The organism is Mesorhizobium sp. SP-1A, assembly GCF_032460275.1.
Lineage (GTDB): Bacteria > Pseudomonadota > Alphaproteobacteria > Rhizobiales > Rhizobiaceae > Mesorhizobium.
Window position 1 is genome coordinate 538,565 of record NZ_JAVXZD010000004.1, and the last position, 104,210, is coordinate 642,774.

Here is a 104,210-nt window from a genome sequence, read left to right on the forward strand (position 1 = left end):
TGACGCCGCCTTCAAGCATCTGGCGGATCGTCTTCGTCGATTCCGTCGAGGCATCGAGCCCGTAGGCGGCCATGGCGTAAGTCAGCAGACGGTTGTCGGCGAGCAGGGCGGCGACGTTCTTAACCTTGCCGATATTGGCCTGGAAATATTTCGTCTCGGATTTGACGTAGTCCGCATCGGGCTTGACCAGCACGAGGCCGGTCCGGTCCATATAGTTCTGCGGCACCCCCTGGAGCACTTCGGGACGTGCCGTGGTTCCGGCTCCCTTCGCGGCGAAGTCGAACGCGGCGACAAATCCGGCATAGCGCTTGTCGTAAAGCTTGTTGGCCGGGCTCTGCGGGTCGCTGACGCCGCCTTCCAGCATCTGCCGCACGGTGTCCGGCGCTTCCTTGTCCGGATCGAGCCCGAAAGCCGACAACGCGTAGTCGAGCAGGCGGGGATCATTCATCAGGTCGTCGATCGATTTCACATTGCCGATATTGGCCAGGAAATAGGAGGTCTCGGTCTGGGCAAGGCCGAAGCCGGGTCCCGTGACGCCGAGCTTGACCTGGAGGGCGTAGTTCGAGGTCACGTCGTCCTGTGCCGGGTTGTAGGTCGTCGCGGATTGGCCGAGCTTGTTGAAATTGAAGGCCTTGACGAACTCGGCGTAGCGCTTGTCGGTCAGCTTGTTGGCGAAGCTGTCCGGATCAGCGACGCCTTCCTTCAGCGCCTTGACCATGAAGGCCTTGGCATAGTCCATGTCGCTCAGGCCGAACGCCTTCATGGCATATTTGAAGAGGCGGTCGTCCTTGACGAAATCGTCGATCGATTTCACCTTGGTGATGTTGTCGAGATAGTATTTCGTTTCCCGATCGACCGTCGGCTCCCGCTCGATGCGCTGGATCGATTTGGGAATATCTCTCGCGATGAGCTGGTAGCTCAAATAGGTGTTCAGCATAATCGGCGCGCCCCGGGCCCAAGCATTCGGTCCGAGGATAGGTCAAGTTCCTTGCGCGAAACTGAATCCTCCTGGTCCATTTCAAATCGCCGATGCCCCGTGGGCCGAACGATTCAAGCCTCACACAAGGCACGCCGGATATTGCGTCAGGCTGAGGTGACATGCGGAAGGACTTCCTGTGGGCATTCTGATCGGACTGGTGGTGACGCTCGGCTGCGTGCTCGGTGGCTTCATGGCCATGGGCGGGCACCTGCACGTGCTGATGCAGCCATGGGAGGCGGTGGTGATCTGCGGTGCGGCGCTCGGCACCTTCCTGGTCGCCAATCCCATGAAGACGGTGAAGGACACCGGCAAGGGCATAATCGAGGCCTTCAAGCAGGCTGTTCCGAAGGAACAGGATTACCTCGAAACCCTCGGCGTGCTGCATTCGCTGATGCGCGAACTGCGCTCGAAGTCGCGCAGCGAGGTGGAAGCCCACATCGACAATCCGGAAGAATCGCCGATCTTCCAGGCGTTTCCGACGGTGCTGAAGAACGAGGACCTCACCAACTTCATCTGCGACTATTGCCGCATCATCATCATCGGCAATGCGCGCTCGCATGAGATCGAGGCGCTGATGGACGAGGAGATCCAGACGATCCGCGCCGACAAGATGAAGGCCTATCATGCGATGGTGGCGGTGGGCGACGGCCTGCCTGCGCTGGGCATCGTGGCGGCGGTGCTGGGCGTGGTGAAGGCCATGGGCGCGCTCGACCAGTCGCCGGAAATCCTCGGCGGGCTGATCGGCGCCGCGCTGGTCGGCACCTTCCTCGGCATCTTCCTGTCCTATGCGGTGGTCGGGCCGATCGCGACCAAGATCAAGACGGTGCGCGACAAGAAGAACCGGCTCTATGTGATCGTGAAGCAGACGCTGCTGGCCTACATGAACGGCTCCCTGCCGCAGGTGGCCATCGAGTTCGGCCGCAAGACCATCTCCGCGCATGACAGGCCCTCCATCGACGCGGTCGAGCAGAGCACGATGAACGCCGCGACCCCGGACAAGAAGGCTGCCTGAGCATGGACCGTCGGAAGGGGAGCCGATCTTGACCATGACCGGTGCAGCAAGCCAGCCGAACGGCCGTTCGCCGCTGATCGAGCGCCTGATCGGCGACAGCGGCGAGACCTCGCTCGTCATCGGGGCGGGCCGGTCCATGGCCGAACGGGCGTTGCCGGCATTGCAGCGCAGGCTGGCCGAAGAACACGGCATGCCGGTGACGGTCGAATTGCGGGCGGTGGAAGTGGACCGCACCAGCGCGGCGCGCGCGAAGGCCGGCGAGAACTTCGCCATGGCCATCATCGCCTCGCCGACGTCCTCGGACGCCCTGACGGTGGTGGTGGACGCGCAGGCGGTTGCGGTGATGGTCTGCGCCATGTTCGGCGGCGATCCGGAGATGCCGACAGCGCCGATCGAACGCGATTTTTCGCCGGTCGAGATCGATGTCGCAACGCTCCTCATCGAAGAAATCGCCCAGGTCCTGAACGGGTCGGGCAAGCGTTCGCTCGAACTGCGGCTGCCTTTGGCGCGGACGCTGTCGGGTGCCGAGGCGCGGCGGCGCGTGCTTCGCGACGGCGCATCGGTCCGCATCGATTTCGGCATCTCGACCCGTGCCGATACCGGCACGGTCACGGTGATGGTGCCGCAACGGGTGCTGATCGCACTGCGCAGCGGTCCGGCGGGCAATGAAGCCGATGCGCCGACCGGTGCCGACTGGCGCGCCCGCTTCTCCGAGGAAGTCATGCGCTCGACCGTCCGGCTGGAGGCGACCATGCCGCTGGCCCGGCTGACGCTGGGCGCGCTCACCGACCTGAAGCCCGGGCAGGTCATCGAGATCGAGGAGACGGCGCGGTCGCGCGCGCTGCTGATGGCGCGGGACAAGGCGCTGTTCGTCTGCGAGTTCGGCAAGCTCGGACAGAACTACACGGTGCGCATCGACCGCGCCCACGACGACGGGCAGGATGTGATCGAAGGACTGCTGCCGGGATGATACCGCGCGGAAGGATTGCTGGAGACGACGCATGAGCGACAACGAAACCACGCCGGAAGAAGCCGCGCCCGCCACGCAGGCGCCGGAAGAACAGCTCGATCGCGCCATCGAGGAACTGCGCGGGGTGCTGAAGGACGAGGAGCGGCGCGTGGACGCCGACGCCCGCAGCATGAAGTCCGGCAATCCGGGCGTGATCATGAACATTCCCGTCGACGTCCAGATCGTGCTGGGCAGCGCCGAGATGCCGGTTTCGGAACTGATGGCGCTCGAAAAGGGCTCCACGGTCGCGCTGGACCGCCGCATCGGCGAGCCGGTCGACGTGGTCGTCAACGGGCGCCGCATCGCCCGCGGCGAGATCACGGTGATGGAGAACGATCCCTCGCGCTTCGGCATCCGGCTGACCGAGATCATCGCGCAGGCGAAGAGCGCCTGAGCATGGGGGCGGTCCGTTCATTCCCGCGGCGGAGGACGACGACGTGATCACGCAACTGGCGCTGACGCGCCCGCAGAAGGCGGCCGCCATTCTGGTGGCGATGGGCAAGCCCTCGGCGAGCCGGCTGCTCAAGTTCTTCAAGCAGGAGGAACTGAAGGCGCTGATCGAAGCGGCGCGCCTGCTGCGGACCATTCCCCAGGCGGACCTAGAGCGCATCGTCGCCGAGTTCGAGGCCGAATTCACCGAAGGCGCCGGCCTGCTCGATTCCGCCGACAAGATCGACACGATCCTCAACGAGTCGCTCTCGCCGGAGGAGGTCGACGCCATCATGAAGGGCAAGCAGCCGGCACCGCCGCCGCCCGGGCCCGGGCCGATCTGGCCGGATCTGGAGCGGCTGGAGCCGGAGCGGCTGGGAAGCTTCCTCACCGGCGAGCATCCCCAGACGTCGGCGATGATCCTGTCGAAGCTGGCGGCGCCGGCAACCGCCAGAGTGCTGCTCACGCTGGACAAGCCGCTGCGCAGCGAAATCCTGAAACGCATGGTCACGCTGGGCGACATACCCGAGAAGGCCGCCGAGATCGTCGAGGGCCAGTTGCGCAGCCGGGTGCTGTCCGAGAAATCGAGCAAGGACACCTCCGCCGGCCAGATGCGGGTGGCCGACGTGCTGAACGAGATGGACAAGTCCCAGCTCGACGAAACCATGCGCGATCTCGAGGCGGCGGGCACGCCGGACCTGGACGGCGTGAAGGCGCGCATCTTCAATTTCGAGGATCTCCCCCTGCTTCCGCAGAAGGCGCGCGTGCTGGTCTTCGACGGCATCGCGACCGACATCGTCACGCTGGCCCTGCGCGGCGCGACCCCCGCGATCACGGAAGCGGTGCTGTCGGCCATCGGCGCGCGCGCCCGGCGCATGATCGAATCCGAGCTGGACCAGGGCAGCGAGGGCGTCCTGCCCGCCGATATCCTGCAGGCGCGCAAATCGGTGGTTTCGACCACGATCCGGCTGTCTCGCGAAGGGCTGTTCGAGCTGCCTTCGGCGCAGGGCGGCGATGCCGCGCCGAACGCCGACGCGGCCTGACTGAGCGGGATACCGGAGCTTGTCCGATACCGCCGACAAGGATTCCAAAACAGAAGAAGCGACCGAGAAGAAGGTCCGCGACACCATCGAAAAGGGCAAGCTGCCCCATTCGAAGGAGGCCGCGATCTTCGCGTCCTTCGTGTCGATCCTGGTCTTCATCCTGTTCTACGCCAAGGATGCGTTTTCCGGCCTCGCCATGTTCCTGGCCGTATTCATGGAAAAGCCGGAAGCCTGGCCGATGGACACGGCCGCCGACGTCATCACCCTCTACCGGGTGGTGATGATGGAGATCGGCCGCGCGCTCGTCAGCCTGCTGGTCCTGCTCATGGTCGCCGGCATCGGCGCTTCGGTGCTGCAGAACCTGCCGCAATTCGTGGGCGAGCGGATCCGGCCGCAGGCCTCGCGCATCTCGATCGCCCAGGGCTGGAAGCGGCTGTTCGGCGCACAGGGCCTGGTCGAGTTCCTGAAGTCGCTTGCGAAGCTCGGCTTCGTCGTCGTGGTGCTGGTCATCACGCTTTCGGAAGACCACCGCAAGCTGCTGGCCGGAATGATCACGAATCCGCTGGAGTTCGGGCTGGTCATCCGTTCCATCCTCGTCGACATCCTGATGGTCATCGTCTTCGTCATGGGCGCCATCGCAGCGGCGGACCTGGTCTGGTCGCGCGTGCGCTGGCGCTGGGACATGCGCATGAGCAAGCAGGAGGTGAAGGACGAACTCAAGCAGTCGGAGGGCGACCCGATCGTGAAGTCGCGCATCCGTTCGGTCGCGCGCGACCGCGCCCGCCGGCGCATGATGACGGCGGTGCCCCGCGCCACGCTGGTCATCGCCAACCCGACGCATTTTTCCATCGCGCTGAAATATGTGCGCGAGGAGGATTCGGCGCCGGTCGTGCTGGCCAAGGGACAGGACCTTGTGGCACTCAGAATCCGCGAGATCGCGCAGGAACATGGCATCCCGGTCTTCGAGGACGTGGCGCTCGCCCGCTCCATGTACAAGCAAGTTTCGGTTGATAGCGTGATCCCGTCGCAATTCTACCAGGCGGTCGCCGAACTGGTGCGGATCGTCTATTCCGACAAGACCGGCCACAAACACAAGCAGGTGACATGAACCGACAGCCTTACGCATATTCCCGCGAGGTCATCGTCGCCCGCGCCATCGAGCCGGTGGTGCTGGAATTGCGGCTGATCGACGTCGCCGACTACATCGCCTTCATCCGGCTCGAGCATTTCGCCTGCCTGGCCGATCTGGTCGATTCGGCGTCGGAACTTTTCTTCCTGCCCGGCACGCTGAAGCTCGGCCATGGCGGCGAGGCGCATGTGGACTGGAGCGGAAGCCCGCGCATCGTGCTCGACCTCGAACTGAGGCCGCACGGCATCACCGTGTATTTCCAGCTGACGTTGACGGAAAACGATGCCGGCGTGGTGCTGAACTACGTGTCGTTCGAGAAGCCGGACGAAGACCCGGCCCGCAACACGGCTGCGTTGGAAAAGGGGCTGGAAGCGGCGCGGCTGCGCGGCCCGGAGATGGCGTCCCTGCCTATTCGATCAGACCCAGGCGCAACGCCTTGGCAACCGCCTGCGTGCGGCTGACGGCATTGAGTTTCTGGGCGGTCTGGGTGAGGTACTGGTTGGCGGTGTGCACCGAAAGCCGCAACTGCCGCGCGATCTCCTCGCTCGTATAACCGTTGGCGGTGAGTTTGAGGCATTCGAGCTCCCGCTTGGATATGGCGCGCATGCGCTGGTCGTCGCCAGGCCGGATGCGGACCACCGCGCCGAACAGCGAAAAGCAGCGGGCGTGGACATCGCACAGCAGGTCGTCGGTCAGCACGGCCTTCGGCGAGAAGAAGATCATCAGGCCGCACTGGTTGCGGTCGGCGAGGACAGGGAAGGCGATCCCCGATGTGGCAGGCGCAAGCGGCGCGACCCGCCGCGCCCAGGTGAGGTCGTCGAACGCCGCTGCGAGGCCTTCTTCGTCGGCCCAGAAGCACGGCTGGGTCGAGATGCGCGCATGGCGCGCCACCTCCTCGGCATTGGCGCCCGAAAGCATGCGGGTCACGCCGCCGAGGCCCGGACAATCGGAATCGAAGCACGGCACCAGCCGCGCGCGCTCCGGAGACGGCCCGAGGAAATACAGGCCGAAGGTTTCCGCGCCGATATCCATGGCGATCCTGCGGCAGCGGCGCGCGGCGTCCTGGATGCCCGTGAGTTGAAGCCCGGCGCCGAAGGGGTCCTCGGCGGCCGCGTCGCTTTCGATCGGAAAGGCCTGCGCGGCCTTCAGATTGCCGGCGTGTCTCAAATGATCCCGCTCCTGACAGCCGTCGCTATGGCCATTGCCCGGTTGGAGGCGGACAATTTCTGCATGGCGTGGGTGATGTAACTGTTGATGGTGTTGGCCGAGACCCCGAGGATGACGGCGATCTCTTCGGTGGTCTTGCCTTCCGAAACCCAGAACAGGCACTCGCGTTCGCGTTCGGAAAGCGGATCCTGCATGTCGTTGCCGGCCAGGATCTGCGGCGTTCGCGACAGCACGTAGCAGGTCTTCAGTTGCGCCCTGGTCAGCGCGGAATGATCGATCTTGCCCTTCTGCGTCGCGGAGAACAGCATGAACAGACGCTGGCGGCCGACATCCAGCCTGAGGGAGTAGATTTCGGTGTGGCCGAGCACGTCGAGGAGCTTCGCTTCCTCCCCGTCGATCCCGGCCAGCGCGGGTGCCTCGGACGCGACGATGGCCATGGGCCGGTGGCCGGGCGCCGCGGTGAACGGGCTCTGGGCCAGGGTCGCCAGGAGGCGCGTGCCGACGAGCTCGATCGCGTCGAAGATCCAGTTGGAAGCCAGGATCCTTGCATCGCTTCGCGCGCCCGAATGGGTGACGGAAACGAGCATGTAGTTGTCCGCGCCGATGCCATCGGCAAGCTGCATGAGGAAGGCGGTGAGATCGCCGCGCGAGGCCACGCGTCTTTCCGGCGTGTCGGACGAATGATGCGCGGCAAGAGCCATTTTCTTCTTTCGCGGATCGGAATCGATACCCGTGCCCGGCGCTGGCATGACCAGCGGCCGAGCGCGAATACGCGCCATGTTCACGTAGGACCACTCACACAGGCACAGTGACGTGCCGACTGGACGAATCCGTCGGGGGAAACGCGAAACTATCCGCGTCTTGCACCGGAAAACTCCGGAACATCAGACTGTTAGTGGTTCGCCCCGCCCCGGGAAACGACTGATTCGGGTTTAATCTACCCCCAGAAGAATCCGACCGCAAACGCGAATTGACAAAATTTTAATCAATGGACTCGAGCTGTTGCGACTCAGGGCGCGAGGGCCTGAAAAACGGGCCGGCCGGCAGCTTCCGCCGCCGGTCCGGCTTTGAATCTATTCGTCGAATCCGGTCAGCACGCCGACGGCGTTGACGCCGATCTCCTCGACCGCGTAGCCGCCTTCCATGACGAACAGGGTGGGCAGGCCGAGCTTCCTGATGCGCCGGCCGATCTTCGGATAGTCGTCGCTCCTGAGCTTGAACCGGCTGATCGGGTCCTTCTCGAAAGTGTCGACGCCGAGCGAGACCACGACCACGTCCGGCGCATAGGCTTCCAGCTTCTTGCAGGCATCTTCCAGCGAAGCGTTCCATTGCTCCCAGGTGGTGCCGAAGGGCATGGGATAGTTGACGTTGAAACCTTCGCCCGCGCCCGCGCCGCGCTCGTCGGCATGGCCAAGGAAGAACGGATATTCCACCATCGGGTCGCCATGCAGGTTCAGCACCTGCACGTCGGAGCGGGAATAGAAGATCTGCTGGGTGCCGTTGCCGTGATGGTAGTCGACATCGAGGATCGAGACGCGCCTGGCGCCCTCGTCGAGGTACCATTGTGCCACGACGGCGGCGTTGTTGATGTAGCAATAGCCGCCCATGAAGGCATCGCCGGCATGGTGGCCGGGCGGGCGGCACAGGGCGAAGGCGGTGTTCTCGCCGGCCTTGACGAGTGCGGCCGCCGTCAATGCCACGTCATAGGACGACTTGATGGCGTCCCAGGTGCCTTTCACGAAAGGGGCGCCGGCATCGAAGGAGTAGAACCCCAGCAACGCGTCGAGGCTTTTCGGGCGCGCGTCGCCGCGCAGGCCGCGTGTCGGCCAGGTGAAGGGCAGGGCCGAGCCGGACCGCCCGGCAGCCTCCCAGGCCGGCCACACGGTCGGCAGGAAGTCTATATAGTCCGCGCGGTGGACGCGCTTTGCGGCGGCCAGATCGTGAATCTGCGGCGGCAGTATCGGCCCGAGCTTCTCGCTCTCGACCCGCGCGCGGATGATCTCCGCGCGCGACGGCTTCTCGAAACCGGGCATGATCTCCCCGTTGTTGAGTTCCATGGTGCCGGCGTGACCGGCGTGCAGCGGCGAAAAAACGGTCTTCATCGTTCCCCTGTCGTTCGTTGCCGGATCCGTTTGCGGATGTCTCCGCTTTCAGCCTAGCCGCGCCGCATCACGTTCCACAAGAGCCGCCTGCGGGTCAATGTTAACGCGAAGGACGTGTTCTGGCAGTTGCCAAGCCTCGCGCCATGTGCTGACAATTGGCCGGACCCGACACAAGAGCGGGCGATCGATAGCGGGGGATTGCGTGCCGGATCAGCCGGGTAGGAATGCGATCGAGGTCCGAGGCGTCCGAAAGGTGTTCGGGACGGGCGAAGCGCAGGTCGCGGCGCTGGATACGGTTTCAGTTTCCATTCGCGAAAACGAGTTCTTCACGCTTCTGGGGCCGTCGGGCTGCGGCAAGACCACCCTGCTGCGGCTGATCGCGGGGTTCGATTTCCCCAGCGCCGGCGAGATTCTGCTCTACGGGCAGGACATCGCGCCGCTGCCGCCCTTCAAGCGGCCGGTCAACACGGTGTTTCAGTCCTACGCATTGTTCCCGCACATGACGGTGGCGCAGAACATCGCCTTCGGCCTGGAGATGCTCGGCAAGCCGAAGGAAGAGGTCAAGGCGCGCGTCTCGGAGATGCTGCGGCTGGTGCGCATGGAGGCGCTGAAGGACCGCCGCACCAGCCAGATCTCCGGCGGCCAGCAGCAGCGCGTGGCGCTGGCGCGGGCGCTTGCGCCGCAGCCGAAAGTGCTGCTGCTCGACGAGCCGCTGTCGGCGCTGGACTACAAGCTGCGCAAGGAAATGCAGATCGAGCTGAAGCGGCTGCAGCATCAGACCGGCATCACCTTCATCTTCGTCACCCACGACCAGGAAGAGGCGCTGACCATGTCCGACCGCATCGCGGTGATGTCGGCCGGCAAGATCCTGCAGGTCGGCAGCCCGCGCGACATCTACGACAAGCCGGCCGAGCGCTTCGTGGCCGACTTCATCGGCGAGACCAATTTCCTGACGGCCGCGATCGACGGCATGGCGAACGGCAAGGCCCGCGCCACGCTGAAATCCGGCCCCACCATCACGGCCACGTTGGCGGAAGGTTTTCAGCCGAAGGCGGAGGCGACGGTCGTCATACGGCCCGAGCACGCCCGGCTGGTGAGGGACGCCGCCGACCTCTCCGGTACGGTGGAGACGGTCGTCTATTTCGGCACCGACACACACATCCACGTAAAGCTCGACGGCGGAGAAACGTTCATCGTGCGCCAGCAGAACGCGCGCGGCGCCGGCATCGATTGCCAGCGCGGCGAGCGGATCGGCATCGTCATCGGCGAGGACGCCGCGCAGGTGCTGAGAGACTGATGGCGAGCGCGCAGCAAATCGCCAGGGCGGCGGAAAAGCGCGACATACGCGACCGCTGGCTGCTTTCGGCCCCGGCGCTGCTGATCATCTTCTTCGCGGCGATAGGCCCGCTCTTCGTCATGCTGGCCTATTCCTTCATGGCCAAGGGCGACTATGGCGACGTGAAGTTCGGCCAGTTCTCGCTGGACGGCTGGTTCTCCGTCTTCTTCCAGCGCGACATATTCGACGACACGATCTCGCTGGCCGACGCCAACCTCACCATCATCTGGCGCTCCGTGCGCCTTTCGCTCCTGACCACGGTCGTCACGTTCCTTCTCGGCTTTCCGACGGCCTATTTCATCGCCACGCGCCCGGCGGAGAAGCGAGAGGTCTGGCTTTTCCTGGTGACGATCCCGTTCTGGACGAACCTGCTCATCCGCACCTTCGCGATGCAGGAGGTTATCCGCAACGAAGGCATCATCAACACCACGCTGCTTGCGCTGGGCGTGATCCAGCGGCCGGTCCAGATCATGTTCACCGATACGGCGATCCTGTTCGGCATGGTCTATGTCTATCTGCCGCTGATGGTGCTGCCGCTCTATGCTTCGATGGAAAAGCTGGATTTCCGGTTGGTGGAAGCCGGTTACGACCTCTATGCCGGCCGGCTCCAGGTGCTGAGGCGCATCATCGTGCCGCTGGTGATGCCGGGCGTCGTGGCGGGATCGATCCTTGTCTTCATCCCGTCGCTCGGCGCCTATGTGACGCCGCGCGTGCTGGGCGGCGGCAAGAACATGATGCTCGGCAACCTGATCGAACTTCAGTTCGGGCAGGGGCGCAACTGGCCGCTGGGCGCAGCGATCTCGATCACGCTGATGGTGGTCGTCATGACGGCGCTGCTCGTCTATGTGCGCAGCACGACAAGATCGGGAACGGACCAGAATGGCTAGGCGCTTCGACATCCGCGCGCAGCCCGGCTTCGCGACCATCGCCCTGATCACCTTCTTCCTGCTCTATCTGCCGATCGCGACGCTGGTCGCCTATGCCTTCAACGCCGGCAATTCCATCGCCGTGTGGGAAGGCGTGTCGCTGCGCTGGTTCATCTCCGCGGCGCAGAACGACGTCGTGCAGGAGGCGGCGACGCGCTCGCTCGTCATCGCCACGGTCGCGGCGACGATATCCACCATCGCGGCCACCATGGCCGCCCTGGCGACGACCCGCACGCGGCCGTACCGCGGGCTCACCTTCAAATACGCCTTCATCAACCAGCCGCTGATGGTGCCGGAGGTGGTGACCGCCGTGGCCCTGCTGATCGTGTTCTCGCGCATCAAGGTGTGGACCGGCTATTCGGGACTGGGATACCTGCTCGCCGCGCACACGGCCTTCTGCATTCCCTTCGCCTACCTGCCGATCCGGGCGCGTCTGGAAGGCATGGACCTGACGCTGGAACGGGCGGCGGCCGATCTCTACGCCACGCCGTGGATGATGTTCCGCCGCATCACCCTGCCATTGCTCCGGCCGGGCATCATCGCCGGCTTCATGCTGGCCTTCGTCATCTCGCTGGACGACGTGGTGATCACCGAATTCGTCAAGTCGGGCGGGCAGGAGACGCTGCCGACCTACATGCTCGGCCAGCTTCGGCGCATCGTCACGCCCGAGATCAACGCCATCGCCACCGTTTTCCTGGCCCTTTCGGTGGCCATCGTCACGGCCTTCTTCTTCCTGAACCGGAAGCAAGCGTAACCAGAACAATGCAACGCCAGACAATGGGAGACGAATAATGAGACGGGCATTGACAGCTTTGGCAACGGCCGCGGCCATTGCCGTTTCGGCCGGGGCAGCCTGGGCGGACGGCCAGCTCAACATCTACAATTGGGGCAACTACACCAGCCCGGACCTGATCAAGAAGTTCGAGAAGCAATACAACGTCAAGGTCACGGTCACCGACTACGATTCCAACGACACCGCGCTCGCCAAGGTGCGCGCCGGCGGCCACGGGTTCGATATCGTCGTGCCGTCCGCCAACTACGTCCAGATCTGGGTCAAGGAGGGGCTGATCGCCGAGGCGCGTCCGGACCAGATGGAGAATTTCAAGAATGTGGACGAGCGCTGGGTGAACGTGCCGTGGGATCCGGGCCGGCACTACACCGTGCCGTGGCAGTGGGGCCTCACCGGCATCATCGTGGACACCTCCCTCTACAAGGGCGACATCAACACCTCGTCGATCTTCCTCGATCCGCCACAGGAATTGGTCGGCAAGATCAATGTCGCGCCGGAAATGAACGACGTGCTGTTCACGACGATCAAATATTTCGGCGGGAAGTGGTGCACGGACGATCGCGCGCTGCTGAAGAAGGTGCGCGACAAGCTGGTCGAGGCGAAGCCGAAATGGATCGCCATGGACTACGGCACGATCGAGAAGTTCGCCAGCCGCGACTACGGCGCCGCGTTCTACTGGAACGGTGCCGCGCTGCGCTCGCGCGAGCAGAACCCGGATGTGCGCTTCGGCTATCCGAAAGAGGGCTTTCCCTATTTCATGGACAGCGTGGCGCTGCTCAAGGACGCCAAGAATCCCGAAAACGCCAAGCTGTTCATGAATTTCATCATGGACCCGCAGAACGCGGCGCTGATCTCCGGCTTTGCGAAATACGCCAATGGCATCAAGGGCTCCGAGCAATATATGCCCGCGGACATGAAGGGCGCACCGGAACTGATCGTGCCCGAACAGTACCAGAAGGCCGGCGAATTCCTTGAAACCTGCCCGCCGGAAGTGCACGATCTCTACACCAAGATCTGGACCGAACTGCAGAAATAGGCGCTGCCGGCGCTCGACGGCCTGGCAGGACCTGCCGGGCCGCCGGGCACGAGGCCGCCGCGGCCGGGAGCGAATTTCAGGAAGGACGAACACATGAAGGGCCCGACCGCGTTCGAGCAGAAATTCGGCTTTCCGCGCAATGAGGTCACGCTGGCCAATTGGCGGACCAGCCCGTTCAACCGCTGGGCATTCCAGAATGTCGGCGAACTGGTGCCGAGTGCCGGTATCGAGGCGTCTCCGGCCTCGACGGAGACGCCCGTGCAGGACTTCGGAGCGCTGCTCGGCGAAAATGTCTCCGTCGCGGGCAAGCCAGAAACCGTTCTGGACTTCCTGAAGCGTTCGGACACCGACGCCCTGGCGGCGATGAAGGGCGGACGTTTCGTCGGCGACTGGTTCGCTCCCCATATGGAGTTCGGCGCGCGGCATCTCATCTTTTCCATCAGCAAGTCGCTGACGGCGATCATGGCCGGCATCGCCGAAGGCGAGGGGCTGCTCGACCCGGATGCACCGGTGACCGACTACATTCCCGAGGCGGCCGGCTCTGCCTATGGCGACGCCACGGTGCGGCATGTGCTCGACATGACCGTCGCCCTCGATTTCGAGGAGGCTTATCTCGACCCCGACAGCGCCTTCGCGCGCTACCGCAAGGCGACGCTGTGGAACCCCGGCGGCGGCGAGCAGAGCCTTTCGGCCTTCCTCATGACCCTGCCGAAGCTGGACGAGCCGCATGGCGAGATCTTCCGCTACCGTTCGCCGAATTCGGACCTGCTCGGCCTTCTGGTGGAACGCTCCACCGGTCGCCGCTTCGCCGAACTGGTGAGCGAGAAGCTCTGGATGCCGATCGGCGCGACGGGTGAGGGCGCGATCACCGTCGACATGGAAGGCTCGCCGCGCACGGCCGGCGGCGTCTCGGTCACGCCGCGCGATCTGGCTCGCGTCGGCGAGATGATGCGCCAAGGCGGCATGGCGAACGGCCGCCGCGTGGTGCCCGAGGCATGGGTCCGCGACACCGTCACCGGCGGAAGCAGCGCAGCCTGGCAGCGTGGCTCCATGGCCTTCCTGTTCCCGCAGGGTCGCTATCGCAACAAATGGTACCAGGACGGCCATGGCGCTTTCTGCGGCATCGGCATTCACGGACAATGGCTCTATGTGGATCCGGCGCGCGAGACGGTCATCGTCAAGATGTCGTCGCAGCCCGTGCCGGTGGACGATCCGCTCGATCTGGAGATCGTCGCCTTCCTCGGGCAGCTGAGCCGCATGGTCTGAGCCGCGTCAACCCTGCGCCGAGGCTGCCTTGGCGAGCAGCCATTCCCGGAAGCTGACGACGGGCGGGTGCAGCCGCTTTTCATAGGGCACCACGAGATAATAGGCGCTGCGGCTGCGCATCGGGCCGCCGGGCGCCAGCACCAGTTGGCTCCTCTGCAACTCGCCGGCGATGAGGAACAGCGGCAGCAGGGCGACGCCGAGCCCGGCAAGGCAAGCCTGCGCCACGGTCGAGAACTGCTCGAACTGCATGCCGGGACCGGCGGGCGTGCTCAGCCCCTGGTTCCCGAACCATTCCGCCCAGGCGCCCGGACGCGAAGCCATGTGCAGCAGCGGCTGCCGGCTCAGGTCGGCGGGCGTGGCAATGGTGCGGTTCGCGATGAAGTCGGGGGCGGCCACCGGCGCGACCTCCTCGTTCATCAAAAGGGTGCAATCCGCGCCCGGCCAGTCCGGCTGGCCGACATGGATCGCGGCGTCGAGCCTTTCCCGCGCGAAATCGAAGCGGCCGATGCGCGTAGCGAAGTTGATGGTGATGTCGGGGTGCTTTTCGACGAAATCCGGCACCTGCGGGATGAGCCAGCGTGTCCCGAAGGTCGGGGGGATCGCGAGGTTGAGCGTGCCGGCATGTCGATTGCTCATCAATTGCACCGCCGCATCGCGCAGTTGTGCAAGCGCGGCGCGTACCGTTTCGGCATAGGCCTCGCCCTCGGCGGTCAGTTCGACATTGCGGCTGTCGCGCCGGAACAGAAGCCGGCCGAGCTGCGCTTCCAATTGCTTGACCTGGCGGCTGATGGCTCCCTGGGTGAGGTCGAGCTCCTGCGCGGCGGCCGTGAAACTGCCCAGCCGCGCGACCGCCTCGAAGGCGGCAAGCGCGCCGGTGGACGGGAGAAGGCGGCGTTGGACATTCATAATCCATTCCTAATCCTCATTGATCGCCGAGGCAATTTCATTTGATTTTTGCCCGGCGGAGGAGGATAAGCCGGCCCATACCCGTGAGGAGATGGATATGGCAGCCGAAAAGAACGCCTTCGTCTGGGACGATCCCTTCCTGCTGGAGGACCAGCTTTCCGAAGACGAGCGCATGATCCGCGACGGTGCGGCGGCGTTTGCCGCCGACAAGCTCGCGCCGCGCATCGAAGACGCCTACATGCAGGAGAAGACCGACCCCGCGATCTTCCGCGAGATGGGCGAGGCGGGGCTTTTGGGCGTCACGGTGCCGGAAGAATATGGCGGCCTCGGCGCCAACTACGTCACCTATGGCCTGATCGCGCGCGAGGTGGAGCGCATCGACAGCGGCTATCGCTCGATGATGAGCGTCCAGTCCTCGCTGGTGATGTACCCGATCCACGCCTACGGCTCGGAGGAGCAGCGCCGGAAATACCTGCCCAAGCTCGCTTCCGGCGAATGGATCGGCTGCTTCGGCCTGACCGAGCCGGACGCCGGCTCCGATCCGGGCGGCATGAAGACGCGCGCGGAGAAGACGGCGGGCGGCTATCGCCTCAACGGCTCCAAGATGTGGATATCCAACGCGCCGATCGCGGACGTGTTCGTGGTATGGGCCAAGCTGAAGGGCGAGGACGGCAAGGACGTGATCCGCGGTTTTGTGCTCGAAAAGGGCATGAAGGGGCTGTCGGCGCCCAAGATCGACGGCAAGCTCAGCCTGCGCGCCTCGATCACCGGCGAAATCGTGCTGGAGAATGTCGAGGTCGGCGAAGAGGCCCTGCTGCCGAACGCTCGCGGTCTCGGCGGTCCGTTCGGTTGCCTGAACCGAGCCCGCTACGGCATCTCCTGGGGCGCGATGGGCGCGGCGGAGGATTGCTGGCACCGCGCCCGCCAGTACGGGCTCGACCGCAAGCAGTTCGGCAAGCCGCTGGCCGGCACGCAGCTTTTCCAGAAGAAGCTGGCCGACATGCAGACCGAGATCGCGCTCGGCCTGCAGGGCTCGCTCCGCGTCGGCCGCCTGATGGACGAGGGCAGGATGGCCCCCGAGATGATCTCCATCGTTAAGCGCAACAATTGCGGCAAGGCGCTGGACATCGCCCGCATGGCGCGGGACATGCACGGCGGCAACGGCATCCAGATCGGCTACCACGTCATGCGCCACGCGCAGAACCTGGAGACGGTCAACACCTATGAGGGTACGCATGACGTGCATGCGCTGATCCTCGGCCGCGCCCAGACCGGATTGCAGGCGTTTTTCTGACCCCTTCGGTCCCGGGCCGCTGCCGAGCGCCGGGATCGATGCCGGACTGCCGCCGCCCGTATGGAGCGGCGGGCGGGTGCCGGTTTGCGGAGAAACCGGGAAGATTTTTTGTCGACGCGCTGTCGGGTTCGGCCTAACTGTTTCGTCCTTTGATCGAAACAGAAGGACGTCCCATGCTCTACGCCATTCTCTGCTACGCTTCCGAGGACGTGGTCTGTTCCTGGAGCAAGGAACAGGACGACGCCGTCATGGCGAAACTCGCCACCGTACAGGAGAAATACGCCAGGGCCGGCAAGCTTGGGCCGGTGGCCCGTCTCCTGCCGACGACGGCGGCCACCACGCTGCGCAAGGTCAAGGGCGAGGCGGTCGTGTTCGACGGGCCTTTCGCGGAGACCAAGGAGCAGTTCCTCGGCTTCTACACCGTCGATTGCGACAATCTGGACGAGGCGGTCAATTTCGCGCGCGAGCTTTCGGAGGTGAATCCCAGCGGCGGCTCCTACGAAATCCGGCCGATCGGCGTCCTCAACCGGGTAGCGGCCACGATATGAACGACGTCGCCTGGATCAACTCCGCCATGGCCGCCGCCCGCCCGCAGGCGGTGGCGGCACTGCTGCGCTATTTCCGCGATCTCGACATGGCGGAGGAGGCGTTCCAGGAAGCGTGCCTGCGTGCCCTGAAGGCCTGGCCGAAGAACGGGCCGCCGCGCGACCCGGCCGCCTGGCTGATCTTCGTCGGGCGCAACAGCGGCATCGACCAGGTGCGCAAGCAAGCCCGGCATGCGCCGATGCCGGAAGAGGACAAGGTCTCCGATCTCGATGACGTGGAGACCGACGTCGTCGAGCGGCTGGACGGCGCGCACTACCGCGACGACATCTTGCGGCTTTTGTTCATCTGCTGCCACCCCGACCTGCCGCAGACGCAGCAGATCGCGCTGGCGCTGCGCATCGTTTCCGGCTTGTCGGTAAAGCAGATCGCGCGCGCCTTCCTGGTCGGCGAAAGCGCGATGGAGCAGCGTATCACCCGCGCCAAGGCGCGCATTTCCGATGGCGGCGTGCCGTTCGAAGCGCCGGGCGCGGTGGAGCGGTCGGAGCGGCTGGCCGCCGTGGCGGCGATGATCTACCTCGTCTTCAACGAAGGCTATTCGGCAGCCGGAAGCGAGGCGGCTGCCCGTGCGCCGCTGGCCGAGGAGGCGATACGGCTGTCGCGGCTGTTGCTCAGGCTGTTTCCGGCCGAGCCCGAGATCATGGGGCTGACGGCGCTGATGCTGCTCCAGCACGCGCGCGCGCCGGCCCGCTTCGACGCGAATGGCGAGATCGTGCTTCTGGACGACCAGGACCGGACGCTGTGGAGCCGCAAGCTGATCGACGAAGGGCTGGCGCTGGTCGACAAGGCGCTGCGCCACCGCAAGCCGGGACCCTACCAGGTGCAGGCGGCCATTGCCGCGCTTCATGCCCGCGCGGGCCGCGCCGAGGACACCGACTGGCAGGAGATCGACCTCCTCTACGGGCTTCTGGAACAGATGCAGCCCTCGCCGGTGGTGACGCTCAACCGGGCGGTTGCGGTGGCCAAGCTCAAGGGGCCGGCCGCGGCACTTGCCATGATCGAGCCGCTCGAGGAGCGCCTGTCCGGTTACTTCCACTTCCACGGCGTCAAGGGCGGCCTGCTCATGGAACTGAGGCGGGACGCGGAAGCGCGCGTCGCCTTCGATCAGGCGATCTCGCTTGCCAATACGGCGGCGGAGGCAGCCCATATCCGCATGCATATCGACCGCCTGATGCAGGAAAGCGGCCGGCCGGGCAACGGCAGCAAGGCCGGTTGATATTCGCCGGCATCGATCCCTAAATGTGGGGCGAGGCTCCTGCCCGCGCCTTTTGCACCATGCAAGGAACCATGTCGGACTGGCGGAGCCGTTTCGAAACGGGTAATGCCAAGCCAGATGGATGCGCTTGCGATCCCGGTCGCGCGCGCAGGCGGTCGAACCGATCCGAAAGGTAAAAACGATGACGATTGCGAACGAAACGGCGGCGCTGCTTGAGAAAATGGGCGTGCCGAACAGCGTGCTAGCCGGCGGCGATCTCGCCGTGCACAGCCCTGTCACCGGCGAGAAGATCGCCGCCTTGAAGCAGGTTTCGCCGGCCGACGCGGCCAGGGCGATCGAGGAGGCGGATGCGGCCTTCCGCAAATGGCGGCTGGTGCCGGGCCCGAAGCGCGGCGAACTGGTGCGGCTGCTCGGCGAGGAACTGCGCGCGTACAAGGAAGAACTCGGCCGCCTGGTCTCGATCGAGGTCGGCAAGATCCCCTCCGAGGGCCTCGGCGAAGTGCAGGAGATGATCGACATCTGCGACTTCGCGGTCGGTCTTTCGCGGCAACTCTACGGCCTCACCATCGCCACCGAGCGCCCCGGCCACCGCATGATGGAAACCTGGCACCCGCTCGGCGTCGTCGGCGTCATCTCGGCTTTCAACTTCCCTGTGGCCGTGTGGTCGTGGAATGCGGCGCTGGCGCTGGTCTGCGGCGACTCGGTGGTGTGGAAGCCTTCCGAAAAGACGCCGCTCACCGCACTAGCCTGCGAAGCGATCTTCAAGCGTGCCGCAAAGCGCTTCGGCGCCGATGCGCCCGAGGGCCTGCTCAAGGTGCTGATCGGCGACCGCGCCGTCGGCGAGGTGCTGGTCGACCACGCAAAGGTGCCGCTGGTTTCGGCCACCGGCTCGACCCGGATGGGCCGCGAGGTCGGTCCGCGCCTTGCCAAGCGGTTTGCGCGTGCAGTGCTTGAACTCGGCGGCAACAATGCCGGCATCGTCTGCCCCTCGGCCGATCTCGACATGGCGCTGCGCGCCATCGCCTTCGGCGCGATGGGCACCGCCGGCCAGCGCTGCACCACGCTGCGGCGCCTGTTCGTGCATGAAAGCGTCTATGACAAGATCGTGCCGCGCCTGAAGAGGGCCTATGAAAGCGTTTCGGTCGGCAATCCGCTGGAGACCAGCGCACTGGTCGGGCCGCTGATCGACCAGGCCGCCTTCGATCACATGCAGAAGGCGCTCGAACAGGCCAGGGCCAATGGCGGCAAGGTGACCGGCGGCAGCCGTCTGGAGAACGGCCACGCGGACGCCTATTACGTCCATCCGGCGCTGGTCGAGATGCCCAAGCAGGTCGCTCCGGTGACGGAGGAGACCTTCGCGCCGATCCTCTATGTGATGAAATATTCCGATTTCGACGAGGCGCTTGCCCAGCACAATGCGGTGGGAGCGGGCCTGTCGTCATCCATCTTCACCCGCGACCTTCAGGAATCGGAACGCTTCCTCGGCGCGGACGGCTCGGATTGCGGCATCGCCAACGTCAATATCGGCACCTCGGGCGCGGAAATCGGCGGCGCGTTCGGCGGCGAGAAGGAGACCGGCGGCGGTCGCGAGAGCGGATCGGACGCCTGGAAAGCCTATATGCGCCGCGCCACCAACACGGTGAACTATTCCAATGCCTTGCCGCTCGCCCAAGGGGTGTCCTTCGACATCGACTAGAGGTAGCGACAAGTTTGCGAGGGAGCGCGGTCCGGGGAATTCTCGGGCCGCGCTCTTGCTTTTTGGCGACCGCATGTTCTTGTCTGATAATATGATCCGTCTACTGGCCGGGGAGGAAGACCATGCCTGCGGAGGACTACGAAATCCTCGATCCGCGCTTTGCGCGGCTGTTCAACGGTTCGGCCCATGTGGAGAAGCTCTACACCGGCTGCCGCTGGGCGGAAGGTCCTGCATGGTTCCCGGCCGGACGCTATGTGGTCTGGTCGGACATCCCCAACAACCGCATGCTGCGTTACGACGAGACCGACGGCAGCGTCAGCGTGTTCCGCCAGCCATGCGGCAATTCCAACGGCAACACGGTGGACCGGCTGGGCAGGCTGGTCAGTTGCGAGCATCAGGGCCGCCGCGTCAGCCGCACCGAACACGACGGCTCGATCGTCACGATCGCCGACCGTTGGCAGGGCAAGCGGCTGAATTCGCCCAACGACGTGGTGGTGAAGTCGGACGGCTCGATCTGGTTCACCGACCCCGCCTACGGCATCGAAACCGATTATGAGGGCGACAAGGCCGAGAGCGAGATCGGCGCCTGCTACGTCTATCGCGTCGATCCGAACGGCTCGATAGAGGCGGTCATCACCGACATGGTGCGGCCGAACGGGCTGGCCTTCTCGCTCGACGAGAAGCAACTCTACGTCGTCGATACGGGCCGCACGCATGGCCCGGAACACCCCGCGCATATGCGGGTCTTCGACGTCAGCGAAAGCGGCAGGGTTTCGGGTGGCCGCCTGTTCGCCGACTGCACCGCGGGCCTGTTCGACGGCTTCCGGCTGGACGATGCGGGGCGCATCTGGACCAGCGCTGAAGACGGCATCCATTGCTACGATCCGGACGGCACGCTGATCGGCAAGGTCAAGGTGCCGGAGGTCGTTGCCAATTGCGTGTTCGGCGGCGCCAAGCTCAACGTGCTCTATATCTGCGGCACCACTTCGCTCTATGGCGTGCGGCTGATGGTGAACGGCGCCAGGACTTTCTGACGGATTCAGGTCAGAAGGTCGTCAAGCGCGCGGCGCTTTACGATCTGGACGCTGCGCAGGCCCGGCAGGCGGATGACGCCGTCGCGCTTGAGCCGGGTGAAGGCCCGCGAAACCGTCTCTATGGTCAGGCCCAGATAATCGGCGATGTCGTTGCGCGACATCGGCAGTTCCACATGCCTGAGGTCGCCCTGGCGCTCCGCCATGTCGGCCAGGAAGGCCGCGACGCGTTCAAGCGCGTTCTGACGCCCGAGCACCAGAAGGTGTTCCTGTGCCCGCACCAGGGTTTTCAGCGCCAGCGGCAGAAGCCGGTTTTCGGCGTTTCGGCCCGAAGGCGCCGCATGCACGGCCCGGATGCCGCTGGCGCAGATGGCTTCGGCAAAGAAATGGTGGTTGGCGTCGGCCTCGAAGCCGAACGTCTCGCCGGCGAGATGGAAAGCCGAGATCTGGCGGCGGCCGTCGGCCAGCAAGCGATAGACACGCACGGCGCCGAATTCGATCTCGTAGAGACAGGTGCATTTCTCGCCTTGGGCGTAAATCTCGGTGCCGGCCGTGAACAGCGTGGGCGGGCTCCTGAACGGTTCGGAGCGCGAGGAGCCTGTTTCGATGTGCGTATGCGCGTCGTGGCCGTCGAAGAGAGCGTGGGTAGACTCCAGGAGAGTCATGATTGCCTCCGCAAGATCGTTTCGCCGAGACATCGCGCAAATGCCCGGATTCGGAAATTCGGAGATGTCCCTACGGGAAACTACGTATGGCCAGGCTCAGCCATGGCGCGACGGACGGCCTCGGTCAGCGGCGCGCCCAGGAAGGGCTTCGTCAGCTCGGAAATGTGGGGCAGGTCGGGCACCCTGCGGACCCTGTCCATCAGCAGGATGACGGGCTTTCCGAAGCGCAGCGCTTCCTCGCCCAGCATCTGCCAGTCGGCGATGGCGCCGTCGTCAAGCACCGCGCAGCGGGCAAAGCCAGCCCTTTGCGAGGCGAAGGCGGCATCGACATTCTCGTAGGATTCGACCGCGAAGCCGTCCGTCTCCAGCGCAAACTCCAGCGAATGCCGGAAATCCGCATCGGGGGCGACGACGAGTATCAACGCGGCTTGGGTCAACGAGGCATCTCCGGAAGATCCGCCATCGGATCGAACAGGCCAGTGTCACCTTGCCGCAGGAAACGAGTGGCGCATTGCGCCAAATCAAGTCGCCGCGCTCACGCGTCCGCGAGATCGGCGGCAAGCGCCATGCGCACGAGTTCCGGCAGGCTGCGGGCCTGCATCTTGGCCATCACATTGGCGCGATGGACCTCGACCGTACGCGGGCTGATGTCGAGATCGAAGGCGATGGTCTTGTTGGGCATGCCCGCCACCACGGCGGACAACACCTGCCGCTCACGTTCGGTGAGCTGGGAATGCCGCGCGCGGATGTCTGCGGCATCGTCGGCCTTCTCCGGCGCCTCGCAAATATGCCCCGCCGCGCGCCGGATCGCCTCGATCAGGACGTCTTCCTGGAACGGCTTTTCGATGAAGTCGAGCGCGCCGGCCTTCATGGCGGCCACCGCCATCGGCACGTCGCCGTGGCCGGTGATCACGACCGCGGGCATCATCGCGCCGGCGGCGCGCAGCTTCTCCAGCAGCTCCACGCCGGTCATGTCGGGCATCCGCAGGTCCGTCACCAGGCAGGCCCGGCCGAAACCGGGCGCGGTGGCGAGTTCCAGAAAGCCTGTCGCCGAATCGTGGGCACGCACGGCAAAGCCCGCCATGACCAGAAGGAAGGCCAGAGACTTGCGGACGGGCTCCTCGTCGTCGACGATGTGCACGACATAGTCACCGCTCTGCATGCGTCACCTCTTTCCTGTCGGGGTCAGCGTTAGCAGAAGGCGCGGTCGGAAGGGTGAAGCGGAAGGTCGCACCTCCGTCCGCGTTGCGGCTGGCGATCAGTTCGCCGCCATGGGCCTCCAATATGCGCTTGGAGATCGACAGGCCGATGCCCATGCCGCCGCGCTTGCTGGTCACGAAGGGCTGGAACAGCCTTGCTTCGATCTCTTCGGAGATGCCGGGGCCGGTGTCGGAAACCTCCACCGATATCCTGCCGCTCGGCTCGACGGCGGTGCGCACCCGAAGCTCCCGGCGCTCGCTGTCGCGCATGGCTTCCATGGCGTTGCGCATGAGATTGATGAGCACCTGCTGGATCTGCACCCGGTCGGCCATGACCAGTTCGGTGCCGGGGGCGAGGTCGAACACCGAGCGGATGCCGAGTTCCCGGGATCCCATCAGCGCCAGCGCGCCGGCTTCCTCGACCAGCTTGCGGACGTCCTGCGGCGCTTTTTCGGTCTCGCCGCGGGTGACGAATTCGCGCAGATGCCGGATGATCTCGCCGGCGCGCAGCGATTGGCGCGCGGTTTCCTCCAGCGCTTCGCGCATTCGGGCCGCGAGCGTATCGTCCATCTGGGCCAGCAGCCGCACGCAGCCCTGCGTGTAGTTCGCGATGGTGGCGAGCGGCTGGTTCAATTCGTGCGCAAGCGTCGACGCCATTTCGCCCAGTTCGTTGATACGGGCGAGGCGTGCCAGTTCCGTCTGCACCTCCTGCAGGCGCGCGGCCGATTCCTCGCGCTCGGTGAGGTCGCGGATGAAGCCGGCGAAGAAGGTTTTCCCGCCGGTCTTGATCTCGCCGACGGCCAGCTTCATGGGAAAGGTCGAACCGTCCTTGCGCTGGCCGACCACCACCCGGTCTATGCCGATGATGCGCTTCTCGCCGGTCGAGAGGTAGCGGTTGATATAGTCGTCGTGCTCGGTGCGGTAGGGCTCCGGCATCAGCACATTGACGTTTCTGCCAAGCACTTCCGCTTCCGAATAGCCGAACTGGCGGATGGCCGCCTTGTTGAAGGAGGTGATCGCACCGTGCGCGTCGATCACCACCGTGGCATCGGGAGTAGTGTCGAACAGGGTGCGCAGATGGGCTTCACGCGCCTTCAGCGTGGCCTGCGCCTTGTCTATGGCGCGGCTGGCGCGGTGCAGCATCCCGCCCATCCAGATGATGAACAGGCCCGTTATCACGTAGACCGCCAGTTCGATGACGTTCTGCAGCAGGTCGCCGCGAAGGCTGCTGAAATAGGCGACACCGGGCAAAGACAGCACGAGGGCCGCAAGAGCCGGACCGGTGCCGCCGGCTATCGCGGACAGAAGGATGGCCGGCACGAAAAGGATAAGCAGCGCGCGTTCGCCCAATGCCTCGTGCAGGCCGAGACGTATCAGGAAAGCGATGGCGACCGTGACGGTGGCCAGCACGTAGCCGGAGGGCCCCTCGAAGCGGCGGGAGAACACTGCCTGGAGAAGGCGGCCTTTCTTACCGGGTATGTCTCTGGCAGGCATGATGGCGGCCGCGGGTCGTGCGCGTTCCGTCGCGACGGAACGCCGGGAATTGCTTGTCGGCGGAGGCATAACAGACGCTTCCGGCCGCGCAAAGCGTCTTCAACCGGCCGACGCCCAGGGTGCGGCGCGGCGAACCGTCGCCGTGCGATGGCGCGCCGAACGCGAGAAATCGCGTGGGCAGACGGTTCCGTGCTTCATTGTTCTTCGACAACATCGGCATGGGGATATGGAGTAGAGTGAAGGAATCCGTGCAGGGAGGCGATCAGATATCATGGGCAGGAACGCGATGGCTTCACAGACGGCGACCGGAGACAAGGTGGCGGGCAACGGCAAATGGGAAGAACGCGTCGAGGCGATCGCGCGGGCTGCCTACGACCGTTGCCACCCCGGCGACACGTTCGAAAACCTGAAACGACGGTCGGCGTTTTCGCGCGAGGATCTCGGTCTGCTGGACGACTGGCTCGCCTATGCCCGGCTGCAGGCAAAACAGCAGGCAGGCAAAGGCGGCGCGCGAAGCTGATCCCTGCGTGGCGTTGCCGCCTCAGGCAGCCTTGCCGTGCAGGCGGCCCGATTGGTCGACATAGGCGTCGAAGGCCGCCGCCGCCGCGCGGATGAGGAAGCGGTGGCTGTCTGCCAGCCGAACCACGCCGTCGCCGATCTCCAGGATGCCGTCCGCCTCCAGTTCGGCCAGCCGGCGATTGTCGTCGATCAGTTCCGCCGCATCGAAGCCGTGGCGGGCGCAGATCGCGGAAACATCGGCTTCGAAATCGCACATCAGCCGCTCGATGATTTCGGCCCGCATGCGATCCTCGCCGGTGAGGCGGTAGCCCTTGACGGTGGCCAACCGGCCGGCGGCGATATGCTGGCCGTAATGGCCGAGCCCGACTTCGTTCTGGACATACCCCTGGCGGGTCTGGCCGATCGACGAAGCGCCGAAGCCAAGCAGGGTTTCGCAGCGGTCGGTGGTGTAGCCCTGGAAATTGCGCCGCAATGTTCCGTTCGCCTGCGCCAATGCGAGGTCGTCGCCCGGCAGCGCGAAGTGGTCGAGGCCGATCTGGCGATAGCCGGCCGCGACGAGCGTCTCGGCAATCGCAAGCGCCTGCTCGCTGCGGGCTTCGCTGTCGGGAATGGCGGCCTCGTCGATCATGCGCTGATGCTTCTTGAAAGAGGGCACATGGGCGTAGCCGAACACGGCGAAGCGATCCGGGCGCATGGCAATGGCCGCCTTCGCCGTCTCGACGCATGAGCGCACATCCTGATGCGGCAGGCCGTAGATCAGGTCGAAATTGATGCGGTCGATGCCGGCCGCGCGCAGGTCGTGCACGGCTTCAGCGGTACGCTCCTCGCTTTGCACGCGATTGATCGCTTTCTGCACCACGGGGTCGAAACTCTGCACGCCCAGGCTGGCGCGGCCGACGCCGGCCTCTCCCAGCGCCTCGGCCATCTCGGCGGTCAGGGTACGCGGATCGATCTCGACTGCGGTCTCCGCGCTCGGGCTGAAATAGAAATGCTCGCGCAGCAGGCCGCTCAGCGCAAGGAACTCCGCCGGCGTGACGATGGTCGGCGTGCCGCCGCCGAAATGGACCTTCTCCACGCGGAGCGACGACGTCGCGCGCGCGCAAACCAGACCTATTTCCCGGCGCAGCGTCTCGATGTAGTCGGCAATCGGCCTGTCCTTGGCCGTGATGGTGGTGTGGCAGCCGCAATACCAGCACATGGAGCGGCAGAACGGGACGTGCAGGTAGAGCGACACCGGCTCGCCGGCGGGAATGGCCGCCAGCCATTCGCCATAGGCCTCCGGGCCGATTGCAGAGGAAAAACGCGGCGCCGTGGGATAGCTGGTGTAGCGGGGAAGGCGTGCGTCGCCATATTTGTGCAGAATGGAGGAATGCAACGGACTGTCCTGCGGCGGATGAGTTGGCTGCATCCTAGCGGGACGCCCGCGCGCCTTCTTTGAGGCGCGTCAATCGGCGGCCGGCCGGATGCCTGCCGAACCTGCCTCGAATTCCGCGATGACCAGACCGCTCGTTGCGCCGCTTCCGTCATCGAAGGACCACGCCGCCGCATGGCGTGGCGCGTCCTGAGCCTGTCGACACGGCCGTTCCCGCCGCGTAGTGATCAAGCGATCGTCCGGAGCGGGGAAACCATGGAAGTCAGTTGCAAACGGCCTTGGCTCGTCGCCGATCTCGGCGCGCCGCACCGCATGCTGAGCTGGTCGATCAGCGCGCCGGGGTTCGTCACGGCGCGGCGGGTGGTCTGGCGCGAGGTGCGCAATGCCGACTTGCCGCCCGAGCTCGACGCGCTGGAATGGTTTCGCAAGCAGATGCGGGCCGCCGGTCACGAACAGGCGGTCGGCCTGATCACCTCGCGCGACATAAGCCGCCATCATCTGCGGCAGGCCGATGTCGAAGGCGACGCGGCCACCTGCCTGGTGACGGCTGGCATGTCTAATGCCGAGCGTGTCGGCCGCCGCCGGCATCCGGGGCCGGCAGTCGGCACCATCAACCTTCTGCTGCGCGTCAACCGTCCGCTGTCGGATGCGGCCATGGTCGAGGCCATGTCCGTGGCCGTGCAGGCGCGCACGCTGGCGGTGCTGGAGGCCGGGATCGAAACCATGCCCGACGGCGCGGCCGCGACCGGCACGGGGACGGACTGCGTGGTGGTGGCTTGCCCGCAAGGCAGGGCCGAACGCGACTTCGCAGGCCTGCATACGCTGCTCGGCGAGGCGGCCGGCGCGGCCGTGCTGGACGCGATGCGGGCGGCCGTGGCCGAATGGAGGGCCGAGCAGCAGGCCGGAGAAATCTGGCAGATCGGTGGGGAGGCGCGGCCTCAACGCTGCGGCTGACCGTCTCCGACGAGATCGAGCGGCTGCACGAAGCGGCGGCCATCGGCTTCCCCGAAGAAGGCGGTGACGCCGTAGATTTCGCGCACGCGCTCGGGCGTCAGCACCGCCTGCGGCGGGCCGTCCGCAACCAGCCGGCCGCGATCCAGCAGCAGCAGGCGCGAGCACCAGCGCGCGGCGAGGCCGAGGTCGTGCAGGGAGGCTATGGTGCTCCTGCCTTCGGCCGCCAGGTTGGCGAACAGGCGCATCAGGGCGATCTGGTGATGCGGATCGAGGCCGGCGGCCGGCTCGTCGGCCAGGAGCAGCGGCGTTTCCTGCGCCAGCGCACGCGCGATCAGCACGCGCGCCCGCTCGCCGCCGGAAAGCTCGGTGGCGGGGCGCTCGCGGAAGGTGTCAACTTCCATGCGCCGCATCGCCTCGTCGATCGCCATGCGGTCGGTGGCGCCGAGAGCGGCGAAGGCGGGCCGGTGCGGGGCGCGGCCTAGCGCCACCACCATTTCCACCGGCACGTCCCAGGCGATGTCCCGATCCTGCGCCAGATAGGCGATCTTCGCCGCCCGCTGGCGCGCGGTCATATCCGCGGCGCGGCTTCCGTCGATCTCGATGGCGCCGGCCGAGGGCACGAGGCCGACGATCGAGCGCAGCAATGTGGATTTGCCCGCGCCGTTCGGGCCGATCAGGCCGACGAATTCGCCCGCCTCCACGGTCAAGGACACGCCGTCAAGCACCGGCTTCGATCCGAGCGAGACGTCGAGGCTGGAAACCGACAGCAGCGTCATGCCAGCCTCCGGCGCGTGCGGTAGACCAGCCACAGGAAGAACGGGGCGCCGACGATGGCGGTGAGCACGCCCAGCTTGAGATCGCGCTCGGGGGCGATGAGGCGCACGGCGATATCGGCCGCCAGCACCACCGAGGCGCCGCCGAGCGCGCTGGCCGGCAGCAGGCGCGAAGGGCGGGAGCCGACCAGCGGCCGCAATATATGCGGCACCACCAGCCCGACGAAGCCGATGGCGCCGGCCACCGCGGTGGCCGCGCCGACCGAGGCGGCGGTGCCGAACACGGCCAGGAACTGCACGCGCCGCAGGTCGATGCCCATGCTGGCGGCGGTGTCGTTGCCAAGTGTCAACGCGTCGAGCGCGCGGCCGAGCATGGCCAGCATGACCCAACCGAGGAGCATGAAGGGCGCGGACAGCCACACATGCACCATGGAGCGATCAGTCAGCGAGCCCAGCATCCAGAACATGATCTCCATCGCCGCGAAGGGGTTGGAAGAGAGGTTGAGCGCCAGCGAGGTCATGGCGGCGGCGAAGCTGGAGACAGCGACGCCCGCCAGGATGATGCTGAGCGCGCCTCCGCGCAGGCCGGCCAGCATCTGCACCACGACGACGGCGACCACGGCAGCGGCAAGGGCCGCGAGCGGCAGCGCCAGCGCGAACATCGCCGTCAGGCCCGAATAGATGGCCAGCACCGCGCCCAGCGAGGCGGCGGCGCTGATGCCGATCAGCCCCGGTTCGGCCAGCGGGTTGCGCAGATAGCCCTGGAGTGCAGCGCCCGAAAGCCCGAGCGTGGCGCCGATCATCAGGCCGAGCAGCGCGCGCGGCAGGCGCACTTCCCGCATGATGAGGGCGATGGCGTCGCGCTGGTCGGAAAACAGCGCGCGAATGCTCTCGGAAAAGGCGATGGCCGCCGGTCCGACGCCGAGCGAAAGCAGGAAAAGCAGGGCGGTCAGGCCGCCGAGGCCGCACAGCAGCAGCCTGTATCTTGCCGTGTCGTTCATCGGCGCTCCGGGATCTTCGACGCGGCCTGCTGCAGCATCCTGACAGCATCGACGGTGAACGGGCCGCCGCAGATCGTGTATCTGGCCGGCAGCGCCACCGGAACGGCCTGACGGACGGCCTCCCTGAAGGCGGGGTGGACGAGATTGTCCTGGGCGACGGAGTGGGCCGCATAATGCGGGTTCTCGCCCGCCACGAGGTCGGGTCGCGACAGGATCAGCGTTTCCAGCGGCAGCTTGGCCATGCCCGTCAGCCCGAGCTTCGAGGCGATGTTGGTCAGGCCCGCAGCCTGGATGACCGCATCCACCAGCGTTCCGGTTCCCGAGGTGTAGCTGTTCGGCTCCCATGCCGCGATGGTGAGGTCCGGCCGTTTGCCGGCTTCCAGCGCGGCAAGGTCGCGGTCCATCGCTGAGACGATCTCGTCCGCCCGCGCCCGGTGCCCGAGAAGGTCGCCCATGCGCCGGAAACCGGCACGGATGTCGCCGATGGACTCGGCGGGCGCGAATTCCTCGACGCGTATGCCAAGCCGGCGCAAAAGCTCGACCGTGGCACGCGTCGTGTAGGTGCCGGCGAGCACGAGATCCGGCCGCATGAGGAAGACCTCCTCCGCCAGCCCGTGATTGACTACGTAGTCTCGGGCCTCGTCCACCATCATCGAGGATTGCGGGTCCGAGGCGAGGTCGGACACGGAATAGAGCTGGCCCTTGCCCGCGACCAGCATGGCCATCTGGTCGGTGCAGAGGTTCAGCGACACGACGCGCCCGGGCGGATCGGAGGCGAGGGCGGGAACGGAAAAGGCGAGGGCGGCTGCCGCCAGCAGCGTTGCCGTCCTTGTCCCTGATCGCTTCCGTCCCATCGCCTTCCTTCGAACCCGGCTTGCCCCTGACTTGGCGCGTCCTCAGAACTCGCGGGTGAAACTCAAATCCATGGTGCGGCCCGGGGCTCTGTAGTACCGTTTGGTTTGATATTGCGCATTGAACATGTTCTCCACCGAGAACTTGAAGCGCGAACGGTCATCCAGCGAATATCGAGCGACGAAGTCGGCAGTCACATAGTCCGGCAGCTTGATTTGGTTGGCTTCGTCGGCGTAGCGGGACGCGCCGTAGAGAACCCTGCCGGTCAGATCGAGTTGCGGCGTCGGGCTGTAGGTCAGTTCGGCCGTGGCCTTGAAGCGGTCGGCATAGATCACATAGCGCCCGGGCGCATCCGGGCTGACATTGAGCGGCTGGCGGATGTCGATCGAAGCCCCGCCGCTCCATTCCTCGTTGAAGCGGTGGGACAGGGTGGCCTCGAAGCCGGTGATCCTGACCTGCTGCACGTTGTCGGGGTGCCAGGCACCGAACGGATCGCTCGGGTCGATAGGCGCCCAATTGATCTGGTCGCTGATCTCGTTGCGGTAGACGGCCATGTCGAGGCTGGTGTCGTCGCTTGCCTGCCAGCGCAGGCCGACCTCGTAGGAACGGGATTTCTCCGGCTTGAGGTTCGGATTCCCCGGAGTGAAGGGATCGGGGTAGTAAAGATCGTTGAATGTCGGCGCCCGGAAGCCCGTGGCGAAGGACGCGCGCGCGACCAGTCCGCCGGTCAATTCATAGCTTGCGCCGAGATTGTAGGTGGTGGCCCCGCCGAACTGGCTGTTGTGATCGTAGCGCAGTCCGGAATCGATGTTGAGAGCTTCGTATTCGAAAGAATACTGGCCGAAAACCGCGGTCAGGTCGCGGCTCGTCCTGTCATAGGCCGCGCCGGAAATCGAACTGCCTGCAACGGATTCGCGATAGGCTTCCACGCCGCCGAGAAAGACGTGTCGCGTCGCATCGGTTTCAACGGTCTTCTGCGTGGAAGCGAATATGCCGTAGCGACGGGTATCGAAATCGTCGCCCTTGATGTCGCCCCGGAAGCTGGAGGTGTCGTCCAGCGCGGACGACAGTTCGACGGTGGACGACCAGGTGTCGGAATGGTCGATCCGGGTACCGAGCTTGCCCGAGAAATTGTCGGTGTCGGCCTCATTGGCCGTCGGGAAGTTGCTGTCATACTGGATGCGGCCGCGTGCGTAGAGGCCGTCTGCGTAGATGCGGCCCCAATCCAGGTCTTTCGCCAGCGAGAAATTGGCCGAACCCTGCCGGAAGCCGTCCCGATCCGGTTCATGGCCCCAGGCAGTTGGCAAAGTGAAATCATAGCCCTGCGTGCCGATTACCTGCGCGCCAAGCGCGTAGTCGATGCCGCTCTCGCTCCTGCCCTGAAGACCGCCCGAGACATAGCCGCCCCACGGGTGCATCACGCCGACGGTCGCCGAACCGCAGGAATTGCGGCCGTCGGCACAAACGCCGCCCTGTTTGGTGATGATGTTGATGATGCCGCCTATGGCATCGGCTCCATATTGGGCCGAGTGCCCGCCCTTGGCGATTTCTATGTGGTCGATCGAGGAAAGTGGGATGCTGGACAGGTTCACTGTTCCGACCGTGGCCGATCCGGCGCGCACGCCGTTGACCAGCACGAGCGTCTGGGCAGCGGTGGTTCCGCGGATGGATACGCTCGAATCGGCGCCCAAGCCGCCGTTGGAGGTTATGGTCACGCCGGTATAGGTCTTCAGTAGCGACGGCAGGTCGGGTGCGGCCGATCGCTTGATCTCTTCCTTGTCGATCACCGTCACCGAAGAGGTGGAGCGTTCGAGCGAGGTTTCGCGCCGCAGCGGCGTGCTGATCAATATGCGGTCCAGTTTGGTCGTGCCCGCCGTGCCGACCGCATCGGCATCCTGTGCGCCGGCATGGCCCGTCAGCGCCAGCGCGGCGACGCCGGCCAATAATATCGTTCTTCCCATAATCGGCCCCCAAGACATACGGGCGGCGAGATCATCGCCCCGAGGTTCATCACGAACCGCAGCGATTCCGGTCGATCTGGGAGTGGCGGACCTCCGTCCGCAGCGACCCTCGGCCGTCACCGGCATGCGGCAACACGTTCAGTGTCACCGCCACGGACGACCGCGCCTGACCACACCCCGTGGCCAAGCATGGGTGACCGGAAAAGGCAGGTCTCCTGACTTCCGTGTCCTCGCCTTTCCTCCGCCTTCCCGGCCGCACGGGGCGGACAGTGGCGTCGTGGAGAAAGGCTCGACGGTTACAGTTGCGGGGGCAGTCGCGGCTTTGGCCGAAACGGCCGCACCGCATTCCCTTTTCATCCGCCTTGCGGCGGAACCAGTTCCGGCCGGGACGCTAGTCGCCGCGACACGCTTCGTCAATGTGCGCAGGATGTCGCGGTTTGTTTCCATGTTGTGGAAAACCGCCGCTGGTCCGTGTCCGGCAATGGCTCTATGGTCGCCGGCCATCCATCGATTCCGGGATTTCCATGGCCACCGACATCAAACGAATCGCCACGATCATCGCCGCCGAGATCAATGCGCGGCCGGAGCAGGCCGCCGCGGCGATCGGGCTGCTGGACGAAGGCGCGACGGTGCCTTTCGTTGCGCGCTACCGCAAGGAAGTCACCGGCGGGCTGGACGACACGCAGCTTCGTCTGCTCGATGAGCGGCTTGCCTATCTGCGCGAGATGGATGCCCGGCGCGACACCATCCTCGGCTCCATCCGCGAGCAGGGAAAGCTGACGGAGGACCTGGAAGCGAGGATCGCCGCCGCGACGACCAAGGCGGAACTGGAAGACATCTATCTTCCCTACAAGCCGAAGCGGCGCACCAAGGCCGAGATCGCGCGCGAGAGGGGGCTTGGTGCCCTGGCCGAGGCGATCCTGGCCGACCGGGCGGCGGTGCCGGCGGAACTCGCCGCCGCCTATGTCACCGGCGACGTTCCGGACGTGAAGGCGGCGCTGGAGGGCGCGCGCGACATCCTGGCCGAGCAGTTCGCCGAGAACGCCGATCTGGTCGGCAGGCTGCGCGCCTATATGAAGGACCGCGCCTTCCTGCGCTCGCGCGTGGTGGACGGCAAGCAGGAGGCCGGCGCGAAGTTCTCCGACTATTTCGACCATGTCGAGCGCTGGGCCGGCGTGCCGAGCCACAGGGCGCTGGCCATGTTGCGGGGCCGCAACGAGGAGGTGCTGGCGCTCGACATCGAATTGGACGCCGACGACGCCTCGCCGGTCAAGCCGGCGGAGCGCATGGTGGCGGAGGCCTACGGCATCGGCCGGCAGCTTGCGGGCGACCTCTGGCTTGCCGAGGTGGCCGGCTGGAGCTGGCGCGTGAAGCTGAACCTGCATCTCACCCTCGACCTGATGCGCGACCTGCGCGAGCGGGCCGAGGAGGAGGCGATCCATGTCTTCGCCCGCAACCTGAAAGACCTGCTGCTCGCGGCGCCAGCCGGATCGCGGCCGACCATGGGGCTCGATCCCGGCATCCGCACCGGCGTCAAGGTCGCGGTGGTGGACGGTACCGGCAAGCTGGTGGACACGACGACGGTCTATCCGTTCCCGCCGAAGAACGATCTGCGCGGCACGCAGGCGACGCTCTCCGCCCTGATCCGCAAGCATGGCGTGGAACTGGTGGCGATCGGCAACGGCACCGGCAGCCGCGAAACCGAGAAGCTGGTGGCCGAAATGCTCGGCGACATGCCGGCTCCCAAGCCGCTGAAGGTGATCGTCTCGGAGGCTGGCGCCTCGGTCTATTCGGCCTCGGCGACGGCGGCGGCGGAATTCCCCGATCTCGACGTGTCGCTGCGCGGGGCGGTGTCGATCGCGCGGCGCCTGCAGGATCCGCTGGCTGAACTGGTCAAGATCGAGCCGAAATCCATCGGCGTCGGGCAATACCAGCACGATGTCGACCAGTTCAGGCTGGCGCGCGCGCTGGACGCGGTGGTGGAGGATGCCGTGAACGCGGTCGGCGTCGACCTCAACACGGCTTCGGCCTCGCTGCTGGCGCGGGTTTCGGGCCTTGGAGCCTCGCTGGCCGAGGCGATCGTGGCGCACCGCAACGCCAATGGTCCCTTCGGCAGCCGGAGCAAGCTTCTGGAGGTCGCGCGCCTCGGCCAGCGCACCTTCGAGCAATGCGCGGGCTTCCTGCGCATCCCGAACGGCGCGGAACCGCTCGATGCCTCGGCCGTGCATCCGGAAGCCTATGGCGTGGCCAAGAAGATCGTGGCGGCCTGCGGGCGCGACGTGCGCGCGCTGATGGGCGACAGCGCGGCGCTGAAGGTGCTCGACCCGCGCCGGTTCGTGGACGAGCGCTTCGGCCTGCCGACGGTGCGCGACATCATCGCGGAACTGGAGAAGCCCGGCCGCGACCCGCGCCCCGGCTTCCGGACGGCCGCTTTCGCCGACGGCGTGGACGACATCAAGGACCTGAAGCCCGGCATGCTGCTGGAGGGGACGGTCACCAATGTCGCGGCGTTCGGCGCATTCGTCGATATCGGCGTGCACCAGGACGGGCTGGTGCATGTGTCGCAACTCGCCGACCGTTTCGTGAAGGACGCGCACGAGGTGGTCAAGGCCGGCGACGTGGTCAAGGTGCGCGTGGTCGAGGTCGACACCAAGCGCAAGCGCATAGGCCTGTCGATGCGCAAGGACGGTGCTTCGGGCGCGAAACCGGCGGCGCGCGCGGAAGGCAAATCCGGCGGCAGCCCGCGACAGGGCGAACGCAAGGGCACGCCGGCCGGCGCGGGGAACCAGCCGCAAGGCGCTTTCGGCGCGGCCCTCGCCGAGGCGTTCAAGCGCAGATAGAACGATCTTCGCGAAGAACATCCCCGCCTGCTTCCGTGGAGCAGGCGGGTCCGGCAGCCAAGGGGGCTTGGGTTCGGCCACCGGACCCTCACCCGAGTCGGGCACCCGGGCTGGCGCTTGATAGCATCGCGCCGGCCGACGATACTCGCACAACGTGCGGATTGCCCCCGTCGGAGCGTCAACACTCTTAACACGAAGTTAACTTAAGTTATCTTCGGCGTGCGGGACGTTCAATCGCCGTCGGTGGAGCGCTCGTAGACCGGATCGCCGGTCTCGGCGTCGGTCCCGACCAGGCTGACTTCGTAGCCCCATAGCCTGCGGATATGGCGCAGGGTGGCCGCGCAGCCTTCCTCCTCCAGCAGGATCCCGTCCTTCACCTCGTGCTGGAGGCGCAGGGTCCGGTCGCCGAGCAGGTCGACGTCCACCACCTGGATGTTCGGCCGGGTGGCGCCGATGTCGTAGCGCTGGGCCAGCGCGGACCGGACTTTCTCATAGCCGCGCTCGTTGTGGATCGGACCGACCTCGTAGTGCGAATCGCTGGCGTTGTCGCCAAGGACGAAGAAGCGCCATTTGCGGATCAGGGTCGGGCTGAGATACTGCCGGATGAAGGACTCGTCGCGGTGGTTGGCCCAGGCGTCGAGCAGCGTCGCGCGCCAGTCGCCGTTGCCGGCGATATCGGGAAACCAGTCCTTGTCCTCGGCCGTGGGCTCCATCGAGATGCGCTGGATGTCCTGCATCATGTCGAGGCCGAGCGCGTAGGGGTTGATGCCCGAATAGCGCGGATCGTCGAAGGAGGGCTGGAAGACGACGTTCGAATGGTTGCGCAGGATTTCGAGCATGGTGCCTTCGCTGATCTGGCCCCGGTCGAAAAGCGTGTTCATGATCGTGTAGTGCACGAAGGTGGCGCAGCCCTCGTTCATCACCTGCGTCTGGCGCTGCGGGTAGAAATACTGCGCGATCACCCGCACGATCCTGAGCAGCTCGCGCTGCCAGGGCTCCAGGATCAGGCTGTTCTTCTCGAGGAAATAGAGAAGGTTCTCCTCCGGCAGCTTGAGCGACTTCTTGCGTTCGGCCGCCTTGGCCTCGCTCTCGTCGGCCCGTTCGTCGTCGTCATGCGAACGGGGCAGGGTGCGCCACAGGTCGTTGAAGGTGCGCTCCTCATATTCGAGCCGTTCGCGCAGGCCTTCGCGCTGCTTCTCCGACGACAGTTTCGGCGGCCTGCGGTAGCGGAATACGCCCTGCTCCATCAGGGCATGTGCCGAATCCAGCACGGATTCGACAGCGGAAAGCCCATGCCGCTCTTCGCAATGGGTGATGTAGCTCTTGGCGAAGTCGAGATAGCCAAGGATGGCGGCTGCATCCGTCCACTGGCGGAACAGATAATTGTTCTTGAAGAAATGGTTGTGGCCGAAGGCGGCGTGGGCGGTCACCAGGGCCTGCAGGGCCATGGTGTTCTCCTCCATCAGATAGACGATGCAGGGGTTCGAGTTGATGACCAGCTCATAGGCCAGTCCGCGGCCGCCCTTGCGGTAAAGAAGCTCCTCATGGATGAAATGCTTGCCGAAGGACCAATGACGGTACATCAGCGGCATGCCCACGGACGCATAGGCGTCCAGCATCTGCTCGGAAGTTATGATCTCGAGCTGCGAGGGATAGACGTCCAGACCGAGGTCGTCGATCGCCACCTCTGCGATGGCGTCGTGGGCGCGCGACAGGGTCCTGAAATCCCAGTCGGATCCCGAAAAAAGCAGGCCGTGCCCGCTTGCCTGCCTGGCCGTCCGCATCGCCTTCTTCACCCTTTCTGCAAGGCCGGCTGCTTGGTGAACAGCCGCCGGAACACGGGATAGATGTCGGCCGCCTTGGCAATGCGGGTCATCTGGAAATTGGGCCACTGCTCCTCGATCTCGCTGTAGGCGCGCCACAGCGAGGTGCCGTTCTCGGTGGAGCCGAAGATGTGGCTCTCGCGCTCGTCGATGATCTCGACATAGGCGAAATACTGGCAGAGCGGCATGATCGCGCTGTTGAGCAGGGAGATGCAGCGCTCCGAATCGGTGACGAAATTGTCGCCGTCCGAAGCCTGCGCGGCGTAGATGTTCCATTCGTTGGAGGGGTAGCGCTCGGCGACGACCCGGCGCATTTCCTCCAGCGCGGTGGAGACGACGGTGCCGCCGCTCTGGGTGCTGTAGAAGAAGGTCTGCTCGTCCACTTCCTGCGCTTCGTGGGTATGGCGGATGAAGACGATCTCGGTGCGCTCGTAGCGCCGCTTCAGGAACAGGTGCAACAGCACGAAGAAGCGCTTGGCCAGATCCTTCTCCCGCTCGCCCATGGAACCGGAAACGTCCATGAGGCAGAACATGACCGCGCTGGCGTTGGGGACGGGCACGGCCTCGAAGCGGTTGAAGCGGATATCGACGGGATCGACATAGGCGACCAGCCTGCGCCGCCGCTCCAGCTCCTCGAGTCGCGCCTGCAGCAGCGCGATCTGCCGGCGCGCCGCGGTATCCTGCGGGCCGGCCTCCAGGGCGTCGAGCTGCCGCTGCAGGTCCTCGACCTCGGCGCGGCGGGGGCGCCTCAGGGCGATGCGGCGGCCGAGGCTGTTGCGCATGGTGCGCCCGACATTGATGTTGGTGGGCGAGCCGCTGACCGTGAAGCCGGCGCGGCGCGGCCGAAAGGCCAGGATTTCCTTGAGGTTGAGCTTGACCATGTCGGGCAGCTCCAGATCCTCGAAGAACAGGTCGAGCACCTCCTCGCGCGACAGAACGAAGCGGAAATCGTCCTCCGAATCCTGTTTCGAGGGGCGGGAGCCGCCGGCGCCGGCCCCTCCACCCGACTTGGGAATGCGGTCTCCCGGCGCGAACTGGCGGTTTCCGGGCAGGACCAGATCGCGGTCGCCGCTGTTCCTGGCTTCCTCGAAGCGGGGCTCGTCGGTTCCCTTGTGCGGTATCGACACCGCCCGTTCCGCATCGGCCTCGGCGATCTTGCCGGTGCGGATCTGGTCCCTGATGTTGCGCTTGAGTTCCTCGCGCGCGCGCCGCAGGAAACGCTGACGGTTGCCGAGGCTCTTGTCCCTCGGGTTCAAACGTCGATCGATGAAGATCGGCATATGGTGTCGGCCCTCAGCCCGCCTTGTTCACCCGCATGTACCAGTCCACGAGCCGGCGCACCTGCCGCTCGGTATAGCCGCGGTCCACCATGCGCTGGACGAATTCGGTGTGGCGCTTTTCCGTCACGCTGTCCTGCTTGGAGCCGAAGCTGATGACCGGCAGCAGGTCCTCGACCTGGCCGAACATGCGTTTCTCGATGACCTCACGCAGCTTCTCGTAGCTGGTCCAGGCCGGGTTGCGCCCGTTGTTGCGCGCGCGCGCCCGCAGCGTGAACTTCACCACCTCGTTGCGGAAGTCCTTCGGATTGGCGATGCCCGCCGGCTTCTCGATCTGCGACAGCTCGTTGTCGAGGATCTCGCGGTTGAGGATCTGGCCGGTGTCCGGGTCCTTGTAGTCCTGGTCCTCGATCCAGGCGTCCGCATAGGCGATGTAGCGGTCGAACAGGTTCTGGCCGTACTCGCTGTAGGATTCCAGATAGGCCTTCTGGATCTCGTGGCCGATGAACTCGGCATAGCGGGCGGCCAGCTCCGTCTTCACGAAATCGAGATAGGCGGCTTCCGTCTCCTTCGGGAACTGCTCGCGCTTGATCGCCTGCTCCAGGATGTACATCAGATGCACCGGATCGGCGGCGACCTCCTTGGTGTCGTAATTGAAGGTCTGCGACAGGATCTTGAAAGCGAAGCGCGTGGAAACGCCGGTCATGCCTTCGTCGACGCCGGCGGCGTCGCGATATTCCTGCACCGACTTGGCCTTGGGATCGGTCTCCTTCAGGTTTTCGCCGTCATAGACGCGCATCTTGGTGTAGAGCGGCGAGTTCTCGTGTTCGGCAAGCCGGGTCGACACGGTGAAGCGGCTGAGAATGTCGAGCACTTCCGGAGCGCAGGGGCTGTCGGCCAGTTCGCTCTCGCGCAGCAGCTTCTCGTAGATCTGCCGCTCCTCGGTGATGCGCAGGCAGTAGGGCACCTTGACCACCAGGATACGGTCGAGGAACGCCTCGTTGTTCTTGTTGTTCTTGAACTGCTGCCACTCGGATTCGTTGGAGTGTGCGACGATGATGCCCTGGTAAGGGAAGGCGCCGAAATTCTCGGTGCCGTTGTAGCTGCCTTCCTGCGTGGCGGTCAGCAAGGGGTGCAGCACCTTGATCGGGGCCTTGAACATCTCGACGAATTCGAGCAGCCCCTGCGTGGTCCTGTTCAGGCCGCCGCTGTAGGAATAGGCGTCCGGATCGGACTGGCTGTAGTTCTCCAGCTGCCGGATATCGACCTTGCCGACGAGGGTGGAGACATCCTGGTTGTTCTCGTCGCCGGGCTCGGTCTTGGCGATGCCGATCTGGCGCAGCCGCGAAGGCAGCAGCTTGACGACGGAAAACTTGGAGATGTCGCCGGCGAGCTCGTCCAGCCGCTTGCGCGCCCATGGCGATATGAGGCCGTTCAGCCGGCGCCGGGCGATGCCGTATTTGTCTTCCAGGAGCCCGGCCATGCGCTCGGGATCGAACAGGCCGAGCGGCGACTCGAAGACCGGGCTGATCTGGTCGCCGACCTTGAGCGTGTATATCGGATGCTGCTCCATCAGGCTCTTCAGCCGCTCAGCAAGCGAGGACTTGCCGCCGCCGACAGGCCCGAGCAGATAGAGGATCTGCTTGCGCTCCTCCAACCCTTGGGACGCATAGCGGAAATAGCCGGCTATGCGCTCCACCGTGTCTTCCATGCCGTAAAAGTCGGCAAAGGAGGAATAGAGCTTGATCGTCTTGTTGGCGAAGATCCGGCCCAGACGCTCGTCCTTGCTCGTATCGACCAATGTCGGCTCGCCGATCGCCGCCACCATGCGCTCCGGCGCGGAGGCGTACATCGACTTGTCTTCGCGGCAGGCAAGGAGATAGTGCTGGAGGCTCATCTCCTCCTGTGCGGCATTCTTGTAGATCTCTGAAAATAGATCAAAGACGTCTGATTCTTTCCCGTGCATGGCATCCTCGCACCGGGCGGGCCAAGTTGCCTGTCGCCCGTGTGACTTCAACTGTCGGCAAGCTGAGTGGTTCCCTCAAGGCAGACAAAGTTCCTGTGGCAATTTGTCGAAGCTTGCAGGGAGCGGATTGCAGCCTTCCAAAGCGCTGCCGCGCGGGCCCGGTCGATAGGCGCTGCCGCGTGATTTCAATGCTGATCGAGACGCGATCCGGCACATCTTCCACACCCCCCGGAACGTGACTGAATTCGGAGGAGATGTCCGGACGCCCACGCATTCGGCTTGGAGTCCAGACGGAAGACTGCAACTGGCAACCCATGAGCTTCCCCCATGAGAATCGCATCAGCATCATGAGAATCGCACATGTCGGATTGCTTTTCGAGCTTTAACTTAAGCACTCGCCTGCGCCATCAGTCGCAGGCGCACGCCCTTGTTTTGCGACAATTGGCGGGTAGACGCCGGCCATGTGCATGGAAGCCTACGTCGGAATGTCGAAGTGGGCCGGGAAAGCAGGCATGCTTCCCCGGAGCGGCAGTCCTTCATCTTGGATACGCATCCCTTCGCCGTGCCGCGGGTCTGCTCGCTTCCCGTCAGTCGCGGCCAATTCGCGTGGCGCAGAAGCCCGCACGATGGAGCAAGTCCGATGCGTTCAGGTTCCCGTCAATTCTGCAATTCCTGCCGGCGCTATCTGCCGCGCGCGGCGCAGCGCTGTCCGTGGTGCAGGAAAAGCCCGGCCGGTTCCGGGCCGGATGGCTCCGGTTCGGGCGGTTCCGATCCGGACGGTGGGCTGGCCCGGATTTAGCCAAAAGGCGAACGGCATCCAAATCGGCTCGGGGTCCTGTCTTTTGCCGTCCGCAAGCCCGGTTCCCTGGCATTGACCGCGCTTGAGCGGCAGGCATAGGTTGTGCCGTCCGGCCGGTGAAAAACCGAGGAGGCTTCGGTCGTTGCAACGCAATGCCGGCCCGGTCGTTATGGCAGGTGCCACGCGGCGGGTGACAGCTTCATGAGCTTTTCTTTCCTGCAACAACGGAACCGGTTCGGCGCGGCGGCTGCCCTTGCGGCGGCGGCGGCGCTCTATCCCGCGCTGGCCTGGGCCGCCGGCGGAGCGGGCGCCGGCGCGAGCGAGGGCGTTTTCATCGCCCAGCTGATCTGCCTGTTGCTGGCCGGGCGCGGCCTGGGCGAGTTATTGGAGCGCATGGGCCAGCCGGCCGTGATGGGGCAACTTATTGCAGGCATCCTGCTCGGTCCCAGCCTGTTCGGCTGGCTGTGGCCGTCGGCGCAGCACGCACTGTTCCCCAGTGTGCCCGAGCAGAAAAGCATGATCGATGCGGTTTCGCAGTTGGGCATCCTCATGCTGCTGCTGCTGACGGGCATGGAAACCGACCTGAAGCTGGTTCGCAAGGTGGGCGCGGCCTGTTTTTCCATATCCACTTCGGGCGTGGTCATCCCGTTCGCCCTGGGCTTCACCGCGGCGCAGTTCCTGCCCGATTCGCTGATGCCCGCGCAGAGCCACCGGGTCGTGGCCGGCCTGTTCCTCGGCACCGCGCTATCCATCTCGTCGGTCAAGATCGTGGCGATGGTGGTGCGCGAAATGGGCTTCATGCGCCGCAACCTGGGGCAGGTCATCGTCTCCTCCGCGATCATCGAGGACACGATCGGCTGGGTGATCATCGCGATCACGCTGGGTATCGCCAGCCAGGGCCGGCTGGAAATCACGCATTTGGCCGGCATCGTGCTCGGTGTCGGCGTTTTCATGCTGTTCAGCCTGACGCTCGGCCGGCGCATCGTGTTCGCGCTGATCCGCTGGACGAACGATACCTTCCGCAGCGAGTTCGCGGTCATCACGGTGATCCTCATCGTCATGGGCGTGATGGCGCTGATCACCAACTTCATCGGCGTGCACACCGTGCTCGGCGCCTTCGTGGCCGGCATATTGGTCGGCGAATCCCCGATCCTCTCCGACCATATCGAAGGCCAGTTGCGGGGCATCATCACGGCGCTGTTCATGCCGGTGTTCTTCGGCATGGCCGGGCTGTCCGCCGACCTGACGGTGCTCGTCGATCCGACATTGGCTCTCCTCACCGCGGGCCTGGTCCTGATCGCCAGCCTGGGCAAGTTCAGCGGTGCTTTCCTGGGCGCCGAGATTGCCGGCCTTACGCGCAGCGAGGGCGTGGCGGTCGGCTGCGGCATGAACGCGCGCGGCTCGACGGAAGTGATCGTCGCGACGATCGGCCTGTCGATGAACGTTTTGTCGCACACCCTCTATACGATGGTCGTGACCATGGCCGTCATCACCACGCTGGCGATGCCGCCGACGCTGCGCTGGGCGCTGCGCCGACTGCCGCTGAAAAGCGAGGAAAAAGAACGCCTCGAACGCGAGGAGATGGATATGCGCGGCTTCGTCGCGCGGCTCCAGAGGCTTCTCGTCGTCGTGGACGACAGCGTCACCGGCAAGTTCGCCTCCTATCTGGCGGGGCTGATCGGCGGCGGCGGCGGAATGCCGACAACCGTGCTGCACGTCCCCAGCGAACGCACGGAGCAGGAGCCGGGGAGCGCCGGAACCCAGTTGGAGGAAGTCAAGCGAGGGGCCAAGGCCAGCGCCGAGGCGGTGGAAAAGAAGGAAGACGCGAAGGTCGAGAAGGTCCACCTGACCTCCCGCAGCGACGGTCCGGTATCGGGCCGCACCGTCGCCCAGGAGGCGCGCAAGGGCTACGATCTCCTCATTCTGGGGCTGGCGCGATCGGTGACCGCCAAGGGCGGCTTCTCCAAGCGGCTCAACGAACTCGCGGCCGGCTTCGACGGCCCGCTTTGCCTCGTCCTCAAGGCCACGCGCAGCCGGATCTCGGAACTGGGACCGGATTCCACGATCCTGGTGCCCGTGAACGGCACCGAGATCTCCCGGCGCGGAGCCGAGCTGGCGCTGGCGATCGGACGGACCGAGCGCTCCCGCGTGCGGGTTCTTTATGTGTCGCGCAATGCCGAACAGCGCCGCTCGGAGACGCTTTCCCACCGCCGCGAGGAGGCGGTGCTGAAGGATATCGTGCAGCTTGCCGAGCGTTACGGCGTGGAAATCGAGACGTCGGTTCGTGCCAGGGGCGCTCCCGGCGATGCGATCTACCGGCAATCGGCCAAGGATGTTTCGGTGATCGTCATGGGCGTGGCGCGGCGGTCGGGAGAGGAACTGCTGTTCGGGGAAACGGCGACCAGCGTGCTGGAGAAAAGCAGCCGTCCCGTCATCCTGCTGTCCGACGAGCTGGTGCGGCGCAGCGAGGCCGAGCAGGAAGTCCGGCGATCCCGCGAATCCAGCGATGCGGAGCAGGCGGCGGAGGAGTGACGGCCGCGATCAGAGCGCGCGGATCACCTTGCGTTCGTTCCGGCACAGGTCGCATTTGCCCTGCCAGCGGCGGAAATCGGAGGTCGTTCCGAGCGCGGCCGTGATCTGGGTGGCGTGAGCGTGCGTCGTCAGCCCGACACCCTCCACGATGCAATTGTCGCAGACAGCCTTGCCCGCATTCTCAGTGATGAAGGCGTTGACGCGCTCAGCCACCAGCATAGGTCCCCTCCCCAGAGTTCCGGCATAAAGGAAGCACCAAGATCGGGCCCGATCAAGGCACCCTTCATTGATCCAGCAACGCCTGGCGCGGCGGCGCCACCGACTCGCGGCTGACCAGCGGGCATTCGAGCTTGATGATCGGGTGGCGCTTCCTGGAGGCGTCGGGCGCGCTTTCCATCAGTTCGAGCTGTTCCACCGCCCATTGTCCCATCGCCCGATGCGGCAGCACGGAGGTGGTCAGCTTGGGATGCAGATGCCGCGAAATTTCCTCGTCGTCATAGCCGACCACCGAAATGTCCTCGGGAATGCGCAGTCCCGCTTCCTTCAGAGCCTCGTAGCAACCGATCGCCGTACGGTCGTTCTGGCAGAATATCGCCGTCGGGGGCTCCTTCAGTGCGAGCAATTGCCGGGTGCCGTGGAAGCCTGCGCTGGCCGACCAGTCGCCCGGCACCACCAGTTCCGGGTCGAAGGGGATGTCTGCGGTGGCCAGCGCGCGCCTGTAGCCCTGCAGGCGGTCCTGCGCAGCGTCCATCCAGGGCTCGCCGAGGATGGTGCCGATGCGGCGGTGGCCGTGCTCGATGAGATGGCGGGTCGCCTTCTGGCCGCCGGCGATCTCGCTCGGCACCACGGCCGGGAAGGCATGGTCGGCGGTGTAGCAATTGAGCAGGATGACCGGCCGGTCCAGCTCGTAGAGGATTTGCGGCGCCGCGATCTCGCGGGTGAAGATGGCCATGTAGATCAGCGCGTCGATGCCCTGCGCGGTCAGGGCGCGGATGGTGCGCGGCTCCATCACCGGATCGGACATGGTCTGCGCCACCAGCACGATGTTGCCGGCGCCCCAGGCGGCCTGGCGCGCACCTTCGATGGCGACCACCGCCTCGGGGCTGGTGGCGAGCTGGTCGACGGCGAAACCGATCAGCCCGTCCGTTCCGAGCGCGCGCTGCGGCTGCTGGTGGGCGAGGGCGGCCGGCGCATAGCCGAGCGCGCGCGCGACCTCGATGACGCGGTCGCGCGTGGCCTGCGAAATCTTGATGCCCTCGGTGCGGTTCAGCACGAAGGAGACGGTGGCCTGCGAGCAGCCGGCCTCGCGGGCGATGTCGGTCATGGTGATGCGCCGGGTGATGTTGCGGCCGCCCCCGTCCACGCCGCGCGCGCTGCGCCGTTTCGCGGTCTTGGGGGCTGCGGTCTCGTCCATTCCTGTCACCGTACCCGTGCTCTGTTCCTGGCAACTGCCGGCGCTCCAAATCGCATCTTCGGCGCCATATTGCCAGCGCGCTTCGCGACCGCAGGATCCGGCAGCTAATAATTATAACTAATAGTTGACTAAACTCGATCCTTGGTCAAGGATGAAAGGGTGCGGGAACGCACCGTGGCTGACATCGCGTACTCTGGGAGGAGACACCATGATTACACGTCGCAATCTGCTTATCGGTTCGGCCGCCGGTGCGGCCGCGGCCGTGCTGGCTTCCCGCGCCTTTGCCGAACTGCCGCCGCTGGCCAAGAAGGACAAATACAAGGTCGGCTTCGCGCAGACCGAGAGCAACAACCCCTGGCGGCTGGCCGAAACCAAGAGCATGCAGGATGAGGCCAAGCGCCTCGGCCACCAGCTCATCTATACGGACGCCGCTTCGTCGGCCGCCAAGCAAGCTTCGGACGTCAACTCGATGATCGCGCAGGGCGTGGACGCCATCTTCCTGCCGCCACGCGAGGACAAGCCGCTGGTGCCGGTCATCCTCGCTGCCAAGGCGGCGGGCATCCCGGTGTTCCTGATCGACCGCGACGTCGACCACACCATGGCCAAGCCCGGCGAGGATTACGTCACCTTCATCGGCTCCGACTTCATCGAGGAGGCGACGCGCATCGGCGAGTGGCTGGTCAAGAACGCCAACGGCAAGTCCAAGATCATCGAGCTGGAAGGCACCACCGGCGCCTCAGCCGCGCGCGACCGCAAGAAGGGCTTCGACGATTTCATCGCCAAGCATCCGGATTTCAAGATCGTCGCTTCGCAGGACGGCGACTTCACCCGCGACAAGGGCCGGCAGGTGGCCGAGACGCTGTTGCAGGCGCATCCGGACGCCGACATCATCTATGCGCACAATGACGAGATGGCGCTGGGCGCGATCGCGGCGCTCGAAGCGGCCGGCAAGGTTGCCGGCAAGGACGTGCTGATCGTCTCCATCGACGGCGAGAAGGACGGCGTCCAGGCCATCATCGACGGCAAGATCGGCGCGATCTGCGGCTGTAGCCCGCTGTTCGGGCCGAAGTCGTTCGCCACGCTTGCCGATTATGCCGCCGGCAAGAAGATCGCGCCTTTCATCAAGAACGAGGACCATTTCTTCGACGCCGGCAATGCGAAGAAGGACTTCGCCCTCGCCTTCTGAGCGGCTAGGATGCGCGTCCGGCCTGCTGCTGACGGGTCGGGTGCGCGGAGCCTTCGCATGAGTTCCGAACGGGAATCCGCCATGGACCGGATGCTGCTCCAAATGCGCGGCGTGACCAAGCATTTCGCCGGCACGGTGGCGCTGGCGGATGCCTCGCTTGCCGTGCGGCCGGGCGAGGTGCACGCGCTGATCGGCCAGAACGGCGCCGGCAAGTCCACGCTCATCAAGGTGCTGACCGGCTATTACCGCAAGGACGGCGGCGAGGTCTCGTTCGAAGGGCGTCCCTTCGAGGTCGGCTCGCCGCATCAGGCGCAGGCCAGCGGCATCAGCACGATCTATCAGGAGATCAACCTCGTCCCGCTGCGCTCGGTGACCGAGAACATATGCCTGGGGCGGGAAAAGCGCCGCTACGGACTGCTTGACTGGAAGGCCATGCACGAGGAGGCCGAGCGGCTGCTGAGCCGCTTCTCCATCCGCATCGACGTGCGCCGCCCGCTCGGCGACTTCAACACCGCCACCCAGCAGATGGTGGCGATCGCCCGCGCCACAGGCTTCTTGGCGCGGCTGGTGATCATGGACGAACCGACCTCCTCGCTGGACGAGCGCGAGGTGGCGGTGCTGTTCGGCGTGATCCGGCAACTGAAGCGGGAGGGCGTTTCGGTCGTCTTCGTCAGCCACAAGCTGGACGAGCTCTACGAGGTGTGCGACCGCGTCACCATCATGCGCGACGGACGCACCGTGCGCAGCGCCGACATCAAGGACATCGACAAGCTCGAACTGGTCTCGGCCATGCTCGGGCGCAGCGTCGCCTCCGTCGAGGGGCACGCCACGGCCTTCGGCGCGCGCGACCGCTCGAAGATCGGGGAGGTGATCTTCTCCGCCAAAGGCCTTGCCGCCGGCGAGGCGGTGCGGGACGTTTCCTTCGGCGTGCGGCGTGGTGAGATCGCGGGCCTGGCCGGACTGCTGGGCGCCGGCCGCACCGAAACGGCCCGGCTCGTCTTCGGCGTCGAGCGGCCGCGTGCCGGCGACATGACCGACGCGGGCAGGCCCTACCGCCCGAACGCCCCGGCCGACGCCATCGCCGCCGGCATGGGTTTCTGCACCGAGGACCGCAAGGCCGAGGGCATCGTGCCGGAAATGAGCGTGGCGGAAAACCTGACGCTGGCGCTGCTGCCGAAGATGACGCGCAACGGCGTTGTCGACGAAGTCCGCCAGCAGCGGGTGGTCGAGCGCTTCGTCAGGGAACTCGGCATCAAATGCGCGGGACCGGACCAGAAGGTGCGCGAGCTTTCCGGCGGCAACCAGCAGAAGGTGCTGCTGGCGCGCTGGCTGGCGACCGATCCGCGGCTGCTCATCCTCGACGAGCCGACGCGCGGCATCGATGTCGGCGCCAAGGCCGAGATCCAGCGCCTCATCCGCCAGTTTGCCGACGAGGGGCTCGGCGTGCTGATGATCTCGTCCGAACTGGAGGAGATCGTGGAAGGGGCGGACCGCATCTTCGTGCTGCGCGAGGGCGTGCGCGTCGCCGAGCTGGAAGGCGAGGCGGCCACGGAGGCCGAGGTGCTCGCCGCCATGGCGCACGGCGCCGGCGGCAGCCCTGCGCGGCCCGGCCCGGATGATCCCGGCGCTGCGGCGGAGAGCGGCGCATGAGCGAGATGGCCCGTTCCGGTGCGGCCTCGCAACGCGCGCCGGTGCGCGGCTTCGACCTGTTCGGCTTCCTGTCGCGCTACGGCACGCTGATCGCGCTGGCGCTGCTGATCGCCTTCAACCTTGCCTTCACCCGCAACTTCGCGACCCTGCAGACCCTGAACGTCAATCTCACGCAGGTCTGCACCATCGTCATGGTGGCCATCGGCATGACCTATGTCATCGCCACGGGCGGCATCGACCTGTCGGTGGGCTCGCTGATGGCGATTTCGGGAGCGCTGGCGCCGATGATCTTCATGGGCCAGATCGTCGCCTTTCCCAACATCTATCTCGCCGTCGCCGTGGCGATGGTCGTCTCGGTGCTGGTGGCGGGGCTGCTCGGCCTGTTCAACGGCTGGCTGGTGGCCCGTTTCCGCATCCAGCCGATCGTGGCGACGCTGGTGCTGTTCATCGCCGGGCGCGGCATCGCGCAGGTGCTGACCAACGGCAATCTCCAGACCTTCCGCGTGCCGGAATTCCAATGGATCGGCCTGGCGCGGCCGTTCGGCATCCCCGCGCAGGTCGTCATCATGGTGGCGATGGTTGTCGCAGCCGCCTGGGCGCTGCGCAAGACGGCTTTCGGCCGGCGGGTGCTGGCGGTCGGCGGTAACGAGAAGGCGGCCGAGCTGGCGGGCATCCCGGTGACCGGGATCAAGCTCGCTGTCTACGCCATCTCCGGGTTGTGCGCGGGGCTGGCCGGGCTGGTGGTCATCGCCATCAATTCCTCCAGCGACGCCAATCTCGTGGGCCTCAACATGGAACTGGACGCCATCGCGGCGGTCGCCGTCGGCGGTACGCTGCTCAGCGGCGGCAAGGCCACCATCGTCGGCACCTTCCTCGGCGCGCTGACGATCCAGCTGGTGCGCTACACTCTGCTGGCAAACGGGGTGCCCGACGCGGCGGCGCAGGTCGTCAAGGCCGCGATCATCGCGCTCGCCGTCTGGCTCCAGCAGCAGAACAGGGCGGCATGATGCAGAGGGCCCGTCTCGTCCGCATGATCGGCACCTACGGCGTCATCGTGGCGCTGGCGGCCCTGGTGCTGTTCGGCTTCCTGCGCTACGACCGGTTCCTCTCCCTGTTCAACGTGATGAGCGTGCTGCGCTACAATTCCATGTTCGCGCTGGTCGCGCTCGGCATGTGCTTCGTCATCATGACCGGCGGCATCGACCTTTCCGTCGGCTCCGTCGCGGCATTGGGGTCCGTGGCGGCGGCGCTGGCCAGCCCCTATGGCTGGGCGCCGGGGCTTGCCGCAGGGGTGGGGGCGGGCCTCGCCGCCGGCCTCGTCAACGCGCTGCTGGTGACGCGTGCCGGGATGATGCCCTTCATCGCCACTTTGGCCAGCATGCTGGCGGCGCGCGGCGTGGCGCTGCTCCTGGCCGGAAACGGCACGGTCGCGGTTTCCTACGACAGCGGCTTCACTTCGATTGGGCAGGGGAGCCTGTGGGTGCTGCCGATCCCGGCGCTGATCGCGGTGGCGGCCTATATCGCCGGGTCCGTGGTGCTGAACTGGACGAGCACCGGGCGCGCGGTGCTGGCCGTCGGCGGCGGCGAGGACGCCTCGCGGCTGATGGGCCTGCGCACCGAGCGCATCAAGTTCATCGTCTACCTGGCCAGCGGCGGACTTGCGGGACTTGCCGGCGTGATCCTCGCCTCGCAATTCGGCGCCGGGCAGCCTATCGAAGGCGTGGGGTGGGAACTCTTCGCCATCGCCGCCGTGGTCGTGGGCGGCACCTTGCTGACCGGCGGTTCCGGCTCGGTCGGCACGACCCTTGCCGGCGTGCTGCTGCTCGGCATCCTGTTCAACGTGTTGAACTTCGAGAACGGCATGGGCTGGATTTCGCTGTCGGCCTACTGGCAGTCCGTGATCCGCGGCCTGTTCTTGCTTGCGGTGGTGCTGTTGCAGGCGAAGCTTGCGGGGCGGCGGTTGTCCGACGCCTGAGCGGCTTGCCGGTTTTGCGTCTACGCCGCCGGCTTGATGCCGAAATCCTCCGGGCTGAGCAGCAGATCCGCGAGCGTGTAACGGTCCAGCGTTGCTATGAAGGCGGCGACGGCCTCGCCCAGCAGACCGCGCAACCGGCAGCGCGCCGTGAGCAAGCAGCCATTGCCGGTCCGGAAACACTCGACGAGGGCGAAGTCCGGTTCGGTCACGCGCAGCACCTCGCCGAGGCCGATCTGCTCCGCGGGCCGCGCCAGGGTCAGGCCGCCCGACCTGCCGCGCACCGCTTTCAGGAAGCCGGCGCGGGTAAGCTGGTTTGCGACCTTCATCAGATGCGCCTTCGAGATGCCGTAGATATCGGCGGTTTCCTCGATGGTGATGAGCCGGTCGCTCCGGTTCGCCGCATACATCAGTAGCCGCAGTGAATAGTCAGAGAAATCGGTCAGACGCATCGGGAATCCTTCGGCCGCACGCGCGCCGTTGCGTGGAAAGATGCCTTCCGGGTGTATCTTTTTCAAGCCCGCGTGGCTTCCAATAAGGATCGATAAAAGATATATACTGAATGCATCTTTTTACACGCACCGCTGGACCAGTACGCGCCATGGCACGGATGCACGGAAAATCGGCCGATACCGAGGAGAATGGCAAGATGGACGAGACCGGACAGGCCAAGCGACAGGCGACGCAGATTGCCGTCCAATCCGCCGAGGCGCAGGACAGCACGCTCGTGCCGATGCTGATCGGAGGGCTGGTGCTGATCGTTATCGGCATGGTCTGCATCGCATGGCTGGTGTGAGCGAGCCCGCCGCACAGGCCGACGGCAGATCCGACCGCGTCGAGCTGGATGCGGGCGCGCTGGTGGTGGATGCACGGCTGCTGGGCGAGTTGCTCGGCCTCCGGCCTGCGGACGTGGCGGGACTGCTGAAAACCCAGGCGATAACGTCGCTGTGCGAGCGCGGCGTCGACGAGCATGAGGGCGAATATCGCCTGACCTTTTTTCACGGCAACCGCCGGGCGCGCCTGACCGTCGATTTGCAAGGCAAGGTGCTGCGGCGTTCAACGATCGATTTCGGCGACAAGACGTTGCCGCGGCAATTGCACCGGGCAGGGGGCTAGCGCCGTCCGGGGCGGATCGGCTTCGACCGCGCGGCGAGTTTATCGAACACATATTGCTTGGCGCGGCCGATGCTTTGCTCCATCGGCTCGCCGCGCGCCATCAAGGCGGCTACGGCACTGGCAAGCATGCAGCCTGTGCCGCGCATTTGCCCGTCCAGCCGGAGCGCCTCGAAGCTGACGGGCGCGCAACCCGACCGCAGGAGAAGATCGGTCGCTTGCGGTCCGGATGCATGGCCGCCTTTCACCAGCACGGCTTGTGCGCCGCCTTCCATGAGCCTGCGGGCCTGTGCCAGCGACATGGCTTCGTCCGCCGCCGGCGTGTCGGCGGCCAGGATCGCCAACTCGTCCAGGTTCGGCGTGACCAAGGCGCAGAGCGGCATGAGTTCGCGCCGCAGCGCCGATATGGCGGCGACCGGCAGCAACGGCCGACCGGAAGTGGCGGCGAGCACCGGATCGAGGATTACCGGGATGCCCTCATGTTCCTTCAGCACGCCGGCTACGGCGGCTATGGCGTCGGCGCCGCCCAGCATGCCGATCTTGATCGCGCCGACGCGGTTGGCGGTCAGCGCGGCCCGCATCTGGGCTGCAACAAGGTCCGGAAACATCGGTTCGACATGCGAGACGCCTTCATGGGTCTGCACCGTCACCGCCGTGACGGCAAGACAGGCGCGCAGCCCGAAGGCCGAGACGGTCTCGATATCGCGGGCAATGCCGGCGCCGCCGGAGGAATCCGAACCGGCGACGATCAGCACATGCGGTTCATCGGTCATCGCCATCGCGCGGTGCGCCCGATCCATTCGCGGGTGCGGGCTTCCGGATCGGGACTGAGCGTGATGTCGGTGACCACCGCCGCGCTGTCCGCGCCGGCCGTGAAGACGCCTTCGAGCCGTTCGGGATTGAGCCCGCCGATGGCGACCAGCGGCAGGAAAGCCGCGCGGCGTTTCCATTCGCCGACGCGTTCCAGTCCCTGCGGCGCCCATTTCATCTTCTTCAGGATGGTCGGGTAGACAGGACCGAGCGCCATATAGTCGGGCTTGGCCGCAAGCGCGATTTCCAGTTCGGCATGGTCGTGCGTGCTGAGGCCGAGCTTCAGCCCGGCCCGTTTTATGGCGGCGAGGTCGGCGGCGGCAAGGTCTTCCTGACCCAGATGCACGAAGTCGCAGCCTTCCTCGATGGCAAGCCGCCAGTGGTCGTTGACGATCAGCTGGCAGCCATAATGGGCGCAGGTGGCCTTGGCCGCACGGATTTCCGCGCGTAGCTCCGTGTCCTGCATCTGCTTGATGCGCAATTGCACCAGCCTGACGCCCAGCGGCACCAGCCGCCTGACCCAGGCCGCGCTGTCCACGATGAGATAGAACGGATCGAGCTTCACGAGAATACGGCCTTGCCGATCACCGGCGTGGAGGGCACCGCCATGTCGCGCGGCTCCAGCATGCCGGCAAGCCAGGCGGCCCGGCCTGCTTCTACCGCCCCGGCGAAGGCGGCGGCCATCGCCGCCGGATCGCCGGCCTTGGCGACAGCGGTGTTGAGCAGCACGGCATCGAAGCCGAGTTCCATGACGGTCGCGGCGTGGGACGGGCGGCCGAGACCGGCATCGACGACCAGCGGCACATCCGGGAAATGGCCGCGCAAGGTGCGCAGCGCATCGGGATTCAGCGGCCCCTTGGCCGAGCCGATCGGCGCGCACCAGGGCATCAGCACCTCGCAGCCGGCGTCCAGCAGCCTCTCGGCCACGACGAGATCGTCCGTGGTGTAGGGAAACACCGCGAAGCCCTCGCGGGCCAGCGTACGGGCCGCCTCCACCAGTTCGAACACGTCGGGTTGCAGCGTGTCGTGATTGCCGATCACTTCCAGCTTGATCCAATTGGTGCCGAACACGTCCCGCGCCATCATGGCCGTGGTGACGGCCTCCCTGGCGGTGTGGCAGCCGGCGGTGTTGGGCAGAACCGCGACGCCGAGCGAGCGGATCAGCTCCCAGAACCGGCCGCCGTCCTTGCCGCCGGCGGCCTCGCGCCGCAGCGAGACCGTCACGAGGGCGGTGCCGGACGCCTTCACCGCTTCGGCCAATATGGCTGGCGAGGGATATTGCGCGGTGCCGAGCAGCAGGCGCGAGGAAAGCTGCTTTCCGTAGAGCGAAAGCATCGGTTCAGCCTCCCTGCATGGGGGAAAGGATTTCGATGCGGTCGCCGTCGCTGAGGCGGCAGGCCACGCGCTGCTCGGCATGCACGAGCTCGCCGTTGCGGGCGGTGGCGAGCCAGCCGCCTTCATAGTCCAGCTCCGAAAGCAGCGCGGCCAGCGTGGAGGCGGCGACTTCCTGCGGCTTGCCGTTAACCGTCAGTTTCATGTGCAAGCTCCCTTGCTTCCGATCGTTCGAACGCCAGTTCCGCCGCCTGCCGCGCCATTGCGGGCGCCAGCAGGAAGCCGTGGCGATAAAGGCCGTTGACGGTGATGCTGCGCCCCGACTGCTCGACGCGCGGCAGATTGTCGGCATAAGCGGGCCTGACGCCGACGCCGGTCTCGAGGATTTCCGCCTCGCCGAAGGCGGGGTGCAGGCTATAGGCGGCGTTGAGAAGCTCCATCATGGAACGCGCGGTGATGGGCTGCGCCGAACCGCTTTCGATCATCGTCGCCCCGACCATGAAGCGGTTGCCGGAGCGCGGCACGACATAGAGCGGGATGCGCGGATGCAGCAGCCTGACCGGCCGCGACAGCGTCACCTCGCGGCTGCGCAGGATCAGCATCTCGCCGCGCACGCCGCGCAGGCGGGCATCGGCAGCGGCGCGCGCCATGCCGGTGCAATCGATAACGCGGTCGAAGCGGTTTTCTACCGGCGTCCCGGTATCGAAGATGACGCCGTTCGCCGAGAGCTCCCCGTGCAGCGCTTCCAGCGCGGCGCGTGGATCGAGATGCGCCTCGGCGGCGAAATGCAGGCCTTCGCGGAAGCGGCCGGCGAGATCCGGTTCGAGTTCCGCTATCCCGCCGGCATCGACGGCAACGAAGCCGCCGGTGCGGGACGCGAAGCGCGCAAGCTCGGAGCGGTCGCGTGCCGGGGCCACCACCAGCGTGCCCCTGCGCAGGACATGGCCGGGCAGGGCGCCCTCCCACCAGTCGGCGGCGCCGATGCCGAGATCCAGCACCGGCTGCTCGGCGCTTTCGCGCTCGCACCAGGGCGCCAGCATGCCGCCGGCATACCAGGACGCGGCCGCAGCCGCGTCGCGGCGCGGATCGGCCACGACGACTTGCGCGCCGCGCCGGACGAGCTCGTGCGCGGCGGTGAGGCCGGCGACGCCGGCCCCCTTGACCAGCACCTTCATGACGCGGCCTCCGGCTCCTTCGCCGGGGCCTTGTCCAGGGGCATGTAGAGATCGCCGCCATCGCGGAATTTCTCCGCCATGGCTTCCATGCCGGCCTTGCGCTCGCCCTCCTGGCGGGCGGCGTCGCGGATGTCGTGCGAGATGCGCATGGAGCAGAATTTCGGCCCGCACATGGAGCAGAAATGCGCCACCTTGTGGGCTTCCTTGGGCAGCGTCTCGTCGTGGAAGGCGCGCGCCGTGTCCGGGTCGAGCGAGAGGTTGAACTGGTCCTCCCAGCGGAACTCGAAGCGCGCCCGCGACAGCGCGTCGTCCCTGATCTTGGCGGCCGGATGCCCCTTGGCGAGATCGGCGGCATGGGCGGCGATCTTGTAGGTGATGACGCCGGTCTTGACGTCGTCGCGGTCGGGCAGGCCCAGATGCTCCTTGGGCGTGACGTAGCAGAGCATGGCCGTGCCGAACCAGCCGATCATGGCCGCGCCGATGCCCGAGGTGATGTGGTCGTAGCCCGGCGCGATATCGGTGGTGAGCGGCCCGAGCGTGTAGAAAGGCGCCTCGCCGCAGACCTCGAGCTGCTTGTCCATGTTCTCCTTGATCTTGTGCATCGGCACGTGGCCGGGGCCTTCGATCATCACCTGGCAATCCTTGGCCCAGGCGATCTGCGTCAGCTCGCCCAGCGTCTCCAGTTCGGCGAACTGGGCCGCGTCGTTGGCATCGGCGATGGAGCCGGGGCGCAGGCCGTCGCCCAGCGAGAACGACGCGTCATAGGCGCGCGCGATGTCGCAGATCTCGGCAAAATGCTCGTAGAGGAAGCTTTCGCGGTGATGATGCAGGCACCACTTGGCCATGATCGAGCCGCCGCGGCTGACGATGCCGGTGACACGATCGACGGTGAGCGGAATGTGGTGCAGCCGCACGCCGGCATGGATGGTGAAATAGTCCACGCCCTGCTCGGCCTGCTCGATCAGCGTGTCGCGGAACACCTCCCAGGTCAGGTCCTCGGCGATGCCGCCGACCTTCTCCAGCGCCTGATAGATGGGCACCGTGCCGATCGGCACCGGCGCGTTGCGGATGATCCAGTCGCGGATATTGTGGATGTTGCGGCCGGTGGACAGGTCCATGACCGTGTCGGCGCCCCAGCGGATCGCCCAGACCATCTTCTCCACCTCTTCGGCCATGGACGAGGTGACGGCGGAATTGCCGATATTGGCGTTGATTTTCACCAGGAAATTGCGGCCGATGATCATCGGCTCGCTCTCGGGATGGTTGATGTTGGACGGGATGATGGCTCGGCCGCGCGCGATCTCGTCGCGCACGAATTCCGGCGTCACGAAGTCCGGGATCACCGCGCCGAAAGACTGGCCGTCGCGTTGCGCCAGTTCGTGCAGCTTCTCGCGGCCGAGATTCTCGCGGATGGCGACGAATTCCATTTCGGGCGTGACGATGCCGGCGCGGGCATAGGCAAGCTGGGTGACGGCGCGGCCCTGCGCGGCGCGCAAGGGCCGGTGCCGCACCGGGAATTCCGGCGTCAGCCTGTCGCCCGACACGAAGCCGTTGTCCTCCGGTTTCACGATGCGGCCGTCATAGGCCTCGACGTCGCCGCGCGCGGCGATCCAGTCCTTACGGATGCGCGGCAGGCCCTTTTCGATGGCGATGGCAGCGGCGGGATCGGTGTAGGGACCGGACGAGTCGTAGACCGTCACCGGCGGCTCGCCGGCACTCGGATGGACGTCGATCTCGCGCATCGGCACGCTGATGCCGGGGTGCATCGTGCCCGGCTTGTAGACCTTGCGCGACGCCGGCAGGGAGCCGGTGGTGACGGTGAGGGTCGCGATATTCACGGGAGCATTCATTTGGGACCTCCTTTGCCCGATTGCATTGGAGACCCAGTTCGATGCCGAAAGGAGGATAAGAACGCTTAGCCGGGGAGGGCGCCTTACCCTTTTCCCCAATGGTCCTGTGACGGACCGCGGCCAGTGAGCCCTTGCACCTTCCCTACGCCAGTATGAACTGGATCAGGTTCAACGGGTCACTGCGCTGCACGAAGCCAGCAGTCTCTCAGCCCCTTGTCGGGACTCCCCTGGTGACGCCTCTAGATTGGGCGATAGCCGGCCGCCCTGTCAATGCCTTTGGCCGGCACTTCCGAAAGAGGCTTTCGGAAGTGCCGGTGAAGTGCGCCCGCGTCTACTCCGCCGCTTCGGAAAGCGGCGCGGGCGTGTAGTTGAGGACAGGCCCGAGCCAGCGTTCCACATCTGCCACCGCCATGCCCTTGCGCCGGGCATAGTCCTCGACCTGGTCGCGTTCGACCTTGGCGACGCCGAAATAATAGCTCTCGGGATGCGACAAATAGAGGCCGGACACAGACGAACCCGGCCACATGGCGTAGCTTTCGGTGAGCGCAACGCCGGCATTGTTCTGCGCATCGAGCAGGCCGAACAGCGTCGCCTTCTCGGTGTGGTCGGGCTGTGCCGGGTAGCCGGGAGCCGGACGGATTCCCTGATAGGCTTCGGCGATCAGGTCGTCGCCCGTCAGCGCCTCATCCGGCGCGTAGCCCCAGAATTCCTTGCGCACGCGCTCATGCATGCGCTCGGCGAAGGCCTCGGCGAAGCGGTCGGCCAGCGCCTTGACCAGAATGGACGAATAATCGTCATTGGCCCGTTCGAAGCGTTCGGCGATCGCCACCTCCTCGATGCCGGCCGTCACCACGAAGCCGCCGACATAATCGGGCTTGCCGCTTTCCACAGGCGCTACGAAATCCGACAAGGCGAGATTGGCCTTGCCGTCGCGCTTGGTAAGCTGCTGGCGCAGCGTGAAGAAGGTAGCAAGCTCCTGCGACCTGTTCTCGTCGGTGAAGAGCCGGATGTCGTCGCCCACCGCGTTGGCCGGCCAGAAGCCGATCACGGCCCTCGGGGCGAACCATTTTTCCGCGATGATCTTCTTCAGCATCGCCTGCGCATCCTCGAAAAGCTGGCGCGCGGCCGCTCCCTGCTTTTCATCCTCGAGGATCTTCGGATAGCGGCCTTTCAGCTCCCATGTCTGGAAGAAGGGCGTCCAGTCGATGTAGCGGGACAGTTCTTCCAGGTCCCACGTCTCGAACACGCGGGTGCCGAGGAAAGAAGGTTTTGGCGCGTCATAGGCCGCCCAGTCGATCCGATGCGCGTTCTGGCGCGCCTTCGCCAGCGGCAGGCGCTGCTTTTCCAATTCCGAACGCTCATGCGCTTCCGCGACCTTGCGGTACTCGCCGCGCAGAGCCTCGACATAGCCCGGTTTCATTTCAGGCGACAACAGGCTCGAAACCACACCGACGGCGCGGCTGGCGTCGGTCACATAGACCGTCTGCCCGCGTTCGTAACGCGGATGGATCTTCACTGCGGTATGGACGCGGCTGGTCGTCGCCCCGCCGATCAGCAGCGGAATGTCAAAACCCTCGCGTTCCATCTCAGCGGCGACATGCGCCATCTCGTCCAGCGACGGCGTGATGAGGCCCGACAGGCCGATGATATCGACATTCTCGGCCCGCGCCGTTTCGAGGATTTTCGCAGCCGGCACCATCACGCCGAGATCGATGATCTCGTAATTGTTGCAGGCCAGCACGACGCCGACGATGTTCTTGCCGATGTCGTGCACATCGCCCTTCACCGTGGCCATCAGGATCTTGCCCGCGCTTTCGCGCAGGCCTTGTCCGCCATTGGCCTCTTTTTCAGCCTCCATATAAGGCAGCAGCACGGCCACCGCCTGCTTCATCACGCGAGCCGACTTGACCACCTGCGGCAGGAACATTTTCCCCGATCCGAACAGGTCGCCGACCACGTTCATGCCGGCCATCAGCGGCCCTTCGATGACATGCAGCGGCCGTTCGGCCCGTTGGCGGGCTTCCTCGGTGTCTTCCTCGATGAACTCGGTGATGCCGTTGACCAGCGCGTGTTCCAGCCGCTTCTCGACCGGCCATTCGCGCCAGGCGAGGTCCTTTTCCCTGGCCTCCTTGCCGGCAACGCCCTTGAAGCGCTCGGCCAGTTCCAGCAGCCGCTCGGTCGGGGAACCGCTCGCCTTGGGCACTCGGTTGAGCACCACGTCCTCGCAGGCCTCGCGCAACTCGGGATCGATCGATTCATAGACGGCGAGCTGGCCGGCATTGACGATGCCCATGTCCATGCCCGCCTGGATGGCGTGGTAGAGGAACACGGCGTGCATGGCCTCGCGAACCGGCTCGTTGCCGCGGAAGGAGAAGGACAGGTTCGACACGCCGCCCGAAACATGGACATGCGGCAGCGTGGCCGTGATCTCGCGCGCGGCCTCGATGAAGTCGACACCGTAATTGTTGTGCTCCTCGATGCCCGTCGCCACGGCGAAGATATTCGGGTCGAAGATGATGTCCTCGGCGGCGAAACCCGCCTGCCCGGTCAGGAGCTTGTAGGCGCGGGTGCAGATCTCCACCTTGCGCGCCTGCGTGTCGGCCTGCCCGGCCTCGTCGAAAGCCATGACCACGACCGCCGCGCCATACATGCGGCACAGCCTTGCATGGTGCAGGAAGGCCTCCTCGCCCTCCTTCATGGAAATGGAATTGACGATCGGCTTGCCCTGCACGCATTTCAGGCCGGCTTCGATCACCTCCCATTTGGACGAGTCGATCATGACCGGCACGCGCGCTATGTCCGGCTCCGAGGCGATCAGGTTGAGATACTCCACCATTGCCTTTTTGGAGTCGATCAGGCCCTCTTCCATGTTGACGTCGATGACCTGCGCGCCATTGGCCACCTGGTCGCGCGCGACATCCAGCGCGGCGGCAAAATCCCCGGCGGTGATCAGCTTCCTGAATTTCGCCGAACCGGTGACATTGGTGCGCTCGCCGACATTGACGAAGGGAATTTCCGGCGTGAGCGTGAACGGCTCCAGGCCGGAGAGCTTCATCAACGGCTTGTGCTCGGGCACCTGACGCGGCGGGTGCTTGCTGACCGCCTCGGCGATTGCCGCGATGTGCTCGGGCGTCGAGCCGCAGCAACCGCCGACCACGTTCACCAGCCCCTCGCGGGCGAACTCCTCGACCTGCGCGGCCATGAATTCCGGGCTTTCGTCATATCGGCCGAAGGCGTTGGGCAGGCCGGCATTGGGATAGGCACAGGTGAAGGTGTCGGCGACGCTGGAAAGCTCGGCCAGATGCGGCCGCATCGCATTGGCGCCGAGCGCGCAGTTCAGCCCGAAGGTGAATGGGTCGGCATGACGCAGCGAGTGCCAGAACGCGGTCGGCGTCTGGCCAGAAAGGGTGCGGCCGGACAGGTCGGTGATCGTGCCGGAGATCATGATCGGCAGCCGCTCGCCGGTCTCGGCGAAAATCTCCTCGCAGGCGAAGACCGCCGCCTTGGCGTTCAACGTGTCGAAGATCGTCTCGATTAGGATGAGGTCGGCGCCGCCGTCGATCAGCCCGCGCAACTGCTCGGCATAGGCGATGCGCAGGTCGTCGAAGGTCACGGCGCGATAGCCGGGATTGTTGACGTCGGGCGAGATCGAGGCCGTGCGGTTCGTGGGGCCGAGCGCGCCGGCGACAAAGCGGCGCTTGCCGTCCTCCTGTTCGGCCCGGATCACGGCGCGGCGGGCAAGGCGCGCGCCGTCGCGATTCAGTTCATAGACCATGTCCTCCATGCCGTAGTCGGCCTGCGCGATGCGCGTGGAGGAGAAGGTGTTGGTCTCGACGATATCCGCGCCGGCAATGGCGTAGCGGTAGTGGATTTCCTCGATCGCCTTGGGTTGCGAAAGGATCAAAAGATCGTTGTTGCCCTGCTGGTGGCAGGCGCAACCGCCGAAGCGGTCGCTGCGGAAATGGTCCTCGCCGAAGCCGAGCCCCTGGATCTGCGTGCCCATTGCGCCGTCCAGCACCAGGATGCGCTCGCGCGCGGCGGCCGTCAGCGCGGCGCGAACCTCGTCCCCGCGGGACGTCTTGGCTGTCGGCCCGAACAGGCCCTTCAACGCAGAATTCATTTGCGACAATTCCAGTTCTCGTGACGACACAGCATCGGAAATCACATAAAGATATCTTTATGTCAATATACCAAAATGGCACCAGTAAGCGGAAAGCCGGCGAATTGAGCTTCGCGCGCTTGATTGACAGGCAAGGCGAGTCTGCTACTGTCGCTGGAGATACGGGCGAAGCTGGTGAGATTCCGGCACGGTCGCGCCACTGTAATCGGCAGTCGGAAAGGCTGCCGTAAGTCAGACCGCAGCGTATCTCGCAGTCAATCAACGGGACGCGGTATCCCAGGAGACAATGATGTCCAATGCCACACTAGCACCGGGCGTACGCCCTATGCCGATCCCCCTGGGCGAGTTGTTGCCCTGGGCCATCTTTGCCGGCCTGCTCATGCTTCTGGCGATCTATTTCGTCGGGGCGGAGGAGGGCGCCACGTCCCTGATTTCCGGCATGAACGTGCACGAATTCGTGCATGACGGCCGCCATCTGCTCGGTTTCCCCTGTCACTAAGGAGACAGGGTACATGGTTGGCAGATTGTTGCTGCGCGGCATGCTTGTCGGGCTGCTCGCGGGGCTATTGGCGTTTGCCTTTGCCCGGGTCTATGGGGAGCCGCCGGTCGATAAGGCGATCGCCTTCGAAGAGCAGATGGCGCAGGCCGCCGGCGAGGCGCCGGAGCCTGAAATCGTCAGCAGGGCCACTCAGGCCGGTGCCGGCCTTGCCGTAGGGCTGCTGGTCTACGGCGCGGCACTCGGCGGTCTTTTCTCGCTCGTTTTCGCCTATGCCCATGGCCGGCTCGGTTCGCTCGGTCCCCGCGGCACCTCGGCGGTGCTGGCCGTCCTCGGGTTTGTGGCGATCATCGTGGCGCCGGGGATAAAATACCCCGCCAGTCCACCGGCGGTCGGCAGCGCGGAGACGATCGGTTATCGCACCGAGCTGTTCTTCATCATGATCGTGATATCGGTCGCGGCCATGGTGCTGGCGGTCGCGCTGGCACGGCGCCTGTGGGCGCAGCATGGCGGCTGGAACGCCTCCATCATCGCAGGAATCGTCTTCCTGGCCATCTTCGCCGTGGTCAACCATGCGATGCCGGACATCAACGAAGTGCCGGAAAACTTCTCGGCCGCGGTGCTGTGGCAGTTCCGCGTGGCAGCCCTGGGCATCCAGCTGATCGTCTGGACGGTTATCGGGCTGGCATTCGGCGCGGCCGTCGAACCTGAACTGGTCAGCCGCAGCCGGGGCAGGTCCGCCGGGCGGCTCGCCACGTTCTGAGACGGTGCAGCCGGTCCCGAAGACCAGGGCCGCCAGCGCGACCGTCACTTTTGTGAAGCTCGCGCTGATCGTTTCTGCCTTGGCGTTTGCTTCTGCGGATGCCCGCGCCCACTCGCGTTCGGGCCCGCCCGAGCCCGGCATTCCCATCCCAAGCCTGACGCATGGGCAGATGGCCGTCATGGCCCGCTACAGGCGCGAAACGGTTGATCTGGCGAGCCGGCAGACGAAGACCGATCCGACGTTCCGCCGGCTGCTGAACTACGGCAACATCCAGTATACATACTGCCTGTGGGGTCTGGTGCCCGGCAGCATCCGGGACGAGGAAAGTCCCTTCAACGAGTGCAGCCACGCTTATCTGGCCGCGACCAAGGCAGTTCTCGCCTATATGCAGGGCATGCCCTCTGCGCGAGACGCCGCCAACGATCTCGTTTCCCGGATCGACGCCGACATGGTGCGCACCGGCGCCTCGTGGGTCCTGTGCCAGTATAGCGGCGAGCCGTTCAGCACCGGCGGGATCGTCGTGCCGCGCTGGCGCGAAGTACCATTTCATGCCCCCAGCCTGGTGGCCTTCCTGACTGCGCTCTGCGTGCCGATAGGGGGGCTGGTGACGGTTTTCCGAAGGCGCGCGGCGCCATCCGGCCCGAGCGGCTGAATGCATCCCGCTTTGGCTCTCTTGCCATGAGACGCCATCCTCGTGGTTATGCGCGATGATCGGGTAGCGAGAATTTCCGTGAGATTGTATTGACCGTCGTCGCCCGCCGCTTCGGGCCCGTCAGCCGCTTTGCCGAAAGCTCGAAGCTGGAGGCCAGGGATCAAGGACAATGCCGTGACTGAACGAACAATGACGCTCGCCGCGGTCGAGCAGATATCCATCCGTGCCTTGGTGGCGGCGGGAACCCGCGAAGAGAATGCCGCGGCGGTCGCGCGCTCGACCATGCTAGCGGAGCGCGACGGCATTCGCAGCCATGGCCTGCTTTATGTCCCGATCTATGCCGAGCATGTCCGTTGCGGCAAGGTGGACGGCATGGCGCATCCCGTCGTGTCGCAACCGCGTGCCGGCGCCGTCGTCGTCGATGCCGCCACCGGTTTCGCCCATCCGGCGATCGACGCCGGCTGGGACCGGTTTGTGACGGCGGCCCGCGAGAACGGCGTCGCTGCAATGACGGTGTTCAACTCCTACAATTGCGGCGTGCTCGGCCATCACGCCGAACGCATCGCCGAGGCCGGGCTGCTCGGCTTGTGCACCACGCATGCGCCGGCCTCCATCGCGCCTCCCGGCGGCCGTCGGCCCGTCATCGGCACCAATCCCTTTGCGCTCGGCGTTCCGGGCGCTGACGGGAGCGCTGTGCTGGTGCTCGACCAATCGGCCAGCGTCGTGGCGAAATCGGAGATCCTGCTGCGTTCGCGTGGAGGCCTGCCGATCGAGCCGGGCTGGGCGATCGATGCCGACGGCGCGCCCACGCTCGATGCGGCCGCTGCGCTGAAAGGCTCCATGCTGCCGGCCGGCGGACACAAGGGCTTCGGCGTCGGCCTGCTGGTGGAAATCCTCGCCTCCTGCCTTTCGGGAGCGGCCTTGAGCAAGGACGCCAGTCCGTTTTCTGGAACGGCCGGCGGGCCTCCGAGGACCGGCCAGTGCTTCATCGCCTTCGATCCGTCGGCTTTCTCAGGGGTGTTTCCGCAGCAGGTCGCAAGCCTGGTCGATGCCATCGCCGCACAGGAGGGCACCCGGCTGCCCGGCGCTCGGCGGCAGGCCGCGCGCCTTCGCACGGAAAGAGAGGGCGTGCGCGTCGATCCGGCTCTGATGGAGCGGATCGAGGCGCTTTGCGCCTGAGGTGCACCGCGCCGGGGGCCTAGATCAGATCTGTAGGCCCAGCTCGGCGCCGGCCGCGTCGACGACGCTTTTCAGTTCGCGCGCAAACGCTTCCCCTGCCGGGGAAGCCACCTCCGACGCACGCGACAAGAGCCCGACGGTCCGCCGCGCCATCGGATCGTCCAGCGCCACGAAGCGCAGGTCGTGTTCGGATGACGGCAGCGAAAGGCGGGGCAGGACGGTGATGCCCACCTCCGCCCGGACCAACGCCAGAAGCGACAGGACGTTGTAGACCTTGATGGGCGCCCTGCTGACCAGGTCGGAAAACTGCGTGGAATCGATCAGCCCGGTAATACCGTTGCCGAGCAGCGTGCGTCCGCGCACAACATCCCAGGAGACCGGGCCGTCATGCCGGGCGAGCGGGTCGTCGGCCCTGCAGACTATGCCCAGCGCATCGTTGAACAGCGGCTTGAAATCGAGATCGGGCTGGTCGCGCCGGACGCTGGCGACGCCAAGGCCGACCTTGCCGGCCAGCACCGACTCCACGACGCTGGGCGAATCCGCGTCGTGCACGCTGATCTCGACCTGGGGATATTTTGCCCGGAAATGAAGCAGAACGCGCGGCAGAATGGACACCGCCACCGAGGGCACGCAGGCGAGATCGACGCGGCCGGTCTGGTTGCGCGCGAAAGCCTCGATGGAGGATATGGCGCGCTCATATTGTGAGAGGACGTCATTGGCGCGATCGCGGACGAACTGTCCGGTCGGGGTGAGACGGTTCTTGCGCTCCGACTGAAAGAGCTGGACCCCGAGTTCCTCCTCGAAAGTCTTGAGCGCCATCGAAACCGTGGAGGGCGTGCGTCCCAGCCTTTCCGCCGCTTCGGTGATGCTGCCGAGATCGGCGACGGCCTTGAAGACCCGCAAGGCAGATAGCGAATAGCGCATGGACTTTCCGTTTCAATTAAATCGAAATTCCATACGTGTAATTCAAATTGACTGAAATCGCCAGTCGCGCTTTGCTGGCGCCAAGTGCATATGGGAGCATCGCGTTGACGGTTCATTCCAACTTCATCGGCGGCAAATGGGTCGAGGCCGGCGCATCGATAGCAAATGTGAACCCCTCCGATCTGTCGGACGAGGTCGGGCGCTACGCACAGGCAGGCGTGGAAGACGTCGGCCGCGCCATCGAAGCGGCCAGGAAAGGCGCGTCGAGATGGGCCCGCACGCCCATCGAGCAACGCTACAAGGCGCTGTCGGCGATCGGCCGCGAACTGATGGACCGTTCCGCGGAATTGGGCGAGCTTCTGTCGCGCGAAGAGGGCAAGCCGCGCGCGGAAGGCGTCGGAGAGGTTTATCGTGCCGGCCAGTTCTTCGAGTTTTATGCCGCCGAATGCCATCGCCAGTATGGCGAGAACGCCGAAAGCGTGCGCCCCGGCGTTGACGTCGATGTGCGGCGAGAGCCGCTAGGCGTGGTCGTCGTCGTATCGCCGTGGAATTTTCCCACCGCAACGGCGAGCTGGAAGATCGCGCCCGCGCTTGCCTATGGCAACGCGGTGATCTGGAAGCCGTCCAATCTCACGCCGGCATCGGCCTGGGCGCTGACGGAAATCATCAGCCGCCAAGGCCTGCCCGACGGCGTGTTCAACCTCCTTATGGGGCCGGGCAGTGCTGTCGGCGACGCGCTGGTTTCCAGCCCGGACGTGGACGCCGTGACGCTGACCGGTTCCTACGAGACCGGCCGCAAGGTCGCCGTCGCCTGCGCCCAGAACCTGACCAAGGTGCAGCTCGAGATGGGATCGAAGAACGCGCTGGTGATTGCGGACGACGCCGATCTCGACATGGCGGTCGCGCATGCGGTCAACGGCGCCTTTTTCGGCTCCGGGCAGAAATGCACCGCATCGTCGCGGCTGATCGTGGATCGCCGCGTGCATGATGCTTTCGTGGCCAGGCTGGTGGAGGCGACAGGCAGGCTGAAGGTCGGCCACGCGCTGGACGAGGGCACGCAGATCGGCCCGGTCGTCGATGCCAACCAGCTTGCCGCGGCGGAGCGCTATATCGGCATCGGCAAGCAGGAGGGCGCCGAGCTTGCCTGCGGCGGCGAGCGCCTGGAGCGGCGCACCGAAGGCTACTATTTCAATCCCGCAGTGTTCGTCGGGACCCGAAACGACATGCGCATCAACCGCGAGGAAATGTTCGTTCCCATCACCTGCGTCATCAAGGCGGACAGTTTCGACCATGCCGTCGAACTGGTGAACGACACCGAATACGGACTGACCGCGGGCATCCTCACCAAGTCGCTGGCGCGGGCCAACGCGTTCCGACGGGAGGCCCGGACCGGCTGCGTCATGGTCAACCTGCCGACGGCCGGCACCGACTACCACGTGCCGTTCGGCGGCCGGAAGCACTCTTCCTACGGTCCGCGCGAGCAGGGCCGGGCCGCGGCGGAATTCTACACCGCCGTCAAGACCAGCTACATCCACGCAGGCGACCCGGAGCAATAGCCATGAACGGGAGGAGCCGCGCCGCCGTCATCGACTGCCTGCAATATTGCAACTACTCGGAAGAGATTTTCCGCGACCTGCGCGCCGGCGGCGTTGATGCGATCCACACAACCATCAGCTATCACGAGGACTTCCGCGAGACGGTCGACAATATCGGCCGATGGAACCGCTGGTTCGAGACTTATCCGGACCTGATCTTCGCCGGGCGCACCGCCGCCGACGTGCGCCGCGCGCAGGCGGAGGGCCGCACGGCCGTTTTCTTCGGGCTGCAGAATTGCTCGCCGATCGAGGACGACATCGGCCTCGTAGAGGTGCTGCACACGCTCGGCGTGCGCTTCATGCAGCTTTCCTACAACAACCAGAGCCTGCTCGCGACGGGATGCTACGAGGCGAATGACCCCGGCATCACGCGCATGGGGCGCGAGGTCATCGCCGAGATGAATCGCGTCGGCATGGTCATCGACATGTCGCATTCGGCGACCCGCTCGACGCTGGAGGCCATCGAACTGTCGCGCCGGCCGATCGCCGTGACCCATGCCAACCTGCATGAGTGGCATCCGGTGCCGCGCAACAAGCCCGTCGAGGTGCTGAAGGCGCTGGCCGAAACCGGCGGCATGCTGGGCTTCAGCCTCTACCCGCATCATCTCAAGGATGGCAGCGACTGCAGGCTGGATTCGTTCTGCGCCATGGTTGCGCGCGCGGCCGAGATCATGGGCGTCGCCAATATCGGCATAGGCTCGGACCTGTGCCAGAACCAGCCCGACGACGTCGTGCAATGGATGCGCCGGGGCAAATGGACGAAGGAGCCGCAGACCGAGCGCGCCGCGTTCCCGCGGCAGCCGGAATGGTTCCGCTCCAATCGTGATTTCGGCAAGGTCGCGGCCGGGCTGGCCGGGGTCGGGTTTGCGCAGGCCGATATCGACGCCGTCATGGGCGAGAACTGGCTGCGCTTCTTCGAACACTCGTTCACGCCGGGCGAGGAGAGCGGCGCTCCGTCTGCCATCCCGCTCGCCGCGCAGGGCAGGGGCTGATGGAACAGGCGCGCCGCCCGTTGCCGCATCGGGAGGCCCCTCCGGCAGCCGTGCCGCTGCGCGCGCCGGATACTGTCATGCGGCTCGCCCGTCTCGGCAGCTTCCACCAGACGAGACTGAGCTTCATGCGGGTGCTGCTGCGGCGGCTGGCGCACGAGGGATGGACCTTCGCCCGCACGGTCTGGAACGTGGACGCCAAAGGCGTGGGCCATGCCGTCTATGAGGCGCGTGGCAACGGCCGCGTCTATTCGCTGGTGGCCTTCGCCAACGATCTCGATCCGGCAAAGCGCACCGACCGGGTCATCGCGGAGGAATGGGATGCGACCTTCGCGCTGCATGACGGCGTGGTGACGCGAGCCGATATCGAGCGCCTGTCGCGCAACGTGCCCAGGCAGGAGGCCGGACGCTGCAGCGCAGCCGAGCTCGTGCTGGCGCGCGCCAACAAGAGCGTGCGCCTTTTCGATCTGGTCGCAGGAACGCTGGCCGCCGGCAGCCAGCCGGAAGCCGCCGAACTCGACGCCGTCGGCTATCTGATGCGCACCACGGCGGTCTATGGCAGCGGCAAGTTCGGGTTGGCCGATCATGAAGCGATCCGCGACAGGCCGGAGTTCTCCGGCCCGTTCGCTGCCGAGATGCTGACGGTCTGGCTGATCCGCGCCTATACGGTGGATCTGGTCGAGCATGCGGCCCGCATCCTTGCCCCGGAAACGGCGGTGCGTCTGGACGGGGATTTGCGGCGCCGGCTCGGCGTCGGCAACTCCACCGGCCTCGGCATGGCGCCGTTCCTGGTCACGCATGCCCCGCTGGTGGATCGCTGGATCGCCGGCCGCGAAACGGCGCTGGCCCGTGTTCGCGCGGTGCGGCAGGCATCGGCTGCGGAAATCGCCACCTTCCGCGACATGCTGGCGCGCGGGCGGCGGCAAATGGAAGCCTGGACCGTCGAAGACGCCGTGCAGATGGCCCGCATCGAGGGCTTGCGGCGCGACCTCGATACGCTTTCCTCGCATATCGCAGCGCTCGATCTTTCGGCCGATTTTGCCTGGGATGAACTCTACCGCCTGGCCGAGGAGCGGCTCGGCCTGGAGGCCCAGGAATTTCTCGTCACCTTGCTGATCGAGCCATACGGCCATCTCGTGGACGACCTTGCCGATACCATGGCCTGCGACGAAGCGCGGACATTCCGGATCGACGGGTCTGCCACGCTCGCATCCCTCTCCGAGACGATCGATGCGTCCTATGGCTTCGCGCTTGCGACGGATTTCGACAGTGCCGACGCCACCGCGCGGTTCTGGTATGTTTCGGAAGAAAAGCTCGAACCCCGTCTCGGCGAGCGAGCCTCCGATGAAGGTGCCGCCCTCGAACAGCCTCTGGGCGTGGCGCGCGACGTCAAGGCGCTGCATCAGGCTTTGCGAGCCTATCCGGCTGAAACGCGGCTTGCCTCCTTCCTGCTCGAGCGGCCCGAATTCCGCCACGTCGCGCGGCGCGCGCAGATTGCCGCAGAGTATCCTTATGCCGAGATCAGGGACAATCTGATCGACGCCGCGATGCGGCCGATCGATCTGCTGCGCTGCAAATTGTCGTTCTTCGGGGCGTCGGGCTTCGATCCGCGATCGGACCGGTGGGTGCGCATCGCACTGTTTCGCCATGCGCCGTTTCCCGACGAATTCGGCGCTATGGACCCCGACGACTGGGCGATCCCTCCGATTGCGCCGCCGGCGCGGCCGGCCGACCGCCGCGCGCCGGCCGAAACCGTTCCGCCGGCCCATGGCCTCGCGGCCGGCAATGAGGACTTCTGCTCGCTCAACGAGATCGATGCGCTGGTGCGCAAGGCGGCTCGCGGCGCCGGGCTCTCCTGGGGGCTGGCCGAGGAGGCCGGCAAATGCGCGCGAGCACTGGCAGGCGAGGGCGAGGCCTGTCTGCCGCTTATCGCCGACGTTCTGGAGCTGCAGCTTGGCGGCGACCTGTCACGCCGTATCGCGGCGGAGAGGGACGCGTGGAGCGCTGCGGACGATTTGCCGATCAATCCGCTGGTTCTCGGCCCTTCGCTCGCCGACCATGCCTTCCTGCTGGCGCGGGGAAGCATCGATATCGCAGGCCCTGTTGCCGCGCCGGCCCTGCTGTTGCCCTTCCTGAGCGCCGCGGCGTCGCATCTCGGAGCGGGGGTCAAGGTGGAGACCGACCGCGGCGAATGCGCGATTTCGGTTGCCGCCGACATCGGGACCGTGCCTCCCGCACTCGCGGGCCTTGTGCAGCGGCTTCGATTGTCGCAGGCGCCAGCCGGTACGGATCATGCAGCCTGTCGCCCGGCGCCGGTGCGTCCCGTCTACCTGCCGCCGGAGCTGAAGACACGGTTCGAGGCCCTGGCGGCGCGCACCTACGTTCCCTCTTCCGAACTCTCGCGCATGACGGGAGCCGGAGCGGGACTGAACGACAACGACTGATATCGGACCTTCCAGGTCGCGGCCTGCGCCTGGAGGACCAAGGGAAGCATCCATGGGAGGATCAACCGAAATGAACGAAATCTTAAAACCTGTCTCACGCCGCACCGTGCTCGCAGCTCTTGCGGGAACGGCTGCCCTGACCCTCATGCCGACAGTCGGCTTCGCCGACGACGATATCGTGCTCGGCCTCGTGTCGCCGCTTTCCGAGCCGGGCGATGCGCGCTCGGGCGAGGCGATCAAGAAGACCGCCGACCTGTGGGTGAAGACGGTCAACGACGCGGGCGGCATCGACGGGCGCAAGGTGAAGCTTGCCGTCTACGACGACCAGGGCAAGGTCGAGGTCGGCGTGTCGGCGATGGAACGCGCGATTACCGAAGCCAACGCGTCGGCCATTCTCGGCGTGTGGTCCTCGTCCGTGACGATCGGGCAGATGGAAGTGGCGAAGGGCTACAACGTCCCGCTGCTCGCCTTCTATTCCTGGTCGGACGAGGTGACTTCCAAGAACTACCCGCAGGTCTTCCGCATCGGCCCCTACAACAGCCAGATCGCTGCCCAGATGGTGCCGTTCGTGAAGGAGCGCGGATACAAGAAGGTGGTGGTGTTGGCAGAGGACACCGCCTACGGCCTTGGCTTCGCCAAGGCTTTCCAGGAAGCGGCGAAGGCGCTGCCGGAGCTTTCGCTGGACGTGGTGCAGTTCCAGGCGCAGACGCAGGACCTTACCGCCCATATGACGAAGATCGCCGCCTCGCAGCCCGACGCGGTCATCGTCCAGACGGTTTTCGCGGCGACCAACCTGTCGATCAAGCAAGGCCGTGAAGTGGGCCTCAAGGCCGACATCATCACCGGCTGGGACTGGCCGCTGCTGCCGGACTTCTGGCCGACCGTCGGTGAGGCCGGCGTCGGCGTGATCTACCCCACCTTCTCGGACCCTTCGATGACGGTCACGCCGACCGGCAAGGCGTTCATCGAAGCCTACAAGGCGGCCTATGGGTCGGAGCCGGCCATCTTCCAGTACTATCTCTGGGACGACTTCAACGCCGTGAAGACCGCGATCGAGACGACCAAGTCCTCGGAACCCGCCAAGCTGGTGGAAGCCCTGCCCGACGTGAAGTTCGAGGGCACGATCGGGCCGGTCTTCTTCCGCAACGAGGCGGGCACCGTGAACTTCCACCAATGGGACAAGTTCGCCATGTTCTTCAAGAAGCTGAACAAGGTCGGCGACGGCGAGGCGCAGGCCGAACTGGTCCATGTCGTCAAGTGATTGACCGCACAGGGCGGCCGCGGGCTTGACCGGCGGCCGCCCGTCGAAGGAAACGGGAATGGATCAGCTTTTCGTCCAGTCGCTGATACTCGGTCTGCTGCAGGGCGGGCTTTACGCGCTGCTCGCGGTCGGGCTGTCGCTGGTTTTCGGCATCCTGCGCGTGGTGAACTTCGCCCATGGCGAGTTCGCCATGCTCGGCAGCTTCGCCGCCGTTTTCGCGGTGACGAGCCTCGGCATGCCGGTGTGGATCGGCCTGGTTGCGGCCGCCGCGGCCGGCGCCCTGATCGCCGTCGCCACCAATATCGTCGTGCTGAGGCCGATCTATCTTTCGCGCATGCGCCAGAAGGGCGAATACACCATCATCGCCACCTTCATGCTCAGCCAGTTCCTGATCGCGTCCGCCACGCTGCTGTTCGGCACGACCTATCGCAAGCTTCCCGGCCTGTGGGACAGCAATTTGAACTTCTTCGACTACATCCACCTTTCGGGCAACCGGCTCGTCGCCTTCGCGGCGGCGATCGTGCTGATCGGCGCGCTGTTCTGGATCGTCTACCGCACCGACATCGGCCGGGCCTGGCGGGCGCTGACGCAAAGCCCGCTCGGCGCATCCGTCGTCGGCATCGACGTCCATCGCTACGCCAACTATGCGTTCCTGGTCTCCGGCGCGCTGGCCGGCCTGGCGGCCGCACTGCTCGCGCCGCTGATGTTCGTGTTCCCGTCCTCGGGCGTGGTCGCGCTGGTCAAGGCGTTCATCGTCGTCATCATCGGCGGCATGGGCTCGATCGGCGGCGCGCTCGCCGCGGGGCTTCTGCTCGGCGTCGTCGAAGTGCTGGGCACGATCTACGTCGCCAGCGGCTACACCGATGCATACGGCTTCGCGCTGATGATCGCGGTGCTGCTGCTGCGCCCGGCCGGCCTGTTCGGCAGGATGGGGCGCGCGATATGAGCCGGATCGTCCTCGAAGCCGCCGGCCTGAGGAAGGCCTTCGGCGGCAATCATGTCATCGACGGCGTCGATTTCCGCCTCGCCGCCGCCGAACTGGTGGCGCTGGTGGGGCCGAACGGCGCGGGAAAGACCTCTTTCCTCAACCTTGTTTCGGGCCAGTTCCGGCCCAATGCCGGCACGATCACGCTCGGCGGCGTCGACGTCACCGGGCTGGAGCCCAAGTCGCACAAGCGGCGGCCGCTGTTTCGCAGCTACCAGAACGGCGGGACGTTCGGCAAGCTGACCGCCGCGCAGAACGTCGCCATGGCCGGTCTGGTGCGCGACATGGACCGCAGGTCCGCCGAGGCTCGCGCCGTCGAGGCGCTCAAGCGCGTCGGGCTCGGACCGGTTGCCGACTGGCCGGCCGAGCGCCTGTCGGGCGGCCAGCGCAAGCTGATCGATTTCGCAAGATTGCTGCTCGCAAGCCCGGCGGTGGCGCTGCTCGACGAGCCGACCGCGGGCGTCAATCCGGCGATCATGGAGGTCATGCGCTCGATCATCGCCGAAATGCGCGATGCCGGCACGGGCTTCATCGTCATCAGCCACGACCTTCCGTGGGTCTTCGGTCTCTGCCAGCGCGTCGTCGTCCTGGCGGCGGGCAAGGTGCTCACCATGGGAAGCCCGGACGAGGTTTCCGCCGACCCGAGGGTGCGGGAGGCCTATCTGGCATGAGCGTGGGCATCGAAATCAGCGACCTGCGCGTGGCTTATGAGAGCGACGTCGAGATCCTGCGTGGCATCAACCTGACGGGTGCCGCCAATTCAATGACCGCGATCATCGGCCCGAACGGCGCGGGCAAATCGACCCTGCTGAAAGGCGTCGCTGGCGTGGCGCCGGTGACGCGGGGCCAGGTGCGCCTCGGCGGCGAGCGGGTCGAGGGCCTGCCGACCGTGAAGCTGGTGGAGGCGGGGATCTCCTTCGTGCCGCAGGAATCATCCGTTTTCGGGCAGATGACGGTTGCCGAGAACCTGCGTCTCGGCGGCTGGCACCGGAGGAGCGAACGCGACTGGCTGGACCGGCGGCTCAGGGAATGCGGCGAACTGTTCGAGTCGATCCGTCCGCATCTGGAACGCAAGGCCGGCGACCTTTCCGGCGGCCAGCAGAAGCTGGTCGAGATCGCGCGGGGGCTCGTCGGCGAACCTCGCCTGCTGCTGCTCGACGAGCCGACGGCCGGCCTGAGCCCCGTCATGGTGCGCGAGGTGTATCGCGAACTGGCGCGGCTGAAGCAGCGCCGGTCCGTCACCGTGCTGCTGGTTGAACAGAATGTGCGCGAGGCGCTCGAGGTCGCCGACCACGTCTATGTTCTGGCAATGGGCCACAACGACACGGACGGTCCGGCGGCCGACATCGCCGGCCGCCTGGAAACCATTGTCCGCAACTGGATGAACCGCGAAGGTTCGGGAGTGGTGGCGTGACCAAATCCATGCACTACGGCGTGGCCGTGCTGTTCGCCCTGTCCGGTTTCGCGCTCGCGGCCGTCGGCCTGAAGCCGATCTTCGCCGACCTGCTGATCCTGTCCGCCTATTATCTGCTGCTGGCGGGATCGTGGAACCTGCTGGCCGGCTTTGCCGGGCAATATTCCTTCGCCCATATCGGCCTTGCCGCCGCCGGCGCCTACGCCACCGCGGCGATGGTAAACTGGGCAGGCCTCCCGGGTTGGACCGCCTTTCTCGCTGTCCCGGTCTTCACGGCTATCGTCGGCGGGGTGCTCGGCCTTGTCGCCTTGCGGGTCCGCGGCGTGCAACTGCCGCTCATCACCTTCGCTTTCGCCGGCGCTTTCGCGGTGTTCCTGGCGGCGGCCGCCGACATCACCGGCGGCTCCATGGGAATGCAGCTGCCGAAGCTGTTCGCCGGTTTCGACCGCTCGCCCTATCTGGTCCTGGCGGGCCTGCTGACCGGGCTGTTCTTCCTCGTCCAGAACCTCGTGCTGGACGGCCGTCTCGGCCTGCTGATGCAATCGGTGCGCGACGACGAGGAAGTGGCGCGCGGCATCGGCGTCGATATCTTCCGCGTGAAGATCACCGCCTTCGTCATCACCGCCGCGCTGGCCGGTTTGGCGGGCGCGTTCTACGCCAATTATGTCGGCGTTCTGGCGCCGACCATGCTTTCCATGAGCGAGATGGGCATGGTGGTGGCGATGGCGGTCATCGGCGGCCTCGGGCATCGCTACGGCGCGCTGGCCGGCGTTCTGGTCATCAGGACATTGGAGCATTTCGTGCGTGGCTTCGGCGCGGAATATACGCTGGTCATCATCACCGGCGTCGCGCTGGTGGTCGTGCTCTTCTTCCGGGAAGGCATCATCGCGGCGTTCGGCAAGCGCCTCGACCGCGCGGCCCAGCAGAAACGCTGGGCTGGTTCGGGCGCGCATTGATCCGGAACGGTCGCAATATCGGTGGAAGACGCAAATAAAGACAGGCTGCCTCAGTTCGCCTGTCGGGCACCAATCCTGCTTTGCTGGCGCACCATGGTGATCAAAGCCTCCCCGTTGAAAGGCTTGATGAGCCGCGGAACGCCGGAGAATGCCTCCGATATCCCGCCGGTCTCGTAACCGGTGATAAAGAAGAAGCCGACGGATCGGTCGTGGAGCACACGCGCGATTTCCTCGACCGTTTCGCCGTGCAGGTTGAGATCAAGAACGGCACAGTCGAGATTCTGTGTTTTCCGTGCCAACTGTAAAGCCTCGTCGATGTTTCCTACAGGACCGACTATTTCGGCGCCGGCCTGGTGCAGACTGTCGCAAACATCCTCTGCGATGAAGAAATTGTCTTCAACAACCAGGATGCAATAGCCGTCGAGCACACGGTCAGCCGCTCTCATCTTGCTTCTCCCCGTTCCTTTCAAGACGAACGTCTTCGGATAAGGGCACTTCTATCTCGCACTTCAAACCATCTGAACGAAACTCAAGCCGACCAGTTCCGCCAAACTCGTACGGCACCAGCTTTTCGATCAATTCCGAGCCGAAGCCGCGCCGGCTCGGAGGCTCGATCGACAGGCCGCTCTCGATCCAGAAAATGGTGATGACTTCGCCCGGATCGCCTTTCCTGATCTGCCAGGATATGGCGAGTTTCCCGTCATCGCTGGAGAAACTGCCGTATTTGGCTGCGTTGGTGGCCAGTTCATGAATGGCAAGGCTGAGACTCTCGGCGGCCTTTCCGGTCAGCGCAATTCCCGGGCCCGATATATCGACGCGTTCTCCTGTCTCTATCCCATGGGCTGCCAATTCGCTTCGGAACAGATCCTCGAGCGAAAGCCGGGCGCCCGGCTCGCTCGTCAGAACGTTCTGGGTCCTCGCCATCGCGAGTATCCGGCCATTCAGATTGTCCTCGTATTCCTGCACGGTACTGCTGCTCTGCGCGGTACGGTTCGCGATGGAGCTGACAAGCGCCAATATATTGCGCACCCGATGTTGAAGTTCGTGCAGAAGTATCGCCTGACGTTGCTGCAGGACCACGAGTTCATTGACGTCGGTCGCGGTACCGAACCATTCGATCGGCTGTCCGGCTTCGTCCCTGACCGGACTGGCCCGCAGGCGAACGCTCTTGTACTCCGAGGTTTGCACGTGCCATAGTCGGTGGTCGATATTCAACGCGCCGCCCTCGACCGCCGTGGCCCATGCCTCCTGCACCTGCCGCCTGTCGTCGGGATGGATGGCCTCCATCCAGCCCAGGCCCAGCGAAGCTTCTTCCGAGAGTCCGGTGAATATCGTCCATTGCGGGCTGCACCACGTCCAGTGTCCCCCGTCCTCCGCGCGCCATACGAGTTGCGGAATCCCTTCCACGACCGAGCGCAGCCGGGTTTCGCTTTCGCGCAGCCGCCGCTCGGCAAGCGCCAGCGGCGTGATGTCCAGGAATGTGATCACCACGCCGTCGATGACGTTGTCGATGCTGCGGTAAGGCAGGATGCGCGTCAGGAACCGCGAATTCGTCTGCGGGTTGATCGTCTCCTGCTCGACCGTGCTGAGGGTGCGGATTACCCGTCGGGCGTCGCGTTCCATGTCGTCATAGGCGATCTTCTTCGCAATATGATGGATGGGACGGCCCACATCGCTCTCGATCAGATGCAAGATGTCGGTCATTGCCGGCGTGAAACTCTTGATCCTGAGTTCGTTGTCCAGGAACACGGTGGCGATCTGCGTGCTTTCGAGCAGGTTCTTGAGATCGGAATTCGCGCGGGCCAGTTCCTCCACCCGATGCGCAAGCTCGCCGTTTACCGTCTGCAACTCCTCGTTCAACGACTGGAGTTCCTCTTTCGAGGTCTCCAGTTCTTCGTTCGAGGACTGCAGCTCTTCATTGACCGACTGGTATTCCTCGTTGGATGCTTTCAGTTCCTCGTTCGTGCTTTCCAGCTCTTCGATCGTGGCCTGAAGCCTCTCGCGCGTGACCCGGAGTTCCTCCTCGAGGCGCCTGATATGGTCGTCCTCGGTACCCGGCCGGGCCCCCACGAACTGGCTGGCTTCGTCCTCGTCCGAGACGACGTAGCCGTCCTGAAGGACGATCGCATTGCGGGGAGGCTGGCCGGCGCCGCCGTCGATCGGCTCGATCGACAGCGTCACGAACATGGTCTTGCCGTTCTGCCCGATCCTCAGGCCGTTGATGCGAACAGGCTGCCCGTCGGCTTCCACCCGAAGCAAGGCCGACCGCAAATCCATGCGCAGGTCGCGATGAATGAGGTTGAAAACATTCAGGTTCGCGATGCCGGTCTGGGGATCGAGAAACCGACCGGTACGGCCGGAAAAATGCAGCACATCATGATTTTCGTCGATGATGAGATAGGCCGGCGCGTATCGTTCCATGATCCGCTCCGCCTGCTTTGTGATGGCAGAGCTGTTGTTGAAGGCCGCGCGCGGCACCACGTGGGCATCGTGCTGCTGACGAACGGCCGAGATGGCCGAAAGCGGGAATTCGGGAAGGACGCGGCCCATCGCCTCGACCTGACGGAAAATCCTGTACTTGCGGTCGACCGGCGCGAACAGTTTCGAATGGCGCGAGACGTTTTCCGAATTGCCGAGGAACAGAAAGCCGCCCGAACGAAGTGCGAAGTGGAAGAGCGGAATGACCCGATTTTGCAACTCCGCATTGAGATAGATGAGAAGATTGCGGCACGAGATCAGGTCGAGCCGTGAAAAGGGCGCGTCCTTTATCAGGTTGTGCTGCGAGAAGATGCACATCTCCCGCAGTTCCTTCACGATGCAATAGGTGTCGCCTTCCTTGACGAACCATCGTGCAAGGCGCTCGCGCGAAATTTCCTGCACCGCGGAAATCGAGTAGCGCCCCACCCGGGCCTGCGCCAGCGCCCGGTTGTCGATATCGGTGGCAAAGATCTGGATGTGCGGGACTGCATCCACCTTCATCATATGTTCGCGCAACAGGATGGCCAGGGAATAGGCCTCCTCTCCCGTCGCGCAGCCGAGGACCCAAACCCTGATGTGATCTCCCGCGCCCTTGCCTTCGAACAGTTTCGGGATCACCTCAAGTTCGAGAGCCTGGAATTCCTTCTGATCGCGAAAGAAGTGCGTCACGCCGATCAGCAGATCGTTGAAGAGGTTCTGCGCTTCCTCCGGCTCGGATCGCAGGATTTCGAGATATGCGTCGAGCGTTTCGGACTGGGTGACCTGCATGCGTCTCTGGACGCGGCGGAAGAAGGTGTTGTGCTTGTAGCCGTGGAAGTCGTGGCCGGTGCGGTTGCGCAGAACGGTTGCAATCTTCTTCAGCTGCGGCGCGGCCCTGACAACGATGTCGTCGAAGCTTTCTGCCCCGTCGGCGCTAGGCGGCTTGGAAATATGCCGGAGTATGCGTTCCGCCAATTCATCGACAGGCACCACGAAATCCGCGACGGCGGCCGCCGATCTCGGCAGTTGGTCCTGATGCTCGTCGTCGGCCGACAGGGCCCGCTCCGCCAGCGTAAGTCCGTCCGATTCCTTGATCGCGATGACGCCCAGCGTTCCGTCGCCAACGGAAACGCCGTCCATGACGACACCGATCGACTTTCGGCGCTGGTTCTCGGCCAGGGAGACGAGAAAGCTGTCGATCGAGCCTCTCTCCCCAGGCGGTTCCTGTGTCTTGCTCACATGCAGCCTGCCCCCGTTCAGGATGACCTTGGCGTCCACAGGAGAGAGATAGATTCCCCCGGCGCGGGGGTGGTGCCGTCGTGGATGACGTTGAGGTCGGCGCCGCTGGCCTTTCTCAGCTTCTCAAGGTTTTCGTCCGTGAGCGCTTCACGCTGCTGCAGGATGAGGACGACGGCGCAGTCGTCGATCTGGCCGGTCAATGCGCTCAACAGTTTCTCGACACCGTCGATCGTCGCGGCCGAAGCCCCAATGCCGATCAGGGCGCGCAATTCCTGGGAATCGGCACCATCGGCATTCCGCCTCTTCGAGCCGCTCGCCCGAGAGGAGCTTGGAGGTATCTCACTGTCGTCCATTCGTGCACTTATCCCGTTTCCCCTATTCTAGAGCGTTTCCGTGCAGGCATAAAACGCTTTAACTATTCGGATGCCCTGAGACTTCGTGCTTCGGATTCGGCCAGGGCCTCGCTCTTGCGGTTCTGGATACGGTCAAGGACCGTGCTGCGGATAATCTCCGCATGCGCCCTATACTCAGCGGCACGCTTTTCGTACATTTCGGCGATGCCGATCCTGCCGACCGCCGCGGCGTCCTTGCCCATGCGTGTCACCAAAGCGGCGCGTTCCTCGATGATGCGAAGCGCGATCCGCATTGCTTCGTCGACCTGAGATTCCTGCTGGCTCAGAAGCACGCGGCCGCTATAGGCATGCCCGACCTGGCAGCGGAAACGCGGAGGCTTGCTTTTCTCGATCTCGGAAAGGACGCCGCCGCAGTCCGGGCAAGTGAACACCGATGGTTTCGCGATCCTGGCCAACTCCGTGGAATCCAGAGGCGAGCCGGCCGCGATCTCGACTTCCAGCGCGATTTCCGGCGGCGTCGGCATCTGTGGTCCGGGGCGCTCGCGCACCTTCTCGACAATCGCAGCGCCCAGCTCCCTGACCCCGAAGCTTCCATCCACGGGGGAGGCTTCCAGAGCTGCCAGCGGCATTTCACTTGCGACCGCGCCCTGGGGCGCCTGTACCAATGCCACCCCGCCGCAATGCTTGATTGCCGCTAGGCCGGACGCTCCATCGTTCAGCATTCCGCTCAGGATCACTCCGATCGCGCGAGAACCGTAGGAAAGAGCCGCGGACCGGAACAGCGGATCGACCGCAGGCCGAACAAGGTTTTCACGGGGCCCGGAGCCAAGCCTCACCTTGTTGTCGAGGACCAGGAAATGGTGATTGGGCGCGGCCAGATAGACGGTGCCGTGTTCCAGTTTTTCCCCGTCTTCGGCGTGCTTCACCGGCAATGCCGTCTCTGTCGACGCGATTGCAGTGAAGATCCCGGTGCTTTCCGCCGGCACGTGCAGTACGACGGCGATAGCGGCCGGGATGTCTTGCGGGAGTGAAGAGAGAATACTTCTGAGCGGGCCGATGGCGCCGGTCGAACCGCCGATGGCGACGATGTCCCTGTTTTTGGCTGCATTTGGAGTTCCCATGGCCGCGGCTCCTCGAAATCCGTAACCTTTTCGGGATTGAACGGTTCCTTTGCGCCCGGCCGGCTTATCGACCGTGCAGCCATTAGCCGCGTCCGGTTTGCCGCCGAACGCGCTGGTCCCGTTACGGCAAAGCTTTCCAATCCGAGAGCCTATGCAGGGCCGAGGGAATCAATCGCGCTTGGTTCGAGGGGAGGCGTGCAGGCCGTCGAGCATTGCGGAATCGCCCGTTGCGGACGCATATCGCCTGGGCGGAACAGCTTGGAACCACAGATGCGCTTCTGTTGCCGCAGGAAAACCCTGGATCAAGAAATGAGAACGGACGAAGTGCGGATTCCCGGGGGGAATTCTGGTAGCGGAGGAGGGATTTGAACCCCCGACACAAGGATTATGATTCCTCTGCTCTGACCAACTGAGCTACTCCGCCACGGGACGACGGAAACATTGCAAACCGCGCAATGTCCCGAGGCCGTCGCCAAGGTCGCGCGGATATAAGGTGCCTGCCGCGATCCTGTCAAGCGCGCAGGTACGTGGAAAATACGCGCAAGTCCGGCGCGTGCTTTCCGGCTCGCGGGAAACGGCGGAAGACGGTATCGCGAACGGGTTGGGGTTGAGTTCGGGCAAGCACGTCGCTATGTCTCGACCACGAAATCTCGAGTTCAATGATCGATGAAACCGCGTATTGCAGTCCTTGGGTGCGGCTACTGGGGCTCGAACCATATCCGCACGCTGAAGGGGCTCGGCGCGCTCTATGCGGTATCCGACGCCAACCGGGCGCGTGCCGAAGGCTTCGCCAGCGAGCAGGACTGCCTGGCCATCGATCCGGATGACCTGTTCTCGCACAAGGATATCGACGCCATCGTCATGGCGCTGCCGCCGCAATTCCATGCCGACGCGGCGGTGCGCGCGGTCGAGGCCGGCAAGGACGTGCTGGTGGAAAAGCCGATTGCGCTGACCGTGCCGGACGCGGAGCGTTCCGTGCAGGCCGCGCACGACAATGGCCGCGTCTTCATGGTCGGCCATGTGCTGCGCTTCCATCCCGCGTTCGAGAAACTGAAGGCGCTGGTCGACGAAGGCGAACTCGGCGAGGTTCGCTATATCCATTCGCACCGGCTCGGCCTCGGCAAATTCCACACCGAAAACGACGCGCTTTGGGATCTCGCGCCGCACGATCTGTCGATGATTCTCGCCATCACCGGCGCCGAGCCGGTGGAGGTTCGGGGCGAGGGCGCGGCGTTGCTCGACCATCTCAGCGATTTCGCCCACCTGCACATGCTGTTCCCGAACGGGCTGCGTGGTCACCTGTTCGCCTCGCGGCTCAACCCGTATCGCGAGCGGCGGCTGACCGTCGTCGGCACCAAGGCCATGGCCGTGTTCGACGACGTGGAGCCCTGGGAGCGCAAGCTCGCCGTCTACCGCCATGCGGTGTGGCAGGACAGCGGCCACTGGGCCTTCACCGCCAACGAGCCGGCCTATGTGCCGATCGGGCACGGCATGCCGTTGACGCGCGAACTCGAGCATTTCATCCGCTGCATCGAGACGCGCGAAACGCCGCGCACGGACGGCGAGGAAGCGATCCGGGTGCTGCGCATCCTGACCGCGGGCACCGTGTCCCACGACCGTTTCAGGGCTTAGAAGGTCGCCTATTCGGCGGCGACGGAAGCCGGTCGCGCTGCCAGTTTCGACAGCATGGCCTCGGCCTCGGCGCCGCGTTCCGAGCGTTCGATGAAGCCGCCGCCGAAGACGCGCGCGTCGTTGCCGTCGTCGGAATAGAGCACGCAGGCCTGCCCCGGCGCCACGCCCGCTTCCCCTTCGGCCAGTTCCACCCAGACGGCGCCATCCTTGTGGCGCAGCAGGGCTGGCCGCGGCGGACGCGTGGAACGGACTTTGGCGAACAACTCCATGCCGGAAGCGGAAATGCCCGACAGCGAACCGTCGCCCAGCCAGTTCATGTCGCGCAGATAGATCTTGTGCGTTTCCAGCGCTTCGCGCGGGCCGACGACGACGCGGGCATTGTCGGCATCGAGATGGACGACATAGAGCGGCTCGCCGGAAGCCACGCCGATGCCACGGCGCTGGCCGATCGTGTAACGCAGGATGCCTTCATGGCGTCCGAGCACGCGGCCGTCCATGTGCACGATCTCGCCCGGCGTCGCGGCCGAGGGCCTGAGCTTGGCGATGATGTCGGAATATTTGCCTTGCGGCACGAAGCAGATGTCCTGACTGTCCTGCTTTGCGGCCACGACCAGCCCCATCTCCTCGGCGATGGCTCGTACCGCCGGTTTGGGCAGGCCGCCGAGCGGGAAGCGCAGATAGTCGATCTGTGTCTGTGTGGTGGCGAACAGGAAATAACTCTGGTCGCGGTCCGCATCCACTGGCCGGTAGAGCGCCCGGTGGGCGCCATTCTGGCGGCTGCGGATATAGTGGCCGGTCGCCAGCGCGTCCGCGCCCAGCTCCTGCGCGGTTGCCAGGAGATCGGCAAACTTCACCGTCTGGTTGCAGGCGACGCAAGGGATGGGGGTTTCGCCGGCAACGTAGCTCGCGGCGAACGGATCGATCACGGCTTTGCGGAAACGCTCCTCATAGTCCAGCACGTAGTGCGGGATGCCGAGCGTTTCGGAGACGCGCCGCGCGTCGTCGATGTCCTGCCCGGCGCAGCAGGAGCCGGCGCGATGTGCGGCCGCGCCATGATCGTAAAGCTGCAAGGTGACGCCGACGACGTCGTAGCCTTCGCGTTTGAGCAGCCCGGCCACGACCGATGAATCGACGCCGCCCGACATGGCAACGACGACGCGTGTTTCCTCGGGGCGTCCGGGAAGATCCAGGCTGTTCATTCTTTTCGATCCGACGTGCAGCCGCCAGACGCGGCAGATGAAATATAGGTCAGGCTTTCTGGCGACGCCAGCCCGGGCCGCAGATCGACGGCGGCGGTTGGCCGACGTGTTGCAATTGTTTCAATTGCTTACCGAAAACCTAACGCGATGTTCACGAAGCTTACTTATCCCTTAGAGACCGCTTAGGCAATTTTTAAAGCTGTGGCGGTAGTGTGGCGGGGATTGGGTCTGTGCGTTTTTAGTAGAGAGTATGATGACCGATCTGGTTAGACCGCGAGTCAAATACGTTATCGGGCCCGACGGCAGCCCGCTTACAATCGCCGATCTGCCGCCTTCGAACACGCGCCGCTGGGTTATCCGGCGCAAGGCGGAAGTCGTGGCAGCCGTGCGTGGTGGATTGTTGAGCCTCGACGAGGCCTGCCAGCGCTACAAGCTGACCACCGAAGAATTCCTGTCCTGGCAGGCGTCGATCGACGAATACGGCCTGGCCGGTCTGCGCACCACGCGCATCCAGCAATATCGTCACTGATTGCAGAGACGGGAAATGCATATGGAAGAAGGGCGCGGCAGGACCGCGCCCTTCTTCCATGTATTATCCGCTAAAAGTATTCTCCGGTAAAAATCGGCCTGCGGCCTGTATTCCCGTCGAAACGTGATTTCCCGCGATCGGGCTCGGACCGAACGCGGCCGAAGCCAGGGGAACCGATGCTACGCAGTGCCCGCCGCACCGCGATCTGCGGGCGCGACGCAGATGCCGGCGTCGAGTCGTAAGGGGAGTGGGGCCGGAAGATCAGCCGATCATGGCGCTGCGGCCGCCGGTGTCGGCCTCGCGCGAGCGGTCTCGCGATTCCAGCATTTCGGCTTTGGAAAGCTCCGCTTCAGCTTCACCGAGTAGTGATTCTGCGGTGGCGCGCTGCTCGGCCAGATCGGCCAGGGAATTCCTGAGGTTGTCGCGGCGCTGGCGCGCCGCCTTGGCGAAAGTCGGATAGGCGAAATGGTTGATGTCCGTGATGCCGGCCTTCTTTTCCTCGGCCACGATCTGCAGTTCGAGTTCCCCGGCCATTCGCTCGAATTCGGCGATCATCGTGTCGAGTTGCTGCAACTGCCGCCGCTTCTCGGTCACCTGAAACTGCTTCAGGCGCACAAGGTTTTCACGTGACTTCATGACTCGGTACTCCTGCAAATGCGTACGCGAACATATCTGCCCATCAGCCGTCTCCGGCCTGGCCGCGACCGTATCCCCCGGCATTCGGCGGCCTATGGGAAACAAACCCCTAAAGTTTTTTCGAGCCGGTAACCTTTCGTTTACGGGCATTGTTAATCATACGACGCAGGGCTTAAGGCCGGGTAAAAATTCTAGTCCAGTGCAAGGGTGCAGGCGGGAATCCAAAGAGTCACTTATGAGGTTTTTCTAACGTGCTGCATGAGCCGGCTCGGCTATGGATTCGCGAGGGGATTCAAGAGAGTGTGGAAATTGGTTAAAAAATCTGATACCCGTTGGTTCGGAGAATCAGGTTTTGTTAACCATTCAGTGGCAGCTTCGGTTCAGGCAATTCACTGCTCCGGTCCCGGACGGGTCGTAAGATGGTCCGGCAGCAGAAAAGGGGATTAAAATGCGTGTTCTGCTGATAGAAGACGACAGTGCAACCGCACAGAGCATCGAATTGATGCTCAAATCCGAAAGCTTCAATGTCTATACGACGGACCTCGGAGAGGAGGGCGTCGATCTCGGCAAGCTTTACGATTACGATATCATCCTGCTCGACCTCAACCTTCCCGACATGTCGGGCTACGAGGTTCTGAGGACGTTGCGCCTCTCCAAGGTGAAGACGCCGATCCTGATCCTGTCCGGCATGGCCGGCATAGAGGACAAGGTACGCGGTCTCGGCTTTGGCGCCGACGACTACATGACCAAGCCGTTCCACAAGGACGAGCTGATCGCCCGCATCCACGCCATCGTACGCCGCTCGAAGGGCCACGCCCAGTCGGTCATCGCCACCGGCGAACTGATCGTCAATCTCGACGCCAAGACGGTCGAGGTCAGCGGCCAACGCGTGCATCTGACCGGCAAGGAATACCAGATGCTGGAGCTGCTGTCGCTGCGCAAGGGCACGACGCTGACCAAGGAAATGTTCCTCAACCACCTTTACGGCGGCATGGACGAGCCGGAACTGAAGATCATCGACGTCTTCATCTGTAAGCTGCGCAAGAAGCTCGACGCGGCGTCCGGCGGCCAGAACTATATCGAAACCGTCTGGGGCCGCGGCTATGTGCTGCGCGAGCCCGAAGATATCCGCGAAAGCGCCTGACGGGTCGGTTTCCCGATCTCTGGCGATATGAAAGACCCGGCCAAGGCCGGGTTTTTCGCGTGTCATCTGGCGGGATTTGGAATTTTTTCGCGAGAATTGCTGTCGTCGGTTCAGGCCGCGGCCCGCAAGGACCGGAACCGCTCCAGCAATTGCGGCCGGTTGAACGGCTTCAGCAGATAACCGTCCGCACCGGCGCGCTTGGCGCGCATGATGGCCGCGACATCCACCTCGACCAGGGATACCAGAATCCGCGGCTTGCCCTGGCCTGCCAGAGCATGCACGTCGCGAATGAAATCCGCGACCGGAACATCCTCGAGATTTCCATCGACCACGATCACATCCGGCATTTCGAAGGCGCACATGTCGAGCGCCTCGCGCCCGTTTCCGGCTTCGACCACCACCATGTCGGAACTGCCAAGGATGCGCTTCGCCACCTTGCGGATGACGCTCGAGTCGTCGACGAACATGCAGCGCTTCATTTCCGGGCCCCTTGTTTCCCCCGAGCCGGATGCCTCGGGCGTGCGCGGCGAAGGCTAGCCTGCGCCTGTAAAGAAGCCGAAAAGGCTTTGGGTAAAATTCTCCTTAGATGATCGCTTCACCGTTTCCCGGAAATATCGGGGCGATCTATCCTCTTGTTTTCATGGAGTTCCTGACGAAGAACGCGTCGCACTTTTCCTGAAATTGTTCCGAAGCGGGCTTGCGGCGCACGCCTACTCCGGCCGTGGGCCGTTAAGGGTCGCCGGTGGAACAGAACGGCCGTCAATGAAGGAGCCGGAGCCTGCCCGGTCGCGGCGGAGGATCAGGCCGCCGACAGGACGATTTCGTCCGGCGTGGCGTGGATCGATATGGTCATGCCCGCCTCGCGCGCCAGGAGCAGGGTGTAGTACGGCTGCACGGAATGCGCGTCGATCGGCTCTTCCGGGGCATTGCCGGAATGCAGTTCCAGGAACTTCGGCGGCACGCGCAGCATCGGGCCGCGGGCGCTGAGCGAGAAGCGCGGCTGCGTCTCCAGGTCCTCGAGCGTTATCGCAAGCTTGCCGCCGCGCGGTATCGCCGCATTGGCGACCAGAACCAGGTTGAGCAGCAGCTTGACCTTGTTCTTGGGCAGCAATGCGCGGTTGCCGGTCCAGGTCAGTTCAGGCTTCTCGTTCTTCAGGAATGCCACGGTGACGGCCTCGGCATCGCCCGTGTCGATCAGCATCCCGGCCGATCCGGCCGCGCCGAAGGCGATGCGCGCGAACTGCAGGCGGGCGGACGCGTTCCGCGCGCTCTGCCGGATGAGGTTCATGGCATCCTGGTCGGCACCGCCTTCGTCCAGCAGCTCCAGGCCGTTGTTGATGGCGCCGACCGGCGAAATGATGTCGTGGCACACCCGGCTGCACAGCAGCGCTGCCAGATCGGTGGCGGAAAGAGTGAAAAGGTCGGCCATTGTCCCTCGCAAAACCACATCCATCGGCGGATGGCCTTCGCCAATGCCGACCGCGCGAATCAAGCTTTCCCCGCCCGGCTCCGGATATATTCCATCCGCGCACGGCGACAAATCCAAAACCGGTCGCCTGCGCGCACGGCCGGAAAGGACGTGCAAAGCGCTGTTTCGACGGCCGATGCGGGCGGCATCGGTCTTCGAACCGCCATCTTCATCTGTAGGGTTAATGGTTGAAAAAGAATTACGGCTTAGTTTGCGTTAAACAGTATGAAAGCGGCCGCTCAAGAGCCGTGCAATCGAGGCGTCGGCGAAAGGGCTCCCTGACGGAGATTTGGAAGCATGCTTTCCCGTTTTTGCGACCGACGCAATTTCTTCGGCGTCATCGCCATGACGATGGCGCTCGTGGGCGTTCTCGTCCTTTCGACCTCGCGCTCGCAGGCGCAGGAATATACGGCTCAGGAAATCGTCGATTCGGGCCATCGTTTCTTCGGCTCGACCTCGGGCGGGCTGGCGACCGTGGTGGAGAAGATCTTTTCCTCCTACGGCCTGCCGAACGGATATCTCCTGGGCGAGGAAGGCTCCGGCGCGCTGATCGGCGGCCTCACCTATGGCGAAGGCACCCTCTACACCAAGAACGCCGGCGACCACCGGGTGTTCTGGCAGGGACCGTCGCTGGGCTGGGATTTCGGCGGCGAAGGCTCGCGCGTCATGATGCTGGTCTACAATCTGAACGATGTGAGCAACCTCTACGACCGGTTCGGCGGCGTCGCCGGGTCGGCTTATGTGGTGGCCGGCGTCGGCTTCAACGTGCTGAAGGCCGGCAATATGGTGCTCGTTCCGATCCGCACCGGCGTCGGTGCCCGGCTCGGCGTCAATCTCGGCTACCTGAAGCTTACGTCCGCGCCCACCTGGAACCCGTTCTGATTGATGCATCCGCTTCGGCGGGGCTTGCCGCGTGGCGGGATTTCCGCCATGCGGAAACGGGCGCCGCCCTTGCGGCGGCCCTGCGCTTCGAAACGAGTTAGGTCGTCGCCTTGGTTCAGTCGGTCCTGTTCTTCATCCTCGGCTTCCTCGCCGCGGCCTTCCTGGTGGTGCTGGTCGGGCCGGCCGTCTGGCGCCGCGCCGTGGTGCTGACGCAACGGCGCATCGAGGCGGCCGCGCCGCTCACGCTCGCCGAGATCCAGGCCGACAAGGACCGGGTCAAAGCCGGCTTCGCCATGATGGCGCGCAAGCTCGAGATGGAGGCGGCCGCGCTGAAGAGCAGGGTCGCCGAGCAAATGGTCGAGATCGGCCGCGTGCGCGAGGACCTCAGGAAACTCACGGCGGATCGGGCCGCTGAGACCGAGACGCTCACCACCGAAAAGGGCAGGGCCGCCGGCCTGCAGACGGCCCTGGACGAGCGGGGCGGCGAGATCCAGACGCTCGCCGGCCAGCTCGCGGAGGCACAAAAGGCCTTGGCCGACCGCGAAGCCGAGTGGAAAAACCTCACGCGGCTTTACGAGGAGGCGAGCTTCTCGTCCAGCAAGAGGCAGATCGACCTTGTCGCGCGCGAATCCCAGATCGAGAAACTGTCGAGCGACATTTCGGTTCTGCGCGCCCAGCGCAAGGAGGCCGACAAGCGTCACCAGCAGTCCGCGGCTGAAGGCAAGGCAAATGCAGAGGCCCTGAAGGCGGAGCGCAAGAAGTCGGCCGATCTCGAAAAGAAGGTGGAACAACTGCTTTCGACGCTGGCCGACCGCGAGGAAAAGCTCGAACGACGCGAGGCGGAACTGGCCCGGTTGCGCGGGAAATCGAAGGAGGGCGACGGGAACGGGCCGTCGTCGCAGCCCGTCGAGCAAGTGGCGGAGGCGCAGGTCCCGCCGAACGCCGGCAGCGAGATCGACAGGACGGTCGCCCGGCTCAATTCCGATCGCGAGCGGCTGGAAGGCCGGCTGACGGCGCTGGCGCGCGAGAATAAGCGGCTCAAGACAAGCCTTGCGTCGCTGGATGCCCCGCCGAACGGCGTTTCCGCATCGGCTGAACGGGACGACGAACTGCGCGAGCAGATGAGCGACCTTGCCGCCGAGGTCGTCTTTCTGGCCTCCCGGCTCGACGGCCCGGATTCGCCGATCGCCAAGGCGCTCTCGGTGCCGGAGGCGAACGGCAAGGACGTCGCCGGCCACGTGCGCAGCCTGGCCGACCGGGTCAGGGCGCTGCAGAAGGCCGCGCCGACCGAATGACACCGCCAGTATCGGGCGAACGGTCCTGCCCGGCCGAAAAATGATGCAGCGCAATGGCCGATGCGGCTGCGACGTTCAGGCTGTCGAAGCCCGCTGCCATGCCGATGCGGACCGTGTTCATGCTTGAAAGCAGGCTTGCAGGCAGGCCATCGCCCTCCGTGCCGAGATAGAGCGCCAGCCGCTCGGCGCACGGAGCCTGCCGGATATCGGTGCGGCCGCCGGGTGACAGCGCATAGCGGTCGAAACCCCGCCGGTCGAGCCTGTCCGCCAGGGATGCGGTGTCATCGAAGACGGCGAAGGGAACCTTCAACGCGGCGCCGACCGAAACGCGGATCGCCTTGCGGTAGAGCGGGTCGCAGCAGGTCCGGTCGAGGAATATCGCCCCGGCGCCGAAGGCGGCGGCGTTGCGGAAGATCGAGCCCATATTGTCGTGGTTTGAAATGCCGACCAGCACCAGTACCAGCGACTTTGCGGGAAGCGCGTCGAGCAGTTCCTGCGGCGAGGGCTTGCTGTCCTTCAGGCCGATCGCAAGGATTCCCCGATGCATGTGGAAGCCGGCGATGCGGTCCATGACGTCGCCGCTCGCAACATAGACGGGTATTCCGGCCGGCAGCTTGGCGAGGCTGTCCGCCAGTCCGGCTAGGCGGTTTTCCAGAACGAGGACGGATTCCGGCCGGAAGCGCCCGGTCGTGAGCAGCACGTCCAGCACGACCCTGCCTTCGGCTACGAACCGCCCCTGGCGACCGGCAAGATCGCGTTCGCGGATGTCGAGATAGGCGCCGACACGCGCGTCGGCGGGATCATCGATACGAATTGGCTCCATCGCCCGCTAGTAGCGTGGAACCAACCGGAAGGCAAAGCGGGGGCAAGGCAATGCCGAGCGACGGCGCCGGCCCCGCTCTTTAACCCTTGGCCCCGTCCAGAAGCTCATCGGTCTTGGCGTGGGTGTAGGCGGGTTCGGGCAAGGCGGGATGCATGCCGATGCCAAAGACATCGGCAAGCATGCGCAGCAGCTTGCGCACCGCGTCCGACTGGCAGGAATAATAGATCATCTGCCTGTCGCGGCGCGTCTGCACCAGCCCGGACGCCCGCAATTTCGCGAGATGCTGGGAAAGGGCCGACTGGCTCAAGTCCACCTTTTCCGCAATGGCTCCAACCGACATTTCCGCGTTGAGCAGATGGCTCATGATGGCAAGACGCTTCTCATTTCCCATCAGTGCCAAAAACGATGCGGCAGCTTCGACGTCGGCGATCCGCTTTCCTGGATTCATCAATGCCCCGTGCTCTCCTGTGCCGGGCGCCATGGGGGCAATGGCGTCCCGGGAATTCCGATCTCAGCAACCGGTACAATCAGCGGCTGCATAGCCAAGGTAGGGCATTCGTTCCGGAGGGCAAGTCCGACAAGGCCAACCGATGACGAAACCTTAAGGCTGTTGCGCTTGTGCCGCGCTTCCGGCCTTGGCCATCTCGACGAGGGTGCGGCGCAGATCCTGCGCCGCTGCGAGCGGCTTGGGGAAGAAGACGCGCCTGGTTTCGTCTCCGGCGGCCAGGTCCATGCCGTCGGCATCGAAGCCGGTCAGCACCCAGCCGCTGCCGCCGGCCCTGGCATAGTGGCTTGCATAGACGGCGATTGCATCCGCATGGTCGGCGTTCATGTGATCCAGCGCCGGCTGCTCGGCCTCGGCAAGCGCTTCGTTGACCGATGCGTCGCAGATCAGGTCGGCACGGGAGAGCAGGTAGGCCTTGCCGAAGCCGCCGTTCAGGCTGGCGCGCTCCACCTCCAGCCGGAAGATCGAGAAATCGCCGAGGCCGGCATAGAGCTTCGCTTTCGGATTGCGGTTGAGATAGCGCCGTTGCGCGCGTGCCTGCTCGGGCGTGTCGCGCTGAAGCCTGTTGGCCCGGCAACTCAGGGTGATGCGCGGATGCGCCAGCGGGTCGCCCTTGCCGGGTTCGCCGAGCAGGAGGGAACAGCGCGGGTCGGCGACGATCGCGCCGGTGTGCGCGGAGAGCGCCGAAACCAGGATCAGCGGCGTGCCATCCAGATCCGTGGCGACGCCGACGCGGCTGGCCAGGGGCCCGCCCGTTTCCGGATCGAGCACGGCCAGCGCGCCGAAGCGGGCCGAGCGCAGCAGCGTCTTGGCGAGGCGGATCGCCTCTGCGTCCGTTTCCCGGATAACGTCCTTCTTCGGCTGTTCCACTGGCTTCGATCGCTCCGCTGGCGCATCATTAAGTTGAATTTCAATATCAACTTATTGCCTGTACGGCCGGCCTTGGCAAAGGCCGGCCGGATCGGCAGCGCTATTTTGGCGCCATGCGGATAGCTCCGTCCAGGCGGATCGTCTCGCCGTTCAGCATCTGGTTCTCAACGATATGCATCGCCAGCGCGGCATATTCGGAAGGTTCGCCAAGGCGGGGCGGGAAGGGCACGGCGGCACCGAGCGAATCCTGCACCTCCTGCGGCATGCCCGCCATCATGGGCGTCTTGAAGATGCCCGGCGCGATGGTGCAGACGCGAATGCCGGAGCGGGCGAGATCGCGCGCCACCGGCAGCGTCATGCCGACCACGCCGCCTTTCGAGGCCGAATAGGCGGCCTGGCCGATCTGGCCGTCGAAGGCGGCGACGGAGGCGGTATTGACGACGACGCCGCGTTCGCCGCCGGCCAGGGGCTCGAGCTTCGCAGCCTGGTCGGCAACGAGGCGGATCATGTTGAAGGTGCCGATCAGGTTGATCTCGATGACCCTGCGGAACTGGTCGAGCGGATGCGGGCCGTCCTTGCCCACGGTCTTCATGCCGATGACGATGCCGGCGCAATTGACCAGGATGCGCGGCGCGCCAAGCTTGCCGACGACCTCGGCGACGGCGGCCTCGGCCGCTTCCGCGCTGCTGACGTCGCATCTGACGGCGATGCCGCCGATGTCCTGCGCCACCTTCGCGGCGCGCTCCATGCCGATGTCGAGCACCGCCACCTTCGCGCCCCTGGCGTGCAGCGCCCGCGCGGTGGCCTCGCCCAGGCCCGAGCCGGCTCCGGTGACGATCGCGATCTGGCCTTTTGCGTCCATGACCTCATCTCCTCGATTGCAAGGGAATTGCTTACGAGGGGGCGCGGCAAAGCGCAACGGCTGGAGCCGTCGCCGTCAGGCGGGTTCGGCCACCTTGAGCAGGGCGTCGGCATGGTCGAGATCGCCGCGAAGCGCCGATACCGCTCCCGGTATGATCTCATGGGCCAGCAACCTGTCGGGATCGACGGGGCGCGGCATGGAAAGCTGGCCATATGGGATCTTGCGGAAGCCCAGCGGCCCGTAATAGGGCTCGTCGCCAACCAGGACCACTGCAGGCCAGCCGGTGTTCTTCGCCGCTTCCATGGCCAGCGCCACGAGCCTGCGGCCGATGCCGAGGTTCTTGTAGGCCGGGCGGACCGCGAGCGGCCCCAGCAGCAGCGCCTTGCCCGCGCCCGCCGCAATACGCGTCATGCGCACCGAGGCGATCACCACGCCGTTATCGGTCGCCACGAAGGACAGCGCGCGCTCATGCGGCCCCGCCTCGCGGATCTTGTAGGCGGCGCGGGCGAAACGGCCGGGCCCGAAGGCTTCTTCGTTGATGGCGTCGATTTCGGGGTCGTGCGCCGGAGATTCCGGCAGATAGGTCACGTCGGCAAGGCTCATGGTCTTTGCGATCCGGTATGCGAGGAAGGGATGCCGCAAGCGGCAGCGTTCGCCAGTCGGCGCCTTAGGCGCGGGCGTCCTTTCGTCGTCGGTCGAACCGGAGCGTTGCAAAGATGTCCTTCATGACGGCGCTTCCGCTAGCATCAAATTCCAGGCTGGGCAATCGGCCTTTTTCGCGTGCCGCCGCAGGGTGACGGTGCGTTCAGCACAAAAGGTTTGGTGTTGTGCGTCCCGACCCTAAATTGAGGGCGGAAGCGAAAAGGAGCGAATGATGGGTTTGCTGGTCGATGGCAAGTGGCAGGACCGCTGGTACGATACCAAGGAAAGCAGCGGGAAGTTCGTGCGCGGGCAATCCCAGTGGCGCGATTGGGTGACGGCGGACGGCAAGCCCGCAAAGGACGGCGGGCGTGGTTTCAAGGCCGAGCCGGGCCGCTACCATCTCTACGTTTCGCTGGCCTGTCCCTGGGCGCACCGGACGCTCATCCTGCGCAAGCTGAAGAAGCTGGAAGACATCATCTCGATCTCCGTCGTCCATCCTTTCATGGGCGAGAACGGCTGGACCTTCGCGAAAGAGGACGGAGCGACCGGCGACACGCTCTACGGGCTCGACTTCCTCTACCAGATCTACACCAAGGCCGATCCTTCCTATTCGGGGCGGGTGACGGTGCCGGTGCTGTGGGACAAGAAGCAGCAGACCATCGTCAACAACGAATCTTCCGAGATCATCCGCATGCTCAATTCCGCCTTCAACGAATGGGGCGACGCGAGCGTGGATTTCTATCCAGCGCCGCTCAGGGCGGAGATCGACGAGATCAATGCCATGGTCTACCCGGCGGTCAACAACGGCGTCTATCGTGCCGGCTTCGCCACGACGCAGGATGCCTATGAGGAGGCGTTCGGAGAGCTTTTCGCCGCCCTTGACGGGCTGGAGGACCGCCTGTCGCGGCAGCGCTATCTGGTCGGCGACCGCATCACCGAGGCCGACTGGCGCCTGTTCACCACGCTCGTGCGTTTCGACCCCGTCTATGTGGGCCATTTCAAATGCAACCTGCGCCGCATAGAGGATTATCCCAACCTGTCGAATTACCTGCGCGATCTCTATCAGGTGCCGGGCGTGGCCGAGACGGTGAACCTCCACCATATCAAGCAACATTATTATCGCAGCCATCCGACCATCAATCCGACGCGCATCGTGCCGGTCGGACCGGAGGTCGACTATGACGCGCCGCATAACCGCGCACGGTTCCGGAAAGCGGCCTGACCTACCAGTGCGCGGAAGCAGGCGCGTCGTCCAGGGTTTCGGCGATGCGCCTCAGCGTGGCCGGGGTGATGCCCTGCGGCAAGGCATCGAGGGCGAAGAAGCCGGCTTCGGCGATCTCGCGGTCGCGCAGTTTCGGCGCGGTCTGGCGAAAGCCCTCTATCAGGAAAAGGGCGACATGGTCGCGCCGGCTCGCCAGCCGGTTGAAATGCATGGAACGCAGCACGGGCGGCGCGGTCAGGGTGATGTTGCCCTCTTCGGAAAGCTCCCGCGCCAGCGCCTCCTCCATGGTTTCGCCGATCTCGACGCCGCCGCCGGGCAGTTGCCAGCCCGGCACGTAGGTGTGGCGGATCAGGAAGACGGAATTGCTGGCGCGGTCGTAGACAAGGCCGCGCACGCCGAGCGTCATCGGGCGTCTCAGCAGGAAATAGAGGTGGAATAGTTTCGCCCGCAGGCCGGCGAAGCCGGTCTGGCGGAAGGGGCGTTCCGCATCGGCTTCGGTCATCGTGCAAGAAACCTTGGGTGGAAAGGCCGGCGCGTGTCGCATAAGAAGGAGCAATGTTCCGGCTTGCGCATTTGTCCGACGTCCATCTGGGCCCGTTGCCCGATGTAACCTATCGCGATCTCGCCTCCAAGCGTGTGGTGGGCTATGTCAACTGGCAGCGCAACCGCCGCCGCCACATGCACGATGCCGTCATCGACACCCTCGTTGCCGACATCAAGGCGCAGCAACCTTCCCATACCGCGATCACCGGCGATCTGGTCAACCTCGCGCTCGACGGCGAGATCGAGATGGCGCGGTTGTGGCTGGAGGGGCTGGGCGATCCGCACGACGTCTCGGTGGTGCCGGGCAATCACGACGCCTATGTGCCCGGGGCCTTCGACAAGGTGTGCCGGGCCTGGGCGCCCTGGATGACGGGCGACGGCGCAAACGGGCCGGTGGACCGGCATTCCTTTCCATATCTGAGGGTGCGCGGCGGGGTGGCGCTGATCGGCGTTTCCACCGCGCGCGCCACGGCGCCGTTCATGGCCAACGGCTTCTTCGAGGAAGGGCAGGCGGGGCGGCTGGGGCGGCTCCTGGACGAGACCGGCAGGCGCGGCCTGTTCCGCGCCATCATGATCCATCATCCGCCGGTCAGGGGCGCGGTTTCCCAGCACAAGCGGCTGTTCGGCATCGCGCGCTTCCAGAAGACCATCAATCGCCATGGCGCGGAACTGATCCTGCACGGTCATTCGCACGAACCGACGCTGTACTGGACCGGACGCGGCGCCGTGATCCCGGTGGTCGGCGTGGCCGCAGCCGGCCAGGCGCCGGGCGGCAGGCGCCCGGCCGCGCAGTACAACCTGCTGGAGATTGGCGGCGAGAAAGGCAATTGGCGGATACGGCTCACACGGCGCGGCCTGACGGGACCGGCCATGCCGCCGGCCGACCTGCATACGGAAGAACTTGGTGTCGCGGGGCCGGCGCTCGTCAAAAGCTGAGATTCATCTCGGCGAGGCGGGGCCACAGAAACACCACCGACAATGCAAGCCCTACCAGGGCTCCGGCCGCAAGCAACGCCAGGGCCGAAAGCGCGTTTCTCCACGCGCTGCCGCTTCCGGCCCTGCGGAGCGGAGTATCGTCATTGGCGGCTGACGCGCGGGCGAGACCCGGCAAAGGCTCGGCCGGCCCTTCCATCAGCCGCTGATGCTCGACCACCCGTTCCGCGACATAGCGCGTCACCTGGTCGACGACCGGCTTCATGTCGGCGGATTCCGCCAGCACCACGCGCCCTGCGCGCGTGTCCTTGACGAAACGGTAAGTGCGCCGGTCGCGGCCCATGGCGACGTGGCTCACGGCATCGATCCAAAGCCGCGGCTGGAGGCCGGAAGAGACGGCGAAATCGAAATTGTCGATCTCTGCCGGCACCTCGGCGAAGACCGGGGCCAGTTCGGCAGCCAGCAGATCGAGGCGCATGCGGTGCGCCTCGCGCAGATCGACCACCACGTCGTCGCGATCGGCGAGCGCGTTCTTCACGTCGCGGATGGCCTCGGACAGCCTCCGCGAGGACTCCGTCGGGGTCGCGCTTTCGCCGGCGTTCTTCATCAAGCCTGCCTCGCCTGTGGTTAACGCGGTGTTATCACAGCCGCCGGCGGATTGCATCCGCGCCGAGGCTCAGCCGATGTCGCCGCGTTCGGGGCCGAGCGCTGCCAGGATGGTCTCCATGACCGCGCCCGGCGCCTCGTCGATCAGCATGTGCCCGGCCCCGGGGATGCGGCGCAGCCGGAACGCAGGCGGCAGGTCCGCGGCCTGGCCGGGCGGAAGGACGGGGTCCAAGGTCCCCCACAGCACAGAAACGGGCATCTTCAAGCCTGCAAGCAGCTCTCGCGGGATCATGCCCTGCCGTCCGTCGCGCGTCATGGCAGAGGCGATCTCGACCAGCCTGGCCGTCTGACCGGGGCGCTGCCGCGCGGCGAGCCGTTCCTCCACCGAACGCTCGGGAACCTCGTGGCCAGGCCCCGACATCTCGGCCAGACAGGCACGGATGTCTTCCGCGCCGGCGGCCGCCGCGTAGCGGCGCAGCAGAGTTGCCGCAATCTCCTCGCCGAAGCCGCCGGGCGCCAGCAGCGTCAGCGAGGCGATGCGTTCCGGCGCGGCGATCGCCATCAACGCGGCGACCGCCCCGCCCATCGAATGGCCGGCAACATGCGCATGTTCGATGCCGCGCGCATCGAGGTCGGCAAGGATCGCGCGCGCGGCGTTCCTGGCTCCGCCCGAGCCGGGATGGTCGAGCGAGCCGCCGTGACCGGGCAGGTCATAGACCAGCACATGCGCCGCTTCGGACAGCCGCGGCACGAGGCCGGCCCAATCCGCGCCGGACCCGCCGAAACCGTGCAGCAGCAGGAGCGCTTGGCGGCCGCTGCCGGCTTCCTGGGCGTGCAGCCGGGAAGAGGGGATCGTCAACTGCCGGTCCCCAGCCCGGCGGTCCGCAATGCGCGCACCAGAAGCTCGGTCATGTCGGGCGGGAAGTTGCGGTGCCTGAAGATCGCGCGCGGGTTCAGCACGAACTCCGGAAACCGTCGTGTCAGTTCGCCGCGCAGCTTCAGTTCTTCGCCTACATCGCCGCCCAGGTTCGCGGCGACGAGACGGGCCGCAAGATAATGGGGCTTGGTGCCGGTGGGGTTCAACGGGCCGGTGGCGCGGATCGCCTGCCTTATATTTCCGAGCGACAAGGCGCCGGCGAACAGTGCGAAATCCCACCATTGCGGATGCGCGCTGGAGAGGTCGACGGCGCGCGCCATGATCGGCGTGCCCTCGGCATACCGGCCGGCGAAGATCAGGGCGTAGGCGTAGGCGGCCGCCATCGACAGGTCGTAGGTGTTGAGCTCGTAGGCTCGCCGCATCCACCTGATCGACTCTTCCGCCGTGCCGACGCGCGAATCCAGAAATCCGTTGGCGCGGTAGACATAAGGACTGGACGAGGCGATCTGCAGGGCGCGATGCGCCATTGCCGTCGCCGTGTCCGTCGACGCGTCAGGCGGATATCGGTAGCCGTCCGTCACGGCTTCGACCTGGAGTGCCGAAATCTCGGAATAGATGATGGCGGACTTTCCGTTCTCGGCCAGCAGCTTCTCAAAACATCTGTAGGCCTTTTCATGCGTGCCGGCGTTCGGGTCGAGATAGTAGTTGTCGTTGAGGAGCAGGCAATGCGCGAGGCCGCGGTCAAGGTCGGTCTGGTCCAGATAGGCGTAGATCGTGCCGGAGGCCGGAACCGCCGCGCTCAATATGCTGGCCACCGCGTCGTCCACTTTCGAGGCCTCGACATCCCGTTCGGCGAGATTCCGGGAGAACAGGACACGGCCCGAGCCGATGTTCTGCAGTTCCACGGCCACCGAGCCCTTTTCCCGGCCGGGCAAGACACGGAAGATGAAGCTGATGGGGTCGGCGACCGGATCCGGCTTGCTGGCCGGGGAGCGGCCGATGAACTCGATCGTGTCGAAGCCGGACAGGCCCGTCCGCATGGCGGCTGCGACCCGCTGCACCCCTTCGTCCGGCTCCGGCACGACCAGGAACACGAGCGGCAGTTCGTCCGCGGTCGCGATGCGGATGCTGCCGGTGAATTCACCGGGGCCGTGGATGGCGGGGCTTTGTCCGGGGGCCATGAACGCGCCGCCTTGCGTGGCGAGCAGGATGCCTATCGCCGCTCCGGCGATCACCGCCAGCGGCCAGGCCATCCAGGGCCGGCGCCCGGCTTTGGGCATCGGCGGGGGACCGGCGGGCGCCGCAGGGGCGTTTTCCTCGTGCACGGCGAGCGGCGCGGATCGCGCAGCCTTTTCTTCCGCCTTTTCCGCCGTTGGGACAAAGGCCTGGTTCCGCTTGTAGAGCGGGGCATAGCTGCCGCGCGGGATGACGATGCGAAGCGGATCGCCGGCCCCCTCGGCCTCGGCATATTGCTTGAGGAGGTCGCGCAGGCGGCCTATCTGCACGCGTACCACGGCATCCGTGGACGAATCGAAATCGGCGTCCCTGCCGAAAACGTCCATTGCGATGCAATAGCCCTTGAGCTTGTCGGCCTCGCCTGCCTGCTCGCGCTCCACCAGGTAGCGCAGCAGTTTTCGGGCACGTTCCGAACGGCCGAATGTATTGCTTGCGAGCACTCGCTCCAGCGTTTCGCGCACTGCGGGGGCGGCAGGCGTGGCAGACTGCAAGTGTCGAACCCTTTCAAGCCGGCACAAGTCGGATGAGGATCATATAGTGCCGCTGGGCCCGTACAAGAGCGCAACCTGCGCTGGCAATAATTAACCCGGTCGAAATAAATCGACCGGGCGGATAGGGCTCAGTGTGTCACCGAAGGGCCACGCCTTCAGACTGACCTTGCGGCGATGATCCGGTTGGCTGCCGACACGACGGCCTCGAGCGAGGCGGAGGAGATGTTGGTGTCGACACCCACGCCGAAGGCTTTGCCGCCGGCGTGTTCCACCTCCATGTAGCAGATGGCGGACGCGTTGGAGCCGCGCTGGAGCGAATGCTCGGAATAATCGAGCACGGACATTTCCGCGCCGATATGGCGCGACAGCGCGTCGATGAAGCCGTCCACCGGGCCGTTGCCGTGGCCGGTGATCTTCATTTCCCGGCCGCCGTCCGTAATGGTCGCCTCCACGACCCGCCGTCCCTTCGTTCCGGCGTCGGGATAGGTGTGGTGATCGACGAATTTCAGTCGGCCCTGCGGCTGGTCCACATAGGTTTCGATGAACCGTTCGTAGATGCGCCTGGGAGAGACTTCCTTTCCTTCCGCGTCGGTTATCGCCTGGATGTCCTGGCTGAATTCCACCTGCAGGGCACGCGGCAGGTTGAGGCCGTAATCCGCCTGCAGCACGTAGGCGATGCCGCCCTTGCCGGACTGCGAGTTGATGCGGATGATCGCCTCGTAGGAACGGCCCACGTCCTGCGGGTCGATCGGCAAGTACGGGACCTCCCACAGCGGCTTGTTGGCGACCTGCTTGGCCTTCATGCCCTTGTTGATCGCGTCCTGGTGCGAGCCGGAGAAGGCCGTATAGACCAGTTCGCCGACATAGGGATGGCGCTCCGGGATGCGGAGCTGGTTGGAATATTCGTATACATCCTTGATGCGATTGATGTCCGAACAGTCGAGCTTCGGATCGACGCCCTGCGTGTACATGTTGAGCGCCAGGGTGACGATGTCGACATTGCCGGTGCGCTCGCCATTGCCGAACAACGTGCCTTCGACGCGGTCGGCGCCGGCCATGAGGCCGAGCTCGGTGGTGGCGATGCCGGTGCCGCGGTCGTTGTGCGGATGCAGCGAGATGATCAGGTTCTCGCGGTTGTCGAGATTGCGGCACATCCACTCGATGCGGTCGGCATAGGTGTTCGGCGTCGCCATCTCCACGGTCGAGGGCAGGTTGATGATGAGCTTGTTTTCCGGGGTCGGCTTCACGATCTCGGCCACCGCGTTGCAGATCTCCAGCGCCACTTCCAGCTCGGTGCCGGTGAAGCTTTCGGGCGAATACTGGAAGCGGTAGCCGCCGCCCGCCTTGGCCGCCATGTCGGTGATCATCTTGGCGGCGTCGGTGGCGATCCGCTTGATGCCGGCGACGTCCTTGCCGAAGACCACGCGGCGCTGCAACTCGCTGGTGGAGTTGTAGAAATGGACGATCGGCGTCTTCGCGCCCCGCAGCGCCTCGAAGGTGCGGCTGATGAGCTCGGGCCTGCATTGCACCAGCACCTGCAGATCGACCTCGTCGGGCACGTTGCCTTCTTCGATGCACCAGCGGGCGAAGTCGAAATCGGTCTGCGAGGCGGAGGGGAAGCCGACCTCGATCTCCTTGAAGCCCATGTCGAGCAGGAGCTGGAACATGCGCGCCTTGCGCTCATGGCCCATGGGATCGATCAGCGCCTGGTTGCCGTCGCGCAGGTCGACCGAGCACCAGATCGGCGCGTGGTCGATCACCTTGTCCGGCCAGGTGCGATCCTTGAGGCCGACGGTCGGGTAGGGCGCGTATTTGACGCTGGCGGCCGGCATGCCGTGACCGCTCGATGCGGTGGATTGGGAAGTCATCTTGTTCATTTCGGTCTCGTTCTCTTTGCCGCCGCGCGCGATGCGCATCAATCAGGCGGTCTTAAACCAGAAACTCGTTTCTGTTGTGAAGAGTAAAAGGAGCGCGTGCCTGGCGGCAAGATCGACCGCCGGACGCTCCTTCAACGAGCCCGGCGATCGCCGATAAGGCCGAGAAGCAGCAGGCCGGAAGCAAGCGCGCGCACGGTCTCGCCGGCCAGGATGGCCGGGCGGGAGACAGTCGATGCGGGACGCGTTTTCATCGAGGCTCTCTTACAGGACCCGGTCGGCCGAGACAAGAGCCATCCATGGGCCATCGCGCCATGGGAGACCGGAGCCGCCGCGCGGGCGACTATTTCGACAGGCCGAAACCGCCCACAGGGGCGGTTTCCACCTGGAAATCGAACCCGGAAATCATCGGCCTCGCCTTGGCGATGGCGGCCTGGACGTCGGGCCGGGCCAGCGAAGCCTTGTGGCTTTCGGCGTCCGTCCACACTTCCGTTACCCAGAGCGCCGTGGTGTCGGCGGGATCGCGCGCCACGATGTAGTTGAGGCAGCCCGGCAGGGCGCTCGTCGCTTCCAGCAGGATGGCGATGACATCCTCGCGCTTGCCGGGGGCGATGCGAATCTTGCCGATCAGGCCATACATGGTCTTCTCCCTGCGTCGCCCACCGTCCGGCGCCTGTCGCCAGGGTTGAACGGCGACACGCCTTGCGCGGCGCTCGGGAAGAAGTTTGTCCGTTCCGGGCGCGGGGTTCAAGTCCCCGACAGCAGATTGTGCCGCCCCCGGCCTCAGGCGAAGGGAACGGCGGCTGTGCCCTTCGGCAGTTTGGCCTCGTCGTCGGGCTCGACATGGATGGTGACGCGGACCGACGGTATTTCCGCCTTGAGCGCATCCTCGATGCGATCGCAGATGACATGGCTTTCGCCGACGGTCATGTCCGCATTCACGACCAGATGGAACTCGATGAAAGTGGCGCGACCTGCCGCCCGGGTCTTGAGGTCGTGCACCTCCAGAGCGCCCTTCGAGTTGGCGGAGATGACGTCGCGGATGCGCATGTTCTCCTGGATGTCCACGGCGCGGTCCATCAGGCCGCTCAGAGACGCGCTGGTCACCTTCCAGCCCTGGTAGAGGATGTTCATGGCCACGATGAGCGCGAGCAGCGGATCGAGCAGGTGCCAGCCGGTGAAGATGGCGGCGACCAGGCCGATGAGCACGCCGGCCGACGTGACCACGTCGGTCATGACATGCTGGCCGTCGGCGACCAGGGCAGGGGACCTTTGCGCGCGGCCGTTGCTGATGAGGACCCACGCCCAGACCGCGTTGATGACGGCCGCGCCGGTGTTCACGGCGAGGCCCTGCCAGGGTTCGTCCAAGGGCGCCGGATTGCTCAGCGATTGCCAGACCTTGGCGATGATCAGCAGCGCCGCCACCACGATCAGCACGCCTTCCAGCACGGCCGAGAAATATTCGGCCTTGTGATGGCCGAAGGGATGATCTTCGTCCGCCGGCGTGTGGCTGACGAGGATCGCCCAATAGGCCGCGATCGCCGTGACGACGTTGGCGATCGATTCCAGCGCATCGGAATAGAGCGCGACAGAGCCGGTCAGGCGCCAGGCAAGCAGCTTCAGCGCCGTCACGACGAAGGCGACGGCGATCGACCAGAAGGCCAGCGTGGCGATCCTGCGTTTGGACGCGGCGTTTCTGTCTGCGCTCGCGGTCATCGTCCGGTCAGGCCGCCTTTTCCTTCGCCTTGCGCGGCAGGTGCGCCACGACATTCTCGATCATGCGCATGCCCGCATCATGGCCGAGCGACATGATCGATTCGGGATGGAACTGGACTGCCGCCACCGGCTCCTTATCATGTTCGAAGGCCATGATGACGCCGTCGTCCGTTTCGGCGGTGACGGTGAAGTCCCTGGGCAGCGTGGCCGGATCGGCGAAGATGGAGTGGTAGCGGCCGACGGTGACCTCGTTCGGCAGGCCGGAGAAGATGATGCCCGGCTTCGACACCCTGATGCGCGACGGCTTGCCGTGCATGGGCACGCGCAACTGCCGCAACTCGCCGCCATAGGCTTCCGCAAGCGCCTGGAGCCCCAGGCAGACGCCGAAGATCGGCAGGTCGCGCGCCCGCGCCTTTTTGATGGTGGCCGCGCAGTCGAAATCCTTCGGCGTTCCGGGGCCGGGGGAAAGCACCACCAGGTCGGGCTTGAGGCGATCGAACAACTCGTCCGCGACCGGCGTGCGCACGGTGGAGACATTGGCTCCGGTCTGGCGGAAATAATTGGCCAGCGTGTGGACGAAGCTGTCCTCGTGATCGACCAGCAGGACGTTGACGCCCTCGCCGACGCGGGCGGTGGCCCGCTCGGTGGAAGGGGAGTTGCCGGCCTTGGCGTCGCGTATGGCGGAGAGCATGGCTGATGCCTTCAGTTCGGTTTCGGCTTCCTCGTCCTCTGGGACGGAATCGTAGAGCAGCGTCGCGCCGGCGCGCACTTCGGCGATGCCGTCCTTGATGCGGATGGTGCGCAGCGTCAGGCCGGTGTTCAGGTCGCCGTTGAAATGAACCATGCCGATGGCGCCGCCATACCAGGCGCGCGGGCTCTTTTCATTCTGCTCGATGAAGCGCATGGCCCACAATTTCGGCGCGCCAGTGACGGTGACCGCCCAGGCGTGGGTCAGGAAGGCGTCGAAAGCGTCCATGTCGGCGCGCAGGCGGCCTTCGATATGGTCCACGGTGTGGATCAGGCGCGAATACATCTCGATCTGGCGCCGGCCGATGACGCGCACGGAGCCTGGCTCGCAGACACGGCTCTTGTCGTTGCGGTCCACGTCCGAGCACATGGTCAGCTCGGATTCGTCCTTCTTGGAGTTGAGCAGCTTGATGATCTGCTCGGCGTCAGCGATGGCGTCGTCGCCGCGCTTGATGGTGCCCGAGATCGGGCAGGTCTCGACGCGGCGGCCGTTGACGCGCACGAACATCTCCGGCGAAGCGCCCACCAGATACTCGCCTTCGCCCAGGTTGATGAAGAAGGAATAGGGCGAGGGGTTTATCGCCTTGAGCTTGCGCGAGATGTCGGAAGGCGCAGTCTCGCAGCGCTCGTAGAACATCTGGCCCGGCACCACCTCGAACAGGTCGCCGCGGTGGAAGCTTTCCTTGGCGCGCTCGACCAGACGGGCATATTCGCCCGGTTCGTGGTCGCCGCGCGGCGGGATGCGGTCGGCAGGCTTGAACGGTTCGACGGGCGTATCGCGCGGCAGGCCCGCGGTCGAGAAACCGTCGCCGGCATAGTCATAGCGGTCGGTCCAGGCCTTGGCCGAATAATGATCGACCACGAGGATGGCGTCAGGCAGGTAAAGCACCAGATCGCGCTGGCTTTCACTGCGCACCAGCCTGTATTCCACCGGATCGAACTGGAAGGCGAGATCGTAGCCGAAGGCGCCGTAGAGGCCGAGATTGGCGTCTTCCGGCGACTTGAACAGATTGGTTATCGCCCGCAGCACGGAGAAGACGGAAGGCGCGCGGCTGCGCTCCTCCTCGGTGAAGGTCCGGCCAGGCGTTTCGACCTCGAGCCGGATCAGCCTGTTCGTGCTTTCGCGGAGCTTCACTTCGGAGAGCGCACCGACCGCCTTGCCGATGGCCGGCAAAAGCGCCTCGCCACGCCGGTTCAGCGCCTCGATCTTCATGGCGCGGCCGCGCGCCGAAATCGCCAGCGGCGGATCGATGATGGCGGTGTCCCAGCGCGTATAGCGGCCGGGATATTCATAATTGGACGAGAACACCGCGCCGCGGCGCTCGTTCAGCCCGTCGAGATAGGCCTCGATCGCACCGGCATAGGGCTGCTCGTGGCGCTCGCGGGTGATGGCTATGCCGCCCGCCGTCACGAAGCGCTCGGCGCCATTGTCCAGGATTTCCACCGTCATTGCCGTCTCCATTCGCTTCTGGGGCAACGGACCCGGAGGCTGAAAAAACAAATGGCCGCCCGGACATTCCGTTGCGGCCACCATCCATGTTCACGCGCACGCGCTTGCCCAGGCCGCTTCTAGATGGCCCACCACCAAGCAGTCTTCGAGGAGCGCATGTTCATGGCAAAACCCATAGCGGCGAACGCCGCCTTGGGCAAGCGGATTTGCAAAGCCCGGCGCTCCATGGCTGCGCCGGCGAGATGGAGCCCGCAACGGCTCAGTCTTCCAGAGTGCCGGAACGGGCGTCGGTGCTGCGCTTTGCGCCGACCAGCTTGACCAGGTCGTCGCCGGCGCGGGTGATGCGATGCGAGCGCCGGGTGAGGATATAGCCGTCCTGCGGGGCCAAGACCTCCACGCGGCCGTCCTTCTCGCCCGGCGCGTGGACGATGGTGGCGAGCCGGTCGCCCTTTTTTACCCGGTCGCCGGGCTCGACGTCGTAGAGGATGGCGCCGGCCTTCGGAGCGGACATCATCTCGATGTTCTCGAGCGGCGCGACGACGCCTTCGAAGGCGCCGGGGGCGGACATGGCTGGGTCGGCGACGACGCCGCGAGCCGCCAGCAGCCGGTAGAGGCCCTCGGCGTCGGACTTGGCCAGGGGCCCATCCACGTCACCGATGCCGCGATATTCGACCGTCGTCACCACGACCTTGTCGAGCCGGTCGCGCGCGCCCGTCAGATAGGGATGGACAGAGGCCTCCTCGAACGCCGAGTCGCTCGCGCCCCGCCACAGAAGCACCGCTTCGACGCCCATCGCCGCCGCGCAGTCCTGCATCGCCGGCCACAGCTCGGCGGGAACATAGAGATAGGCGACGCTTTCGTCGTCGCAGTGCAGATCGAGCACGATGTCATGGCCGAACGACAGCGCCAGAAGCCTGGCCTTGAGCTTCATGTCCACGCTCGCCAGCGAGGTGTCAGGCAGGAGCGCGGGATCCGGGCGCTCGACCAGCGGGAAGCTGCGATTGAAATTGGTGCGGGTGCCGAGGTGGAAGCGGCCCTGCTGGTCGCCAAGGAAATATTGCGCGCGCCCGATGGGGTTGGCCCAGGGCACCACCGTGATGGAGCCGCGGATGCGCCCTTCGGCTTCGGCTTTTTCCAGCATCGGCATCAGCGCGTCGATGGCGACGGTGCCGGGCAGTTCGCCGGCATGCAGCGCCGCCTGCAGATAGGCGCGCGGCGCGTTCCCGTCCGAACCCTGGAAGCGGAAGACCGGAAATTCATAAGCGACGCCCTCGGTGTCGCCGGCGATCTTTTCCATGGATTTCTGCATGATGCGGCCTTTCGCTCAAATGGAGATTCATGCCGTTGCAGCCGGCGCCTGTCGAGTGGTCCAGCGCGGCCCGTGATGGGCGCAGCAGTGTTTTAGCAAAAGAAAAGGCGCCGCGTTGCGGCGGCGCCTTTGTCTGGAAGCGAAACCCGCTCAGCTCAGTCCTTCGATCTGGCCCTGTTCGTTGAGGCGGATGTTTTCGGAGGACGGCTTCGAGGGCAGGCCGGGCATGGTCATGATCTCGCCGCAGATGGCGACGACGAAGCCGGCGCCGG

At 65.3% G+C, this 104,210-nt stretch carries 96 protein-coding genes, 1 tRNA gene and 3 riboswitches (1 of these 100 cut by a window edge); of the genes, 45 read left to right on the plus strand and 52 right to left on the minus strand.

The genetic code is table 11. The annotated features are described in order from the left end of the window. Positions 1 to 937 carry the 5' portion of a DUF1217 domain-containing protein gene (locus QU595_RS20965; RefSeq protein WP_315925486.1) on the minus strand. It extends 875 nt beyond the left edge of the window, so the window shows 937 of its 1,812 coding nt (coding positions 1–937); its start codon is at positions 935 to 937; the stop codon falls past the left edge of the window. 178 nt (positions 938 to 1,115) lie between these two features. Between QU595_RS20965 and motA the strand changes: the two genes are divergently transcribed. From motA to QU595_RS20995, 6 genes are read left to right on the plus strand one after another with little or no spacing between them, the layout of a single operon-like run. Continuing rightward, positions 1,116 to 1,991: a flagellar motor stator protein MotA gene (motA, locus tag QU595_RS20970; protein ID WP_315925488.1), complete on the plus strand. Its 876-nt coding sequence runs from the start codon at positions 1,116 to 1,118 to the stop codon at positions 1,989 to 1,991. Between the two features lie 34 nt (positions 1,992 to 2,025). After that, positions 2,026 to 2,961, plus strand: coding sequence for a FliM/FliN family flagellar motor switch protein (locus tag QU595_RS20975; RefSeq protein ID WP_315925490.1), 936 nt, complete (start codon positions 2,026 to 2,028; stop codon positions 2,959 to 2,961). Between the two features lie 31 nt (positions 2,962 to 2,992). After that, complete coding sequence (gene fliN, locus QU595_RS20980) at positions 2,993 to 3,394, plus strand: flagellar motor switch protein FliN (RefSeq protein ID WP_315925492.1); 402 nt, start codon at positions 2,993 to 2,995, stop codon at positions 3,392 to 3,394. 43 nt (positions 3,395 to 3,437) lie between these two features. Further along, on the plus strand, positions 3,438 to 4,472 hold the full coding sequence (locus QU595_RS20985; protein ID WP_410000533.1) for a flagellar motor switch protein FliG: 1,035 nt from the start codon (positions 3,438 to 3,440) through the stop codon (positions 4,470 to 4,472). Between the two features lie 19 nt (positions 4,473 to 4,491). Next, entirely contained in the window at positions 4,492 to 5,580 is a 1,089-nt protein-coding gene (gene flhB, locus QU595_RS20990; protein ID WP_315925494.1) for a flagellar biosynthesis protein FlhB, read from the plus strand. Continuing rightward, positions 5,577 to 6,062, plus strand: coding sequence for a hypothetical protein (locus tag QU595_RS20995; protein ID WP_315925496.1), 486 nt, complete (start codon positions 5,577 to 5,579; stop codon positions 6,060 to 6,062). Before flhB ends, QU595_RS20995 begins: the two co-directional genes overlap by 4 nt. Here the strand turns inward: QU595_RS20995 and QU595_RS21000 are convergent. The 3 genes from QU595_RS21000 to QU595_RS21010 all read right to left on the minus strand — a co-directional run bounded on the left by QU595_RS21000 (position 6,010) and on the right by QU595_RS21010 (position 8,870). Beyond that, complete coding sequence (locus tag QU595_RS21000) at positions 6,010 to 6,768, minus strand: helix-turn-helix transcriptional regulator (RefSeq protein WP_315925498.1); 759 nt, start codon at positions 6,766 to 6,768, stop codon at positions 6,010 to 6,012. The two genes, QU595_RS20995 and QU595_RS21000, sit on opposite strands and share 53 nt — an antisense overlap. After that, positions 6,765 to 7,469, minus strand: coding sequence for a helix-turn-helix transcriptional regulator (locus QU595_RS21005; protein WP_315925500.1), 705 nt, complete (start codon positions 7,467 to 7,469; stop codon positions 6,765 to 6,767). Before QU595_RS21005 ends, QU595_RS21000 begins: the two co-directional genes overlap by 4 nt. Positions 7,470 to 7,841: 372 nt before the next feature. After that, a complete protein-coding gene (locus QU595_RS21010; RefSeq protein WP_315925502.1) occupies positions 7,842 to 8,870 on the minus strand; it encodes a histone deacetylase family protein in 1,029 nt (342 codons plus the stop codon). Between the two features lie 202 nt (positions 8,871 to 9,072). On the opposite strand from QU595_RS21010, the gene QU595_RS21015 reads away from it, so the two are divergent. The 5 genes from QU595_RS21015 to QU595_RS21035 all read left to right on the plus strand — a co-directional run bounded on the left by QU595_RS21015 (position 9,073) and on the right by QU595_RS21035 (position 14,224). Beyond that, complete coding sequence (locus QU595_RS21015) at positions 9,073 to 10,167, plus strand: ABC transporter ATP-binding protein (protein WP_315925504.1); 1,095 nt, start codon at positions 9,073 to 9,075, stop codon at positions 10,165 to 10,167. After that, a complete protein-coding gene (locus QU595_RS21020; protein ID WP_315925506.1) occupies positions 10,167 to 11,093 on the plus strand; it encodes an ABC transporter permease in 927 nt (308 codons plus the stop codon). Before QU595_RS21015 ends, QU595_RS21020 begins: the two co-directional genes overlap by 1 nt. Next, positions 11,086 to 11,886: an ABC transporter permease gene (locus QU595_RS21025; protein WP_315925507.1), complete on the plus strand. Its 801-nt coding sequence runs from the start codon at positions 11,086 to 11,088 to the stop codon at positions 11,884 to 11,886. Before QU595_RS21020 ends, QU595_RS21025 begins: the two co-directional genes overlap by 8 nt. A gap of 37 nt (positions 11,887 to 11,923) precedes the next feature. Then, positions 11,924 to 12,958 (plus strand): extracellular solute-binding protein, encoded by a 1,035-nt coding sequence (locus tag QU595_RS21030; RefSeq protein WP_315925509.1) that lies wholly within the window; start codon positions 11,924 to 11,926, stop codon positions 12,956 to 12,958. Positions 12,959 to 13,051: 93 nt separating this feature from the next. Beyond that, entirely contained in the window at positions 13,052 to 14,224 is a 1,173-nt protein-coding gene (locus QU595_RS21035; RefSeq protein WP_315925511.1) for a serine hydrolase, read from the plus strand. Positions 14,225 to 14,230: 6 nt separating this feature from the next. Here QU595_RS21035 and QU595_RS21040 read toward each other — a convergent pair whose 3' ends face one another. Further along, positions 14,231 to 15,130: a LysR family transcriptional regulator gene (locus tag QU595_RS21040; protein WP_315925513.1), complete on the minus strand. Its 900-nt coding sequence runs from the start codon at positions 15,128 to 15,130 to the stop codon at positions 14,231 to 14,233. Between the two features lie 97 nt (positions 15,131 to 15,227). On the opposite strand from QU595_RS21040, the gene QU595_RS21045 reads away from it, so the two are divergent. The 5 genes from QU595_RS21045 to QU595_RS21065 all read left to right on the plus strand — a co-directional run bounded on the left by QU595_RS21045 (position 15,228) and on the right by QU595_RS21065 (position 20,973). Next, on the plus strand, positions 15,228 to 16,424 hold the full coding sequence (locus QU595_RS21045) for an acyl-CoA dehydrogenase (protein WP_315925515.1): 1,197 nt from the start codon (positions 15,228 to 15,230) through the stop codon (positions 16,422 to 16,424). A 173-nt stretch (positions 16,425 to 16,597) separates the two neighbouring features. Beyond that, positions 16,598 to 16,972, plus strand: a complete 375-nt coding sequence (locus QU595_RS21050) for a YciI family protein (RefSeq protein WP_315925517.1) — start codon at positions 16,598 to 16,600, stop codon at positions 16,970 to 16,972. Then, entirely contained in the window at positions 16,969 to 18,243 is a 1,275-nt protein-coding gene (locus QU595_RS21055) for an RNA polymerase sigma factor (RefSeq protein ID WP_315925519.1), read from the plus strand. Before QU595_RS21050 ends, QU595_RS21055 begins: the two co-directional genes overlap by 4 nt. A gap of 181 nt (positions 18,244 to 18,424) precedes the next feature. Beyond that, positions 18,425 to 19,939 carry an aldehyde dehydrogenase family protein gene (locus QU595_RS21060; RefSeq protein WP_315925521.1) on the plus strand — a complete coding sequence of 505 codons (1,515 nt, stop codon included), beginning with the start codon at positions 18,425 to 18,427 and terminating at the stop codon, positions 19,937 to 19,939. Between the two features lie 122 nt (positions 19,940 to 20,061). After that, positions 20,062 to 20,973 (plus strand): SMP-30/gluconolactonase/LRE family protein, encoded by a 912-nt coding sequence (locus tag QU595_RS21065; protein ID WP_315925523.1) that lies wholly within the window; start codon positions 20,062 to 20,064, stop codon positions 20,971 to 20,973. Between the two features lie 5 nt (positions 20,974 to 20,978). Here the strand turns inward: QU595_RS21065 and QU595_RS21070 are convergent, their stop codons facing one another. The 4 genes from QU595_RS21070 to QU595_RS21085 form a co-directional block, all read right to left on the minus strand. Further along, positions 20,979 to 21,635 carry a helix-turn-helix domain-containing protein gene (locus tag QU595_RS21070; protein ID WP_315925525.1) on the minus strand — a complete coding sequence of 219 codons (657 nt, stop codon included), beginning with the start codon at positions 21,633 to 21,635 and terminating at the stop codon, positions 20,979 to 20,981. An 80-nt stretch (positions 21,636 to 21,715) separates the two neighbouring features. Then, complete coding sequence (locus QU595_RS21075) at positions 21,716 to 22,072, minus strand: hypothetical protein (RefSeq protein ID WP_315925527.1); 357 nt, start codon at positions 22,070 to 22,072, stop codon at positions 21,716 to 21,718. Positions 22,073 to 22,170: 98 nt separating this feature from the next. Next, on the minus strand, positions 22,171 to 22,797 hold the full coding sequence (gene fixJ / locus QU595_RS21080) for a response regulator FixJ (protein WP_315925529.1): 627 nt from the start codon (positions 22,795 to 22,797) through the stop codon (positions 22,171 to 22,173). Next, positions 22,784 to 24,328: a PAS domain S-box protein gene (locus QU595_RS21085; protein ID WP_315925531.1), complete on the minus strand. Its 1,545-nt coding sequence runs from the start codon at positions 24,326 to 24,328 to the stop codon at positions 22,784 to 22,786. The genes fixJ and QU595_RS21085 overlap by 14 nt, the downstream gene beginning before the upstream one ends. A gap of 286 nt (positions 24,329 to 24,614) precedes the next feature. Between QU595_RS21085 and QU595_RS21090 the strand changes: the two genes are divergently transcribed. After that, complete coding sequence (locus QU595_RS21090; RefSeq protein WP_315925533.1) at positions 24,615 to 24,848, plus strand: hypothetical protein; 234 nt, start codon at positions 24,615 to 24,617, stop codon at positions 24,846 to 24,848. Between the two features lie 21 nt (positions 24,849 to 24,869). Here QU595_RS21090 and hemN read toward each other — a convergent pair whose 3' ends face one another. Then, positions 24,870 to 26,255 carry an oxygen-independent coproporphyrinogen III oxidase gene (gene hemN, locus QU595_RS21095; RefSeq protein ID WP_410000534.1) on the minus strand — a complete coding sequence of 462 codons (1,386 nt, stop codon included), beginning with the start codon at positions 26,253 to 26,255 and terminating at the stop codon, positions 24,870 to 24,872. A gap of 219 nt (positions 26,256 to 26,474) precedes the next feature. On the opposite strand from hemN, the gene QU595_RS21100 reads away from it, so the two are divergent. Next, entirely contained in the window at positions 26,475 to 27,173 is a 699-nt protein-coding gene (locus QU595_RS21100) for an adenosylcobinamide amidohydrolase (protein ID WP_315925536.1), read from the plus strand. Here the strand turns inward: QU595_RS21100 and QU595_RS21105 are convergent. From QU595_RS21105 to QU595_RS21120, 4 genes are read right to left on the minus strand one after another with little or no spacing between them, the layout of a single operon-like run. Then, a complete protein-coding gene (locus tag QU595_RS21105; protein ID WP_315925538.1) occupies positions 27,158 to 27,949 on the minus strand; it encodes an ABC transporter ATP-binding protein in 792 nt (263 codons plus the stop codon). The genes QU595_RS21100 and QU595_RS21105 overlap by 16 nt on opposite strands. Continuing rightward, positions 27,946 to 28,947, minus strand: a complete 1,002-nt coding sequence (locus QU595_RS21110) for an iron ABC transporter permease (protein WP_315925540.1) — start codon at positions 28,945 to 28,947, stop codon at positions 27,946 to 27,948. The genes QU595_RS21105 and QU595_RS21110 overlap by 4 nt, the downstream gene beginning before the upstream one ends. Continuing rightward, on the minus strand, positions 28,944 to 29,801 hold the full coding sequence (locus QU595_RS21115) for an ABC transporter substrate-binding protein (protein ID WP_315925542.1): 858 nt from the start codon (positions 29,799 to 29,801) through the stop codon (positions 28,944 to 28,946). The genes QU595_RS21110 and QU595_RS21115 overlap by 4 nt, the downstream gene beginning before the upstream one ends. A gap of 42 nt (positions 29,802 to 29,843) precedes the next feature. After that, positions 29,844 to 31,760 carry a TonB-dependent receptor plug domain-containing protein gene (locus tag QU595_RS21120; RefSeq protein WP_315925544.1) on the minus strand — a complete coding sequence of 639 codons (1,917 nt, stop codon included), beginning with the start codon at positions 31,758 to 31,760 and terminating at the stop codon, positions 29,844 to 29,846. 187 nt (positions 31,761 to 31,947) lie between these two features. Continuing rightward, positions 31,948 to 32,153, minus strand: a riboswitch (cobalamin riboswitch). Positions 32,154 to 32,284: 131 nt separating this feature from the next. On the opposite strand from QU595_RS21120, the gene QU595_RS21125 reads away from it, so the two are divergent. After that, positions 32,285 to 34,600 carry a Tex family protein gene (locus tag QU595_RS21125; protein ID WP_315925546.1) on the plus strand — a complete coding sequence of 772 codons (2,316 nt, stop codon included), beginning with the start codon at positions 32,285 to 32,287 and terminating at the stop codon, positions 34,598 to 34,600. Positions 34,601 to 34,830: 230 nt separating this feature from the next. Here the strand turns inward: QU595_RS21125 and QU595_RS21130 are convergent, their stop codons facing one another. From QU595_RS21130 to QU595_RS21140, 3 genes are read right to left on the minus strand one after another with little or no spacing between them, the layout of a single operon-like run. After that, positions 34,831 to 36,384, minus strand: a complete 1,554-nt coding sequence (locus QU595_RS21130; protein ID WP_315925548.1) for a SpoVR family protein — start codon at positions 36,382 to 36,384, stop codon at positions 34,831 to 34,833. An 8-nt stretch (positions 36,385 to 36,392) separates the two neighbouring features. Further along, positions 36,393 to 37,703: a YeaH/YhbH family protein gene (locus QU595_RS21135; protein ID WP_315925550.1), complete on the minus strand. Its 1,311-nt coding sequence runs from the start codon at positions 37,701 to 37,703 to the stop codon at positions 36,393 to 36,395. Positions 37,704 to 37,716: 13 nt separating this feature from the next. Beyond that, positions 37,717 to 39,666: a PrkA family serine protein kinase gene (locus QU595_RS21140; RefSeq protein ID WP_315925552.1), complete on the minus strand. Its 1,950-nt coding sequence runs from the start codon at positions 39,664 to 39,666 to the stop codon at positions 37,717 to 37,719. A 1,000-nt stretch (positions 39,667 to 40,666) separates the two neighbouring features. Between QU595_RS21140 and QU595_RS21145 the strand changes: the two genes are divergently transcribed. After that, positions 40,667 to 42,997 carry a cation:proton antiporter gene (locus QU595_RS21145; protein WP_315925553.1) on the plus strand — a complete coding sequence of 777 codons (2,331 nt, stop codon included), beginning with the start codon at positions 40,667 to 40,669 and terminating at the stop codon, positions 42,995 to 42,997. A 9-nt stretch (positions 42,998 to 43,006) separates the two neighbouring features. Here QU595_RS21145 and QU595_RS21150 read toward each other — a convergent pair whose 3' ends face one another. Both QU595_RS21150 and QU595_RS21155 read right to left on the minus strand, forming a co-directional pair. Next, the gene (locus QU595_RS21150) at positions 43,007 to 43,216 is read right to left on the minus strand and encodes a hypothetical protein (RefSeq protein WP_315925555.1); all 210 of its coding nucleotides are present in this window, start codon (positions 43,214 to 43,216) and stop codon (positions 43,007 to 43,009) included. Between the two features lie 64 nt (positions 43,217 to 43,280). Next, positions 43,281 to 44,411, minus strand: a complete 1,131-nt coding sequence (locus tag QU595_RS21155; protein ID WP_315925557.1) for a LacI family DNA-binding transcriptional regulator — start codon at positions 44,409 to 44,411, stop codon at positions 43,281 to 43,283. A 208-nt stretch (positions 44,412 to 44,619) separates the two neighbouring features. On the opposite strand from QU595_RS21155, the gene QU595_RS21160 reads away from it, so the two are divergent. From QU595_RS21160 to QU595_RS21175, 4 genes are all read left to right on the plus strand, one after another. Beyond that, on the plus strand, positions 44,620 to 45,597 hold the full coding sequence (locus QU595_RS21160) for an ABC transporter substrate-binding protein (protein WP_315925559.1): 978 nt from the start codon (positions 44,620 to 44,622) through the stop codon (positions 45,595 to 45,597). 90 nt (positions 45,598 to 45,687) lie between these two features. Further along, positions 45,688 to 47,247 (plus strand): sugar ABC transporter ATP-binding protein, encoded by a 1,560-nt coding sequence (locus tag QU595_RS21165; protein WP_410000547.1) that lies wholly within the window; start codon positions 45,688 to 45,690, stop codon positions 47,245 to 47,247. Between the two features lie 5 nt (positions 47,248 to 47,252). Continuing rightward, positions 47,253 to 48,254: an ABC transporter permease gene (locus QU595_RS21170; protein ID WP_410000548.1), complete on the plus strand. Its 1,002-nt coding sequence runs from the start codon at positions 47,253 to 47,255 to the stop codon at positions 48,252 to 48,254. Further along, on the plus strand, positions 48,254 to 49,222 hold the full coding sequence (locus QU595_RS21175) for an ABC transporter permease (RefSeq protein WP_315925728.1): 969 nt from the start codon (positions 48,254 to 48,256) through the stop codon (positions 49,220 to 49,222). The genes QU595_RS21170 and QU595_RS21175 overlap by 1 nt, the downstream gene beginning before the upstream one ends. A 20-nt stretch (positions 49,223 to 49,242) precedes the next feature. Here QU595_RS21175 and QU595_RS21180 read toward each other — a convergent pair whose 3' ends face one another. Then, positions 49,243 to 49,671, minus strand: coding sequence for an Rrf2 family transcriptional regulator (locus tag QU595_RS21180; protein WP_315925565.1), 429 nt, complete (start codon positions 49,669 to 49,671; stop codon positions 49,243 to 49,245). A gap of 110 nt (positions 49,672 to 49,781) precedes the next feature. Here QU595_RS21180 and QU595_RS21185 point away from each other — a divergent pair, with 110 nt between their 5' ends. Continuing rightward, positions 49,782 to 50,015 carry a hypothetical protein gene (locus QU595_RS21185; RefSeq protein ID WP_315925567.1) on the plus strand — a complete coding sequence of 78 codons (234 nt, stop codon included), beginning with the start codon at positions 49,782 to 49,784 and terminating at the stop codon, positions 50,013 to 50,015. Further along, positions 50,003 to 50,335, plus strand: a complete 333-nt coding sequence (locus QU595_RS21190) for a DUF6522 family protein (RefSeq protein ID WP_315925569.1) — start codon at positions 50,003 to 50,005, stop codon at positions 50,333 to 50,335. Before QU595_RS21185 ends, QU595_RS21190 begins: the two co-directional genes overlap by 13 nt. On the opposite strand, the gene QU595_RS21195 is transcribed toward QU595_RS21190, so the two are convergent. The 7 genes from QU595_RS21195 to metH form a co-directional block, all read right to left on the minus strand. Next, a complete protein-coding gene (locus QU595_RS21195; RefSeq protein ID WP_315925572.1) occupies positions 50,332 to 51,111 on the minus strand; it encodes a hydroxymethylpyrimidine/phosphomethylpyrimidine kinase in 780 nt (259 codons plus the stop codon). The genes QU595_RS21190 and QU595_RS21195 overlap by 4 nt on opposite strands. Then, entirely contained in the window at positions 51,102 to 51,707 is a 606-nt protein-coding gene (locus QU595_RS21200) for a thiamine phosphate synthase (RefSeq protein ID WP_315925574.1), read from the minus strand. Before QU595_RS21200 ends, QU595_RS21195 begins: the two co-directional genes overlap by 10 nt. Beyond that, on the minus strand, positions 51,704 to 52,477 hold the full coding sequence (locus QU595_RS21205; RefSeq protein WP_315925576.1) for a thiazole synthase: 774 nt from the start codon (positions 52,475 to 52,477) through the stop codon (positions 51,704 to 51,706). The genes QU595_RS21200 and QU595_RS21205 overlap by 4 nt, the downstream gene beginning before the upstream one ends. 4 nt (positions 52,478 to 52,481) lie before the next feature. Next, a complete protein-coding gene (thiS, locus tag QU595_RS21210) occupies positions 52,482 to 52,679 on the minus strand; it encodes a sulfur carrier protein ThiS (protein ID WP_315925578.1) in 198 nt (65 codons plus the stop codon). Further along, on the minus strand, positions 52,663 to 53,649 hold the full coding sequence (thiO, locus tag QU595_RS21215; protein WP_315925580.1) for a glycine oxidase ThiO: 987 nt from the start codon (positions 53,647 to 53,649) through the stop codon (positions 52,663 to 52,665). The genes thiS and thiO overlap by 17 nt, the downstream gene beginning before the upstream one ends. Continuing rightward, a complete protein-coding gene (gene thiC, locus QU595_RS21220; RefSeq protein ID WP_315925582.1) occupies positions 53,646 to 55,499 on the minus strand; it encodes a phosphomethylpyrimidine synthase ThiC in 1,854 nt (617 codons plus the stop codon). Before thiC ends, thiO begins: the two co-directional genes overlap by 4 nt. Before the next feature lie 121 nt (positions 55,500 to 55,620). Beyond that, a riboswitch (TPP riboswitch) is annotated at positions 55,621 to 55,738 on the minus strand. A gap of 92 nt (positions 55,739 to 55,830) precedes the next feature. Next, the gene (gene metH / locus QU595_RS21225) at positions 55,831 to 59,619 is read right to left on the minus strand and encodes a methionine synthase (protein WP_315925584.1); all 3,789 of its coding nucleotides are present in this window, start codon (positions 59,617 to 59,619) and stop codon (positions 55,831 to 55,833) included. 130 nt (positions 59,620 to 59,749) lie between these two features. Next, positions 59,750 to 59,878: riboswitch (cobalamin riboswitch) on the plus strand. A 30-nt stretch (positions 59,879 to 59,908) separates the two neighbouring features. Here metH and QU595_RS21230 point away from each other — a divergent pair. From QU595_RS21230 to QU595_RS21245, 4 genes are all read left to right on the plus strand, one after another. Then, complete coding sequence (locus QU595_RS21230) at positions 59,909 to 60,118, plus strand: CbtB domain-containing protein (RefSeq protein WP_315925586.1); 210 nt, start codon at positions 59,909 to 59,911, stop codon at positions 60,116 to 60,118. 13 nt (positions 60,119 to 60,131) lie between these two features. After that, positions 60,132 to 60,878 (plus strand): CbtA family protein, encoded by a 747-nt coding sequence (locus QU595_RS21235; protein WP_315925588.1) that lies wholly within the window; start codon positions 60,132 to 60,134, stop codon positions 60,876 to 60,878. A gap of 178 nt (positions 60,879 to 61,056) precedes the next feature. Next, on the plus strand, positions 61,057 to 61,530 hold the full coding sequence (locus QU595_RS21240; RefSeq protein WP_315925590.1) for a hypothetical protein: 474 nt from the start codon (positions 61,057 to 61,059) through the stop codon (positions 61,528 to 61,530). A 174-nt stretch (positions 61,531 to 61,704) separates the two neighbouring features. Next, complete coding sequence (locus tag QU595_RS21245; RefSeq protein ID WP_315925592.1) at positions 61,705 to 62,709, plus strand: Ldh family oxidoreductase; 1,005 nt, start codon at positions 61,705 to 61,707, stop codon at positions 62,707 to 62,709. A gap of 24 nt (positions 62,710 to 62,733) precedes the next feature. On the opposite strand, the gene QU595_RS21250 is transcribed toward QU595_RS21245, so the two are convergent. Continuing rightward, complete coding sequence (locus tag QU595_RS21250; RefSeq protein ID WP_315925594.1) at positions 62,734 to 63,633, minus strand: LysR family transcriptional regulator; 900 nt, start codon at positions 63,631 to 63,633, stop codon at positions 62,734 to 62,736. Positions 63,634 to 63,737: 104 nt separating this feature from the next. On the opposite strand from QU595_RS21250, the gene QU595_RS21255 reads away from it, so the two are divergent. The 8 genes from QU595_RS21255 (at position 63,738) to QU595_RS21290 (ending at position 73,277) form a co-directional block, all read left to right on the plus strand. After that, a complete protein-coding gene (locus QU595_RS21255) occupies positions 63,738 to 65,189 on the plus strand; it encodes an aldehyde dehydrogenase family protein (protein ID WP_315925596.1) in 1,452 nt (483 codons plus the stop codon). A gap of 2 nt (positions 65,190 to 65,191) precedes the next feature. Further along, positions 65,192 to 66,220 (plus strand): membrane dipeptidase, encoded by a 1,029-nt coding sequence (locus tag QU595_RS21260; protein ID WP_315925598.1) that lies wholly within the window; start codon positions 65,192 to 65,194, stop codon positions 66,218 to 66,220. Continuing rightward, complete coding sequence (locus tag QU595_RS21265) at positions 66,220 to 68,661, plus strand: DUF3726 domain-containing protein (RefSeq protein ID WP_315925600.1); 2,442 nt, start codon at positions 66,220 to 66,222, stop codon at positions 68,659 to 68,661. Before QU595_RS21260 ends, QU595_RS21265 begins: the two co-directional genes overlap by 1 nt. Before the next feature lie 70 nt (positions 68,662 to 68,731). Further along, on the plus strand, positions 68,732 to 69,922 hold the full coding sequence (locus QU595_RS21270) for an ABC transporter substrate-binding protein (RefSeq protein ID WP_315925602.1): 1,191 nt from the start codon (positions 68,732 to 68,734) through the stop codon (positions 69,920 to 69,922). Between the two features lie 58 nt (positions 69,923 to 69,980). Next, positions 69,981 to 70,868, plus strand: coding sequence for a branched-chain amino acid ABC transporter permease (locus tag QU595_RS21275; protein ID WP_315925604.1), 888 nt, complete (start codon positions 69,981 to 69,983; stop codon positions 70,866 to 70,868). Continuing rightward, positions 70,865 to 71,578: an ABC transporter ATP-binding protein gene (locus tag QU595_RS21280; RefSeq protein ID WP_315925606.1), complete on the plus strand. Its 714-nt coding sequence runs from the start codon at positions 70,865 to 70,867 to the stop codon at positions 71,576 to 71,578. The genes QU595_RS21275 and QU595_RS21280 overlap by 4 nt, the downstream gene beginning before the upstream one ends. Then, the gene (locus tag QU595_RS21285) at positions 71,575 to 72,321 is read left to right on the plus strand and encodes an ABC transporter ATP-binding protein (RefSeq protein ID WP_315925608.1); all 747 of its coding nucleotides are present in this window, start codon (positions 71,575 to 71,577) and stop codon (positions 72,319 to 72,321) included. Before QU595_RS21280 ends, QU595_RS21285 begins: the two co-directional genes overlap by 4 nt. Next, positions 72,318 to 73,277, plus strand: a complete 960-nt coding sequence (locus QU595_RS21290) for a branched-chain amino acid ABC transporter permease (protein WP_315925610.1) — start codon at positions 72,318 to 72,320, stop codon at positions 73,275 to 73,277. Before QU595_RS21285 ends, QU595_RS21290 begins: the two co-directional genes overlap by 4 nt. A gap of 50 nt (positions 73,278 to 73,327) precedes the next feature. On the opposite strand, the gene QU595_RS21295 is transcribed toward QU595_RS21290, so the two are convergent. The 5 genes from QU595_RS21295 to QU595_RS21315 all read right to left on the minus strand — a co-directional run bounded on the left by QU595_RS21295 (position 73,328) and on the right by QU595_RS21315 (position 78,871). After that, positions 73,328 to 73,723 (minus strand): response regulator, encoded by a 396-nt coding sequence (locus tag QU595_RS21295; RefSeq protein WP_315925612.1) that lies wholly within the window; start codon positions 73,721 to 73,723, stop codon positions 73,328 to 73,330. Next, a complete protein-coding gene (locus tag QU595_RS21300) occupies positions 73,710 to 77,012 on the minus strand; it encodes a CheR family methyltransferase (RefSeq protein WP_315925614.1) in 3,303 nt (1,100 codons plus the stop codon). Before QU595_RS21300 ends, QU595_RS21295 begins: the two co-directional genes overlap by 14 nt. Beyond that, positions 76,991 to 77,326, minus strand: a complete 336-nt coding sequence (locus QU595_RS21305) for a hypothetical protein (RefSeq protein WP_315925616.1) — start codon at positions 77,324 to 77,326, stop codon at positions 76,991 to 76,993. The genes QU595_RS21300 and QU595_RS21305 overlap by 22 nt, the downstream gene beginning before the upstream one ends. 62 nt (positions 77,327 to 77,388) lie before the next feature. Beyond that, positions 77,389 to 78,447, minus strand: a complete 1,059-nt coding sequence (locus QU595_RS21310) for a chemotaxis protein CheB (protein ID WP_315925618.1) — start codon at positions 78,445 to 78,447, stop codon at positions 77,389 to 77,391. A gap of 347 nt (positions 78,448 to 78,794) precedes the next feature. Next, positions 78,795 to 78,871 (minus strand) — tRNA-Met (locus QU595_RS21315). 242 nt (positions 78,872 to 79,113) lie between these two features. Here QU595_RS21315 and QU595_RS21320 point away from each other — a divergent pair. Then, positions 79,114 to 80,079, plus strand: a complete 966-nt coding sequence (locus QU595_RS21320) for a Gfo/Idh/MocA family oxidoreductase (RefSeq protein WP_315925620.1) — start codon at positions 79,114 to 79,116, stop codon at positions 80,077 to 80,079. Positions 80,080 to 80,087: 8 nt separating this feature from the next. Here the strand turns inward: QU595_RS21320 and mnmA are convergent, their stop codons facing one another. Next, positions 80,088 to 81,278 (minus strand): tRNA 2-thiouridine(34) synthase MnmA, encoded by a 1,191-nt coding sequence (gene mnmA, locus QU595_RS21325; RefSeq protein WP_315925622.1) that lies wholly within the window; start codon positions 81,276 to 81,278, stop codon positions 80,088 to 80,090. Between the two features lie 253 nt (positions 81,279 to 81,531). Here mnmA and QU595_RS21330 point away from each other — a divergent pair, with 253 nt between their 5' ends. Next, positions 81,532 to 81,807, plus strand: coding sequence for a DUF1153 domain-containing protein (locus tag QU595_RS21330; protein WP_019173843.1), 276 nt, complete (start codon positions 81,532 to 81,534; stop codon positions 81,805 to 81,807). A 261-nt stretch (positions 81,808 to 82,068) separates the two neighbouring features. On the opposite strand, the gene QU595_RS21335 is transcribed toward QU595_RS21330, so the two are convergent. Beyond that, complete coding sequence (locus QU595_RS21335) at positions 82,069 to 82,443, minus strand: flagellar export protein FliJ (RefSeq protein WP_315925628.1); 375 nt, start codon at positions 82,441 to 82,443, stop codon at positions 82,069 to 82,071. 448 nt (positions 82,444 to 82,891) lie between these two features. Between QU595_RS21335 and ctrA the strand changes: the two genes are divergently transcribed. Then, positions 82,892 to 83,587: a response regulator transcription factor CtrA gene (gene ctrA, locus QU595_RS21340; RefSeq protein WP_315925630.1), complete on the plus strand. Its 696-nt coding sequence runs from the start codon at positions 82,892 to 82,894 to the stop codon at positions 83,585 to 83,587. 110 nt (positions 83,588 to 83,697) lie between these two features. On the opposite strand, the gene QU595_RS21345 is transcribed toward ctrA, so the two are convergent. Together QU595_RS21345 and chpT are read right to left on the minus strand one after the other, a co-directional pair. Further along, positions 83,698 to 84,066, minus strand: coding sequence for a response regulator (locus tag QU595_RS21345; protein ID WP_315925632.1), 369 nt, complete (start codon positions 84,064 to 84,066; stop codon positions 83,698 to 83,700). 320 nt (positions 84,067 to 84,386) lie between these two features. After that, positions 84,387 to 85,016 (minus strand): histidine phosphotransferase ChpT, encoded by a 630-nt coding sequence (gene chpT, locus QU595_RS21350; RefSeq protein ID WP_315925634.1) that lies wholly within the window; start codon positions 85,014 to 85,016, stop codon positions 84,387 to 84,389. A gap of 384 nt (positions 85,017 to 85,400) precedes the next feature. Here chpT and QU595_RS21355 point away from each other — a divergent pair, with 384 nt between their 5' ends. Together QU595_RS21355 and QU595_RS21360 are read left to right on the plus strand one after the other, a co-directional pair. Further along, positions 85,401 to 85,937, plus strand: a complete 537-nt coding sequence (locus tag QU595_RS21355; protein WP_315925730.1) for a DUF1134 domain-containing protein — start codon at positions 85,401 to 85,403, stop codon at positions 85,935 to 85,937. 110 nt (positions 85,938 to 86,047) lie between these two features. After that, entirely contained in the window at positions 86,048 to 87,232 is a 1,185-nt protein-coding gene (locus QU595_RS21360; RefSeq protein WP_315925636.1) for a hypothetical protein, read from the plus strand. Here QU595_RS21360 and QU595_RS21365 read toward each other — a convergent pair. The 5 genes from QU595_RS21365 to QU595_RS21385 all read right to left on the minus strand — a co-directional run bounded on the left by QU595_RS21365 (position 87,198) and on the right by QU595_RS21385 (position 90,895). After that, the gene (locus QU595_RS21365; protein ID WP_315925638.1) at positions 87,198 to 88,055 is read right to left on the minus strand and encodes an RNA methyltransferase; all 858 of its coding nucleotides are present in this window, start codon (positions 88,053 to 88,055) and stop codon (positions 87,198 to 87,200) included. The two genes, QU595_RS21360 and QU595_RS21365, sit on opposite strands and share 35 nt — an antisense overlap. A 79-nt stretch (positions 88,056 to 88,134) precedes the next feature. Beyond that, on the minus strand, positions 88,135 to 88,503 hold the full coding sequence (locus tag QU595_RS21370; RefSeq protein WP_315925640.1) for a metalloregulator ArsR/SmtB family transcription factor: 369 nt from the start codon (positions 88,501 to 88,503) through the stop codon (positions 88,135 to 88,137). 153 nt (positions 88,504 to 88,656) lie between these two features. Next, positions 88,657 to 89,430 (minus strand): HugZ family protein, encoded by a 774-nt coding sequence (locus tag QU595_RS21375; protein WP_315925642.1) that lies wholly within the window; start codon positions 89,428 to 89,430, stop codon positions 88,657 to 88,659. A gap of 100 nt (positions 89,431 to 89,530) precedes the next feature. Further along, positions 89,531 to 90,292, minus strand: coding sequence for a 3-hydroxyacyl-CoA dehydrogenase (locus tag QU595_RS21380; protein ID WP_315925644.1), 762 nt, complete (start codon positions 90,290 to 90,292; stop codon positions 89,531 to 89,533). Positions 90,293 to 90,367: 75 nt separating this feature from the next. Beyond that, entirely contained in the window at positions 90,368 to 90,895 is a 528-nt protein-coding gene (locus QU595_RS21385; RefSeq protein ID WP_315925646.1) for an N-acetyltransferase, read from the minus strand. A 271-nt stretch (positions 90,896 to 91,166) separates the two neighbouring features. Here QU595_RS21385 and QU595_RS21390 point away from each other — a divergent pair, with 271 nt between their 5' ends. Next, complete coding sequence (locus QU595_RS21390; RefSeq protein ID WP_315925648.1) at positions 91,167 to 92,156, plus strand: glutathione S-transferase family protein; 990 nt, start codon at positions 91,167 to 91,169, stop codon at positions 92,154 to 92,156. Position 92,157: 1 nt separating this feature from the next. On the opposite strand, the gene QU595_RS21395 is transcribed toward QU595_RS21390, so the two are convergent. Continuing rightward, a complete protein-coding gene (locus QU595_RS21395) occupies positions 92,158 to 92,658 on the minus strand; it encodes an NUDIX domain-containing protein (protein WP_315925650.1) in 501 nt (166 codons plus the stop codon). A 53-nt stretch (positions 92,659 to 92,711) separates the two neighbouring features. On the opposite strand from QU595_RS21395, the gene QU595_RS21400 reads away from it, so the two are divergent. After that, complete coding sequence (locus QU595_RS21400; protein WP_315925652.1) at positions 92,712 to 93,635, plus strand: metallophosphoesterase; 924 nt, start codon at positions 92,712 to 92,714, stop codon at positions 93,633 to 93,635. Here the strand turns inward: QU595_RS21400 and QU595_RS21405 are convergent. The 9 genes from QU595_RS21405 to QU595_RS21445 all read right to left on the minus strand — a co-directional run. Beyond that, positions 93,625 to 94,239, minus strand: a complete 615-nt coding sequence (locus QU595_RS21405; RefSeq protein ID WP_315925654.1) for a hypothetical protein — start codon at positions 94,237 to 94,239, stop codon at positions 93,625 to 93,627. The genes QU595_RS21400 and QU595_RS21405 overlap by 11 nt on opposite strands. A 69-nt stretch (positions 94,240 to 94,308) precedes the next feature. Further along, on the minus strand, positions 94,309 to 95,097 hold the full coding sequence (locus tag QU595_RS21410; protein ID WP_315925656.1) for an alpha/beta fold hydrolase: 789 nt from the start codon (positions 95,095 to 95,097) through the stop codon (positions 94,309 to 94,311). Continuing rightward, positions 95,094 to 96,842 carry a hypothetical protein gene (locus QU595_RS21415; protein WP_315925658.1) on the minus strand — a complete coding sequence of 583 codons (1,749 nt, stop codon included), beginning with the start codon at positions 96,840 to 96,842 and terminating at the stop codon, positions 95,094 to 95,096. Before QU595_RS21415 ends, QU595_RS21410 begins: the two co-directional genes overlap by 4 nt. A 155-nt stretch (positions 96,843 to 96,997) precedes the next feature. Further along, complete coding sequence (leuA, locus tag QU595_RS21420) at positions 96,998 to 98,719, minus strand: 2-isopropylmalate synthase (RefSeq protein ID WP_315925660.1); 1,722 nt, start codon at positions 98,717 to 98,719, stop codon at positions 96,998 to 97,000. A gap of 340 nt (positions 98,720 to 99,059) precedes the next feature. Next, a complete protein-coding gene (locus tag QU595_RS21425) occupies positions 99,060 to 99,356 on the minus strand; it encodes a putative quinol monooxygenase (RefSeq protein ID WP_315925662.1) in 297 nt (98 codons plus the stop codon). A gap of 143 nt (positions 99,357 to 99,499) precedes the next feature. Continuing rightward, positions 99,500 to 100,432 (minus strand): cation diffusion facilitator family transporter, encoded by a 933-nt coding sequence (locus QU595_RS21430; RefSeq protein WP_315925664.1) that lies wholly within the window; start codon positions 100,430 to 100,432, stop codon positions 99,500 to 99,502. A 7-nt stretch (positions 100,433 to 100,439) separates the two neighbouring features. Beyond that, a complete protein-coding gene (locus tag QU595_RS21435; protein ID WP_315925666.1) occupies positions 100,440 to 102,629 on the minus strand; it encodes an anthranilate synthase in 2,190 nt (729 codons plus the stop codon). Between the two features lie 259 nt (positions 102,630 to 102,888). Then, a complete protein-coding gene (locus QU595_RS21440) occupies positions 102,889 to 103,938 on the minus strand; it encodes a succinylglutamate desuccinylase/aspartoacylase family protein (RefSeq protein WP_315925668.1) in 1,050 nt (349 codons plus the stop codon). Positions 103,939 to 104,088: 150 nt separating this feature from the next. Next, positions 104,089 to 104,210 (minus strand): formate--tetrahydrofolate ligase (locus QU595_RS21445; RefSeq protein ID WP_315925732.1); only part of this gene is annotated, 122 nt, incomplete at its 5' end.

What these genes read in the sequence shown, in the direction of transcription:
- thiS (WP_315925578.1), bottom strand. Translation starts at nt 52,679, where the DNA reads ATGAAACTGACGGTTAACGGCAAGCCGCAGGAAGTCGCCGCCTCCACG.
- QU595_RS21265 (WP_315925600.1), top strand. Translation starts at nt 66,220, where the DNA reads ATGGAACAGGCGCGCCGCCCGTTGCCGCATCGGGAGGCCCCTCCGGCA.
- QU595_RS21305 (WP_315925616.1), bottom strand. Translation starts at nt 77,326, where the DNA reads ATGGACGACAGTGAGATACCTCCAAGCTCCTCTCGGGCGAGCGGCTCG.
- QU595_RS21280 (WP_315925606.1), top strand. Translation starts at nt 70,865, where the DNA reads ATGAGCCGGATCGTCCTCGAAGCCGCCGGCCTGAGGAAGGCCTTCGGC.
- QU595_RS21355 (WP_315925730.1), top strand. Translation starts at nt 85,401, where the DNA reads ATGACGATGGCGCTCGTGGGCGTTCTCGTCCTTTCGACCTCGCGCTCG.
- QU595_RS21145 (WP_315925553.1), top strand. Translation starts at nt 40,667, where the DNA reads ATGAGCTTTTCTTTCCTGCAACAACGGAACCGGTTCGGCGCGGCGGCT.
- QU595_RS21165 (WP_410000547.1), top strand. Translation starts at nt 45,688, where the DNA reads ATGCTGCTCCAAATGCGCGGCGTGACCAAGCATTTCGCCGGCACGGTG.
- QU595_RS21130 (WP_315925548.1), bottom strand. Translation starts at nt 36,384, where the DNA reads ATGCGGACGGCCAGGCAGGCAAGCGGGCACGGCCTGCTTTTTTCGGGA.
- QU595_RS21205 (WP_315925576.1), bottom strand. Translation starts at nt 52,477, where the DNA reads ATGCTTTCGCTCTACGGAAAGCAGCTTTCCTCGCGCCTGCTGCTCGGC.
- QU595_RS21105 (WP_315925538.1), bottom strand. Translation starts at nt 27,949, where the DNA reads ATGACGCTGCTGTCGGTTTCCAGCCTCGACGTCTCGCTCGGATCGAAG.
- thiO (WP_315925580.1), bottom strand. Translation starts at nt 53,649, where the DNA reads ATGAAGGTGCTGGTCAAGGGGGCCGGCGTCGCCGGCCTCACCGCCGCG.
- QU595_RS21250 (WP_315925594.1), bottom strand. Translation starts at nt 63,633, where the DNA reads ATGCGCTATTCGCTATCTGCCTTGCGGGTCTTCAAGGCCGTCGCCGAT.
- leuA (WP_315925660.1), bottom strand. Translation starts at nt 98,719, where the DNA reads ATGAACAAGATGACTTCCCAATCCACCGCATCGAGCGGTCACGGCATG.
- QU595_RS21020 (WP_315925506.1), top strand. Translation starts at nt 10,167, where the DNA reads ATGGCGAGCGCGCAGCAAATCGCCAGGGCGGCGGAAAAGCGCGACATA.
- QU595_RS21400 (WP_315925652.1), top strand. Translation starts at nt 92,712, where the DNA reads ATGTTCCGGCTTGCGCATTTGTCCGACGTCCATCTGGGCCCGTTGCCC.
- QU595_RS21385 (WP_315925646.1), bottom strand. Translation starts at nt 90,895, where the DNA reads ATGAGCCTTGCCGACGTGACCTATCTGCCGGAATCTCCGGCGCACGAC.
- QU595_RS21190 (WP_315925569.1), top strand. Translation starts at nt 50,003, where the DNA reads ATGGCTGGTGTGAGCGAGCCCGCCGCACAGGCCGACGGCAGATCCGAC.
- QU595_RS21390 (WP_315925648.1), top strand. Translation starts at nt 91,167, where the DNA reads ATGGGTTTGCTGGTCGATGGCAAGTGGCAGGACCGCTGGTACGATACC.
- QU595_RS21070 (WP_315925525.1), bottom strand. Translation starts at nt 21,635, where the DNA reads ATGACTCTCCTGGAGTCTACCCACGCTCTCTTCGACGGCCACGACGCG.
- QU595_RS21335 (WP_315925628.1), bottom strand. Translation starts at nt 82,443, where the DNA reads ATGAAGTCACGTGAAAACCTTGTGCGCCTGAAGCAGTTTCAGGTGACC.
- chpT (WP_315925634.1), bottom strand. Translation starts at nt 85,016, where the DNA reads ATGGCCGACCTTTTCACTCTTTCCGCCACCGATCTGGCAGCGCTGCTG.
- QU595_RS21365 (WP_315925638.1), bottom strand. Translation starts at nt 88,055, where the DNA reads ATGGAGCCAATTCGTATCGATGATCCCGCCGACGCGCGTGTCGGCGCC.
- QU595_RS21005 (WP_315925500.1), bottom strand. Translation starts at nt 7,469, where the DNA reads ATGGCTCTTGCCGCGCATCATTCGTCCGACACGCCGGAAAGACGCGTG.
- QU595_RS21380 (WP_315925644.1), bottom strand. Translation starts at nt 90,292, where the DNA reads ATGGACGCAAAAGGCCAGATCGCGATCGTCACCGGAGCCGGCTCGGGC.
- QU595_RS21425 (WP_315925662.1), bottom strand. Translation starts at nt 99,356, where the DNA reads ATGTATGGCCTGATCGGCAAGATTCGCATCGCCCCCGGCAAGCGCGAG.
- QU595_RS21320 (WP_315925620.1), top strand. Translation starts at nt 79,114, where the DNA reads ATGAAACCGCGTATTGCAGTCCTTGGGTGCGGCTACTGGGGCTCGAAC.
- fixJ (WP_315925529.1), bottom strand. Translation starts at nt 22,797, where the DNA reads ATGCAGAGCGGTGACTATGTCGTGCACATCGTCGACGACGAGGAGCCC.
- QU595_RS20995 (WP_315925496.1), top strand. Translation starts at nt 5,577, where the DNA reads ATGAACCGACAGCCTTACGCATATTCCCGCGAGGTCATCGTCGCCCGC.
- QU595_RS21090 (WP_315925533.1), top strand. Translation starts at nt 24,615, where the DNA reads ATGGCTTCACAGACGGCGACCGGAGACAAGGTGGCGGGCAACGGCAAA.
- QU595_RS21435 (WP_315925666.1), bottom strand. Translation starts at nt 102,629, where the DNA reads ATGACGGTGGAAATCCTGGACAATGGCGCCGAGCGCTTCGTGACGGCG.
- QU595_RS21285 (WP_315925608.1), top strand. Translation starts at nt 71,575, where the DNA reads ATGAGCGTGGGCATCGAAATCAGCGACCTGCGCGTGGCTTATGAGAGC.
- QU595_RS21115 (WP_315925542.1), bottom strand. Translation starts at nt 29,801, where the DNA reads ATGGGACGGAAGCGATCAGGGACAAGGACGGCAACGCTGCTGGCGGCA.
- QU595_RS21045 (WP_315925515.1), top strand. Translation starts at nt 15,228, where the DNA reads ATGGCAGCCGAAAAGAACGCCTTCGTCTGGGACGATCCCTTCCTGCTG.
- QU595_RS21100 (WP_315925536.1), top strand. Translation starts at nt 26,475, where the DNA reads ATGGAAGTCAGTTGCAAACGGCCTTGGCTCGTCGCCGATCTCGGCGCG.
- ctrA (WP_315925630.1), top strand. Translation starts at nt 82,892, where the DNA reads ATGCGTGTTCTGCTGATAGAAGACGACAGTGCAACCGCACAGAGCATC.
- QU595_RS21345 (WP_315925632.1), bottom strand. Translation starts at nt 84,066, where the DNA reads ATGAAGCGCTGCATGTTCGTCGACGACTCGAGCGTCATCCGCAAGGTG.
- QU595_RS21230 (WP_315925586.1), top strand. Translation starts at nt 59,909, where the DNA reads ATGTCCAATGCCACACTAGCACCGGGCGTACGCCCTATGCCGATCCCC.
- QU595_RS21195 (WP_315925572.1), bottom strand. Translation starts at nt 51,111, where the DNA reads ATGGCGATGACCGATGAACCGCATGTGCTGATCGTCGCCGGTTCGGAT.
- QU595_RS21050 (WP_315925517.1), top strand. Translation starts at nt 16,598, where the DNA reads ATGCTCTACGCCATTCTCTGCTACGCTTCCGAGGACGTGGTCTGTTCC.
- thiC (WP_315925582.1), bottom strand. Translation starts at nt 55,499, where the DNA reads ATGAATGCTCCCGTGAATATCGCGACCCTCACCGTCACCACCGGCTCC.
- QU595_RS21170 (WP_410000548.1), top strand. Translation starts at nt 47,253, where the DNA reads ATGGCCCGTTCCGGTGCGGCCTCGCAACGCGCGCCGGTGCGCGGCTTC.
- QU595_RS21370 (WP_315925640.1), bottom strand. Translation starts at nt 88,503, where the DNA reads ATGAATCCAGGAAAGCGGATCGCCGACGTCGAAGCTGCCGCATCGTTT.
- QU595_RS21035 (WP_315925511.1), top strand. Translation starts at nt 13,052, where the DNA reads ATGAAGGGCCCGACCGCGTTCGAGCAGAAATTCGGCTTTCCGCGCAAT.
- QU595_RS21060 (WP_315925521.1), top strand. Translation starts at nt 18,425, where the DNA reads ATGACGATTGCGAACGAAACGGCGGCGCTGCTTGAGAAAATGGGCGTG.
- QU595_RS21040 (WP_315925513.1), bottom strand. Translation starts at nt 15,130, where the DNA reads ATGAATGTCCAACGCCGCCTTCTCCCGTCCACCGGCGCGCTTGCCGCC.
- QU595_RS21295 (WP_315925612.1), bottom strand. Translation starts at nt 73,723, where the DNA reads ATGAGAGCGGCTGACCGTGTGCTCGACGGCTATTGCATCCTGGTTGTT.
- metH (WP_315925584.1), bottom strand. Translation starts at nt 59,619, where the DNA reads ATGAATTCTGCGTTGAAGGGCCTGTTCGGGCCGACAGCCAAGACGTCC.
- QU595_RS21405 (WP_315925654.1), bottom strand. Translation starts at nt 94,239, where the DNA reads ATGAAGAACGCCGGCGAAAGCGCGACCCCGACGGAGTCCTCGCGGAGG.
- QU595_RS21150 (WP_315925555.1), bottom strand. Translation starts at nt 43,216, where the DNA reads ATGCTGGTGGCTGAGCGCGTCAACGCCTTCATCACTGAGAATGCGGGC.
- QU595_RS21140 (WP_315925552.1), bottom strand. Translation starts at nt 39,666, where the DNA reads ATGCACGGGAAAGAATCAGACGTCTTTGATCTATTTTCAGAGATCTAC.
- QU595_RS21135 (WP_315925550.1), bottom strand. Translation starts at nt 37,703, where the DNA reads ATGCCGATCTTCATCGATCGACGTTTGAACCCGAGGGACAAGAGCCTC.
- QU595_RS21260 (WP_315925598.1), top strand. Translation starts at nt 65,192, where the DNA reads ATGAACGGGAGGAGCCGCGCCGCCGTCATCGACTGCCTGCAATATTGC.
- QU595_RS21065 (WP_315925523.1), top strand. Translation starts at nt 20,062, where the DNA reads ATGCCTGCGGAGGACTACGAAATCCTCGATCCGCGCTTTGCGCGGCTG.
- QU595_RS21270 (WP_315925602.1), top strand. Translation starts at nt 68,732, where the DNA reads ATGAACGAAATCTTAAAACCTGTCTCACGCCGCACCGTGCTCGCAGCT.
- QU595_RS21110 (WP_315925540.1), bottom strand. Translation starts at nt 28,947, where the DNA reads ATGAACGACACGGCAAGATACAGGCTGCTGCTGTGCGGCCTCGGCGGC.
- QU595_RS21310 (WP_315925618.1), bottom strand. Translation starts at nt 78,447, where the DNA reads ATGGGAACTCCAAATGCAGCCAAAAACAGGGACATCGTCGCCATCGGC.
- QU595_RS21055 (WP_315925519.1), top strand. Translation starts at nt 16,969, where the DNA reads ATGAACGACGTCGCCTGGATCAACTCCGCCATGGCCGCCGCCCGCCCG.
- QU595_RS21330 (WP_019173843.1), top strand. Translation starts at nt 81,532, where the DNA reads ATGACCGATCTGGTTAGACCGCGAGTCAAATACGTTATCGGGCCCGAC.
- QU595_RS21010 (WP_315925502.1), bottom strand. Translation starts at nt 8,870, where the DNA reads ATGAAGACCGTTTTTTCGCCGCTGCACGCCGGTCACGCCGGCACCATG.
- QU595_RS21275 (WP_315925604.1), top strand. Translation starts at nt 69,981, where the DNA reads ATGGATCAGCTTTTCGTCCAGTCGCTGATACTCGGTCTGCTGCAGGGC.
- QU595_RS21395 (WP_315925650.1), bottom strand. Translation starts at nt 92,658, where the DNA reads ATGACCGAAGCCGATGCGGAACGCCCCTTCCGCCAGACCGGCTTCGCC.
- QU595_RS21085 (WP_315925531.1), bottom strand. Translation starts at nt 24,328, where the DNA reads ATGCCTGCCAGAGACATACCCGGTAAGAAAGGCCGCCTTCTCCAGGCA.
- QU595_RS21235 (WP_315925588.1), top strand. Translation starts at nt 60,132, where the DNA reads ATGGTTGGCAGATTGTTGCTGCGCGGCATGCTTGTCGGGCTGCTCGCG.
- QU595_RS21155 (WP_315925557.1), bottom strand. Translation starts at nt 44,411, where the DNA reads ATGGACGAGACCGCAGCCCCCAAGACCGCGAAACGGCGCAGCGCGCGC.
- mnmA (WP_315925622.1), bottom strand. Translation starts at nt 81,278, where the DNA reads ATGAACAGCCTGGATCTTCCCGGACGCCCCGAGGAAACACGCGTCGTC.
- QU595_RS21440 (WP_315925668.1), bottom strand. Translation starts at nt 103,938, where the DNA reads ATGCAGAAATCCATGGAAAAGATCGCCGGCGACACCGAGGGCGTCGCT.
- QU595_RS21180 (WP_315925565.1), bottom strand. Translation starts at nt 49,671, where the DNA reads ATGCGTCTGACCGATTTCTCTGACTATTCACTGCGGCTACTGATGTAT.
- QU595_RS21030 (WP_315925509.1), top strand. Translation starts at nt 11,924, where the DNA reads ATGAGACGGGCATTGACAGCTTTGGCAACGGCCGCGGCCATTGCCGTT.
- fliN (WP_315925492.1), top strand. Translation starts at nt 2,993, where the DNA reads ATGAGCGACAACGAAACCACGCCGGAAGAAGCCGCGCCCGCCACGCAG.
- QU595_RS21120 (WP_315925544.1), bottom strand. Translation starts at nt 31,760, where the DNA reads ATGGGAAGAACGATATTATTGGCCGGCGTCGCCGCGCTGGCGCTGACG.
- QU595_RS21025 (WP_315925507.1), top strand. Translation starts at nt 11,086, where the DNA reads ATGGCTAGGCGCTTCGACATCCGCGCGCAGCCCGGCTTCGCGACCATC.
- QU595_RS21185 (WP_315925567.1), top strand. Translation starts at nt 49,782, where the DNA reads ATGCATCTTTTTACACGCACCGCTGGACCAGTACGCGCCATGGCACGG.
- QU595_RS21175 (WP_315925728.1), top strand. Translation starts at nt 48,254, where the DNA reads ATGCAGAGGGCCCGTCTCGTCCGCATGATCGGCACCTACGGCGTCATC.
- QU595_RS21160 (WP_315925559.1), top strand. Translation starts at nt 44,620, where the DNA reads ATGATTACACGTCGCAATCTGCTTATCGGTTCGGCCGCCGGTGCGGCC.
- QU595_RS21125 (WP_315925546.1), top strand. Translation starts at nt 32,285, where the DNA reads ATGGCCACCGACATCAAACGAATCGCCACGATCATCGCCGCCGAGATC.
- hemN (WP_410000534.1), bottom strand. Translation starts at nt 26,255, where the DNA reads ATGCAGCCAACTCATCCGCCGCAGGACAGTCCGTTGCATTCCTCCATT.
- QU595_RS21430 (WP_315925664.1), bottom strand. Translation starts at nt 100,432, where the DNA reads ATGACCGCGAGCGCAGACAGAAACGCCGCGTCCAAACGCAGGATCGCC.
- QU595_RS20975 (WP_315925490.1), top strand. Translation starts at nt 2,026, where the DNA reads ATGACCGGTGCAGCAAGCCAGCCGAACGGCCGTTCGCCGCTGATCGAG.
- QU595_RS21240 (WP_315925590.1), top strand. Translation starts at nt 61,057, where the DNA reads ATGGCCCGCTACAGGCGCGAAACGGTTGATCTGGCGAGCCGGCAGACG.